The sequence below is a fragment of the Dehalococcoidia bacterium genome (assembly GCA_025060295.1).
Lineage (GTDB): Bacteria > Chloroflexota > Dehalococcoidia > Lucifugimonadales > HRBIN23 > HRBIN23.
Genome location: JANXCH010000023.1, coordinates 1 through 113,428 on the forward strand (window position 1 = coordinate 1; position 113,428 = coordinate 113,428).

A 113,428-nucleotide genomic window follows, 5' to 3' on the forward strand; every position below is an offset into this window, starting at 1 on the left:
TCGTGGGAGTGATGAAACTATCTCCTCTCCGCCTTTCCTCGAGCTTAGTCATTTTTAGGCTCTTTAACCCCCACTTGCGGTAGGGCAGACTCAACAGGTTTGTGAGATTTTAAATAAGCCGAAGCACCGAGCAGTTTGCTGATGAGGTTGCGGAGATTGGCCGTAGCGTTATTGAGCATAGTCACAGCCCTCTGGACTTTGTTATCCAGCTCATCCTGCAGTTGTTTCAGATGTCTTTCTATTTCGCTACAGTAGTTCTGTATTTGTTCTACATCAATGGAGTGCGCTGTTTGCTGATGCAAATGATAAAGGGTGAGAATGTAAAAAATGGCAGCACTGTAGGGCAAGAGTAAAACACGCTGCTGGTACGCTTCCCAGTGAGCACGACGGCAAACCGCATACACGGCATCGGGCACCGCTGCAATAGCCAAATTCACGGTAACGGAGGTGTCAATGTATTTGCTTACTTCCCGAGCACGATCCACTACGATCTCCTCAATTTGCATGAGAAGTTTTTCCCGGCTGGCCTTGTCGGTTTCCCGTTCGAGCCGTTCTAAATACTCGGCAGAAGTCCATTTAGAATCTATGGGAACGCGTTTACCATTGGCCAAAATTAAGGCGAACTCCACAGGTCTCCCATTCACACGGAAATTAGTTTCCACTACATCCGGAGGGAGCTGCTTGAAAACTTCTGCAAGGAGGTTCTCGCCGGCTTGGCCCCGGGCGCGCCCGCCCACCAGAACGGCTTCTATACGCCGCACGCTTTCGCTGAAATCCTGTTCCCAACGGATACGGGCTTCTAACTGCGTTTTGAGGGTAAGCAAGTGCTGGTGCGCTTCTTGGATATCTTTTTTCAAGACATCTTTGACCCCTGCTGTTGTTTCCACCATCTTGGTTTCCAGGGCCTGCAGACCTTTTGCGAGATCGAAGACAGTATTGCGTAAGCCCTCGTGGGCAGAGGCTAAAGCGTCTATCTTGGCCTTCAGGGCTTCAATATCCCGAGCCGCAGTGAGGATAGGGGCATCGGGGGAAGGTTCGGAGGTTGATTTCCTTCCCCGCATGAGCCACAAGAGAAGGACAATCACACCCACCAGGAGGATTACAGCCATCATCCCCGCTCCTTTTGGTGGAGAATGAGGCCTCGTCTACTGTCTACACCCCTGCGGGGTGCTTCTGCTCCCCGAACACCCGCCGCAACACATCGCACATCTCCCCGATGGTGCAGTAGGCCTCCACGCATTCCAGAATGGCCGGCACCGTGTTTTCGTCCGAGCGGGCCACCTCCTCCAGGCGGGCCAGGGTGCGTTGCACCCGGAGGTTGTCCCGCCGCCGACGCACCTCGTGCAGGCGCTCTATCTGCCGGCGCACCGCCTCCGGGGAGATGCGCAAAATGTCTTTGGGGGGTGGCTCCTCTATGGTAAAGCGGTTCACCCCCACGATGACTGCCCGCCCCTGTTCCACCGCCTCCTGGAAGCGATACGCCGATTCGTGAATCTCCCTCTGCTGGTAGCCCCGTTCCAGGGCAGCCAAAGCCCCGCCCAGTTCCTCTATCTTGTCCAGGTAGCGTTGGGCCTCTTGCTCCAGGCGGGTCGTCAGCCACTCCACATAATAGGATCCCCCCAGGGGGTCCACCACATCGGCTACGCCACTCTCGTAGGCCAGGATTTGCTGGGTGCGCAGGCTCAGACGCACCGCCTCCTCGGTGGGGAGGGCCAGGGCCTCATCGTAGGAGTTGACATGCAGGCTCTGGGTGCCCCCTAGCACGGCTGCCAAAGCCTGGATGGTGCAGCGGATGACATTGTTCAAAGGCTGTTGGGCCGTCAGGGTAACGCCTGCCGTTTGGGTATGGAAGCGCAGAAGCCAGGAGCGGGGGTCTTGGGCCTGGAAGCGCTCCCGCATAATACGTGCCCACATACGGCGCGCCGCCCGGAACTTGGCCACCTCCTCGAAAAGGTTGTTGTGGGCGGCGAAGAAAAAGGACAGGCGCGGGGCGAAGTCGTCAATCCGTAGGCCAGCGCCCAAGGCCGCTTGGACGTATTCTATGGCGTTGGCGAAGGTGAAGGCCAACTCCTGCACCGCCGTGGCCCCCGCCTCCCGCATGTGGTAGCCACTGATGCTGATGGTGTTCCATTTGGGCATGTGCTGGGCACAGTATTTGAACACATCCACCACCAACCGCATGGAGGGACGGGGAGGATAGATATAGGTGCCCCGGGCGATGTACTCCTTCAGGATGTCGTTCTGAATGGTGCCGCTGAGGGCCTCCTGGGGCACCCCCTGCTGTTTGGCCACGGCAATGTAAAACGCCAGCAGGATGGATGCTGTGGCGTTAATGGTCATGGAGGTGGTTACCTTGTCCAGGGGGATCCCCTCCAGCAGGATCTCCATGTCCCGCAGGGAGGAGATGGGGACCCCCACCTTGCCCACCTCCCCCAAAGCCATGGGGTGGTCGGAGTCGTAGCCCATCTGGGTGGGCAGGTCAAAGGCGATGGACAGCCCCGTCTGCCCCTGCTGAAGGAGGTAGTGGTAACGACGATTGGACTCCTCGGCCGTGGCGTAGCCGGCGTACTGGCGCATGGTCCAGTGCCTGCCCCGATACATGGTGGGGTGGATGCCCCGGGTATAGGGGTATTGGCCGGGCGGGCCCAGGTCGCGGGCCTCGTCAAATCCGATTTCCTGCAGATCAGCGGAGGTGTAGACCGTCTTGAGGGGGATGCCCGAGGGGTTCTCTACAGTCTCCGGAGGTTTGGAGTTGGGCGAAGCGGGGCGGTTGACGGGTGCCGACATGGAGGCCTCCTCTGGGTGTCGCCACCAGTGTAGGGGAGCGGGAAGGCGGTGTCAAAAGGGAGGCTCCTTCCGCCCTACGGCAAGGGAGGTGGGGCTCTTCTGTTCACACAGTCAGCCGTCCCCACAGAAAATGCTGGAGCACCCAGCACCCCCATCGCGCACAAAGAGGTTGCCCTCTGGGGGGAGCTGGGGCATCTCCAGCTGGACGGGAGCGCCTTTAGCCCTTGGCCTCACCCGCCTTCTTGAATCCCAGGGGCCTCAGCACCAGGTCCGAAGGGCAGCGGTCGGTGAAGGCTTCTTGCAGTTTCACGACCCCCATTACAGCCACCAACGCCAGCCCTACGGGTGTGCTGACCCATAAGGCGATGGCAGCGGATGCCAAGAGCACAATCCCTTGCGCTACAGCGCGCGCCTGATGCAGTGTCATGGCACCCCCCTGTGCGGTGCAGGTTGGCTCCACCGTCACTGAGCTCCCATGCGCAGACTACTGACCCAGCGGAGTTTCTGTCAAGGCTAAACCTTTCTGCTGGTGGGGCGAAAGGACGCAAACAGCAAGGATTCCACCCTTTCCAGACGGGTGTCTGTTCGCTCAGCGGCCCCCGTTATCCTACAATAGAGGTGAGAGTCATCGCTGAAAGCCCCACGCAGGCTACCCCCTCGACATAGAGAGGATCACGATAGGAGGCAAGGATAGGGGATGGCGCTTCTGGTGCAGAAATACGGAGGCAGTTCCCTGGCCGATGCCGAGAAGATACGCCACGTGGCCCGGCGCATCGGGGCCACCCGCGAGAAGGGCCACCAGGTCGTAGCGGTTTGCTCGGCCATGGGCGATACCACCGACGACCTCATCAAACTGGCCTATACGGTGAGCCCCCGTCCCGACCCCCGGGAGCTGGATTTGCTCCTGTCCACGGGGGAAATTGTCTCCTGCACCCTGGTGGCCATGGCTTTGACGGGCATGGGCTACCCCGCCGTAAGCCTGACAGGTTTCCAGGCGGGCATCCGCACCGAACGCCTGTATGGCAAGGCGCGCATCGCCCACATTGATCCCCAGCGCATTCAGCGAGAACTGCAGCAGGGCAAAATCGTCATCGTGGCGGGCTTCCAGGGCTTTACCGAGGATATGGACATTACCACGCTGGGGCGCGGGGGGTCTGATACCACGGCTGTGGCTTTGGCTGTGGCGCTGGGGGCGGAGCGATGTGAAATCTACACTGATGTGGAGGGCATCTATACCGCCGACCCCCGCATCGTTCCTGAAGCCCGCAAACTGAAGGAGATTGACTATGAGGAGATGCTGGAACTGGCGGTGTCGGGGGCGAAGATGCAGCCCCGTTCCATCGAGTTGGCTGCCCTCTACCGGGTGCCGGTGCTGGTGGCCGGCACCTTCTCGGAGGCGCCCGGCACCTTAATTCACGGAGAGGTAAGCATGGAACTGCGTGAGCGCGTGCGTGGTGTGGCTTATGATACCAATGTGGCCAAAATCACCGTGCTGGGGGTGCCCGATCGTCCAGGCATCGCCGCTGCCCTTTTTGAGCCTTTGGCTAAGGTGGGCATTAGCGTGGATGTCATCGTGCAAAACGCCTCCGTGGAGGGGCTGACCGACCTGAGTTTCACCGTCGCTCGCTCGGATCTGCCCAAGGCTTTGGAGGTGGTGCGCCCCGTCGCCCAGGCGATAGGCGCGCGGGGTGTGCACAGCGATGCCCATATGGCCAAAGTGAGCGTCGTGGGCACCGGGATGCAAAACGCCCCGGGCTATGCCTCCCGCATGTTCCGCGCCCTGGCCGATGCCAACATCAATATTGAAATGATCACGACCTCAGAAATTCGTATCACCTGCATTGTGCGGGAGGAGAGGGTGAAAGAGGCGGTGCGCGCCCTGCACAAGGCCTTCCGCCTGGACGAGGGGGGGAACACCTAGCTTGCCTGTCTATCCTGTTTGCTGGTGGACGCAGGCACCCGTGCGATGCGCACCCAGTCGGCAGTGGCCAGGGGCGAGGAGTCCCTGTGGTATGCCCTCCCGGCGGAGGACATCGCGGCCCGTTTCGGCACCCATCTCACTGATGGCCTGACCCGCACCGAGGCCGAGGAGCGCCTGCGCCAGTATGGGCCGAATACTTTAACCGTGGGACGGGGGGTAAGTGTCTGGGCGGTCCTGCTCCACCAATTCACCAGCCCCCTCATCTACCTGCTCCTGGCGGCCCTGGCCATTACCCTGCTCATTCAACATTGGACGGATGCGGCTGTCATCGGGGCGGTGCTGGTCATCAACACCACGGTGGGCTTTATCCAGGAGTATCGCGCCGAACGGGCCATGCAGGCCCTTTTGGCCCTGGTGGCCCCCATGGCCACGGTGGTGCGAGACGGCGTAGAGCACGAGGTGCCCAGCAGTGCTGTGGTGCCAGGCGACCTGGTCGTGGTGAGGGGGGGCGACATCGTCCCCGCCGACCTACGCCTGGTGCGCGCCACCCGCCTGGAAATAGACGAGTCCTTGCTCACGGGGGAGTCCACACCCGTCTCCAAGGGGACGGAGCCGTTGCCCGCCAGCCGTCCTATCCCTCTGGCCGAGCGACGCAATATGGCTTTTATGGGCACGGTGGTCACCGCGGGGCGCGGGGTGGGGGTGGTGGTGGCCACTGGCTCGGCCACCCAAGTGGGCCACATCGCCCAGAGCATTCAGCGCATCGGCCGCCAGGAGGTCCCCCTGCAACGTCGACTAGCGTCGTTGGGGCGGTTCATCACCTTTACCGTGATCGGTGCGGGCCTGGTGGTGCTGGTGTGGAGCCTCTTGGTCGGTTCATCGTTCCAAGAGGCCCTCCTGACCACTGTGGCCATGACCGTGGCCGTGGTGCCCGAGGGGTTGCCCGTGGCCGTGACCATCGCTTTGGCGGTGGGGGTGCGGCGGATGGCGCGCCGGCGCGCCATCGTGCGCCGATTGGCAGCGGTGGAGACCCTGGGCAGTTGCACCGTGGTGGTCTCCGACAAGACGGGCACCCTCACGGAGAACTCTATGACGGTGCAACGCATCTGGGCAGGGGGGGAGACCTTTGCCCTCACAGGCAGTGGGCGCAGTCTGCGCGGGGAGGTGCAGAAGGACGGCCAAAAGGTTTCCATCACCGAGGGTAGCCCCCTGTATTGGACGCTGGTGGCGGGCGTGATGACCAACGAGGCGTCTGTAACCCCTGCGGGGGATACCTATGAGGGGCGCGGGGATCCCACCGAGGTGGCCCTGCTGGTGGCCGGCGCGAAGGTCGGCCTGTGGCGGCGGGCATTGCTGGAGCGCTACCCCCTGGTAACGGAGATACCTTTTGATCCGCCCCGACAGTTTTCGGCGAGTATTCACCACGACGGCTCCACCGAACGGGTGTTCGTCAAAGGTGCCCCCGAACGCGTCCTGGCTATGTGCGATGCCTTGCTTACCCCCGATGGCCCGCGGTCGCTGGATGCGGCTGGCGTAGCGCAGGTGGCACGCCAGATGGCCAGCGAGGGCTTGCGGGTGTTGGGAATGGCAATGGGCATAGGGGAAAAGGCGGTGCACTCCACCCGCGCGGGGACGCCGCAGGGGCTTGTGTTCCTCGGTTTGCAGGGGATGTGGGATCCGCCCCGCCCCGAGGCGATAGAGGCTCTTCGCGCCGCCCGCCGTGCAGGCATTCGGGTGCTCATGGTAACGGGCGACCACGCCGGCACGGCGGCTGCCATTGCTCAACGCATGGGGTTGACGTCCTCGTCCCCTCGCGTAGTGACCGGGGCAGACCTGGAGGGGATGGCGGATTCCACGCTGGAGCAGGTGATGCGGGAGGTGGTGGTGTTCGCGCGGGTTACCCCCCAGCAGAAGTTGCGCATCGTAGAGGCCTTGCGCCGTCAGGGGGAGGTGGTGGCGGTAACAGGGGACGGAGTGAACGATGCCCCCGCGTTGAAGTCGGCGCATATCGGGGTCGCTATGGGGCGCAGCGGCACCGCGGTGGCGAAAGAGGCCAGCGATATCGTCTTGGTGGACGATAACTTCGCCACCATTTACGCCGCTATTGAAGAGGGGCGCACCTCCTTCGCCAACATCCGCAAGGTAACCTTTTTCCTCGTCTCCACGGGCGTAGGGGCGTTGATATCCATTTTTGCGGCTTTGGCGTTGGGCATGCCTATCCCCTACCTGCCGGCGCAACTCCTGTGGCTCAACCTGGTAACCAACGGCGTACAGGATGTGGCGTTGGCCTTTGAGCCTGGGGAAAGGTGGTTCGTGCACCAACCGCCGCGTCCGCCCAACGAGCCAATTCTCAACCGTCGCATACTGGAGCGTACGGTCTTGGTGGGGCTGGTGTTGGCAGCGGGCACACTGGGACTGTTCGCCTGGGAACTGGGGCGGGGGGCCGACCTGGATTACGCCCGCGTGACGGCCCTGACCACGATGGTGCTGTTCCAGAACTTCAATGTGGGCAACAGCCGGTCGGAGCGTTTGTCGGCCTTCGCCTTGAACCCGTTGCGTAACCCGTTCCTGTTCGTGGGCACCGTGGGGGCGGTGGCGTTGCACATCGGGGCGATGCATTTCGGCCCCACCCAGTTCGTGCTCGGTCTTCAGCCCCTGAGCCTGGAGTCGTGGTTGCGCATCCTTCCGGTCGCGGTGAGCGTGGTTCTGGTGGTGGAGGTTCATAAACTTTTGCGGCGGTAAGGGGAGGGTGAGGTGTTCTGGGAAGTGTGGTCTGTGCTAGGCTAGGAAAGGTATGGCGTCGTCGGATGTTGCGCCGTTGGGCCCAGGGCAACGGGCCCGGGTGCTGGGCCAGTTGGGGTTGGTGGTGGTGTTGTGGGCCAGCACCTTCCCGGTGAGCAAAGTGGCCCTGGCCGAGACCACCCCTCTCTTGCTGGCCGGGTTGCGCTATGCGGTCAGCGGGCTTTTCCTGGGGCTGTGGTGGCATCTGCGAGCTACCCCCCGTCGGGTGGGGAACAAGGTGCCGTGGGGGAGTGTGGTGGCGTTTACCCTGACGGGCGTGGTGGCCTTTAATGCTTTCTTTTACTTGGGGCTACGCCAGTCCACGGCGGTCAACGGCTCCCTTATTCAGCCCGTTGTTGCGGCGATAATGACGGCTCTGCTGGGGTGGATCATTCTGGGCGAGCGGATGGCTTCGTGGCGCTATGCCGCTTTCCCTTTGGCGACGGCGGGTGTGGTGTTAGTCATTGTGGGCGCCCCGGCCCGTATGCTAGATCTCTCCACCCTGGTGGGCAACCTTCTGTTTGTCTTGGCGGGTTCCTCTTTCGCCCTCTCCAACATCGTGGGGAGGCACCTGTTCCAGCGTGTGGCAACTCTGCCGGCGGTTGTGCTGGCCACTACCCTAGGGGCGGTGGTGCTCCTGCTCCTGGCGGGGGTGGAGGGGGGATGGGGCCGGCTAGACGAGGTGTCGTGGCGGGTGTGGGCGATTGTGCTCTACATGGGGGTGGGGGCGACAGGTCTGGGGTATCTGTGGTGGTATAGGGGGGTGGAAAGCATCGGGGCCACCCGCACGGGGGTGTTCATCTTTTTGGTGCCGGTGGTGGGGGCGCTGTTGTCTGTCCTCTTTCTGGGGGAAACGCTCCATCCTGTGCAGGTCGTGGGCGGGGTGCTCGCCCTGGTGGGGGTCGCCTTGGTTTTGCTGTAGGGGGTGGGGATGATTGAGAGTATCGCTGGGGTCATTCTGTGGACGGATAACATGGAGGACATGGTGCGTTTCTACCGGGATGCTCTGGGTTTGAAGGAGCACAGCCGCCACAAAGATTTCGTGGCCTTTGCGGTGTCCCCGGGGGTGCGGTTGAGCGTAGGTCGGCACAGCCAGGTGCAGGGGAAGGCCCGCGACCCCTTTCGGGTGATGGTGAACTTGCAGGTGGCGGACATCCACGCCGTCTATGAGGAACTGCGCCGGCGGGGGGTGGTCTTCCTGCGTCCGCCGGAGCGGGAGCATTGGGGTGGGTGGGTGGCCACTTTGCAAGACCCTGACGGCAACATTCTGCAACTTCTCCAACTGCGGGGATGATTTGGATGGAGCAGAAGGCCCTGCTGGCACTGGGGGTCTTGGCTCTGACGTATGTGGGCATCATGTTCACCCGCCTGCCCCATACCAATCTGGATCGCCCGGCAGCTGCCCTTGTGGGTGGGGTGCTCATGGTGCTGCTGGGGGTGTTAACCTTTGACGAGGCGGCCCAGGCCATTGATGTGCATACCATTGCTCTGCTGTTGGGGATGATGCTCCTAGTGGGGGTGTTGCAGAGGGCGGGGTTTTTCACTTTACTGGCGGGCTACACCCTTTCTTTGGGGAGCACCCCGTTGCGCCTTCTGGCGGTGGTCATTTTGGCGACGGGGGTGGGCAGCGCCTTTCTGGTGAACGATGTGGTGGTGCTGTTGTTCACGCCTGTGGTTGTCCAAGCCTGTCGGGCGTTGGGGGTCAACCCCGTGCCCTACCTTATCGCCGAGGCCATGGCGTCCAATATCGGCTCGACGGCGACCATTGTGGGCAATCCCCAGAATATGCTGATCGGGGTAGCGTCGGGCATCCCCTTCGGGCGGTTTTTTGTTCTCTTGGCGCCTGTGGCCGTGCTGTCGGGGGTGGTGCTATTTGTTGTGGTGTGGGCCTTTTACCGAAAGAGTTTGCGGTTGGGGGTGGGGAGCGATGGTGTGGCGGGGCGTGCCCTTGCGGTGGCGGCGGGGCACGCCTTTCCCGCAGAGGCGCATCGCCTTTTGTGGCGGTCGGTGCCGATCCTGTTGGCCACCATTGCCGGCTTCTTTTTGAGCACGACTTTGGGCATCGGGGTGCACACGGTGGCTTTGGTGGGAGGAACGGCGGCTGTGGTGGTCAGCGGGGTGCGCCCCTCCCAGGTCATCCAAAGCGTGGACTGGACTCTGTTGGTGTTTTTTGCGGGGCTGTTTGTGGTCATCGGCGGTGCGCAAAAGGCGGGCCTGTTGGAGGTGTTCTTGGAACGCCTGGCGTTGGAGCCTAACCTCACCGGCATCGTCTCGGTGCACCTCGTGAGCACGGTGGTGTCGCAAATTGTGAGCAATGTGCCCCTGACGATGCTGGCTATCCCTCTGTTGAAGCCTGTGGGGGGGGAAGTATTGTGGCTCTCGCTGGCGGCGGGGTCCACTTTGGGCGGCAATGCCACGCTCATCGGAGCGGTGGCCAACATCATCGTGGCGGAGGTGGCGGCACGGGACGGGGCCATTATGGGCTGGTGGGAGTTCACGAAGGTGGGGTTAGTGGTTACTGTTCTGACGGTCGGGCTGTCTATGGGCATCCTGGCTTTGGAATGGTATCTGGGTCTTGTGGGATGACGCAGCGGGGGATGGGCGATGGAGATTGTGCCCGGCGTGCACCTATTGCCCGGCAAGGTGGGGTGTAATGTGTATGTTCTGGTGGGGGAGGGTGGTCTGGTGCTGGTGGATAGTGGGTTGCCCTGGGGGGCGTCTCGCATCCTGAAAGGTTTGGATGGGTTGGGGTATTCCCCCCAGGCCGTGCGCGCCATCCTGTTGACCCACGGCCATCCCGACCACTATGGGGGGGCCTACACCCTGCAGCAGGAAACTGGGGCGCGGGTCTATATGCACCGGGCGGATACTATCCCCACCCGCAGGGGGGATGTGGTGCCACGTTTTTATCCCATCCCTGGTGCGCCCCGACCAGTGGTGGACGGCTTTGTGGAGGAGGGGCAGGTGCTCCCTGTGTTGGGGGGGTTGCGGGTGCTTCACACCCCCGGCCACACGCCGGGGAGCGTCTGCTTCCTGCTGGAAAGATATGCCCTGCTGTTCACAGGAGATACGCTGCTCACGGTAGGCAGGCGTTTGGCCCGCCCCCTTCCCATGCACGAGCCTGCGGTCTATATGCAGTCGCTGGAACGGTTGGCGCTCCTGGCGTTTGAGAGAGTGTGTCCTGGGCATGGGCGTCCTTTGCTGGAGCAGGCGGATGAGAGGCTACGGGGTTTGGTGGCAGCGGTGCGGAACAGGGGCAGACCGGGGTGGAGACGCTGGGTGAAGTGGGTGGGGATGCTGGCGGGGTTGGGCGAGGAGAAGCACCACCGGTAAAGCGGGTGGGTGTAACAAAAGGGCAAAACCCCTGAAATCCCTGCGAAACACCCCCGAGGGATGCTATTTGTGAAAAACATCCCAAGATGGGGGAGGGAGTTATGCACACCTTGCCCTGGTTGACCCACCTTGCCGAGCCGGCCTGGCAGGCAGCGGAGGTGAACCCGGGGGATACGGCTTGGCTGTTAGTGTCGGCGGCCCTGGTGCTGTTGATGACGCCGGGGTTGGCCTTCTTCTACGGGGGGTTGGTGGGACGCTCCAATGTGCTGTCCACGATTATGCACAGTTTTATCACCATCTGTTTGGTGAGTGTGATGTGGGTGCTGTGGGGGTATTCCCTGGCCTTTGGCCCGGACCGGGCTGGGCTGATTGGGGGCTTGGAGTGGGTGGGGTTGCGGGGCGTGGGGGGCGACCCCAACCCCGACTATGGGGCGACGGTGCCTCATCAAGCCTTTATGGTGTTCCAGTTGATGTTTGCCATCATCACGCCGGCCCTGATTACAGGGGCCTTTGCCGAGCGTCTCAAGTTCAAGGCGTTGCTGCTGTTCGTCCTGCTGTGGTCCACCCTGGTATATGTGCCCCTGGCCCACTGGGTCTGGGGCGTGGGGGGGTGGATGCGGAACCTGGGGGCATTGGACTTTGCCGGGGGCACGGTGGTGCACATCGCCTCAGGGGTGTCGGCGCTGGTGGCGGCCCTGGTGGTGGGAACGCGGTTGGGCTACGGCAAGGAGCCCAAGGAGCCCCATAATGTGCCCTTCGTGGTGTTGGGGGCGGCGCTTCTGTGGTTCGGCTGGTTCGGGTTCAATGCGGGCAGCGCCATCTCTGCGGGGGCACTGGCCACAAACGCCTTCGTGGTTACCAACACGGCGGCGGCGATGGGGGCGCTGTCCTGGATGACGATGAGTTGGTGGTTGGGGGGATCGCCCAGTGTGGTGGGGGCGGCGTCCGGGGCGGTGGCGGGGCTGGTGGCCATCACACCCGCCTCGGGCTTTGTGGGGCCTATGCCGGCCATAATTATTGGGCTGGTGGCGGGTGTCCTGTGCTATCTGGCGGCGCGGTGGCGGGCGGGTTGGAAGCGGGTGGATGATGCCCTGGATGTGTGGGCGGTGCACGGTGTGGGGGGCACATGGGGGGCCATCGCCACGGGGCTGTTCGCCAGCACCGCCATCAACCCGGCGGGTGCCGATGGTCTGTTCTTCGGCGGGGCGGGGCTGTTGTGGAAACAGGTGGTGGCGGTGCTGGCCACCTGGGCCTTCGCCGGGGGCATGACTTTCGTTATCCTGAAAGTGCTGGACCGGCTGGTGGGCTTGCGGGTGTCGCCTCAGGAGGAGGAGATGGGTTTGGACATCACCCAGCACGGCGAAGTGGCCTATAAACTGTAAGAGGGGAGCAGAGATGAAGAAAGTGGAAGCCATTATCCGCCCTGAGCGCTTGGACCGGGTGAAGGATGCGCTGGCGGCCGCGGGGTTCGTGGGGTTGAATGTGGTGAATGTGACGGGGCGGGGGACCCAGCGGGGGGTGGTGTATCAGGGGCGGGCCGGGGAGCGTTACGTGGTGGATATGCTCCCCAAGGTGAAGCTGGAACTGGTGGTGCCGGACTCCGCAGTGGAGCAGGTGGTCAACTTGATTATTCAGAACGCCCGCACGGGCAACATTGGGGATGGGAAGATCTTTATCATCCCCGTGGACGACGCTATCCGCGTGCGCACCGGGGAGCGGGGCGACCAGGCCCTGTAGCAGACCCCTTCGGCGAGCGCTCCCCCCGCCTGTGCAGGCGGGGGGAGGTGCTTTAGGAAGGGCGCTGGGGGGCGCAAGGGTTGTTACAGCCCTGTAGCACCCTGGTAACATTTGTGAAATATGGTGCGAGCATGCTGAGGGTGGTATCACACCTATCTCAAGGAGGCGCAGATGTCTGTGGAGACGGTTGTCGGCCTGGTGAGTTTTCTGGGCATGGTGGGGCTGTGGGTGGCCCTGCCCATTCGCCTGCGGCGTGCCCAGGGATAGGGCCCGTAACACGGCTGTAACTTTTCGGTAACACCCCTGAAACCTACAGGCGTTAGCCTGTGAAAAAGAGAACAAATAAGGAGAGGCTATGACGACCACAGTTGGTGCCGGCTCTCCCACGGGGCGGCGGCCCACAACCCCTGCCGAGGTGGTGCGCTTTGCGCGGGAGCGCGGGATCCAGATGGTGGATCTGAAGTTCTGCGACCTCCCCGGCACTATGCAACACCTCACTATCCCCGTGGAGGAACTGACGGAGAAACTGTTCACCGAGGGGACGGGGTTCGACGGCTCCAGCATTCGGGGCTTCCAAGCCATCCACGAGAGCGACATGCTCCTGGTGCCGGATCCCACCACCGCTGCTATAGACCCCTTTTTCACCATTCCCACTCTCTCCCTCATCTGCAATGTGGTGGACCCCCACGGGGGCGGATGGAACCGCCCCACCCCTTACTCCCGCGACCCCAGGTATGTGGCCCAGAAGGCCGAAGCCTACCTGAAGCGCAGCGGCCTGGCCGACACCAGTTACTGGGGGCCGGAACTGGAGTTCTTCATCTTTGACAGCGTCCGCTTCGACCAGAACGCCCACTCGGGCTTCTACGAGGTGCAGTCGGACGAGGGCATCTGGAACAGCGGGAAGGAGCGGGACCTGCGTGGCAACCTCAACCTGGCCTATCGCCCCCGCCACAAGGAGGGCTACTTCCCCGCTCCCCCCACCGATACTTTCCAAGACCTGCGTTCGGAGATCTCCTTGAAACTGGCGGGATTCGGCATCCAGGTGGAGAAGCACCACCACGAGGTGGCCACCGCCGGGCAGGGGGAGGTGGACTTCCGCTACGACACTCTGGTGCGCACTGCCGACAATGTGCTGGTCTACAAGTACATCGTCAAGAATGTGGCACGCGCCCACGGGAAGGTGGCTACCTTTATGCCTAAGCCGTTGTTCGGAGACAACGGCTCGGGTATGCACACCCACCAGTCCCTCTGGCGCAACGGGGTCAACCTGTTCGCTGGGGAGGGGTATGCGGGCCTCTCCCAACTGGCCCTGTGGTATATTGGGGGCTTGCTGAAGCACGCCCCGGCGCTGCTAGCCATCTGCGCCCCCACCACCAACTCCTATCGCCGTTTGGTGCCCGGGTTCGAGGCCCCTGTCAACTTGGTCTATTCCATGCGCAACCGCAGCGCTTGCGCCCGTATCCCCGTGTACTACGATAAGCCCGAGGCCAAGCGGGTGGAGTTCCGCTGTCCCGACCCCTCCTGCAACCCCTACCTGGCCTTCGCGGCGATGCTCATGGCGGGGCTGGACGGCATCCGCAATCGCATAGACCCGGGAGAGCCTGTGGATAAGGACATTTACGCCCTCCCGCCCGAGGAGGCGGCCAAGATTCGTCAGGTGCCCGGCAGCCTGGACGAGGCCATCAAGGCGCTGGAGGAGGACCACGAGTTCCTCCTGCAAGGTGGGGTGTTCACCGAGGACCTGCTGGAGACCTGGATTCGCTACAAGCGGGAGAGGGAGATAGACCCGGTGCGCCTGCGCCCCCACCCGTACGAGTTCTTCCTGTATCTGGACGCCTAGAGGCGTATGCGGGGTGCACGGTGCACGCCAGCCCGTGCCCCCCCTTCTTTTCTGACAGTCCCCTCTGCTCTTTTTCGGAGCAGGGACGCACAGGCGATGGGGGCCTGCCCCTTGACAGGGGCAGGCCAAAAGGATATAGTAAACTGATATTGTTCTGGTTTTCACAACCCCTGCGGGGCTCGGGGAAGGAGGGGGGATGGTATCCCCCAGGAACGACACCGCTATCCAATATGTGCTGCACCAGGCCAGGGAGCAGGACATCAAGTTCATCCGCCTCTGGTTTCCTGATATCCTGGGCCATCTGAAAGGCATGGCCATCACGGTAGAGGAGCTGGAGGACGCCCTCACACGGGGCGTGGGCTTTGACGGCTCGTCCATTGAAGGGTTCGCTCGGGTGGACGAGTCGGACATGATCGCCTTGCCCGACCCCACCACTTTTCGCATCCTCCCGTGGCGCCCCCGGGAAAAAGGGGTGGCACGTCTTTTCTGCGATATCCTTACTCCCGACGGACGCCCCTTTGAGGGCGATCCCCGCTATGTGCTGAAGCGGAACCTGGAGCGGGCCGCCCGCCTGGGGTACACCTTCTATGTGGGGCCGGAACTGGAGTTCTTCTACTTGACATCCAGCGAGCGCCCCGAACCCCTGGACCAGGGGGGCTACTTTGAGCAAACCCCTGCCGATGAGGCCACCGACCTGCGCCGGGACACGGTGCTCACCCTGGCCGAGATGGGCATCCCCGTCAAGCACTCCCACCACGAGGGGGCGCCCGGCCAGCACGAGATAGACTTCCAATATACCGATGCCCTGAGCATGGCCGACAACCTGATGACCGCTCGCTTGGTCATCAAGGAGGTGGCCCTTCGGCACGGCGTCTACGCCACTTTTATGCCCAAGCCCTTCTACGGCGTCAACGGCTCGGGCATGCACACCAATGTCTCCCTGTTCCGAGGCGACCGCAACGCCTTCTACGACCCTCAAGACCCCCTGAAAATCTCCGGGCTGGCGAAGGCCTTCGTCGCCGGCCTTCTGCGCCACGCCCGGGAGATCACGCTGGTTACCAATCAGTGGGTGAACTCTTATAAGCGCCTGGTGCCCGGCCATGAGGCACCCGTCTACATCACCTGGGCACCCATCAACCGCTCGGACCTCATTCGCATCCCCGCCTTCAAGGGGCGGGAGGATGCCGTGCGCATTGAATACCGCGCCCCCGACCCCGCCTGTAACCCCTACTTGGCCTTCGCAGTCATCCTGGCAGCTGGCCTGGAGGGGGTGGAGAAGGAGTATCCTTTGCCCCCTCCCGTGGAGGAGAATGTGTTCGCCCTCTCCGATGCCGAGCGCCAGGCCCGGGGCATCCTCCCCTTGCCCACCAGTTTGTGGGAGGCCATTCAGTTTGCCCAGAACAGCGACCTCTTGCGCCGCGCCCTGGGCGAGCATGTGTTCACCAGCCTCCTGCGCAACAAGATGATTGAGTGGGAGCGCTTCCGCGCCCAGGTTACCGACTACGAAGTCAAGCGCTACCTCCCCTTGCTCTGAAGCGGTGCCGGAGCCAGTAGGATGTCCCCTCTCTTGCCAACGATGAAGTCCACAAGTAGACTTGGAAATCTCACGGGATCGCTGTGGGGCCCGTCTAGGAGGCGGCTATGGTAACTTCAGTGTGTGCACCCCTGTATCGCCCCGAGCACGAGCGGGACGGCTGTGGTGTGGGCTTTGTGGCTCATGTGGAGGGGCGAAAGTCCCACGCCATCGTCCAGATGGCCTTGCAGGCCGTCGTGAACCTCACTCACCGGGGTGCTGTGTCAGCCGATGGCAAGTCGGGGGACGGGGCGGGCATCCTGACCCAAATACCCCTACCCCTATTCAATCGTCTGCTGCGCCCTCTGGGTGTGCAGGCGGAGCAGGACGGCGATCTCGGGGTGGGGATGCTGTTCCTCCCCCCCCAAAACTCCCAGGCGGCGCGCAACCTGGTGGAGGCGTGCCTGAAGGGCGTGGGGTTGCAGGTCGCTTTGTGGCGTCCCGTGCCCACCGACCCCTCCGCCCTGGGGGAAAAGGCCCTGGCTACCAAACCTGACATCTGGCAGGCCCTCGTCCTGCGCCCGCGCGGGATGGACTTCACAGCCTTCGCCCGTGCCCTGTATCTGGCCCGGAAGGAGGCCGAACGCCTGGCCCAGCAGCAGGGGCTGAAGGGCTTTTACATCCCCTCCTTCTCCAACCGCACGGTTGTCTACAAGGGGCTGATGGTGGCGCCCCAGCTGAGCAAGTTCTACTTGGATCTGCAGGACCCCGACTTCCAATCCGCCCTGGCGGTGTTCCACCAGCGCTACAGCACCAACACCTTCCCCACGTGGTTTTTGGCCCAGCCCTTCCGCTTCCTGGCCCACAACGGAGAAATCAACACCCTGATGGGCAACCGCAACTGGGTGCGGGCCAAGGAGCCCGAACTCTCCTGCAAGGTGTGGGGGGAGGAGGTGCGCCGCCTGGTGCCAATCATTCAGGAGGGCGGCTCCGACTCGGCCCAATTGGACAACGTGCTCGAGGCTTTGGTGCTCTCCGGGCGGGGTGTGCTCCATAGCATGGCCATGCTGGTGCCCGAGGCGTGGGAGAATATGCCCCACCTGGATCCCGCCTGGCGCGCCTTTTACGAGTATCACGCCTGCTTGATGGAGCCCTGGGACGGGCCGGCCGCCCTAGCTTTTACGGATGGGGTGGTGGTGGGCGCTGCGCTGGACCGCAACGGGCTGCGCCCCGCCCGCTACCAGGTTACCTACGACGGTCTGGTGGTCATGGCCTCCGAGGTGGGGGTGCTGGATATCCCCGAGGAGTCCATCGTGGAGAAGGGGCGTCTGGGGCCGGGGCAGATGTTGGCCGTGGACACCGCCACCCAGCGCCTCTTGAAGAACCAGGAGATCAAGGACGCTTTGTCCCAGGCCCAGCCCTACGGGGAGTGGGTACGGCGGCATCTGGTCTCTTTGCCCCAAACCGTCAAAGACCTGGGCTTGAGCCCCGTTACTCCCTCACGCCCCGACCTGCGCCTGGAGCGGGCCTTTGGCTACACCAGCGAAGAGGTGAACCTGGTGCTGGAGCCGATGGCCGCCAACGCCCAAGAGCCTACAGGCTCCATGGGGGACGATACCCCCTTGGCGGTGCTGGCCACGAAGCCCCGCCTGCTGTACTCCTACTTCAAGCAGAAGTTTGCCCAGGTTACCAACCCGCCCATTGACCCCTTGCGGGAGCAGATCGTGATGGCCCTGCATACATACCTGGGCCCCCGCAGGAGTTTCCTGGAGGAGGACCCCGAGGCCGCCCACCTTTTGTTCCACCCGAGCCCCATCCTCCTAGACCATGAACTGGAGGCCATTCGCCGCCACCCCGACCCGGCGTTCCGCGCTGTTACCATCCCGTGTCTTTTCCCCGTGCAGGCGGGGGTGGACGGCTTGGAGCCGGCCCTACGCGAGGTGTGCCGGCGTGCTGTGGAGGCGGTGGACAGCGGGGCGGGCATCCTTATTCTGTCCGATAAGGGTGTCAACGAGGCCTACGCTCCCATCCCCATGCTGATGGCCGTGGGGGCGGTGCACCACGAACTGATTCGGCGCGGGCGGCGGATGCGCTGCTCCATCGTGGCGGAGACGGGGGAGGCGCGGGAGATGCACCACATCGCCTGCCTGCTGGGCTACGGGGCACAGGCGGTCAACCCCTATCTGGCCTTTGCGGCCCTGCGCCACATCGTGGAGGACGCCCATACCCCTATCCCTGATCTCACTCTGGAGAAGGCCCTGGCCAACTACAAGAAGACCCTGGAGAAGCAGGTCCTCAAGATCATGTCCAAGATGGGCATTAGCGCCGTGGCCTCCTACTGCGGTGCCCAGATTTTTGAGGCTATCGGCATTGGCGACGAGGTGCTGGAGTTCTGCTTCGCGGGCACCGAGTCCCGCGTGGGGGGCGTGGGCTTTCGGGAGATCGCCGCCGAGGTGTTGGAGCGCCACCAGCGGGCTTTCCGTGAGGAGGCCAAACTCCTGGACGATTACGGCTATTACCGCTTCCGCAAGGGGGGCGAGCCCCACGGCTACAACCCCTTCATGGTGCGGGCGTTGCATAAGTTCACCATGGAGGGCGTCCCCAACGCTTATCAGGAGTTCGTGAGGGAGGTGCGCTCCCTTCCCCCATTGGCCCTGCGGGATCTGCTCACCTTCCGCCCCTTGGGGAGCCCCGTGCCTCTGGAGGAGGTGGAGCCCGCTAGCGAAATTGTCAAGCGCTTTACCACCGCATCCATGTCGTTGGGGGCCTTGTCGCCCGAGGCTCACGAGGTGTTGGCCATCGCCACCAACCGTATCGGAGCGCGGGCCAACACGGGTGAGGGGGGCGAGGAGCAGAGGCGTTTCCGCGAACGGCGCAACGGCGATAACCCCAACTGTGCTATCAAGCAGGTGGCCTCGGGACGGTTTGGTGTTACCCCCGAATACCTGGCCATGGCCGACGAGCTGGAGATCAAGATGGCGCAAGGCTCCAAGCCGGGCGAGGGGGGCCAACTGCCCGGCCACAAAGTGGTGGCCCACATCGCCGCCATCCGCTACACCCAGGTGGGGGTGCCCCTCATCTCGCCTCCGCCCCACCACGACATCTACTCCATTGAGGACCTGGCGCAACTGATCTACGACCTGAAGGTGGCCAACCCACGGGCGAAGGTGGCGGTCAAACTGGTGGCCGAAGCGGGGGTGGGCACCATCGCTGCGGGCGTCGCCAAGGCTTATGCCGACATTGTGCATATCTCGGGCCACGAAGGTGGAACAGGCGCATCCCCCCTGTCGTCCATCAAGAACGCCGGCTCCCCGTGGGAACTGGGGGTGGCCGAGACCCAGCAGGTGCTGGTGTTGAACGACCTGCGGGGGCGGGTGCGCCTGCGCACCGACGGCATGATGCGCACGGCCAAGGATGTCATCACTGCGGCGATGCTGGGAGCCGAGGAGTACGCCTTCGGCACGGCGGCGCTCATCGCCATCGGGTGCCAGATGGCACGCCAGTGCCACCTGAACACCTGCCCCGTAGGGATAGCCTCCCAAGACCCCAAACTGCGCGCCAAGTTCAAGGGCCAGCCTGAGCACCTCATTCGCTACTTCTTCGCCGTGGCTGAGGAGGTGCGCCAGGTGTTGGCTCACCTGGGAGCGCGCAAGTTGGAGGACATCATCGGGCGGGCAGATTTGCTTCACCCCGTTCAGCTAGAAGGCCACCCCAAGGCCCATACCTTGAACCTGGCGCCTCTCACCGCCTTGCCCGACCCCACTTTGACACGCCCGCGCTATTGCGTTCAGGAGCGTAACGACCGCCCCGAGCCGATTTTCGACGACAGCCTCCTGCCTGCTCTGACGGCGGCGTTAGAAGGGCGGGAGTCGGTGCGCCTGGAACTGCCCATCCGCAACATCCACCGCACGGTGGGGGGGCGCATCGCCGGGGAGATCGCCTACCGCTACGGCAACAAAGGGTTGCCCGACGGGGTGCGCATTGAGCTGGTGTTCCGTGGCTCGGCGGGGCAGTCCTTCGGGGCGTGGTGCATCAACGGCCTGCGGTTGGTGCTCTATGGGCAGGCCAACGATTATGTGGGCAAGGGGATGCACGGGGGCGAAATCATTCTGCGCCCCCCCGAGGGGGCTCCCTACCTGCCCCACGAGAATGTCATCTGTGGCAACACAGTGCTCTACGGGGCCACGGGGGGCTACCTGTTCGCCGCCGGGCGTGCCGGGGAGCGCTTTGCTGTGCGCAACTCGGGAGCGTGGGCTGTGGTGGAGGGCACGGGCGACCACTGTTGCGAGTATATGACGGGTGGGGTGGTGGTGGTCCTGGGGCCGACGGGGCGCAACTTCGGAGCGGGAATGTCGGGCGGTATCGCCTTCGTGCTGGACGAGGCGGGGACGCTGGAGCACAACCTCAACCCCGAGATGGTGCAGATGGAAACCGTTGCCGACCCCCAAGATGTGGATCTGCTTCTGTTCCTGGTGCAACGGCACGTGGCCGAGACGGGGAGCCTGAAGGGGAAGCAGGTGCTGGCTGAGTGGAACGCCTTCCTGCCCCGCTTCCGCAAGGTGAGCGCCAAGCCCACCGTTGCTCCACCCCCGCCACGCGAGCTTTTGCGCCAGCGGCGGGATGCCCTGCTGGCTGCCGCTCGAACGGCGGGGCGCTAGGGGGCGTCTGGCAGGGGCGCTTTACCCCGGCAGGGAGGACGGGCCGGACATAGAGGGGAAGCGGCGCCCCAGGTCGCCCAGGGGAGCAGGTCTAGCCCCCGACCGGGCTTCTGAGCATCTCCACCAAGCCGTCCTTGATGGGCAGAGGCTCTTGGGTGATGTCGTAAACCAGGGGGGCGTGAGCCTGGCTCCCCTCAAAGATGATGCTGTTGGGTAGGGAGGCGCCGAGGTGCTGAACACCTTCCCCCACAGGCGTTCCCTTTCAAGAGGGTTCTCGCCTATGAGCAGGGGAGCTGTCTGCCTGGGAGTGGGGGAGAGGAGTGAGAAGGTGGTGGAGATGGGGGGATTCGAACCCCCGACCTCCTGCATGCCATGCAGGCGCTCTCCCAACTGAGCCACATCCCCACAGGGGGGCGGGGAGCCATCTCCTTTTCCTACTATACTCCCCTGCGGGCGTTCTGACAAGCCCCCGGGGATGTCTGACGTGGGGTATGCCCCGACGGGCTGGCTATTGCCCTTCCCGCCGTAGGGGGGTATAATCCCCTCAGGAGGGCATAGAACAAGGAGGAGTGTATGCAGAAAGGGACGTGGGCGGTCAAAGTCGGCCTGGCCCAGATGCTTAAGGGCGGGGTCATTATGGATGTGGTAACCCCCGAGCAAGCCAAGATTGCGGAAGAGGCGGGGGCTGTGGCGGTCATGGCCCTGGAGCGTGTGCCGGCCGATATTCGCGCCGCTGGGGGCGTGGCGCGCATGGCCGACCCGGAGCGCATTTTGCAGATCATGGAAGCGGTGACTATTCCTGTGATGGCCAAATGTCGCATTGGGCATTTTGTGGAGGCCCAGGTGCTGGAGGCCCTGGGAGTGGACTACATTGATGAGTCGGAGGTTCTCACCCCCGCCGACGAGCAGAACCATATTTGGAAGCACGATTTCAAGGTGCCCTTTGTGTGCGGGGCGCGGGACTTGGGCGAGGCCTTGCGCCGTATCGCCGAGGGGGCGGCTATGATCCGCACCAAGGGCGAGGCGGGCACGGGCAATGTGGTGGAGGCGGTGCGTCATATGCGTGCTATCCAGGCCCAGATCCGCAAGGTGCAGAATATGCCGGATGAGGAACTGGTGGCCGAGGCCAAGCAGATGGGCGCTCCGCTGGAACTGCTGATGGAGGTGAAGCGTTTGGGCCGTCTGCCCGTGGTCAACTTTGCCGCCGGAGGCATTGCCACCCCCGCCGATGCTGCTCTGATGATGTGGCTGGGGTGCGATGGGGTGTTTGTGGGCTCGGGTATCTTCAAGTCCAGCGACCCCGCCCGACGGGCTAAAGCCATCGTGCAGGCCGTTACCCACTACAAGAACCCCGAGATCATCGCCCAGGCATCCCGGGGCCTCGGGGAGCCAATGCCGGGCATAGATGTGCGCACCCTCAAACCGGAGCAGCTGCTGGCGGTGCGTGGCTGGTAAAGTATGCTCCCGAAAGTTCCCACGCCTATCCCCTGGCAACTGGCTCTACAGGGGAAACGCCAGGCGTCGCGCCGGGTGCGGGTGGGTGTGCTGGCGTTACAGGGGGATTTCCTGGAGCACCGCCAGGTGCTGGAGGCTTTGGGGGCTGAGGTGGTGGAGGTGCGCCTGCCCCAGGACCTGCACGGTGTGGAGGGCCTTATCATCCCCGGGGGCGAGAGCACCACGATAGCGCGCCTTTTGGATGCCTTGGATATGCGCGCCCCCCTCGTCCAGCGCATTCGCGAGGGGATGCCCACCTGGGGCACCTGCGCGGGGATGATCCTGCTAGCCAAGCGCTTACGGGAGGATCGCCCCATCCCGCTTGGGGTCATGGATATCGTGGTGGCCCGTAACGCCTTCGGCCGCCAAGTGGACAGTTTTGAGGCCGATCTGGCCATTGAGGGGCTGGAGGGGGGGCCGTTCCGCGCCGTGTTCATCCGTGCGCCGGTGCTCCTGTGGGCGGGGCCAGAGGTGCGCATCTTGGCCCGCCTCCCCGACGGCACCCCCGTTGCGGCTCGCCAAGGTTCCCTGTTAGCCACGGCCTTCCATCCCGAATTGACCGCAGACCTGCGTCTGCACCAATGGTTCCTGGACATGGTTTCTGCCCAGGGCAAAGGGTGACGGGTGATCCCACTATGACCTGCTGGGCAATAGGTTTGCCGAGGCTGTGCTTATGACCGCACCTGTGAAGCGCCCCGATTTCCAGAAGGTTATCGTGGATGATCTGGACGCCTTATTGGCCACCTTGCCCCCGCGGGTTCAGGAGGCGCTGCGCCGTCAGCCCGACCTCCACGATCTGATAGAGGTCATCCTTGATTTGGGGCGCCCCGCCCAGGCCCGTTTCCCCAACCGGGATGTAGACCTGGACAGCCAGGAGGTAACCGAGGCCGATATCCAGCACGTGGTGAGCCGTATCGGCCAGTTTGGGGATGATAACCGCGCCGGGATAGAGCGCACGTTGCACCGTATCTCCTGTATCCGCAACCGCACGGGGAAGATCGTGGGCCTGACCTGTCGTGTGGGGCGGGCGGTGTTCGGCACCGTGCGGGTGATCGAGGACTTGGTCCGCACGGGCAAGAGTGTTCTGCTGCTGGGGCGGCCGGGGGTAGGCAAGACCACCATGCTGCGGGAGGTGGCCCGCGTGCTCGCCGAAGACCTGCGGAAGCGGGTCATCGTGGTGGACACCTCCAACGAAATCGCAGGCGACGGGGATATTCCCCATCCTGCCATTGGACGAGCCCGCCGCATGCAGGTCAAGACCCCCTCCTTACAACACGCCGTGATGATTGAAGCGGTGGAGAACCATATGCCCGAGGTGATCATTATTGACGAGATGGGGACCGAGTTGGAGGCGGCCGCCGCCCGCACCATCGCCGAGCGGGGCGTACAACTCATCGCCACCGCCCACGGTAACACCTTGGACAACCTCATCCTCAACCCCACCTTGAGCGATTTGGTGGGGGGTGTGCAGACGGTTACCCTCTCTGACGAGGAGGCCCGCCGGCGGGGTACCCAGAAGACCATTTTGGAACGTAAGGCTCCCCCCACTTTCGACATCGTGGTAGAGATCCACTCCCGGGATCGGGTGGCTGTGCACCCCGATGTGGCCGCCACGGTGGACGCCCTCCTCATGGGCTACAGCGTGACGCCCGAGGTGCGCTGGGTGGACGCGCAGGGGGTGGTGCACCGAGGACGAGGGGAACCTATGGTTTTGGGCTCCAGCCCCGCCGGGCGAGAGTTTTTCCCTTTCCCCCGTGGGCAACGGGAGCGCCGCCGCGAGGGGGAGGCTGTAGCAAGCGCTCCGAGGCTCGCCGCCTCTTCCGGTGAGGTTGTGCCGGGTTATCCTCCCCCCGCACCCACGGTGGCTCGCGTCTACCTCTACGGCTTGGGGCGCGACCGCCTCCTCCAGGTAGCCCACAGCATGGGCCTCCCCCTAGAGGTTACCGACCGGGTGCAGGATGCCGATGTGGTGCTGACCACCAAGGCCCACTACCGCCGTAAGGGAGACGCTTTGCGCCGTGCGGAGGAGCTGAATAAGCCTGTGTATGTCCTCCGCAAGAACACTCCCGCCCAAATCGCCCAGTTCGCCCGCACCATTTTGGGGCCCCGCCTGCCCGAGGGGAATGACCGGGTGGCGGAAGGCCTGCGGGAGGCTGAGGAGGCTATCGAGCGGGTGCTGGCGGGGGAGCCGTCCGTGGAACTGGAAGCCCAACCCGCTTTTGTGCGCCGTCTCCAACATCAACTGGCCGAGCGCTATAACCTCGCCTCGGCCAGCACAGGGCGGGAGCCCCACCGCAGGGTTATCATCTATCGGCCGTAGGGGTGTGATGTCGGTGCCTCATCCACCCGCCTGTGAGGGGCATAGCGTTCCCCCTTCCCCCTACTGTGGCGCGTCGCAAAGGGCGAAACACTATGCCCGTGAGCAGAAGGTGCTGGGGCGCTACTTTACCCCCGAGGCCGTCGCCGAGATGATGGTGCGCTGGGCACGTGCTGTAGCCCCTCACACGCAGACGGCCTTGGACCCGGCGTGTGGGGATGGGGTCTTCTTACGCGTCCTTGTTCAGGCGGGCTTCCGTGAGGTGGTGGGCATAGATATCAAGGATGACCCGGCGGTGCGTGGTGTGCGGGGAGTGGTGTTCCGCCAGGGCGACGCCCTTCCGCACATCGTTGACTACGAAAACAGGGTGGACTTGTGTGTGGGCAACCCCCCCTTCAGCGCCAAGTACGGGCGCATCAGGGATAAGCACATCCTCGCTCTATATGCCCTGGGGCGTGGGCGTCCCAGCCAAGCCGTGGAGGTGCTGTTTAGCGAGTTCTTCGTGCGCGCCACCAAACCGGGGGGCATCATCGCTATCATTCTGCCCCAGGGGATCTTCGCCTCCCTGCCTGCCCTGCCCGTTCGACGATGGATTCTCCAACACTGTACGCCCCTCGCCATCATCCGTTTGTCCCGCGCCTTCTTCCGTGCCAACACAAGCATCCTCATCGCGCGTAAGGGGGGGTGGGAGGGTTCTCCCCTTGTCCTCCTGGCCCGGGCCGAGGATGCTTGCGACCTTGCCCAAGCGCTGGCGGTGTATCAGGGCGCAAAACCTTCCCCCCGAGCGTTCTGGCTCCCTTTGGGCGCTTTGAGGGAGACCTGGGCGGTGGAGGCTTTGGCACCCTTTCAGGGGCCACGAATTCCCATCCGCCCCGATGTGCCCCTTGTAGCCCTCAAGGACCTGGTGCGAGAGTGTCGGACGGGGGCGACGGAATACGGGGCGCGCCGGCGCTTTCAGAACGCAGGCATTCCCTATATAAGCGCCAAGGTGGTAACCCACCTTGGGCTGGAGTTCCAGCGGGATGGGCGATGCGTGGAGCCAGGGAGCGCTATGGATAAGCCCCGGGCGCGAGTGCAAGTGGGGGATGTGCTGTTCGTGCGGGTGGGGGTGGGCTGTGCGGGGCGGGCGGCCGTTGTCCTCAGGGAAGAGGAGCGGGGTGTGGCCGATGACTACATCTACATCCTGCGCCTGTCCGAGCGCCTTTTGCCCGAGTTCTTCGCCCTTTATACCGCTACCCCGTTCTTTCAGCAGGATACAGCAGTTTTGAAACGGGGGGTGGGCACCGTCACAATCCCTATCAGGGCGTTGTTATCGGTGGCGGTGCCCGTCCCCAGGAGGGAGGTTCAGGAGCGCTTCGCCCACCGGTATCGCCACCTGCGGGCACGGCTGCAGGCTCTGCCCGGGGAGCGGGCGCAGGTGGCGCGGGAGATGGCAAGGGTGGTAGCACAGTTGACCCAGTGGTTGCAGGGACAGGGGGAAGAGGATGGTACACTGGGCGAGTCGAGGGCGCAGGTTGGCGATCTTCGTGGAGACCTGGCCATACCCGTGGCGTGGAAGGGGTTCCCCGTGGCATCGCCGACGCATCGGGCAGACATCCGCGGCATCCTGGCGGATCTCATTCCTGTATCCCCAGGTTCCCCATCTTGACCGACGCACCAGCAAGACCAGCACAGAAAGGAGGCACCCATGCCCGTCGTCGCCATTGACCACATTGAAATCATTGTCCGCGATGTGGATGAGTATGTGGCGTTTCTGCAGAAACTAGGCTTCCGCCTTTTGCGGCGCACCTCCCACCACGGGGGATCGGCCGAACTGCAACTTCCCGGTCCCAATCAGCCCGTTATAGAGGTTCACAAAGTGGGAGGGGAGGAGAACATCGGCATCAACCATATCGCCTTTCGCGTGGCCAACGCCCAGGAGGCTTACAGAGAACTGTCGGCCAAGGGCATCACCTTTGAGGAGCCCCCCCGGTTCATTGAGGCGACGGGGCGCACCATCGTCAACTTCCGCGACCCCGACGGCTGGCGTCTGCAACTGGTGGACGCCGAGCGCAAACTGACCTAAAGGATGTCTGCCCTGGCCAGGGAGATACCCCTTGCCGAAAAAAGGCAAAAGCCTCACCCTAAGAGGGGGAGGAGTCGGTCGGAATGTCTGTGCGCGTGCGCTATGCCCCCAGCCCCACGGGTGAGCCCCATGTGGGCAATATCCGCACCGCTTTGTTCAACTGGCTGTTCGCCCGCCACCACGGGGGGGCGTTCATTGTGCGTATTGAGGACACCGACCAGGAGCGTCTGGTGCCGGGGGCTGTGGAGGCGATCTTAGAGGGGCTCCAATGGCTGGGCCTGGATTGGGACGAAGGCCCCACCCCCGATGGGAAAGGCAGTTTCGGCCCTTATGCCCCCTATTTTCAGTCTCAACGCCTGCCCCTATACCACCAGGCGGCGCGGACGTTGATGGAGCGGGGGTGGGCGTATGAGTGCTTCTGCACCCCCCAGGAACTGGAGGCCATGCGCCAGGAGCAACAGCGCCTGCGCCAGCCCCCAGGCTACTGGGGCAAGTGTCGTGCGCTTACACCGGACCAGCGGGAAGCCCTGCGCGCCCAGGGACGGAAAAGTGTTATCCGCTTCCGCGTGCCGCGCGACCCCGGGGAGGAGATCAGCGTGCACGACCTGGTGCGGGGGGAGGTGCGCTGGCAGACCGCCCTTTTGGACGACTTTGTGTGCCTCAAGAGCGACGGCTTCCCCACCTATCACCTGGCGGTGGTAGTGGACGACCACGCCATGCGCATGAGCCATGTCCTGCGGGCGGAGGAGTGGCTCCCCAGCACCCCTCGGCACCTGCTTCTATATCGCGCCCTGGGGTGGGAGCCCCCCCTGTTCGCCCACCTGCCTATGATCCTGGGGCCCGACCGTTCCAAACTGTCCAAGCGCCACGGGGCCACCTCTATCCGTGAGTATCGGCGCATGGGCTACCTGCCCGAGGCCATGCTGAACTTCTTGGCCCTGCTGGGGTGGTCGCTGGACGAGACGACGGAAATTCTCACTCGGGAAGACCTGATTCGCCACTTCTCCTTGGAGCGGGTGGTGAAGGCGGGGGCCATCTTCAACCTGGAGAAACTGACCTGGATGAACGGTGTGTATATCCGGCGCCTGTCGCCGCAGGACTTGGCCCAACGCCTGCGGCCGTTCCTGGAGCGCCCCCACGCCGAGGGGGGGCTACCTGATAGCGTCCCCCGCCCTCTGGACGAGGCTTACCTCCAGCGTGTTGTGCCGCTGGTGCAGGAGCGTCTGCGCACCTTGGTTGATGGCCCCGCTCTGATGGACTTCTTCTTCCTGGACGAGGTGGACTACGACCCGGCGTTGCTGGTGCCGAAGGGGATGGACACTGCAACAACTTTGCGCACGCTGGAGGCGGTGCAGGAGGCCCTGCAGCGGGTAAGCGTTTGGGATGCTCCGCACCTGGAGGGGGTGTTACGCCCCCTGTGTGAGGCTCTGGGCCTGGCGACGGGGCAGGTGTTTGGGATGGTGCGGGTGGCCACAACGGGACGCACGGCGGCTCCTCCCCTCTTCCAGACCATGGAGGTGCTGGGGAAGGAGCGCACCCTCCGCCGGCTGGAACGGGCCCAGAGGAAACTCAAGGAGTTGTTAGGTGTGCCCCAGGGGAGCCCTTCCTAAAGGTCGGGGGCCCGCAGTTCCACCTTGGCCCGCTCCTCCTGGAGAAGCACCACAGCGTCCGAGTTGCGCTGGCCCCAGCCGCGATTATGTGCCTCTAGGTACTTCTGCTCCACCAGGGCCAAAAGGTCCACGGGGACGTCCAGTTCCCTCGCCAGTTCTAGGCCTAGGCGCACATCCTTGAGGGCCAAGTCTACGGCAAAGCCCGGCCTGAAGTCCCCCTTGAACAGTTGATTGCGCAGGCCTCGGCGCAGGCGGGCGTTGTCGCCCGAACTGCGGGTTACTGCCTCGTAGAGAATGCGGGTAGGTACCCCCGCCTTCACGCCAATGGTGAAGGCCTCCCCGATGAGCACATTGAGGGAAAGGGAGATGAGGTTGTTCACGATCTTGCAGACGCTCCCCGCTCCGCTGGGGCCGCAGTAAAAAACCTTGGTCCCGATGGCATCCAGCAGGGGCTTCACGCGGGTGAACACCCCCTCGTCCCCGCCCACCAGCACCGCCAAGTCACGGGTTTCGGCCCCCGTTACCCCTCCGCTGACGGGGGCGTCCAGCATGGCAAACCCCTGGGCGCGGAAGGCGGCCGCAATCCGCCGCACGCACGCGGGGGAGTTGGTGGAGAGGTCCACATACACTGCCCCTGGATGCATTCCCTCCAAGATGCCGCCCGGCCCCAGGGCCACTTGCTCCACCTCCTTGGGGCCAGGGAGGGAGGTGAAAATGACCTGGCTGGCCTGGGCTACCGCTTTAGGGCCGTGAGCCCAGCGCGCCCCAAGGGCGATGAGGGGTTGCCCCGCCTCCTCCCGGATGTCATAGACCACCATCTCGTGGCCCGCCTTCAGGATATTGGTGGCCATGGGGCGTCCCATATTCCCCAAGCCGATGAATCCCACGCGCATAGAAGACCTCCTTCCTGCAGAGGTGTAGCTTGCGCCCTGCCCACGCACGCAGGATAAGCCTTTCCTACAAAAACGGCAACCCATGTCCCGTAAGGCGTCAAGCCCAGGTGCGCCGGTCTGAACGGAAACTGCAGGCTGGGCCGAGCAGTGCGATTGCATCCAATGGAAAAAACACGCTATCATCCCAGGAGAAGGAGGAGGGCATGGCCCAGCAGCAGTTCGTCCGCACCGAGGTGCGCAACGGGGTATTCCTCGTTACTTTGAGCGATCCCAAAACCCGTAATGCGTTGGGGCCGGAGATGACCCAGCAACTCTCCGAGGCCCTGGATCGCTTTGAAACTGACCCCACCCTGCGCGTGCTCGTGCTGACGGGTGAGGACCCCGCCTTTTGCTCCGGGGCCAATGTGCGGGGGATGCAGCAGACCATTGACCAGCGCCAGCAGGAGGCCCCGACCCCAACCTATCCTACGCCCTGGGAGCTGCTGGAGCGCCGCTACTCCCCCAAAGCTCGCCGTCGGGAAGCAGTGGGGGAGGGCGCAAGATATATGCCTTTACGCATCTGGGACTTGCCCAAGCCCTCTATTGCTGCCGTCAACGGGTTTGCGTATGGGGTCGGTGCGGGCCTGGCCTGGTCGTGCGACATCCGCATCGCCTCGGAGCGGGCCGAGTTTGCCGAGGCCTTTATCCGTGTGGGCCTGGTGCCGGCCGACGGCTCCTGCTGGCAACTGCCCCGCCTGATAGGCTTGAGCAACACCCTGCTGATGCAATACACGGGCGACGCCGTCAAGGCCGAGGAGGCCCTGCGCTGGGGGCTGGTGAGCAAGGTGGTGCCCCACGAGCGCTTATTGGAGGAGACGATGGCTTTGGCCGAACGGTTGGCCCGCGGTCCGACCTTTTCCATGGGCCTCATCAAATACCTGGTGCACCAGGGCCTGACCAGCGACTTTCGCACCCACTTGGAGTGGGCGGGAGTGGCCCAGGACTTGGCTCGGGAGACGGAGGACCATAAGGAGGGGGTGCGGGCCTTCTTGGAGAAACGGCGCCCCGTCTTCAAGGGGCGGTAGGGGTATAGGGGGGATCCGTTCTCCTCGGAAAGGGGGGCACGACGGACAGGGAAGCTCAGCGTTACCGTCTCATGCGGCGTCGGCACCGCCACCGTTTTTTCTGGCGCCGCTGGGGGCGCGCGGGGTGGGTGCGCCTGGGGATAGGGGTGAGCGTGGTGCTAGGGGCGGTGCTCATTGCGTGGTTGCTCAGCCGATGCCCTCCTCCAGGGGAGGGGGAAACAGCATCTATTGGAAAGGTTCTGGAAGGTGCGCCCTCACCCTGGGCGAGGGGTGAAGGAGCGGAGCAAGTGCTCTACCTCCTCGCGGGTGGGCATGGCGGTCTGGGCACCGGGCTTGGTAACGGCCACTGCCCCCGCAGCGTTAGCGAAACGGACGGCCTCCGGCAAGGGCATCCCCTCGGCTAGGGCGACCGTTAGCGCCCCGCAGAAGGCGTCCCCTGCACCGACGGTGTCCACTGCTTTCACCGGGAAGGCGGGCACCAGGGCTTCGGCATCAGCAGTCTTGTAGAAGGCACCCCGTTCGCCTAAAGTGATGATGACCCCTTGGCATCCCCTTCCCAGCAGCGTTGCCGCAGCGCGGCGCACGCTGTCCACATCGTTCACGGGGTGGCCGACGAGGGCGGATGCCTCCGTTTCGTTGGGGACGATGTAATGGGCGAGGCGATACAGGGCCTCGGGGAAAGGTTTGACGGGTGCGGGATTGAACACCACCAGCACCCCCTGCTCCCGCCCCGTGCGAGCCACCTCCAGCAGGAGGAGGGGTGACACCTCCAGAGGGAAGAGGAGGGCATTGGCCTGACGCAGGAGGCGCTGGGCCTTCATAGTCTCCTCCATCCCACAGCGCCCGTTGGCCCCCACCACCTGCACGATGCGGTTTTGGCCGGTGGCGTCTACCTCAATAAAGGCCACCCCCGAGGGAGCCAGGTCGTCCTGCCCCACCCCCTCAATGTGCACGCCGTTGGCGTTCAGGCTGGCCAGAAGATCCTGTCCAAAGGTGTCGTTGCCCACACGCCCTACTAAACTACAGCGTGCTCCCAAGCGGGCGCAGGCCACCGCCTGGTTTGCCCCTTTGCCACCCGGGGTGATGAAGAAGCGCTCCCCCACCACTGTCTCCCCCGGCGCCGGGAAGCGGGGTGTTACCACCACCAGGTCCATATTGATGCCGCCGATCACCAGCACACGGGGAGTGGACATCGGCTCTCCTCCTGCGCTTCCCTCATGGTAACCCGCGCGTGCATGCTGACAAGGGATACGGCAATCAGGGGCGACACGGGACAGAAGGCAAGGCTTGCACAGGTGGCGTAGGCATCGGCCATGATAAGGAGCGTGGTGCCAAGGCCATAGTCAGATTCAGGATGTGCCCGGCAAAGGCAAAGGGATTTTAGCGCAAGCCCTGGCCCGGGTGTTAGGGTGCGCTTTGACGCGCATAGGGTTCACCCCCGACCTCACGCCTGCGACCTGTGAAGGATGGGCATCTCCCATCACCGCCTGGGGGAGGTGGTGGTTCAGCCGGGACCCATCGTCGCTTAAACCGATCCCCGCGGGAACAGTGCTTTCCCTCACGTGGCCATACAGCTGTTGACCGCGGCGTGTGGGCGTCCGCTGGGGAAGCTACACCTCGACCCTTAAGGAGCCCAGGCAGTGGGAACCGCCGTGGACAAGGGGTTAAAGGGTGCACCTCCCAGGAGGGAACGGCACATCCTCATGCCCTTAGGAGCAGGTGGTGGGGCCGGGAGCCGTCTCCACGATGCTGATGACCACCTGGCTGACGGTGTGGCGAGGAGGACCGAAGGGGAAGACGACGGTGTCCTGGCGTCCCTGCCCGTGCGATGCCCCCACTTTACAGGACGCCGAGGCGAGAAGGGCACCCGCTTCATCCTTCAGGTGTATGCGCAAGGCGTATGCCGACTGGGCGGGAGGGCTCCAAGCGATCACCAGCCCTTTGACTCGGTTGCCCGGCCCCAATACCCATCCCACCACATCGGCGTGCAAAGGGATGTCAGCACGCGGGGGGGCTGCGGTGTGCCGAGGCGAGCCGGGGGGCCATTGAACGCTCCCCGGGTTTTGGATGGCATAGATGGTAACGGTGGAGGCCACCATTGCAAGGAGAATGGCTCCTACCAGGAACTTGCCGAGGGGAAGCGTAGGAATGGTTGGCGACGATTGCATATCCGCCTCCTTTTTCCCTTTCACCCTAACCAGGGGATTGGTGTCCCCTACAGGGGGGATGCCATCAGTTGCCGCCGCCTCTCCCCTAGACGGTTTGAGGGGCGCTATTTGGGGGCAACTCCACCAGGGGATTTACGCTATCATGGGTGCAGACACCTATCGTGACGGGAGGGCAACCGTTGACCACAGAGCCAACCCCTCAGGCGCAGCAGCGTGCGAAGAAGAAGCGCACAAGCGCCCAGCGGGCCGCAGAGAAGGCGGAGCGGCGCCGTTTGCGTCATCGTCCTATCCGCAGTCGGTTCCGCACCTTCATTCGCAAGGCACGCCAAGCCCTGGCCAGCGGTAACTTAGCCCAAGCCGAGACAGCGGTGCGGGAGGCCCAACGGGTGGCCGATTGGGCTGCCCAAAAGGGCGTCATTCATCGCAACACGGCGGCACGCTACAAATCGCGCTTACAGACCGCTTTGAACGCCTTGAAAAGTCGCAGTGCCGCCTAACCGGTAGGGACACGGGTGAAGCGCAGCCTTGCCCTTGCCCTTTTCCACCCGTCCCATCCCGGCCAGGTGGTGGCCGTCCAGCGCCCGCCGTGGGAAAGGGAGTTACCGGGTATTTGGGGGCTCCCCGCGGTAACCCTGCATCCGGGGGAAAGTGTGGAAGGGGCCATAGCACGGTGTGCTCGCACCAAGTTGGGGGTTGAGGTGCGCCCCCGAATGGTGCTGGGAGAGGGGTGGCAGGAGGGGGCCGCGGGTCCCCAAACCCTAACCCTATGGGCTGTGGATACCCAGGAGGACACTTTTACCCTTCCCCCAGCTCACCCCGGGAGCGCTGTCACCCTCTATATCTCTTGGCAGTGGGCCAGGCCTGTCCTGCTGGAGGAGGGGGCGCGCCGTGGTTCGTTATGCTGTCGCCTATTCTTGGCGTGGAGCGCTGCGGCACCTGCACCTTGGTAGGATGTGCCTTTGTAGACCGTGTTATCCCACTTTGCGGGAGCGAAACAGGCTTGGGCTACCCGCTGAGGGAGCATTCGGACGCAGGCATCTGGGCAAGGCCATTTGCCGTCGTTATAATCGGCGTACCTACTGAGCGAGAAGGGGGGGAGTAATGAGCGACCTGCCACTGCAGGGTATGCGGGTGCTGGACTTCACGCAAGTGATGGCGGGGCCCTTTTGCACCCTGCTGTTAGGCGACCTGGGGGCCGATGTGGTGAAGGTGGAGCGTCCCCCCGAGGGGGAGGAGAATCGGCGGGGCGCCGTGCGGTGGAGGGGGGAGTCCCTGCCTTTCCTGCTGATCAACCGCAACAAGCGGGGTATCTGTGTGGATTTGAAGCATCCCGAGGGGCGTAAGGTCGCCCTGCGCCTGGCCCAGAGGGCGGATGTGGTGGTGGAGAACTACCGCCCCGGCACAATGAAAGACTTGGGCCTGGACTATGAGGCCGTCCGCAGGGTGAAGCCCGACATCATCTACTGCTCCATATCGGGTTTTGGACAAACGGGCCCGTACGCCTATCGCGGGGGGTACGACCTTATCGCCCAGGGGATGAGCGGGCTAATGTCGGTAACGGGCACCCCCGAGGGTCCACCTGTCAAGGTGGGGGTGCCCGTCTGCGACCTGGTGGCGGGGATGTATGCTGCCCAGAGTATCCTGGCGGCCTACATCTATCGCCAGAAGACGGGCCAGGGGCAGTATCTGGATGTCTCGCTTTTGGAGTCGGGCATCGCTCTGACCTTCTGGGAGACGGCGGAGTACATGGCTACAGGGCGGCCGCCGCGGCCGATGGGGTCGGCCCACCGCCTGTCGGCACCGTATCAGGCCTTTCGGGGGAGCGACGGGAAGTACTTCACCATCGGGGCGGGCAACCAGGCCAACTGGCGTCGCCTCTGCCAGGCCATTGGACGCCCCGACCTGCTGGAGGACCCCCGATTCGCCGACGGCGCAGGGCGCATACGTCACCTGCAGGCTCTGCAGCAGGAACTGGAGCGCACCTTCGCCACCCGCCCCGTTTCCCACTGGCTGGCAGTGCTGGACGCCGCTGAAGTCCCATGTGGTCCTATTTACACCCTTGAAGAGGTATACAAAGACCCCCATGTGCAGGCCCGCCAGATGCTGGTGGAGGTGGAGCATCCCACTGCGGGGCCTGTGCCCCACATTGGGGTGCCGGTCAAGTTCTCTTTGACGCCGGGACGTATCCGCCGCCCCGCCCCCACTTTGGGCCAGCATACCCAGGAGGTGCTGGAGGAGGCGGGTTTCTCGCCCCAGGAGATCGAGGCCCTACGGCAGTGTAAGGCCGTTATGTAGGGGCGTCCCGCTGGGTCAAGAAGGCGGTGAGGGCCTGCTCCCAGGCGGGGGGATTGTCGCCGGGAACTAGATGTCCTGCCTGGGGAATGGTAACCAGTTGACAGTGGGGTAAGGCTTTGGCCATCTCCTGGGCGGTGTGGGGTGCCAGCACATCGCTCTCCGCGCCCCGCACTAACAGGACGGGGCAGCGCAGGGCGCGCCACGCCTCCCATAGGGTGTCGCTGGGTGCCATGCGGCGGATGCGCTGGGTGGGGTCGCGCAGAGCGGGGTCATATTTCCAGGTCCAGCGCCCGTCGGGGAGTTGCTTCAGGTTGTGGCGTAGGCTCCCCCGGATCAACCACTCGGGGCGCAGGGGGTTATAGCGCTTGGTGCGCTCCACGAAGGCGTCAAAACTGTCCAACACATCCGCGGACGCCATAAACCGCCCGATACGGTCGGTGCCGGCGCGGTTGACCTCGGGGCCCGTGTCGGCCACTACGAGGGTACGCACCCGCTGGGGGTAGCGGGCCGCATAGACGAAGGCGTTGCGCCCCCCCATAGAGAGGCCTACCAGGGTAATATCCCGCAGATCCAGGGCGTTGACGAAGGCGTCCAGGTCGGCCACAAAGGCGTCCAGGGAGTAATCACCGTCGGGTGCCCAAGAGGTATCGCCGTGCCCCCGCTGGTCCAGGGCGAGAATGCGGTAGCGGGTGCACAAGGCCAAGGCGGTGAAGTCCCACATATGGGCGTTTTGGGCCACGCCGTGCAGGCACAGCATCACAGGGAGGCCCTCTCCGCCCCAGTCTAGGTAATGGAAGCGCAGGCCTCGCAGGTCTATCCAGCGGTCGGTGGGCTGCCGGTGGGGGTCGGCAATGGTTACCCCGGCGCGGCGGGCTGCCTCCAGCAAGGGGAGGCCAAAGGTGGCGTCGCTCACAGGATCATCCCTCCCTTTTTGTTTTCTGGCACACGGGGCACGGGCAGACCTCCCGCAAAACGCGGAAGGGGTAGATGCCGGTGGCGTGTCCATCACTGAATAGGAACTGCAGGGCATACCGCCCGACTTCCAGATAGTCCAGGGTCTCCACCCAGGGGGGCACGGATGCCTCATCCAATTGGCGCTTGGCGGGCCATTCGCCCACACATCCGGCGCACCGACAGTGCAGGCGCAGGTAGCGATGGGGATAAAGGCTGGTGTGGCCATCGTCCCATTCCAGCGCCACCCCTTCAGGGGTGATGACGACCTTCCGGGGAGTGGGCGACGGTATCGAGCTCACGGGGGTGTCTCCTGTATGAGGGAGGTCAGCACAAAGCGCAGATACCCTTCATTGACATAACCCACAATGCGCCGGGCGATGCGTCCTTCGCGGTCTAAAAAATAGGTTGTGGGCAAAGTCGTTACTCTATAGGCTACAGCGATACGGCCATCGGCGTCCAGTCCCAAGGGGTAGGTAACGCCGACCTGCTGGGCAAAGGCCAAAGCCTCGGCGGGACGATCGCCCGTCGCCACTCCCAGGATGGCAACGCCCTGTCCTTGCCACGTTTGCCACGCCCGCTCAAACTGGGGCATCTCCGAACGGCAGGGAGGGCACCACGAGGCCCAGAAGTTGAGCACCACGATGTGCCCCCGTAAGGTGGAGAGGGTGGTCTGCTGCCCGCTGAAGAGGGTCAGGGGGAAATCGGGCGCAGGGATGCGCTGGTCGGGCGAGGCGATGCCGGTGGAGCCGGGGATGACTCGGGGAAGGGATTCCAAGGGCATGGGCGGAGGAGCGAAGGGGGAAGGTTGGGGAGGAGGGGCGAAGGGTGTGGACTGGGAGGTAGGGGTCGGAACTGGAGTAGGTGTGGGGTACGGCGTGGGCGGGGGAGGGGGAGAGGCCACCCCTCGGCATGCCATGACCAGCGCCAGTAGGACCACGACGGCCAGCGACCACCGCACCATAGGCCCAATCAGTTCGGCGTTCTCATGATACCCCCTGGGGGTGGCTTTGCCCAGCGGGAGTGCTCGCCTGGGAGGAGGGCAAGGGGATGTGCAAGGGAAACAATTCCCACGCTACAAGGGGGCAGGAAAAGATACAAGGATGATTCAGTAAAAACCTGGTAGCGGTTCAGTTAAGTTTTGGTAAAGGTGGGGCGGTTAGGCCCAGCGGCGGAGGTGGGTGGCTTGGATGCGGGCCAGGTGCTCCAGGCCGCGGCGCGTGTCGCTTGCGGCTCGCTCGGGGACCGAGGTGGCCACGCGACGCTGAAAGAGGCGATAGGTGAACTCGTGGGCTTCAGCGCGGGAGAAGGGTTGCCCCGGCGGCCAGCCCCGCTCCTGACAGAAGCGCGCCCGCAAAACCGAGTACGGTTCCCCATACAGGCGAGCGAAAGCCTCCTCTCGCACCCTTGCCCCAGGCCGACGGCCACTGACCACTATCTCCTTGCGCACCTGGGCCTCCTCGGCCGCTTGCAGGGCCTGCTCGACCTGCACTCCATACCAGAAGTTCAGGTAGGCACGGAACTTCTCTACGCCCAGAGCCCGTCGCAGTTCCCCCTCCGAGACGGGGCGGGGGAAAAAGCCCCGCATCACCGACTCCTTCTCCTCTTGGGGCACGTGGCCGTTCATGGCGGAGCACAGCCGACAGGCCAAGAGGGGCCAGTCCAGGGCCTCCCCTGCAATAAGGTACCGCCACCGCTGGCGTCCCACCATCTCTTCGGTCAGGGGCCACAACCCCATCGCCTCAAGGAGCGCCGCAATCCATTCCTGACCTGCCCTTAGGGAGCGCCCGAAATGCAGGATGGCCTCCCGCCCCGGGTGGTCCAGTGGGAGGTCGCTTGGTTCAGGCACTGGGGTTAAGAAGCCCGACGGCGTTGGGTCAGCCATTGCTCCAGATCCCGTAGGGGGCGGGTGTTTAGGATAGCCGACGCCTCGCACCAGCCCCGCCGCGCCTGACCCACCCCGAAGCGCATAGCCCGTAGGCCTTCAGTGCTATGGGCATCGGTGCTAATCACCAGGGGGATGCCTACCTCGCGCGCCCGGAAGATGTGCGTATCCTTGAGATCCAGGCGCTGGGGGCTGGCATTGATTTCCAGGGCCACCCCCGTTTGCAAGGCCGCACGGAAAACCGCTTCCAAGTCAATATCTATCGGCTCCCGCTCGCCCAGGAGGCGACTGGTGGGGTGGCCAAGGATGGTAACATAGGGGTTGCGCAAGGCTCGAATAACCCTTTGGGTCATCTTCTCCCGGGGCTGTTGGAGGCTGGTGTGCACCGATGCCACGACCAGGTCCAACTGTGCCAGAGCCTCGTCGGGCAGGTCTAGGCTTCCATCAGCCCGGATATCCACTTCTGCACCGTGGAACACGCGGATGCCATAGCGCACCTCTAGGGCCTGCAAGAGGCGCTTCTGCTCGGCGAGGCGTTCGGGGGTGAGGCCCCGTGCCACCCCTAAACCCTGGGAGTGGTCGGTGATGGCGATGTACTCATAGCCCAGGGCCTTAGCCGTCGCCACCATCGCCTCGGCGCTCGCCTGACCGTCACTCCAATCGGTGTGCATCTGGAGATCCCCCTTGATGTCTTCCAGGCGTACCAGGTGAGGGAGGGTGCCCTGCTCCGCCCGCTCTATCTCCATCAGCCCCTCCCGCAGTTCCGGGGGAATCCACGGGAGCCCCAAACGGGCGTAAAAACCCTCCTCGGTGGGGAACTTCTCCAGATGGCCACTCTTGAGGTCGGTGATGCCGTACTCACTCAGGGAGAGGCCCTTGCGGTTAGCGTAGTCCCGCAGGAGGATGTTGTGCTGTTTGGAGCCGGTGAAATATTGAAGCATGGAGCCGAAGGCGTCGGCATCCACCACCCGTAGGTCTACTTGAAGGCCCTGATGCACCAGGACACTGCCCTTCTTCGGGCCGTGAGCCAGAACCTGGGCCACTAGGGGCAGGCGCACGAAGGTGTCTATGACCTCTTGGCTCTGGGGGGCCACTACCATAATGTCAATGTCGCCCACCGTGTCCCGCCAGCGGCGTATGCTCCCCACAGGGAGAGCCTCCGTGATAGAGGGGAGGCGCTCCTTGAGGGCGTAGACAACCGCCTCGGCCACCGGGAGGGCTTGGCCCAGGGGGATGCGTGTCTCCTTCCTGCGGGTGGCCTGGAGGGCTTTGAGGATGTTCTCAGCGCTTTTCGGCCCCAGGCGGGGCAAGGAGGCGACGCGCCCATCCAGGATGGCTTGTTCCAGGTCCTCCAAGGTCTGCACCCCCAGTTCCTGCACCAGGCGCAGAGCGGTCTTGGGGCCGATGCCGGGAATTTCCATCAGGGTAAGAACCCCTGGGGGGAACTGGGCCTTGAGTTGCTCGTAGGCTTGCACCTTCCCCGTCTGCACCAACTCCACGATTTTACTGGCGATGGCTTCGCCCACGCCGGGGATAGCGCGCAGGTCCTCTTCGCGCCCCTCTTTCACCAACAGCTCCAAAGGTTCGGGGTGCTGTTCAATGGCGCGCGCCGCCCTCTGGTAGGCGCGGATTTTGAACACATTCTCCCCCTTCAGTTCCAGGAGGCCAGCCATGTTCTCAAAGAGGCGGGCGATGGCGTCGTTGGTCCAGGGCATAGCCTTCCTCTCCGCAAGCGGCGCCCATACTCACCGGCTGGTGCCCGTGTGGTGGCGATCCGGGAGACGCCCGCTCATGCCGCCGCACCGTGGCATTTCTTGTATTTCTTCCCGGAGCCGCAGGGGCAGGGGTCATTGCGCCCCACCTTGCCCCCCACCGTTACCGGCTCTTGGGGGCGGTTACTGTGCAGACGGGCCATGGGGCTGGGGGGCACTGCTCTGGCGGGGCTGGGTCTGGCGGGGGCGGGGGCACGCCCGGGGGTGGGCTGGCGCTCTATGGTGATGGTGTAGTGGTAGATGGAGCGGGCCACATCGTGGCGGATACGGGCCAGGAGGTTCTGGAACATCTGGTGCCCCTCGGTCTTGAAGGCCACCAGGGGGTCCCGCTGGCCATAGGCATACAGGCCGATACCCTGGCGGAGGTTTTCCATGGCCGTGAGGTGCACCACCCAATGGCTGTCTATGGTGCGCAGGAGCACCAAACGCTCCAGGAGGCGCATAGGCTCGGAGCCGATGGCCTGCTCGCGTGCCTCGTAGAGACGACGGGCATAGTCCAGGATGCGCCCCTCTATCTCCTCGCGGCTCAGGGGGGCCAAAGCCTCCTTCTGCAGTTCGGGGGGTAGGGGGAAGAAGGTGCGCACATCCCGCACCAGGGCGTCCAGGTCCCACTGGTCAGGGTCCTTACCGGGTAAGTGGAGCGCACAGACCTCCCGTAGCTCCTGCTCTACCATCCCCAGCACGTTGGCCTTGAGATCGGCCCCGCTGAGAATCTTGCGCCGTTCGCTATAAATGACATCCCGATGCTTATTGACCACATCGTCGTATTCCACAAGGTATTTACGGATTTCAAAGTTATAGGCCTCCACTTTCACCTGGGCGTTCTCAATGGCCTTGCTGACCATCCTGCTCTCAATGGGCTGATCTTCGGGGAGACCTGCCCAGTTCATAAGGCTTTTAATGCGCTCGCCCCCAAAGCGGCGCAGGAGGTCGTCCTCCAGGGAGACGTAGAAGCGGGAGGAGCCGGGGTCGCCCTGGCGTCCGGCGCGCCCCCGCAATTGGTTGTCAATGCGGCGGGCCTCGTGTTTTTCGGTGCCGATGACGTGCAAGCCCCCCAGGGCCACCACCTTGTCGTGCTCCTCCTGCCAGCGGGCCATGACCTCGGCCTTGGTCTTCTCCACAATAGCGGGTGGGGCGTTGTCCAGGGTGTAGCCGTGCTTGCGCAGCGCTTCGGCCAGGAGGCCCTCGGGGTTGCCGCCCAGGATGATGTCGGTGCCCCGTCCCGCCATATTGGTGGCCACCGTTACCGCCCCGGTGCGCCCCGCCTGGGCGATGATCTGTGCCTCCCGCTCGTGATGCTTGGCGTTGAGCACCTGGTGGGGAATGCCCCGCGCACGGAGCATGGCGCTCAGTTTCTCGGAGTTCTCTATAGAGGTGGTGCCTACCAGGATGGGACGCCCCAACTTGTGGAGGGTTTCAATCTCCCGCACTACCGCCTCCCACTTGGCCTTCTCGGTCTTGAACACCAGGTCGGGGAGGTCCTGGCGAATCATAGGCTTATGAGTGGGGATGACGACCACATCCAGTTTGTAAATCTTGTAGAGTTCCTCGGCCTCGGTGGCAGCGGTGCCCGTCATGCCCGCCAGCTTCTCGTATAGGCGGAAGTAGTTCTGGAGGGTGATAGTGGCGTAGGTGATGGTTTCCTGCTGGACCTTGAGGCCTTCTTTGGCCTCCACGGCCTGGTGCAAGCCGTCGGCCCAGCGCCGCCCCTCCATGAGGCGGCCGGTGAACTCGTCCACAATGACAACCTGGCCATCCTTCACGACATAGTCCCTGTCACGTTTGTAAAACACCAGGGCGCGCAAGGCGTTCTCGATGTAGTGGGTGAGGGCATAGTTGCCTGGCTCGTAGAGGTTGCCCACATTCAGCCACCGCTCCATCTTGGCGATGCCGGCCTCGGTGAGGGTAACGGTGCGGTGCTTTTCGTCGGTGGTGTAGTCCTCTCCGGGCACAAGGCGGGGGACAAGGCGGGCCATCTGGTAGTAGAGTTGGGTGGATTCCTGGGCCGGCCCGCTGATAATGAGGGGGGTGCGGGCCTCATCGATGAGGATGTAGTCCACCTCGTCCACGATGGCGTAGTGCAGGCCCCGCTGGACCACTTGGGAGAGGTCAATGGCCATGTTGTCCCGCAGGTAGTCAAAGCCGAACTCGTGGTTGGTGCCGTAGGTGATGTCGGCCTGGTAGGCCTCACGGCGGGAGACGGGGCGCAGGTGGCGCAGGGAGAGGTTGTCGGTGGTGTAGGTGGGGTCGTATAGATAGGCCGCCTCGTGCTGGAGGCATCCAACGGTGAAGCCTAGGGCGCGGTAGACGGGGCCCATCCACTGGGCGTCGCGGCGGGCCAGGTAGTCGTTGACGGTAACGACATGCACGCCTTTGCCGGTGAGGGCGTTCAGGGCGACGGGCAGGGTGGCTACCAAAGTTTTGCCCTCGCCGGTCTTCATTTCGGCGATTTTGCCCTGATGGAGAACGATGCCGCCCAGAAGTTGCACATCATAGTGGCGCAGGCCGATGGTGCGGCGGGCAGCTTCCCGCACGGCGGCGAACACTTCGGGGAGGAGGTCATCCAGGCTTTCGCCCTGGGCGTGGCGCTGGCGGAACAGGTCCCCCTGGGCGCGCAGGTCGGCGTCGGACAGGCCCTGGAAGCGGGGCTCCAAGGCATTGATGCGCTCCACCAGGGGCCAGAGGGCTTTGACGGCCCGCTGGTGGGGGTCGCCGAACAGACGCGTAAAGGCTTTGAGCATGGGTGTTACTCTTTTCGGGGTTGACCCCTGCCCCGTCTGGGATTCGAACCCAGGACACCCGGATTAAAAGTCCGGTGCTCTGCCGGGCTGAGCTAACGGGGCGCGCCCCTTTTTATTCTACCATAGGGGTCGTCCCCGTCCCGCCCAGGGTCAGGAGGGGTGAAAGCGGGTGCTGACTCCGCGGGGCACCAGCACACTGATCAGCCCTATGCGGGAGAGGGGCCAGTAGGTGATCCACGCCTTGCCGATGATATAGCGCCGGTGCAAAGGTCCCCAGGAACGGGAGTCGTTGCTTAAGGGGCGGTTGTCGCCCAGGACGAAGTATTCGTCCGCCCGCAGATAGAGCGGGTTCATTGTAAAGGTGCCGGGGTTCTTGATGTACGGCTCGTGTAGGGGGCGGTCGTTGACAAAGACAATGCCAGAGCGGATTTCCACCTTATCCCCTGGGCCGGCCACCACTCGCTTGACGAAGTCCCGTTGGGGGTCACGGGGGTAGTGGAATACCACCACATCGCCCGGGCGGGGCCCACGGAAGGGCTCCCACACGGCCTGGGGGGACAGGGGAACAAACGGGAGCCAGCCGAACAGGCGCCCGATGGGTATGCGCAGGTAGCGGGCCTTATTTACCACCAGATACTCCCCGTGCTTCAGGGTCGGCTCCATGCTCGAGCCCTCCACACGGAAGTTTTGGAGGGTGCTCTGCAGGAGCAGGAACACGATGCCTGCCAGCACGAGGGTTTGGAGGGTCTCCCGCAGGAAGCGGCGCATGCGCAAGGCTCCTGTGGGCCTGGTCGGGGCGGCCGGGATTGAACCGGCGACCTCCAGGTCCCAAACCTGGCGCGCTGGCCGCTGCGCTACGCCCCGCAACAAAGTGGCGCCCCTGGCGCGACTTGAACGCGCGACACCCGGCTCCGGAGGCCGGTGCTCTATCCATGCTGAGCTACAGGGGCGTGCGTTTGCAGTATAGCACAGACCCCAAAAGCCCACAAGGATGTCCTTTCCGAAAGGGGAGAGATGGGGCTGGCCGTGCCCACGGCGCATCGTGGAACCCCCCCTTGCCCTAACCCCTTGAGGCGAAAGACATGCGCCGTCGTGCTGGCCTCCTTGAACAAGCGCCACGAACGCACAATTCCCGAATATATCAGGGATCTCCCCTCCGAATAGCATCTTCAGACAGGGATCAGGCCACGGTATTTGGTGAAGAGGTGTTTTCCATAAGATAAGTTGTGCAAAGATATGTATGTGCAATGAGTTGCAAAATTGCACTGCCCTCTATATCATGCGATGAACGGCCTACCGAGTGAGGAGGTTTGGCTATGCGCCGAACGGCTATTATCGTGCTGGTGACCCTTCTATGGGTGCTGGTGGGGTGTGCACCCCAACGGGCTGCGCCCACGCCCACCCCGCAACCGCCGCGCCCCGCAGCCCCCGTCGCCCAGCCTCCCCAGACTCCTCCGGCGGCTACCCCCACCCCGGCGCGTCCTGCCCCCTCTGGGGAGATCGTCATCGCCCTCACCGATGAGCCGCAAAACCTCAACCCCATCTTTATGGACTTTTACGCTGGCAACTGGAAGTCCTTCAACGGGTTGGTGAAGTATGACCAGAACCTCCAACTGGTGCCGGACCTTGCGGCCCAGATGCCCGAGATAAGCGCCGATGGGCGCACCGTTACCGTGCGCTTGAAGCCGGGCGTGCGCTTCCACGACGGCCATCCCCTCACGGCTGAGGATGTGGTGTTCACCTGGCGCGCTCTGGCAGATCCCAAGGTGGCCAGCACCCTGCGGGATCGCTTCGACTTGGCCAATGTGCTGGAGGATGTGCAGGCGGTGGACAGTGTGACGGTGCGGTTCCACCTCAAGCGTCCCGATGCCGCTTTCCTCCACAAACTGTATGTGGGCATTGTTCCCAAGCACCTGTTGGAGGGGCAGGACCTGAACACGGCCGCCTTCAACCGCCAACCCGTGGGCACGGGCCCCTATGTGTTCAAGGAGTGGCGGGCTGGTGAGCGCATCGTGATGGAGGCCAATCCCGACTACCACGGTGGCCCTGTGGGCATCGCCCGCCTGATCTTTGTGTTCATTAACGACGAGAATGCGCGGGCGGCCCAATTGCTGGCGGGCACTGTGGATGTGGCGGGCCTGCCCCCACGCTTGGCAGCGACCTTCCAGAATAACCCCCGCTTCCGGGTCTACCGCATCCCCAGTGCTGACGCCCGTGTCGCCGTGCTCCCCTATGATGAGCCCAACCTCAAAGACCCCCGTGTGCGCCGTGCCCTCTCCATGGCGGTGAACCGACAGGCCATTGTGGACGGGGTGCTGTTGGGTGCAGGGGAACCCGCCTATGGGCCTTTCATCGCCGGTGCGCCCCCTCCTGTTATCCCTTACGACCCTGAAGGGGCCAAGCGCCTCCTGCAGGAGGCGGGATGGACGCCGGGGCCCGACGGCTTTATGCAGAAGGATGGGCGCCGTCTGACCTTTACCTTGATGCATCCCGCTCACGATAGCGTGCGCCGCGACATTGCTCTGGCTATCCGCTCCGACCTGCAGCGCATCGGGGTGGATGTGCAGGTGGAGGGGTTGGGATGGACCGCCATTCGGGAGCGGTTTGGGAAGGCAGGCAATGTGTTCGGGTGGGGCCAGCCCTATGACCCTGATCTGGAGATCTACCGTCTGTTCCATTCCATCTACGCCTACGATGACGCCCCCTTTACCAACCCTGCCCGCATCATCAACCCCGAGATAGATCGGGCTCTGGATGAGGGGCGCCGGGAGTATGACCAGCGCCGGCGTTTGGAGGCCTATTCCCGCTTGCAACGCCTCATCCAGGAGGACGGCCACTGGCTGTTCACGGTCTATTTGACCCCCATCGTGGTTACCACCAGCAAGATCACCAATGTGCAAATCCAGCGGGAGGGGCATGCCCACGGGTTCTCGCGTGGGATGAGTTGGAACCTGGAGAGTTGGCGGATTGAGCGATGATAGCCCTTATTCTGCGGCGCCTGCTGGTGCTCCCGCTGGTTCTGGCGGGGGTGGCAGTAACCACTTTCCTCATCGCCGCCGTGTCTCCTTTTGACCCCATTGCGGCGTATGTGGGCAATGAAACGCCCATTAGCCGCCAGACGCGGGAGGAGATCGCCCGCGCCTGGGGCTTGGACAAGCCCTTAGCGGCACAGATGCTGGGCTGGCTGGGGCGTGTCGTGCAGGGGGATTTGGGCTACTCCCGCCTTCAGGGGGGGAAACCCGTTGCGCAGATCATTCGGGAGCGGATAGGGCCTTCGGCGCTGCTCGTGGGGAGTGCTTTGGGCCTGGTGCTGGTGGGGGGTTTGGTGGTCGGCACCCTGGCCGCCGCCTACCGCGACAGTTGGTTTGACTGGCTGGTGCGCGCGGTGTGCCATTTTAGCATCGCCTCCCCCTCCTTTTGGATTGCTTTGCTCTTCCTCCTCGTCTTCTCGGTTCAGCTTGGGTGGTTGCCGGGAGCGGGGATAGCGGATCCCCGCGCTGCGGAGGGGGGGCGGATCGACCTGCGCCGACTGGTGCTCCCCATGCTGTCCCTGGCCTTCACCCAGCAGGCGTGGTTTACCATGTTCGTCCGCAACACGGTGCTGGATCTCCTGCGGGAGGACTACATCCGCTTCGCCCAAGCGCACGGCAAATCCTGGCTCGCCATTGTGTTCCGGCACGCTTTGCCTAATGCCCTCATCCCCTTTGTTACCCTGATTGGGGTGCACCTGAGCGAAATTCTGGGGGGAACGGTGCTGGTGGAGAGCATCTTTGCGTGGCCAGGATTGGGGACGCTCACCCGTGATGCGGCTCTGGGGGTGGACATTCCGCTCCTGATGGCTATCACCTTGGGGGCGTCTTTCTTGGTGGTGATGGGGAACTTGTTGGCGGACGTGGCCTATCGGGTGTTGGATCCCAGGGTGCGGGAGGGACGGCTGTGAGCACCTGGGTGGGCGCGCTGCGGACAGCTACCCGTTGGTCGCTGACGCGCACGGTGGTGCGGCGCCTGCCGTGGAGCGCCACCGTGGCTATGGGGGTGTTGGTGGTGTTGGGGCTGGCCACAGCCCTGGCCGATGTGGTGCGCCCCCTGGATAGTTACACCGTGGATTTCCAGAAGTCCCTCCGCCCACCTACCTGGGCTCACCCCTTAGGCACCGATGACTTAGGGCGCGATGTGTTGGCCAGGGTGTTGCATGGGTTGCGGGTGTCGTTCCTCGTGGGCGTGCTGGCATCGTTGGTGGCGTTGGGCATTGGGGGTGTGGTGGGTATCACGGCGGGCACCCTGGGGGGACGGGTGGATGCGGTGTTGATGCGCTTTTTGGATATGTTCGCCTCCCAGAATCACCTGCTATTCGGCATCATTTTGGCGGTGTTGTTTCGTCCCGCTTTTGGGCCCATGGGGGCGGTGCTCCTGTCGGTGGGGTTGACCCACTGGACGACTTTGGCCCGTATCGTGCGAGGGGAGCTGCTGTCGCTACGGGAGCGCCTGTTTATCCGCGCAGCCGTGCAGAATGGAGCAGGGAGGCTTCACCTGGCGCGCCGGCACTACATTCCCCATCTGCTCCCTGCTCTGGTGCTGGGGTTTGTGCTCCTGGTTCCCCATGCTGTGTTTCACGAGTCGGCCCTCTCCTTTTTGGGGGTGGGCCTTTCGCCGCACCAAGCGTCTCTGGGTAACATTCTGGCCGACAGCCGGCGCACTCTGTTAGTGGGGGCCTGGTGGACCACCGTCTTCCCCGGGTTGGCCCTGTTTCTGGTGTCCATGGCCATAGGGGTGGTGGGGGAGTATTGGCGCGACCGGCACAACCCCCGCTGGCGCTCCGAGTTGGAGTTGTAAGGGATGGCTGTGCTGGAGGTGGAGGGCCTGACGGTGCGCTTCCGCACGCCGCGGGGGTTGGTGCACGCCCTCACCGATGCCCACTTCCGCGTAGAGAGGGGCGAGGTGTTGGTTATTCTGGGGGAAAGCGGCAGTGGGAAGACGGTGCTGGCTCACGCTTTAATGCGCCTTTTGCCCCGCAATAGCGTGGTTACGGGGAAGGTGGTGCTGGAGGGGATCTCCCTTTTTGACCTACCCGAATCTCGGATGCGCGCTGTGCGGGCACGGCGCATGGCTTTGATTCCGCAAAGCGCCGGCGCGGCTCTGAACCCGGTGCGCCGTGTGGGGCCTCTGCTGATGGAGTTAGCGCGGGGCAAGGGCTTGGACGCCCAGACGGCCCGCGCCCGCCTTGCTGCGGCGTTGCAGGAGCTGGACTTGCCCCTCGAACAGATCTGGGATCGCTATCCCCACCATTTGTCAGGCGGGATGCAACAGCGGGTGGTGAACGCTTTGGCGTGGGTGGGGAAACCGGCGGTGGTCATCGCCGACGAGCCGACCTTCGGGTTGGACGCGGATCTGGTGGAGGTTACTGCCAGCTCCCTGCGGCGCATGGCGGAGCAGGGGGCGGCGGTGTTGGTCATTACCCACGATCTGCGTTTGGCTCAAAGGCTGGGCACCCGGGTGGCGCTGATTTACGCCAGTTATATCGTGGAGCTGCGAGACACGCCCGCCTTTTTTGCCGGGCCGGCCCATCCTTATGGACGGGGCCTCTTGCAGGCTCTGCCGGAACGTGGAGGCATCCCCATCCCCGGTTTCCCCCCGGAACTGACGCACCTTCCGCAAGGATGCCCCTTTGCCCCCCGCTGTTCCCATCGCACGGAGCGGTGTAGCCGAGAGGTGCCACCCCTTCTGCCCCTCCCAATGGATAGGGGTGCTGTGCGGTGTGTCCTGTATGCTAGTGGCTGAAGGCGTTGCCAAATGGTATGGCTCGGGGCGTGCCCGGGTGGTGGCCCTGGAGGAGGCGTCGTTGACCCTGGCGCCGGGGGAGAGGGTAGGGGTCGTGGGGCGCAGTGGGTCGGGTAAGTCCACCTTGGCGCAAATCCTGAGCCTGGTGCTCCGTCCGGACCGGGGGCGGGTGTCCGTGGATGGGGAGGTGGTGAGCCGATGGGGTGTGGATGCCCCCAAGCACCTGCGCCGGCAGGTGCAGTTGATGTGGCAGTCGCCCCGCTTGTCTACTGACCCCCGCATGCGTCTGTGGGAGATCATCCTGGAGCCGTTGGCGATACACGGTCTGCTCCCCCGTCGGCCGGCCGAGCGGCACGCGATACTGGAGGAGTGGCGGGAACGGGTGGGTTTGACCCCGGAACTGCTGGAGCGCTATCCCCATGAAGTGTCCGAGGGGCAGTTGCAGAGGGCGTGCTTGGCCCGGGCGTTGATTGTGCACCCCCGTTACCTGATCTGCGACGAAATCAGTTCTATGCTGGATGTGTCCACGCAGGCGGCGCTGTTGGCTACCATCGCCCAGGAGCAGGCGCAACGGCCGATGGGGGTGCTGCTTATCAGCCACGATACGGTGCTGGTGCACTATTGGTGCACGCGCGCCGTCCGTTTGGAGAAGGGGAAAACTATGCCCCTTTCCTAGTCTAGGGGGCGGAGCGCTTGGGGGTTGTGCCGCGGGGCCGCTCCCTTTACGGGCGGGGGCGCTCCGTGCTATGCTGGCGTGGGATGGATAAGGTCAGTCGCCAAGACCGCCGAGCCGCCCGCAAGCGGGAGGAGGAGATTCAGAATATCCTTTTCGCCCTCCTGCGTGCTCACCATGACCCCTCCCGCCCCGAGGTCCGGGAGAAGGGACTGGATGAACGGGACCTGGCGTTTGAGGCCGATTTGATTATCCCCGCCGAGATGGAGATGGCGGTCTACGCCACGCAGAAGCGGGGGCATATCCTCTCCCTGTTGCGCACGATGAGGAGTCGAGGGTTGGTGGAGTATGCTCCGGCACCTCCCACAGGTGTGTATCGGGTGCGTCTAACCCCTTACGGGCAGGAGGTGGCCACCCATCTCTTCCGTCCCTGGTGGGCGCGTCTACGCGATGCCCTGCGTCGGCGTCGCCCCTTCGCACCGCCATCCTCCTAGGGGAAGGTCTCCATGCACTCACGGGCTGCGTTAGCCTCTGCCTTACGCCGTATTGTGGGGCAGCGGTATGTCCTGGACACCCCCGAGGCCCTTCTGGTGTATGAGTACGACGGCTCGGTGGACCGCTCCGTGCCGGGTTTGGTGGTGCTCCCCGGTTCGGCGGAGGAGACAGCCCAGGTAGTGCGGACGGTGCGGGAGGCAGGCTGGGCATTGGTGCCTCGGGGGGCCGGCACAGGGCTATCGGGGGGAGCGGTGCCTCTGCAAGGGGCGGTGGTGCTCTCCCTGGCACGCCTGAACCGCATTCTGGAGATTGACCCCGACAACATGCTCGCCGTGGTGGAGCCGGGGGTGGCCAATTTGGACATTAGTAAGGCCGTGCAGGCCTACGGCCTCTACTATGCCCCCGACCCTTCTAGCCAGAAGGCGTGCACCATCGGCGGGAATGTGGCAGAGAACGCCGGCGGCCCCCACTGTTTGGCGTACGGGGTTACCACCAACCATGTGCTGGGGATGGAGGCCGTGTTGGCCGACGGCTCCCTGGTGTGGGTGGGGGGCAAACATCGCCACAGCGTTGGCTACGACCTGCGGGGTGTGGTGATCGGCTCCGAGGGGATGTTGGTAGTGGTCACGAAGGTGGTAGTGCGCCTTTTGCCCCTGCCGGAGGCGGTGAAGACCCTGCTGGCGGTGTTTACGGAGATTGACCAGGCCAGCGCCGCTGTCTCGGCCATCATCGCCAGTGGGATGGTGCCGGCGGCTTTGGAGATGTTGGACCGTTTGACCATTGAGGCGGTGGAGCCGGCTGTCCACGCAGGGTATCCCAAGCAGGCGGGGGCAGTGCTCCTGGTGGAGGTGGAGGGCTTGCGGGAGGCGGTCGCAGAGCAGGGTGCCCAGGTGGAGGCCATCTGCCGCGAGATGGGGGCTGTGGAGGTGCGTTCGGCCGACCGCCCCGAGGAAAGGGAGCGCCTGTGGGCCGGGCGCAAAGGTGCTTTGGGGGCGCTGGGGCGTTTGGCGCCCAACTATCTGCTGCTGGACGGGGTGGTGCCGCGCACGCGCATCGTGGAGGCCCTCCAGCGTATCCGGGCCATTGCGGAGTTTTACCGCCTTCCCATCGCCAATGTGTTCCACGCGGGCGACGGTAACCTGCATCCGTGCATCCTGTTTGACGAGCGGGACCCCGACCAACTGCGCCGGGCCAAGGAAGCGGGCGGGGCTATCCTCAAGATGTGTGTGGAAATGGGGGGTGCCCTGTCGGGGGAGCACGGCGTGGGCATCGAGAAGCAGGAGTATATGCCCCTGTACTTCACTCAGGAGGATATGGCGGCCATGGCCAAACTGCTCCACGCCTTTGGGAGTGCGGGGTTCCTGAACCCTGGGAAGGTGTTTCCCCAGGGGAAGCCGCCTGGCGACTTCCGCCCCAGGACACGCCTGCCCGCCGACGCTGTCGTGTAGCCTATGCGCCCCCGCTGGCCCAGCCGGCAGGGTATGGCCCTTATCCTCGGGCCCTTATTATTCGGTGCTGTTCTGCTCTTAGCCCCTACGGGTTTGGAGTGGAAGGCTAGGGTAGTGGCGGCTCTGACGGTGTGGATGGCGGTGTGGTGGCTGATGGAGGCGGCTCCTCTGGCCGTTACCGCCCTTCTCCCCCTGGTGGTATTGCCGGTGCTGGGGGCGGTATCCTTCGGGGGGCTAGCGGCTCAGTATGCCGACTCGGCCATCTTCCTTTTGTTGGGGGGCTTCCTGGTTGCCTCGGCCATTGAGCGGTGGGGGTTGCACCGGCGGTTCGCTGCAGTGGTTCTCGCCCGCACGGGGGGGCGTCCCTGGTTGGTGCTGGGTGGGGTGATGTTCGTTACCGCCTCTTTGTCGGGGTGGATCAGCAACACCGCGACGGCCATGCTGGTCTTGCCGGTGGCGACCAGTATCCTGTCGGCGTATGGGGAACCGAAGGGGGGGCGCTTCGGGACGGCTCTGCTCCTGGGGGTGGCCTATTCGGCCACCATTGGGGGGATTGGTACCCTGGTGGGCACCGCCCCCAACCTCATTTTCGCCGGAGCCTATCGCTCTCTGGTGGGGCGGGAGGTGTCGTTTTTGGAGTGGATGTCCTACGGTTTGCCCCTGGCGCTGTTGATGTGGCTGGGGGCGTGGCTATACTTAGCCTTCGTCTATGCCCGCGTCGGCACGAAAGGTACGCAAGTTTCGCAGACGATGCCCAGTGCTCTTGCACCGGGGGCGTGGACGCGGGAGCAGGTGCTGGTGTTGGGGGTGTTTCTCACTGTAGCCCTACTGTGGATGACCCGTCCCGCTTGGGGCGGGCGCTGGCCGGCCGTTACCGATGCCTGGATTGCTATGGCGGGGGGCATAACGCTTTTTTTGCTCCCGGCGCGGCCGGGGGGCCGTTTGCTCACAGGGGAGGCGATCAAGGCTTTGCCGTGGGATGTGGTGCTGTTATTGGGGGGTGGGCTGGCGTTGGCCCATGCCTTTAGCGCCACAGGGCTGGATACCTGGCTTGCTCAGCGGCTGACGGTGTTGGGCGGGCTTCCGCCCGTGCTGATCTTGGGGATTGTGGTGGCGGCTATAGTGTTTGCCACGGAGTTGGCGTCTAACACAGCCATCGCCAGTATCACCTTGCCGGTGGTGGGGAGCATGGCCGTGGCGTTGGGGGTGGAGCCGTTCCCTCTGATGATCGCCGTAACCTTTGCAGCCTCGTTGGCCTTCATGTTGCCGGTCGGCACACCTCCCAACGCCATCGTGTTCGGCACAGGCTATTTCACGTTGCCCCAAATGGCACGGGTGGGGTGGTGGATGAACCTGATGGGCATCGCTATAATAACGGTATACATGGCCCTCCGCTGGGAGGCCCGTTGAGCGCTCCCACGTCCCTCGCCCGGCGTTTGAACCCCTCCCTTCTCCACTCAGGGGAGCGTCTCAGGGGGTTCGCCGTGGACGGCCTTGTGCCTCGGTTGGCGGTGCGCCCTCGCACGGTGGAGGAGGTGGCCCAGGTGCTGGCACTGGCACATCAGGAGGGGGCGGCAGTGGTGCCCTGGGGAGGGGGCACCCGTATGGACTTGGGGGGGATACCCCGTGCGTATGAGGTGGCTTTGGACTTGACGGGCTTGCACCAGCCTCTGGAGCATTCCCCTGCCAACTTGACGGTGCGGGTGGGAGCAGGCGTTACTTTGGAGCACCTGCAGAAAGTGCTGGGGCGGGAAGGGCAGTTTTTGCCCCTAGACCCCCCCTTGCCTCACAGGGCAACCATCGGAGGAACCATGGCCTCGGCGACCTATGGCCCCCTGTGCGCGGGATATGGTCTGCCGCGGGATTTGGTCATTGGGATGGGGGTGGTGCACGCCGACGGCACCCGCACGAAGAGCGGGGGGCAGGTGGTCAAAAATGTTACGGGCTTTGAGATGCACCGCCTCTACACGGGCTCGTTGGGCACGTTGGCCGTGATAACCGAGGCTACTTTCAAGGTGGCTCCTCTGCCCAAGGAGGAGCGCACGGTGGTGGCGGCCTTCCCGTCGGCCGAGGGGGCTGTGGGGGCAGGGCTGGAGACGGTGCGCATAGGGCTGGCCCCGATGGCGATGGAGGTGCTCACCGATTCGGCGTGGGCGATGGTGCCTGCCCCTGCAACGCCCTTGGCTCCCCAGGGCGAAAAGGTGTTCTGGCTCCTGGTGCGGTTTGGGGGTCCGCCGTCGGCGGTGGCGCGCCAGGAGCGGGAGGCCTTAGCCGTGTGTGAGCGCTTTGGGGTTGCGGGGGGGGCAGTGGAGGTGCTGAAGGGGGAGCAGGGGCGGGCCTTGTGGCGCGGGGTGGCTAGCTGGGGATGGGGGGAGCCCTATCCTCCCTTGGGCGTGCGCATCTCCTGCCTGCCCCGCCAAGTAGTGGAGGTGCTCCAGCTGCTGGAAAGTGGGGAACAGGATAGGGGAACGCGCCCCGCCGTTGCCATCCATGCCAGTATAGGAGTGGTGCGGGTGTTTTGGCCCGTCAGCCCCGCGGGGGAAAACGCGCAGGATGTGGCGTCGGCACTGGGGCGACTGCGGGAGCGGGTGCACGGGTTGGGGGGGCGCATGGTGGTGGAGCGCGCGCCCGTGGAGGTGAAGCGCTTACTAGACCCGTGGGATGTAGCCCCTGAGACGCTGGGCCTGCACCGTGCCCTGAAGGCCCAGTTCGACCCCAAGGGGGTGCTCAATGCGGGGCGTTTTGTGGGGGGCATCTGATGGGCCAAGCCGGTTCCGTGCGGGAGCGCTCTGTGGTGCAGGGGTTTGTGGGCCCCGACGCCCCAGCCGAAAAGGACTTGTATACCTGTGTGCACTGTGGGCTGTGCCTCACGGCGTGTCCCACCTATCTGGAAACGGGTCTGGAGACCGAATCGCCGCGCGGGCGCATCGCCCTGATGCGGGCGGTGTATGAGGGGCGGTTGGCGTTGACGCGGGAGGTGGTGCGCCATTGGGATCTCTGCCTTGCCTGCCGAGCGTGTGAGGCGGTGTGCCCTTCGGGCGTGCCCTACGGACGGCTCATTGAACACACCCGTGCCCAGGTCTTGAGGCATTTGCCCCCGCCGCTGTGGGTGCGTTGGGGGGAGGGCTTAGTGTTTCGGCACCTCCTACCCTATCCCGGGCGATTGCGCCTGGGGATGCGGCTGTTGCGGTGGTACCAACGTCTGGGGGTGCAGGGGGTGGTGCGCAGAACGGGACTTCTGCGGCCCTTTCCCCTGCTTCACAGAATGGACAGCCTGTTGCCTCCCCTGCCCAGCCATTTCTTTTCGGCGCGGGGGCAGGTGTATGCCCCGCGGGGCACGCCGCGCGGGCGTGTGGCGCTTCTTTCGGGGTGTGTGATGCCTCTGGTGCACGCCGCCACCATGCGGGCGTGCGTGCGGGTGCTGACCCACAATGGCTGGGAGGTGGTGGTGCCCCGGTCCCAGGTGTGCTGTGGGGCGCTCCATGTGCACAGCGGGCGGTTGGAAGAGGGGCGCAATTTGGCTCGGCACAATATCCAAGCCTTCCTGGAAACCCAGCCCGATGCTATCATTGTGGCGTCGGCGGGGTGTGGCTCCACTATGAAGGAGTACGGCCACCTGCTGAAGGACGACTCCCGCTTTGCCACGCAGGCGCGCGAGTTTAGCACAAAGGTCAAGGATATCCACGAGTTTCTGGTGTCCTCGTCCTTCACACCTCCTCAAGCCCCCTGGGAGATAACGGTTACCTATCAGGAGCCCTGCCACCTGGCCCACGCCCAACGCATCTCCCAGGCCCCGCGCCGTCTCTTACGCTCCATCCCCGGTCTGCGCTTGGTAGAGATGCATACCCCCGCCAAGTGCTGTGGGGCGGCGGGGAGTTATCAAATCTTCCAAAGGGAGATGTCGGAGCGTCTGGCCGAGGATAAACTGCGGGACGCTCTCTCCACCGGCGCCCAGGTTTTGGCCACGGCCAACCCAGGCTGTGCCCTGCAACTGGAGGCGAGTGTGCAACGCCGGCGCTTGCCCCTGCGCGTGGCGTATGTGATAGACCTGCTGGACGAGGCCTACCAGCGGGAGGCAGAGGGGGCATCCTAATCGGGACTCCCCTACGGCCCCCTTCTGCGCTATGCTGGTAGGCGAGGAGGCCCATGTCGGACAAGCAGATCCGCCTCACGAGCCTGGCCCACTGCGCCGGCTGAGCGGCCAAGTTTAGCCCAGAGGCTCTGGGCAAACTGTTGGCCAGCCTGCCGGTGATGCGTCATCCTGACCTGCTGGTGGGCGTGGAGACCGGGGACGATGCCGCCGTCTACCGGTTGAGGGAGGGTCTTGCCCTTGTTCTGACAACTGACTTCTTCCCCCCCATCGTGGATGACCCCTATTGGTATGGGGCCATCGCCGTGGCCAACTCCCTGAGCGATGTGTATGCCATGGGAGGACGTCCCCTCCTTGCCCTGAACATCCTGGCTTGGCCCATGGGTCAACTGGAGGCGGAACTGCAGGAGACCCTGCGGGGGGGCTATGCCAAGGCCCAGGAGGCGGGGTGCCTCATTGTGGGGGGCCACACGGTGGACGATAAGGAACCCAAATATGGCCTGGCTGTCGTGGGGGTGATTGACCCCCAACGGGTAGTGCGCAATGTGGGGGCCCGCCCTGGGGATGTTCTGGTTCTGACCAAGCCCCTGGGCACAGGCATCATTACCACGGCGGCTAAGCAAGGCCTGGCAGAGGCTGCCGTGCTGGAAAAGGCTACTCAGGTTATGGCCCATCTCAACCGTGCGGCGAGCGAGGCGATGCAAGAGGTGGGCGTAGATGCCTGCACCGATGTTACGGGTTACGGTTTGCTCGGGCATCTGCTAGGGATGGTGCGGGGCAGTGGGGTGGGAGCACGGGTGTGGGGGGAGCAGGTGCCCGTGTTGGAGGGAACATGGGATCTTTTGGAGGCGGGTATCGCCCCCGGAGGCACCCACCGCAACTTCTCCTGGGTGGGGAAACTGGTGCGCTGGGGCGAGGGCATCCCCCGCACGGCCCAACTCCTCCTGTGTGATGCCCAGACCTCGGGCGGGCTGTTGATGGCCGTGCCCCGCCAGCGCCTGGATGCTTTGCAGAGGGCCCTGCACCAGCGGGGCGAGCAGGGCTGGGTGGTGGGGGAGGTTACTGCTGACGAGGGAATTCGGGTGGAGCGGTAAGGATGGACAAGGAGCGGTTTGTGTTGCCGCGGGAGATGTGGGAGCAGATGGTCGCCCACGCCCGTCGGGAGGACCCCAACGAGGCGTGTGGGGCCTTGGCGGGGAAAGGCTCCCACGCCCAGCGCCTCTACCCGCTCACCAATACCGAGCGCAGTCCCTACCGCTACATGACCGACCCCAAGGAACTCTACCAGGCGATGAAGGACGCCGAGCGGTCAGGGCTGGAGATCATCGCCTTCTATCACTCCCACACGCACACGCCGGCGTATCCCTCACCTACGGATGTGCGCCTGGCCACCTGGCCGGAGGCGTACTACCTTATCATTTCCCTGCAGGACAAGGCTTCCCCTGTGGTGCGCGCCTTCCGCATCCAGGATGGACGGGTGCGGGAGGTGCCGTTGGACATTGTCCCCCCCTCCCAGGGCTAACCCCGGTGCCCCTCCTGCGTTTCTATTGGTGAAACACCGCTTCAAGGAGGTATACCGATGCGCAAAGCCCTGTGGATACCCCTCGTGTTAGCCGCTTTTGTGGTTGTGGGTGTGGGGACAGTCTTCGCCTGGCCTCGGGGGACGGCCCGCGCCCAATCCTCTGATGCATCGCCCCGTCAAGCGAAGGCATACCTGGGCGTGCAGGTGGCAACCATTACGGAAGCCCTCTCCCAGCGTTTGGGTTTACCCATCGGGGGTGTGGTGGTGGTCCGCGTCCTGCCGGGGAGCCCCGCCGAGGCGGCGGGCCTGCAGAGGGGTGATGTGCTGACCCAGGCCACCCTGGGCACCACAACCGTCGCCCTCCAGCGCCCCGCCGACTTGACCACCCTCCTGCGGAACGCCCAGCCCGGTCAGCAGGTTACCTTGACGCTCCAGAGGGGTGGCCAGAGCCGCACGGTGACTATCAGCTTGGGGCAGTGGCCTCAACCCCCCATCGACCGTGGGCATGACCTGGGGAAGCCAGGCTTGCCTTTCCCCAAGCGCGGCCGCATGGATAGCGTCCTGCGGGGGCAGGTAACCCTGCAACAGGGCACCACAACCGTAACCTACGCCTTCTTCGGGGGCACGGTGAGCGCTACCAGCACCAACGCCATTGTGGTTACGCCCTTGGACGGCAGTGCGCCGGTAACGGTGAATGTGACGGATCAGGTGCGTGTGGTAGGGTGCCCGCGGGGTGAGGGGGCGAACTTGGCTGTGGGGAGTCGGGTGGTGGTGGTCTCCCAGGACGGGGTGGTGCGGTGGGTGAAGGTGCTGGGGCCGTGCGGAGCGGGAGAGCACCTCTGGGGGAAGAGGCACGAGGGGGGAGGCCCTATCCGTATCCAGCCCGTCCCACAACGGCACTCCCCCGTGCGAGGGGCGTCCCCCCAAGGTGTCAATCTCTAGGGAGGTGTGCCACCTCTCTTGCGGAAAGGGGAGGGGGGCATCCCCCTCCCCTTGTTGTGTAGGAAACGGCTCTTGGGTATGGCGCTACATCATGGTGTACCCGCCGCTCACCGAGAGGGTTTGGCCCGTAATGAAACTGGCGGCGTCGGATGCCAGGAAGACGACGGCGTTGGCCACCTCTTGGGCCGTCCCCAGCCGGCGCAAGACGTAGTTGCGCTTGGCCCGCTCCATAACCTCGTCGGTAAAGATGGCCCGTTGCTGTTTCCACATGCTGGCCTCCCCCACCTCTTCGTCGGAGCGGGGGACGGTGAGGCCGGGGCACACGGCGTTAAGGCGGATGTTGTAGCGCCCCACCTCGCGGGCGAGGGCCTTCATCAAAGCGATGACCCCCGCCTTGCACGCCCCATACACCGCCTCCCGATACTCCCCCATGCGCCCGGCATCGGAACTGATGCTCACAACGGCCCCCCGCTGACGCTGGACCATGTGGGGCAGGACAGCCCGACAGCAGTTGATAACCCCCCACAGGTTGACCTTCACCTCTTTTTCCCACTCCTCCCGAGGCTTCTCCAGAAAGAGGCGGTCTACTGTCCACCCCACATTGTTCACCAGCACATCAATCGCCCCATACGCCTGGAGCACACGGTTGACCATGTTTTCCACCGAGGCGTAATCGGTAACATCGGTTTTGACCACCAGGGCGGTCGCCCCGGTGCCCAAGCGGGCCACCTCTTGGGCGACCTTGTGGGCCTGGGGTTCGTCTATCTCAGCGATGGCGATGCGCGCCCCCTCCTGGGCGAAGGCGAGCACGATGGCCCGGCCGATGTTGGATCCGCCCCCTGTAACGATGACGCTTTTGCCGCGCAGACCCAGGTCCATTGGCACCTCCTAAGTGGGATGTCCCATGTAGTGTAGCGCACCAACAGACGGCGATATGCTAGGATGCGCTTCAGGAGGGTGGCGTGGAGATACGTGCAGTGGCGTGGCGAGACGACGCCCTGTGGCTTTTGGACCAATCGGCGTTGCCGGTGCAAGTGTCCTGGGTGGTGTGTCGGAGCCCCCAGGAGGTGGAGGAGGCCATCCGCTCTTTGAAGGTGCGGGGTGCACCTGCCATCGGCATTGCGGGGGCCTACGGCGTGGCACTGGCGGCGCGCCATCTCCCCGACACTCTTCCCCTTGAGGAGTATCTGGAGAGGTTGCACGTCCAGGGGGAGAGGCTGGCCCGTGCTCGCCCGACGGCTGTGAACCTGCGCTGGGCGGTGGAGCGCACGCTGCGCGTCGCCCGCGCGCACAGACGCGTGCAGGAGGTACGGGAGGCGGTGTTGGCCGAGGCCCACCGTATTCTGCAGGAGGATGTGGAGGCCAATCGGCGCATCGGGGCGCTAGGGGCAGATTTGCTGCCCCACGGGTGTTGGGTGTTGACCCACTGCAACACGGGGGCATTGGCCACTGGGGGTTGGGGCACGGCACTGGGGGTCATCCGCACGGCCTGGGCGCAGGGGAAACTGCGGGGGGTGTATGCCACTGAAACACGACCTCTCCTGCAAGGGGCGCGCCTGACCACCTGGGAACTGCACCAGGAGGGCATTCCCGTCACGCTGGTGGTGGATGGGGCCGTAGGGGCGCTCCTACGCCAGGGGAAGGTGGATGCCGTGGTGGTGGGGGCCGACCGCATCGCCGCTAACGGCGATGTGGCCAATAAAATCGGCACCTATCCCCTGGCTGTGTTGGCTCACCGACACGGCATCCCCTTCTATGTGTGTGCTCCCACCAGTACCCTAGATTGGGCAACGCCCTCGGGAGAAGCCATAGTTATAGAAGAACGCTCCCCTTTGGAGGTGGTGCGTGTGGGCTGGGGGTGGGGCAGGGAGGGGCAGGGTCTTCCCATCGCCCCCGCGGGGGTGCCAGCCTGGAACCCCGCCTTTGACATCACCCCGGCTGACCTTGTTACTGCCATCATTACTGAGGTAGGGGTTGCCCGCTTTCCCTACGCCCATACCCTGCCACGCCGGTGCGGGAGCGGGGAAAGCGCTGACGCCCGGTAGAAGGCACATCTCGGGGGGCAAGGGTCAGGGGAAGAGCCCCCGTAGACGCATGGCGTCGGCGACCCGGCGGATGGCCACCATATAGGCTGCCAGACGCATATCGCTCTTCTCCCGTTCTGCGAGGGAGGCCACCTCCCCGAAGGCACGCACCAAGATACGTTCCAGGTTGCGGTTGACCTCTTCTAGGTCCCAGAAGTAGAACTGAAGGTCCTGCACCCACTCAAAGTAGGAGACGACGACCCCGCCAGCATTCGCCAGGATGTCGGGCACTACCAGGACGCCTCTCTCCCGCAGGATGGCATCTGCCTCGGGAGTGGTGGGGCCGTTGGCTCCCTCTACCACAAGGCGCGCCTTCACCCGGTCGGCGTTGCGCCCGGTGATTTGGTTCTCCATGGCGGCGGGGACGAGGATATCGCAAGGCAAGGCCAGCAGGTCGTCGTTGGTAATGGCCTCGGCGTGGGGGAAGCCTTGCAGTTGCCCGTGCGTCTGCTTCCAGGCCTGCACACTGGGTAAATCCAGGCCGTGGGGGTTATAGAGGCCACCGACCGAATCGCTGATAGCCACCAGGCGAGCTCCCATCTGGGTGAAGCACTGGGCAGCGTGCAGTCCCACATTGCCTGCTCCCTGGATGGCTACCGTGGCCCCTTGCAAGGAGAGGCCCTTGAAGCGCATGGCCTCCCGGGCGATGATGGCGACACCGCGCCCTGTTGCCTCGCGACGCCCCAGGGTTCCTCCCACAGCCACGGGCTTGCCCGTGACTACGCCTGGCACCGAGTAGCCTTTATGCATGGAGATAGTGTCCATAATCCAGGCCATGACCTGGTCGTTGGTGCCCACATCGGGGGCGGGGATGTCGCTTTCGGGGCCGATGAGCAGGGCGATTTCCGAGGCGTAGCGGCGGGTGAGGCGTTCCAGTTCGCCCAAAGAGAGGCGCTTGGGGTCAACGGCTACTCCCCCTTTTGCTCCCCCATAGGGGATGTTGACGACGGCGCATTTCCAGGTCATCCACATGGCTAGGGCGCGCACCTCGTCCAAGTCCACAGCGGGGTGATAGCGGATACCCCCCTTAGCTGGCCCCCGTGCGAGGTTGTGCTGAATGCGGTAGCCGACGAACATGCGCACGGAGCCGTCGTCCATGCGGACAGGGAAATGGACGGTCAGTTCCCTTTTGGTCTGGCGCAAGTGCTGGCGCAGGTCGTCCTCGAGGCCCAGGCGCGCGGCAGCGGCGTCAAACTGGGCCAGGGCCACATCGTAGGCTGACAAGGGGCGTTGAGCGGGCGCGGTAAGCATGAGTTCGCTCCTTTGTTGCTCACTATATGGGCCTCTCCTCTATAATAAGGTTCGCCCAGTCCTAGAGGGATATGGTGAGCAAGGGTGTCTGTCTGCCGTATGCCCTGTGGCCTCGGTTTATTGTGTCTACACGGTTGGCGAGGAGGGTGCTGTGCCCCAGGCGTTAGAGGGCATCCGTGTCCTTGATTTGACCCACTACATTGCGGGGCCTTTCGCCACCCGCCTGCTGGCAGATTTGGGGGCGGATGTGGTGAAAGTGGAACGTCCTCGGGGGGGCGACCCTGCGCGGCGTCTGGGCCCCTTCTTCCAAGATATCCCGCAAGGGGAGCACTCCCTCCTGTTCTTTTTCTTGAACCTCAACAAACGCTCCATCACTCTGGACGTGAAAACGGCGACGGGGCGCTCCCTCTTGCGCCCCCTGGTGGAGTGGGCGGATCTGGTGGTGGAGAACTTTGCACCCGGCACCCTAGCGTCGTGGGCCCTCTCCTACGAGACTCTGGCCTCCTGGAACCCCCGGGTGGTGCTGGTCTCCCTTTCCAACTTCGGGCAGTGGGGGCCGTACCGGGATTACCAGGTGGACGACCTCATCGCCTACGGGATGGGTGGGCCCATGCTGATGACGGGGATAGCGGATCGGGAGCCCTCAACCATCGGGTTGTATATCCCCTTGTACCAGGCGGGTGCTGTGGCAGCGCTGGCTGGCCTGATGGGGGTTACCCAAGCCGAACTGACCGGGCGGGGCGATTGGCTGGATGTCTCGATCTTCGAAACCCAGGTGGGAAGCCAGGATCGGCGCACGGTGGCGCTGGTGGGATATCAGTATACGGGGGAGACCTTTACCCGCCGTGTCCCTGCTGCCACCATCGCCAGTGGGATCAAGCCGTGTCAGGACGGCTATGTGGGCTTTGCCGGCTTTGGTCCGCGGTTTGTATCCGTTGTGGCGATGTTGGGGCGTCCCGAATTACTGCAGGATCCCCGCTGGGGCACGGTGGAGGGGCGCGCCAGACCCGAAGCGGCGGAGGCTTTTGACAGGGAGGTGTTTTTGCCCTGGCTGATGCAGAGGACCATGCGGGAGATTTGGGAGGTGGCGCAGGCACACGGGGTGATCGCAGGGCCGGTGTTCACGGTCAAAGAGGTGCTGGAGGACCCGGTGTTCCGTGCGCGGGGGGTGTGGGCAGAGATAGAGCACCCGGTGCTGGGAAAGGTCTGCCTGCCGGGGCGGCCCTTCCTGATGGATGCCACCCCTTGGGCGCTCCGTCGTCCCGCACCCTTATTGGGACAGCATAACCGAGAGGTCTTCGTGGATATGCTGGGTCTTTCTTCATCCGACCTGGTGCGCCTGCGCCAGATGGGGGTGGTGTAACCTTGGAGTTCCCACGCCATAGTATACAGGTGCGTATTGCCGTGTTTCCCTGTGAGCCCCTAGCCCGTCTGGCCGCCTCGCGTCTGGTGGAGGCGGGAATCCCCTGCCTGGTGCGTTCGGAGGGTGTAGGGCCGGGGGCGTGGGGCAGCGCTGCCAATCTGCCCTACAGCATTTTGGTCCCTGAGGGGGAGCAGTGGCGGGCGCGGGAGGTGCTGGGCCTGCCCCCTGCGGAGGTGCTGGAGCGGTGTTCACCTCCTTCGGGGACACGCCCCCCTCTGGGGGTGCGGATAGCGCTGGTGGTCCTCGCCCTGATGCTTCTCCTTGTTCTCGGGGCAGGGGTAGGGATGCGTCTCCTGCAAGGGGGGTAAGATGACGGCTTCGCTTCCTCTGAATGGCGTGCGTGTTGTAGACCTCACGGTGGTCTGGGTAGGGCCTTATTGCACCATGTTCCTGGCCGACTGGGGGGCGGAGGTGATTCGGGTGGAGACGCACCAGGTATTTCAGCCCAGCACGCGGGGGTATGTGCCCTACCCGAGCAAGGAACTGATGCGCACCCAGCGCACCTGGAGCCTGGCCTTGCCCAACTGGGAGCCGGGGCGTCGTCCCTGGAACCGCACGCCTCTGTTCAACTCCCATGGGCGCAACAAACTCTCCTTTACCGTGGACTTGCGCCGCCCAGAGGGGCGGGAGGTGCTCTATCGTCTGGTGGCTATTTCGGACGTGCTCATTGAGAACAACGCCCCCGACACGATGGAGAAACTGGGGGTTACCTACGAGAATCTGCGCCGTTACAATCCGACGCTGATCATGGTGCGCATGCCTGCCTACGGGCTTTCGGGGCGATATGCCACGTACCGGGCCTTCGGTTCCCAACTGGAGTCCGTGGTCGGGCACACCTCACTGCGGGGCTATCCCGACACTGATCCCTCTTTGCGAGGGGATGTGTTTACGGCCGATGCGGTGGGGGGGATTATCGCCGCCGTTGCCACCCTGGCGGCCCTGCGCCACCGCCGGCGCACCGGTCAGGGTCAGCAGATTGAGTTCCCCCAGGCCGAAGCCTTTCTCCCTTTGCTGACCCCTGCCTTCCTGGACTATATTCTCAACGGGCGTGTGCAGGGGTCGCCGGGCAATCGCCACCCCTCCTTCGTGCGGGGGTGCTACCCGTGCCTGGGCAAAGACCGTTGGCTGGTCATCTCCCTCTATACCGATGCCCAGTTCCAGGCCTTGTGCCGTGTGATGGGACGCCCGGACATGGCTAACGACCCCCGGTGGGTGGATTCCCTGTCCCGCCGGAAGAACCAGGACGCTTTGGACCAGGAGATCACTCGTTGGACACAAACCCAGGAGGCCTATCAGGCCTTTCGGCGTTTGCAGGAGGCGGGGGTGCCTGCGGGGGTGGTGAGCCACGAGGGGGATATCTTCTCCGACCCCCACCTGGGGGTGCGCCGATACTTTGAACCCCTTACCCAGGAGGACACGGGCACCCATTACTACCCCGGCCTCTTATGGAAGGCGATGCACACCCCCAATCGTCTGCGCTTGCCCCCTGTGCGCCTGGGGGAACACAACCGCTGGGTCTATCGGGACCTGCTGGGCTACGACGAAGAGGAGTATAAGGCCCTGGAGGCGGCGGGCCATATTGGGGAGGACTATCCCCCGAACCTGCGTTAGACGGCTCCGAGGGCCTGGAACACCTGCAGGAACTGGGCCACATTGCCGGGCTGGAACCAGGGAATCGCCTCAACAATGCGCCCCTCTGCATCTATGACGAACACGGCGCGCTGGGCGCGACGGCCGTCTGCGCTTACCACCCCGTAGGCGCGGGCCACTTGCAGGTCGGGGTCGCTGGCCAGGGGGAAAGGACACCCCCCCAGGGCCTGCCCGAAGCGCTCCTGGATGGGGAGCGGGTCGGCGCTGATGGCGATGACCTCGGCCCCCGTGCCCTGGACGGTGGCGTACTCGTCCTTGAAGGAGGACACTTGCAGGCTACAGGCGGGGGTCAGCGCCTCGGCGAAGAAGAGGAGCACCACCTTGCGCCCCCGGTAGTCTTGGAGGCGGATGGGCCCGAGGGTGCTCGGGAGGGTGAAGTCGGGGGCAGGGTCACCGACCTGGGGCATGGGTCTCTCCTTGCGGGTTGTGCAAGCGGAGGGCGATGGTGGCCAGGCGCTGGCCGAGGCGACGGGCCTGGGCCAGGTCCTCCTCGGTGGCGTAACCGGCGGCGGTGGCACCGTAGTAGGAGCCCGAGCGCTCCATCTCTTTCGTCCAAGGCAGGCCCACCACCAACATCCCGCACGCCAGCATCCAGTGGAGTAAGGCCAGCAGGGTGAACTCCAGGCCGCTGTGGCGTCCCCGTCCCGCCACGAAGGCGGCGCCAGGTTTGCCCGCCAGGGAACCCTCCTCCCACAGATCGCCCTGCTCGTCCAGCCAGGCCTTTAGGCGTGCGGGGATACCGCTCCAGTTGGGACACCCCAGGGCGAGGGCATCGCAAGTCAGGAGGTCGCTCCGTTGAGCCTGAGCGACAGGGCGCAGGAGAGGCATCGCGCCGGGGACGGTGTGGACGCCTTGGGCAACGGCTTGAGCCAGGCGCACCACCTGGGTGCTGTGGCCGTCGTAAAGTATCAGGACAGTGATAGGCATAGGCGCTAAGGGTCGGAGCAGTCCCGGTAGGCCCCGCAGCGGGGGCAGACCAGTTTACAGTGCAGGGCGAGGGTGGGTGCCCCACAACGGTCGCAGGGGGGCGGCGCTAGACGCACTGGTGGTGCCTGGATGACCATCATACCCCCAGTATACTGCGCCCAGGTTAGTAAGTATACCCTGGTTCGGGTGTAGAGGTCGGCGTCGGGGTGGGGCGGGCACCCAGGGGTTGGCCGGCTGGCGACAGGACGAACCACACGTCCCCAACCCCCTGTCCCCGCGCCTCGCCGGGGGCGGTGTCAGCGGCGTAGTAGTAGAGGGGCCAGCCATGGTAGGTAACCTGAAGGGTGCCTTCCGGACGACGGGTGGTGCCCAAAAGGGCCGGGTTCAGGCCCTCACCTGCAACAGGGGGAGCCGTCGTGAGCAGAGGGGGCCACGCTCGGGCACAGGCGTCTACACAGGTGGAGGTGTTGGGCCGATCGTTGGTGAACAGGTACAGAGTGCGTCCTTGGGCGTCGGTGAGAATGCGCCCCAGTTGGGGGTGCAGGGAGGTTCGCACAACTGTCCCCGCAGGGGTGGGTGAAGGAGGTGGAGGTGGGGGCGGGGTCGGTGTGGCAGTGGGGGTGGGAGTGGGTGTCGGGAGCGGAGCAGGCGTGGGGCTAGGAGTAGGTGTAGGGGTAGGTGTTGGAGGTGGTGGGGCTGGTGGAGGCGTGGGCGGGGGGAGTGTGGGTTGGGCAGCAGGGGCCGGAGGAGATGTCGGGGTGGGGGACAGACCCCGACAAGCCACAAGGAGAAGGAGCACTACCAGGAGAAGCCCCAGGAAACGCAGGAACACCTTTTCCCCTTTTGCTTTAATTTTACTGGAGCGAATGCACCGGGGAGAGGGGCGATTGGGCTACCGGTGCGGGAGGCTAGCGACGCAAGAGTTCAGCAGCCAGCACCAGAGGGCCGCTGGGGGAAACGCTCCCTTGCACCGGCTCAATGGTCACCCGCAGACCGTCAAAGGTGGTCAGAGGTTCCCGCGGACGCACTAGCAACTGGGCCCACCCCGATTCGTCCACGGTAAAGGTACCTCCATCTATGCGCATATCCCCTCGGGTGAGCCACACCTGGTAGACCTGAGCGGGCGGTAGGGGATCCAGACCGATGACCACCAGGATGGCTACCCCCCACTCGGGAGGAGCCATGAGCATCCCGTAAGCGGTGGGGGCGGAGGAGGTGCCCCGCACCCACACCACCCGCATGTCCGGGGCTGCACTCCAGTAGGCCAACTGGCGTAGGTCGTGTAAGGAGCGGGAGAGAGACTCGGTGCGGTAGTCCTCTTTTGCCTGCATGGCCATCAGCACGGAAGCCAGGTGCCCTAGGCGGTCATCCTGACGAGCCTCTGTGGTGTGGAGGGCCTGAAGGAGCCTTTCTACCTGGGCCTGCTGACGGGCCAGGGCGCGCTCCAGGTGCATGTGGCGGACGAGGCTCCATGCCCACGCTCCGACCAAGACCGCCACGGCGACAGCGATGGCCCCCACAAGAACCCATCCCATGTGTCCGTCCAAAGACAGCACCTGTCTTTCCGCGCGTGGGACGGGCGTCCCCAGGACACGCTCCAACACCCTGCCCTTGAGGTCAGCGGGAAGGGGGTGATGCCCGGCCGTTGTGGAGAGCCAGGCGGCCCCCTCCAAAAAGGGTTGGGCCTGGTAGGCGCACCGGGCGCAACGCTGCAGGTGGGAGTCCACAGCACGCCACATGTTCGGCTCCAGAGCCGATACTGCATAGGCGGGGAGAAGGTCTTGTACCTGATGACAGTTCATGCTTCCATTCCCATTCCGGGGCCCAGAAGGGAGCGAAGTTTCAGAAGCCCCAACCGGATGCGGGTTTTGACCGTGCCCAAAGGAATACCCAGGCGTTGAGCGACCTCTTTCTGGGTGTAGCCATGAAAGTAAGTGAGCAGGAGAACCTCACGCTGGGAGGGGTCGAGGAGTTCCAAAGCCTTCAACAGGCGAGCCCCACGCTCACGGGCGATGGCTTCGTCCACGGGATCGTCCGGGGGCTGGTGGGGGATGGAGCGTGCGGGAAGGGGGGTGTCAGAGTCTATGGTTCCCTCCCGTCGGCGCTTCCGCAGGAGGTCTATTGCCCGATGGTGGGCGATGCTCAGCAGCCACAGACGGGGGCTTCCTCGGGCCTCGCTGTAGGTATGGGCCTTCTGCCACACGGCGAGGAACACCTCTTGCACCACCTCCTCGGCCGCCCCCGTGTCTTGCAGCACGCCGTAAGCCACATTGAACACGGCCCGGGCGTAGCGGTCGTAAAGGGTCTCCAACCCCTCCTCACGACCCGCGGCGACCAGAGCGAGGAGGTCCAGGTCGCCCAACTCCCGGTATGCCACGCCACCATCCTGGGGCGGCGCACCATGCCAAGATATATTACGAAAAGCGTTGCCCTGCGGATCTGCGGCCGTCCCCTGCGGGTATTCTACTTCCTCTCAAGGGCGGGGGCAAGCGGGGGTATGGGGCTCCCCAGGCCTTGCACACGGGGGCGCAAGGCGCTACCATAGTATACAGCGCTGGGGGATCGTCTAGCGGTAGGACGGCAGACTCTGGATCTGCTAGCCCTGGTTCGAATCCAGGTCCCCCAGCCATTTTTATTTGATGGCGATGGCGTTGGCCGGCGAGCCGACGCCCCCTGGCAGGTGCAAGGGCACCGCCACCACCAGAAAGGCGTAGACCCCATCCCGGGCGCAGTCCTCCGCCAGGGCATCCAGGTCCCAGAACTCCCCCAGGGGCATCCCCAGCAGGGGGATGAGGCGTCGGTGCAGAAAGCCCACCTCCCGGCGCACAGGCAGGCTTTCTACGGCCACATTATCCGCCGCCACCAGCGCAATACGGTGGTCCCACAGCCAGGCAGCCATCTCCAGGCTGGCATCCAGGCCGGGCGTGGCCAGGGTGTTGTCCAACATATTCCCTATGGTGGCGCGTTCCCCTTCGGCCAGGGAGAGATACCAGCCCAGCCATCCCGTCCGCACCAGCAGGATGTCGCCCTCCTCCAGGGCGACGGATTGGGCACGGGCGGTGGCCTCCAGGTGCTGGGGGAAGATGGGGAAGGTCTGGCGGGGGTCCAGGGGACGGCCCTGCTGGGCCATCCAGCGGGCCACATCCAGGAGCACCCCCCGTCCCACGATGCCGTGGCGTGCCCAATGTTCTATCCCCAACGCCCCGCGGGCGATGTCCTCATCCTGGCGGCCGCCGTAGAAGCCGAACTCCCGGTAACGGATGTGACGCAGGCCATCTATCTGGGTGGAGAACTGGGGGTAGAAGTTGTCCAAGACCTCGTCGCGGGCGTTGCGGTCGGGGGAGAAAAGCGTGTGGCGGTAGCGCTGCCGCCCCGGCACAAGGGGGGGATGGGGCTGGTTGAGGGGAAGGGATAAGTTGAACACCTGTCCCCGGCGGACCAGGCCGACGGCGCGCCGCACCCGCTCGGGCGTAAGGAAGTTGATGGTGCCCAGTTGGTCATCGGGGCCGAACACGCCCCAGCAGTGGCGGTCGCCTGTGGCGGGGATGACGGGCAGCTCAGCATAGCGGGGAAGGGGCATACACACCTCCAGCGGCGGCCCAGGGGATAGGATAACGGACTCTGAAAGGCGGGGGAAGCGGTTCTCTACACAGGGGGTTAGGGAGGCATCCTGCTGAGGGCGATACGCCCCAGGGGGTTGATGACATCCCAGGCAGTGCCTCCATCAGCAGGCAGGGAACGGGCACCAGCCGGCGCGACACAGGGTCTATCCGTAGCCCCCGTTCCTCCAAGGTAATGGCTCCCAGCAGAGCATCCACGCCCTTATCCCCAAAGACCACGGGGGTTACCCCTTCCCGCCTCTCCACGCGCCCCCGAGACCACCCGATGTCCCTTTTCACCTGGCGTCCATCGGCCAGAAGGAAGAGGCCTTGTGTGTGGCGACGGACGCCTAGGTGCTCCAGGGCGGGGCAGGGCACCAGGGTGTGGCTAGCGGGTGTCCGCTAGGGGCAAATGGGGCAAGATGCGTGCACCCGACGGGTCACCCACCTCTAGGGTTACCCGGAAAGGCCCCATTCCACCTATCCTCCAGGTCAGCCCAATTTTTGTCGGGCACCATTGGCCCAAAAGGGTGTCACTTCTGTGCCTGGATGGGGGGCCGGGCGGTTACCCGCGTGATGATCAAGTTGTCCTTTGGAGGCGCAGGCTCCCGTAGCGCCATCGGCCCCTGTGCAGTCTACCCCCTGGGCAGGCCCAGTCCCCGCAGGGCGATGATGTTGCGCTGAACCTCGTTAGTGCCCCCGGCGATGCTAACCGAGAAGCCGGCCAACCACGCCCTCTGCACCCGCCCTGCCAAGGGTGCCCACTTGCTCTGGGTGGTCAACTGCCCGTATAGGCCCAGCACCTCCATCGCCGTTTGGAGCATGCGTTGGTTCCATTCCGCCCCGAACACCTTGATGATGGACGCCTCTTTATTGGGAACGATCCCCCTGCTCTGCACCCAGGCGGTATAGTAGGCGAGCCACCGCCCGACCTGATACTCCACCTCTATCTCAGCCAGGCGGTTGCGGATACGGGGGTCGCTGGTGAGGGGCTTACCGTTGACCTTCTGCTCGCGAGCGAAGGCCAACACCTGCTCCCACAGGGGGCGATACTGGGCGATGCGCTCTATCCCCGAACGTTCAAAGTCCAGGTTGCTGGCCACCACATACCAGCCCCGGTCCTTCTCCCCCACCATGGCCGTTTTGGGCACCCGCACATTGTCAAAAAACACCTGGTTGAAGGAGTGGACGCCGGCCATGTTGATGATGGGGCGCACCGTCACACCAGGCGTCTTCATGTCCACGATGAAGACGCTGATGCCCCGATGCTTGGGGGCGTCGGGATTGGTGCGGGTGGCCAGCCAAATGTAATCCTGCAGGTGGGCGTAGGAGGTCCAGATTTTAGAGCCGTTGATGATGTAATCGTCGCCATCTTGCACGGCGCGGGTCTGCACAGAGGCCAGGTCAGATCCCGAGCTGGGCTCGCTGTAGCCGATGCAGAAGCCACACTCCCCCCGCACGATGCGGGGCAGGAAGAACCGCTTCTGCTCCTCGGTGCCGAACATCATGATGCTCGGCCCCATCTGGCGGTCGGCGAAGTGGTGGTAAGCGATGGGTGCGGCTGCCAAAAGCATCTCCTCAAGGTAGATGGTGCGCTCAATGTAGCCCAAAGCCTGGCCCCCGTACTCTTTGGGCCAGGCCAGGCCGATCCACCCCTTCTGCCCCAGTTTGCGGGAGAACTCTCGGGAGAAGCCCTCCCCGCCTGCGGCCACATACTGCTGGCGCATCTCGGGGGTCAGTTCCTGGGCAAGCCAGGAGCGAATTTCTTGCCGAAAAGCCTCCTGCTGGGGGGTGAAGCGGAAGTCCATGGGCACCTCCTTACTCGCGGGGCTCAGCTAAGGTCAGCAGACGGCGCGGGGTGTGGACGAGGATAGTCTCTATCTGCTCCTCCGTAAAGCCCCGCCGGCGCATAGTGGGGACGATGTGCTCCAAGATGTAGCCATATCCGTGCCCGCCGTAGCGGGCCAGGCGGTGTTTGGTGCAGATGTCGTGGGCGATGACGATCCGCTCGCCCAACCCTTGGCTCACGCACCAGCGGATGGTCTCTAAGCGTTGGGCGTCGCTGGGCATGTCCACCGCTGGGTTGAGGGGGTAGTGCCAGGTCTCCTGGCCGAAGAGGTCCCATTCCAACACGCACCCCGTCTGGGCAATGCGCAACAAAGTGGAGCGATGAAACACGGTACGGTCGAGGTGTCCCATGACTACCCGCGTCAGGTCGGCCCCCGCCTCCTGCAAAACCTGCAGGATTTCCCACGGGGCCTCTTCGGCACGGCCGGGGTGAATCAGGAGGGATGCCCCGGTGCGCCGTTGGGCGCGGGCGGCGGCACGCAACACCATCCGCTCCCGCGGGTGCAAAGGCCAGGAACACCCTATCTCCCCAATAATTCCCGCCTTCACCCCCGTGTCGCCCACACCCGCGGTGATATCACGCACCATCTCCTCGGCCAGGGACGCCTCGGTGCGGGCGTCCATGTCCGACGGGTGGGCGGCGGCCACATAGTAGCCGGTGCCCATAACGATATGCAAACCGGTGGCCCGGGCGACGCGGGCGAGAGCGAGGGGATCCCGCCCCAGGCCAACGATCGTCGCGTCCACGATACAGGAGCCCCCCGCCCGCTGGAAGCGCCGGGCTTCGGCGATGGCCGTCTCCTCGTCCCAGAGGCGGAGGTTGTCCAGGTTGCTGTTCCAGTGCAGGCGCACCCAGCCCAGGTTTTCCAGGGACACCGGGGCATAGGCCAGGGCCAACTGGGACGCTTCAGCAGGGGGCTGGAACACCACGCCGAAGTCAATGAATAGGTGCTCGTGGGTGAGGGTGGGGCCGATAGCCTCGGGCGCCACAGGGCCAAGAACGGTTTGCACCTTGCCGGTGGAGGGGGGTGGCATGGGGGTCTCCTGGCTCGTGTGCTGGGAATCAGGAGGGTGTGCCGACGGGCTGTCCCTGCTCGGCCAGCAGTTTGTGCACCTCCTCCATCAGGGCCGAGAGCATCTGGTCAGCTCCCACCACCCGCACCTTCTGCCCCTTACGGAAGATGACGGCCCGCCCCGCCCCTGCAGCGATGCCCACATCGGCATCCTTAGCCTCCCCCGGCCCGTTCACCTCGCACCCCATGACGGCGACGCGGATGGTGGCGTTGAGGCCCTTGATCAGGGCATCTACCTCGTTGGCCAGGCGCACCACATCCACATCGGCTCGTCCGCAGGAGGGGCAGGCGATGAGGGTTACCCCCTTCTGGCGCAGGTTCAGGGACTTGAGGATCTCAAACCCTGTGAACACCTCCTCCCGTGGGTCGCCGGACAGGGAGACGCGGATGGTGTCGCCGATGCCTTCGTAGAGCAGGTACCCAATGCCCACTGCGCTCCGGATGGAGCCCGCCTTGACCGTCCCCGCTTCGGTGATGCCCAGGTGAAGCGGGTAGGGCACCAACTTGGCGATGCGCCGGTAGGCCTCAATGGTGGTGGGCACATCAAAAGCCTTCAGGGAGATTTTGATGTTGTCAAAGTCCATATCTTCCAGGATTTGAATCTCCCACAGGGCGGTGGCGACCATGTGGTCGACCACACTGTATTCCCCGGGCTTGGCCTCGCCGGCTTTGGGGAGACGGTTGACCATATCGTAGACCCGGGAGAAGCCCCCGCTCTTGCCTATGGCCCCCACCGGGGGCAGGCTCCCGAAGTTCACCCCCACGCGGATGGGGATGCCCCGCTCCTTGGCCGCTTTGACCACCTGACGCACCTTATCGGCGTCCCGCAGGTTGCCAGGGTTGAGGCGCAGGCCGTCTACCCCGCTGGCGATGGCCTCCAAGGCCAGGTGGTGATGGAAGTGGATGTCGGCGATGATGGGGATTTTCACCTGGCGTTTGATGTCGGCCAGGGCACGGGCCGCCTCCAAGTCGGGCACGGCGCACCGCACGATCTCGCACCCCACGTCCTCCAGTTCCTTGATTTGGCGCACGGTGGCGGCCACATCGCGCGTGTCAGTCTTGGTCATGGACTGGACGGAGATGGGGGCATCCCCCCCGATCTTGACGGGGCCGACCCACAGAGGCTTGGTGACACGGCGTGGCTTCATGCTGCCCCCCACCTAAAAGTTCTGTTCTCTGTCAACGGGAGATTTGCCTGCGGTGCCCTGCTGCGGCAATGGTGATAAGACGCTTCCGGGCGTCCACCATGTACCGCACACGGTCATCTCCAATACGACGGCGATATTCCTCACGTCCTGATAGGCGCTGGACGCTCCAGGATGGGGATTGTCTGCGAACGCCCATATGCGTCTTACCCATCCCTGGAAAACTTTGTGAGTATGGGGATGCGTTTCTCGGCGCTGGGAAGAATCACCATTTTGTCGGCCAACTGGACTGCACGGGTTTTCCGCCAGGTATTCCTCAAAGGGATACCCCGTCTCCTGTGCCCGCCCTCTGATTATAGCCACGTTTAGGGGGCCTTCTGCCACCTCCGGGGCGTCCAGCACTGTCTGCAACAACTCCCCCTTCCCCCGTCGGGGGAATGAGGAGACGGCCGGGGAGAACACTTTATTGGGGGCAGGTGTCGTCTTCACGGGCCTTTCCTCGGCAGGTGCCAGGTTGCCCCTATCGTCAAAAAGGGTACAGAAACCGTCAGATGCACCTCTTGTGGCGGGAAAGGGGGTAGGGGGAATAGGGGAGGAAGGTTGAAAAAGCACATGGCTTGTCTCACCTTCTATTTTACCGTATCAGGTTCTCGCCCCGCAGCAAGCGGACGATGTCGAAGTAACTGACGATAACGATGAACAGCAGGAGCACAATGAAGCCGATGAAGTGCACCAACCCCTCCCTCTGGGGAGAGATGCGCTTTCCCCGACGCACGAACTCTATGGCCAGGAAGAGCAGCCGGCCCCCGTCCAGCATGGGGATGGGAAGCACATTGAGAATGGCCAGGTTGAGGCTCAGCAGAGCCGTCCACTGCAGCAGGGCCATCCACCCCAACTGGGCTACCTCCCCGGTGGCTTGGGCGATGCCGATAGGGCCGGCGAACTGGAAGGAGGACCCGCCGATGATGGCACGGATGACTTCGTTGCGGAACAGGATGAGCACCTCCCACAGGCGCACTGCCCCCAGAGGCACGGCCCTCCAGAAAGGTTCGGAGCGTTGGACTACTTGGGGTTCCCACACCCGCACCAGGATACCCGTGGGGCCTTGTCCTTCGGGGAAACGCCAGCGGGGGGTTACCACAGTGGTGAAGCGCTCCACCTTCGCCACGGGGGGGCGTCCGCCTCCGAACTCCCCACCCCCGCCGATGGGTTGGGTGAGCAAATAGGTGGGGCGCTCTACTTCCCATACCGTCGGACGCCCCAGGTTGAGGCGCACCAACCGTGACAGGTCGCCATTGTTGCGGATAGGGTGGCCATCAATGGAGAGGATGATGTCCCCAGGCTTCAGGCCAGCTTTGGCGGCTGGGGAGTCAGGAGCCACGGAGACCACAGCCACCTTCCCCTGCACTTCGGGGGTGGGCACCATGAAGAGGGCTGAGAAGATGACCAGGGGCAAAAGGGCGTTCATGGCCGAGCCGGCGATGAGGATGGTGAAGCGGGTGAGGATGCCTTTGCTGGCCAGACTGCGAGGCGAGGTGGGAGCCTCCTCCCCCTCCAGGCGCACGAACCCTCCCAGGGGCAAGAGGTTCAGGGAGTAGAGGGTCTCCCCCCAGCGGATGCCGACCAGGCGCGGGGGGTAGCCGATGCCGAACTCCAACACCCGCACCCCAAACAGACGCGCTGTCACGAAGTGCCCCAGTTCGTGCACCAGGATGAGCACGGCCAGCACACCGATGAAGATCAGGATGGTTACTGCGACACCCATGGCATCTGTGCTCCCACCACCCGATGCACCTCGCGCCGTGCCCATGCGTCGGCCTGCAATAGGTCGTCCACCGTGGGATTGGACACGGGGGAGTGGGCCTCCAAGGCGTGGCCCACCAGACGGGGAATATCGGTGAAGGCGATGCGCCGTTGCAGGAACAGGTCCACGGCCGCCTCATCGGCCCCGTTGAGCACCGCGGGGTAGGAGCCTCCCCGCTTGGCTGCCTCCAGGGCAAGGGAGAAACAGGGGTAGCGCGCCGTGTCCAAAGGCTCAAAGACCAGGGTCAGGGCCGTGCGGAAGTCCAAGCGAGGTATGGCCGCATTGGGCATGCGCCGAGGGTAAAAGAGGGCGTACTGAATGGGCAGGCGCATGTCGGGCACGCCCAGTTGGGCCTTGATGGAGCCGTCGGGGAACTCCACCATGCTGTGGACGATGCTCTGGGGATGCACCACCACCTCTATCCGCTCCCACGGCATTCCGAACAGCCAGTGGGCCTCAATGACCTCAAAGGCCTTGTTCATGAGGGTGGCCGAGTCTATGGTAATCTTTTTGCCCATCTTCCAGGTAGGGTGGCGCAAAGCCTCTTCAGGGGTAACCGAGGGCAACTCGTGCAGGGGGCGGGTCCGCAAGGCCCCCCCCGAGGCGGTCAGGATGAGGCGGGTGGGGGTCTGCTCCTCCCCTACCAGGCATTGCCAGATGGCGCTGGGCTCGCTATCGATGGGGAGAATGGGCGTTTGATACCGGGATGCCTCGGCCATCACGAACCCGCCGGCGGCCACAATGGTCTCCTTATTGGCCAAAGCCACTGGGATGCCCCGACGGATGCTGGACAGGGTGGGCTTTAGGCCCGACAGGCCCACTGTGGCCACCACCACCAGGTGCACATCGGGGAGGTCGACCAGGGCGTCCAGGGCATCTACACACGCCGTGCCTGGGGGGAGGATGTCTTTGGGGAGGCTCTCACCACACCACACCGCTTGGGGACGGGTCTCCCACGCTTGGCGTACAAGAAGGTCGCGGTTGGAGTTGGCGGCCAGCCCCCGCACCTGGAACTCGTGGGGAAAGGTGCGGAGGATTTCCAGGGTCTGTTGGCCGATGGAACCGGTGGAGCCCAGAATAACGATGCCCTTCACCCCAAGTCTACCCTCGCATACCGAGCCATCCCACCCCATAATACACGACGGGGAGCACAAAGACAACGGAATCCAACCTATCCAGCACGCCCCCATGCCCTGGCAGTATGTGTCCGCTGTCTTTCACCCCCGCCGAGCGCTTCAGCAGGGACTGGGCCAGGTCACCCACCTGGGCCAGGATGCCGACTGCCAGCCCGCAGGCGATGGCCAAGCCCCAGGAGAGGGGCAGGCCCAGAAAAGCGTCCAGCAGGAGGGTTGCCCCCACTCCGCCAGCCAGACCGCCCATGGCGCCCTCCCAGGTCTTGCCCGGGCTAATGGCGGGTGCCAGCCGATGCCGCCCCAGGAGGGTGCCCACCCCATAGGCCGCAGTGTCCACGGCGAAAGTGGCCAGAAGGGCCAGGAGGAGCCACTCCCGCCCCTGAGGGAGGGCGCGCAGGGGCAGGGCGAACGCCACCAGCCCCCCCGCATACAGGGCACTGGTCACCGTTCCCGCTCCGTCGGCCAGGGCGTTAGCCTGTCCCCTCCGCAGGAGCAGGGCGGCGAAGGTGGCCAGCACCATACCGCTCACCGCCCCAGGATGAAAGGGATTCCCCAGAGAGGCGCACGCCACCAATCCCGCTGCGCTTGCTATCCCCAAAGGTTCTACAGGGCGCAGTCCAGCCGAGCGGCAGAGGCGCAGGGCCTCCCCCGTGCCGATAAGGGCGACAAGGCCCACGAGTATGTCCAACCACGGTTGTCCCAGCCAGATGGCCCCCACCACTATAGGCAAGCCTACGGCTGCGGTCGCCAGGCGGCGAACAAGGTCCTTGTGATGGGGCGAGGGCATGCGGTTGTTTCTCCCCAAGGTTGTGCCGATGATACCGCATCGGCAAGGCCGCACCTTTACACCTCTGGTTGACCCTATGGGGAAGGCGAAGAAGCGCAATACACGGGTGAGGGCGTGGCTCCGCCCGTGGCCTACGCTAAGGGCGCGATGCTCCGTTAGGGGAGGGGGGGAGGCCCCCGTAACGGCGCTGACGATGGGCGTAGGCCTCCAGGGCGCGGGCCACCTCCTCCTCGTTGAAATCGGGCCACAAAGTGGGAGTGAAGTAAAACTCGCTATAAGCCGCTTGCCAGAGGAGGAAGTTGGAAAGGCGCTGTTCTGCGGCGGTGCGAATAATCAGGTCCGGGTCTGGCAGGTCAGCGGTATACAGGTAGCGGGCGAACAGCACCTCGTCCACCTGCTCCGGGGGAATCCCGTCCTGCACGATGCGGCGCACGGCGCTGACGATTTCGTCCCGCCCCCCGTAGTCCAAGGCGACCGAAAGGGTGAAGCCATCGTTGTGGGCGGTGAGGGCCAGCACCTCCCGAATGGCCTGTTGCAGGGAGGGGGGGAGGCGATCCAGCCGCCCCAGGTGGCGGATACGCACCTTCTCTTTATGCAGGGCTTTGCCCTCCCGTTGGATGGTGGCTTCCAACAGGTCGAGGAGGCCTTGCACCTCCTCTTTGGGGCGCGACCAGTTCTCGGTGGAGAAGGCGTAGAGGGTGAGGTAACGCACGCCCCTGTCGGCGAAGGCCTGAACCACGCGTCGCACATTCTCTGTGCCGGCACGGTGGCCCTCCAAGCGGGGGAGGTTGCGCTGGGTTGCCCATCGCCCGTTGCCGTCCATAATGATGGCCACATGGCGGGGAATAGGCTGGGAGCCGTTAGTGCGGATATTCGGGGATGGTCGAGCCTGGGTTTGCATCCTCTCCTGCTTTAGCCGGCCAGGATCTCCTTTTCCTTCTCCTGGCCCAGGGTATCCATCTGGCCGATGTAGGTGTCGGTTAACTTTTGCAGGCGCTCCTGGGTGCGGCGGCTATCGTCCTCACCCAGTTCCTTGTTACGCTCCATACTACGGATTTTTTCTAAGGCATCCCGGCGGATGTTGCGGATGGCGATGCGCCCCTCCTCTACCTTTTTGTGGACAAGGCGCACCAGTTCCCGCCGCCGTTCCTCGGTAAGGGGGGGGATAGGCAGACGCAGGACCTGACCGTCGTTGGTGGGCGTAATACCCAGGTCGGAGTTGAGGATGGCCCGTTCAATGAGGCGCAGGGTGTTTTTGTCCCAGGGTTGGACAATCAACAGGCGGGCATCGGGGGCGGTTACCGTGGCTAGTTGAGTGATGGGTGTGGGAGTGCCATAGTAGTCCACTGTGATGCGGTCCAACAAAGCGGGGTGGGCCCGTCCCGTGCGCATGTTCTGGAGTTCCCTGCGCAACACCTCGACGGCCTTCTTCATGCGGTTTTCGGCGTCGGCCAGGATGCTGTGGGTGGTCATGGTGTGCTCCCAGGCAGGGACTGCCGGGGAAGGAGGCTCTCTTCGGCGATAAGGCTCCCCACCCGTTCTCCATTGAGGATACGCAACAAAGCATCGGGATGGAAGATGTCAAAGACCACAATGGGGAGGCGGTTGTCCATGCACAGGGAGAGGGCGGTGCTGTCTATTACCTCCAGGCGTCGGTTGAGCACTTCCAGGTAGGTCAAGGTCTCCAGTTTACGGGCCTGGGGGAACAGGCGGGGGTCGGCCTCGTAGACTCCGTCCACCCCATACTTGGCCATCAAAAGCACTTGAGCCCCGATCTCACAAGCCCGCAGGGCGGCAGCGGTGTCGGTGGTCATGTAGGGGTTGCCGGTGCCGCAGGCGAACAGCACCACGCGTCCCTTCTCCAAATGGCGTATGGCCCGCCGGCGGATGAAGGGCTCGGCAACGGCTTGAATAGTGATAGCACTCTGGGTGCGGACCACGCTCCCCAGGCGTTCCAGGGCATCTTGCAGGGCCAAGGCGTTGATGAGGGTTGCCAGCATGCCGGCGTAGTCGGCGGTGGCGCGGTCCATGCCTTGAGTGGCGGCTTCAGTGCCCCGCCAGATGTTGCCCCCGCCCACCACGATAGCCATCTGCACTCCGAGGGTGTTGGCGCGGTGCACCTGCTCAGCCACATACTCCACGGCTTTCCAGTCAATGCCGAAGCCCTTCTGGCCTTTGAGGGACTCGCCGCTCAGTTTGAGGAGGGCGCGGGTGTAGCGGAGGGGCATGGCTCCTACTCGCCGAGGGCGAAGCGGGCGAAGCGCCGTACCCGCACGTTCTCCCCGGTTTTGGCGATAACCTCGTTGATGCGGTCTTGCACGGTGCGTGTGGGGTCTTTGATGTAGGGCTGGTGCAGAAGACACACCTCCGAGGGCGGAGCCGTCTCTCCGGGGGGCATGTCCTCTTTGGAGAGGTATTTGGGGGACATGGCAGCCACTTGCATCGCCAGGTCGTGGGCCAGGGCCTGGAACACTTCGGTGCGAGCGACGAAGTCGGTCTCGCAGTTCACCTCCACCAACGCCCCGATGCGCCCGCCGCTGTGGATGTAGGCGTCCACGAGGCCCTGGCGGGTCTCCCGATGGGCTAGTTTGGCGGCGGAGACGGCCCCTTTGGCGCGGAGGATAGCCTGGGCCTTTTCCATATCGCCGCGGGCCTCCTCCAAGGCTTTCTTACAGTCCATTACACCAGCGCCCGTTAGGGCGCGCAGGGCTTTCACGGCATCCACGGTGATCTCTACCACGGTGCACCTCTAGGAGGTAGGTGTCGGGGGGGCCTGGCTCTCAGCCATGCCCTGGGCTGGGGCCGAGTCGTCGGCCTGCAAGTGCGCCGCCTCCTTGTCGGCGGCTGCTTCAGCTTGGTAGCGGGCTTTGCCCTTGAGCACCGCATCGGCGATGCGGCTGGTGATCAGACGGATGGAGCGGATGGCGTCGTCGTTGCCCGGTATGGGGTAGTCCACCAGGTCCGGGTCTGCATCGGTGTCAATAAGGGCCACGATGGGGATACGGGCTTTTCGGGCCTCTTGCACGGCGATGTTCTCGTGGCCGATGTCCACGACATACACGGCGTCTGGAAGGCGGGTCATGCCCTTGATGCCGCTGAAATATTTCTGCAAACGGCGCAGTTCATCCTCCAGACGGCTGGCCTCTTTTTTGGGGAGGTGCTCAAAGTAGCCGGCGGTCTTACGCTCTTCTAACTGGCGCAAGTAGTCCAGACGGGTAGAGATGGTGGCCCAGTTGGTGATGGTTCCCCCCAGCCACCGCTGGTTGACATAAAAGGCCCCGCACCGTTGGGCTTCGTTGGCGATGGCTTCTTGGGCCTGTTTTTTAGTGCCCACGAACAGGATCGTGCCGCCCCGGGCGGCTAGGTCCTCCACAAAGGCGCAGGCCTTTTCCAGTTGCTGTAAGGTCTGCTGCAGGTCAATGATGTGAATGCCGTTGCGCTGGGTATAGATGAACCGCCGCATGCGGGGATGCCAGCGACGGGTCTGGTGGCCGAAGTGCACCCCAGCCTCCAGGAGTGCCTTCATACTCATCGGCTCCTCGGCGGGACTGGGATGGTCTATCACCGTCTGTTCCATGCGCCTGCTCTCTCCCTCCTGCGCTGTGCGATGGGGCTACCCTTTCCTCCGGCGGGGGGGATGGCCCCTCTTGGGTTGACGACAGATCCTCGTAGGGAAGTATAACACGCCCTCTTGTGCTGGGGCAATCCCCATCAGGGATTGCTCTGGTGGCTTACCATAAAGATGGCGTATCATAGCCTTGTGTTCTGGAGAGGGCGAGGAACACGGTGGAGGCCGCAGCCGTTTTGCAGGCCATACAGAAGCAGGGCTGGTATCGGGGGCAGGTGGTGCATATCCAGATGCTCCCCCCGCGGGCTCCCCGTTGGGGGGTGGTGCCGCGCCCGATACATCCTGTGCTCCAGGGCGCTTTGGCGCGGCTGGGGGTGGAGCGCCTCTACACCCACCAGGTGGCGGCCCTTACCGCCGCCTGGGAGGGAAAACATGTGATAGTGGCCACGCCCACCGCCAGTGGGAAGAGCCTCTGCTACCACATCCCTGTGCTGGACTCCTTGCTGACCGACCGTTCTGCCCGTGCCCTCTACCTGTACCCCACCAAGGCCTTGGCCCAGGACCAACTGCGCACCCTTAAGGCCCTGGTGCCCACGGATGCGGGTATCGTCTACGGCATCTACGATGGGGATACCAGTGAGGCGGAACGGCTGGCCTTGCGCCGTTCGGCTCGCGTGCTCCTGAGCAATCCCGATATGCTCCACATCGGCATCCTGCCCAACCACCGGCGGTGGGCGCGCTTTTTGACAGGCTTGCGCTGGGTGGTGCTGGACGAGGCCCATGTGTATCGGGGGGTGTTCGGCTCCCATGTGGCCAACCTGATACGGCGTTTACGGCGGGTGTGTGCTCTGTATGGCAGTGCCCCCCAGTTCCTTCTGGCCTCGGCCACTTTGGGCAACCCCCAGGAGTTGGCGGAAACCCTCACCGGCCTGCCCTTCACCGCCATCCTGGAGGACGGTGCCCCCTTTGGGGGGAAGTGCTTTGTGCTGTGGAACCCGCCGGTGGTAGACGAGGCCCTTCAGAAGCGGGCCAGCCTCGTGGGGGAGGTGGCCCGGCTGTTTGCTTTTCTGGTGCAGGGGGGGTGGCGCACCCTGGCCTTTGTGCGGAGCCGTCAGGAGGCGGAGCGGGTCTATCGCTGGTGCCGGGACATACTGGCTGGAGACGCTCCATCCCTCCTCCCGCGCATCGCCCCCTATCGCGGCGCCTATTTGTCGGAGGATCGCCGGCGCATTGAGCGTGCCCTGTTCAGCGGGGAGCTGCTGGGTGTGGCCTCTACCAATGCTCTGGAACTGGGCATAGATATCGGCGACCTGGATGCCACCCTTCTGGGGGGCTACCCGGGAAGCATCACCTCCACTTGGCAACAGGCTGGGCGCAGCGGACGGCGGGGGAAGATGTCTTTGACCATCTTCGTGGCGCGGGATAATCCGTTGGACCAGTTCCTTATGCGGGAGCCGTCGTTCCTTTTCGGGCGTCCCCACGAGCACGCCCGCATCGCCCCCCACAACCCCTACATCCTCTCTGCCCACCTGCTGTGTGCCGCCTACGAGGCCCCCCTCACCGATGCCGACGCCGCCCTGTTCGGCCCTGCCTTCTTTAGCGAGCGGGTGGAGGCGTTGGCCGAGGCGGGCCTGCTCAAGCCCCAGGGGGGGCGCTGGCACTTGTCGCCCCACAAGAACTATCCCGCTGAAGAGGTGGACCTGCGCACCACGGGGGAACGCTCCTACTGGGTGGTGGAGGAAGGGAGCGGGCGTCTTTTGGAGAAGGGGATTGAGGAGGGCACCGCCTTCCGTCAACTGCACCCGGGAGCGGTGTATTTCCACCAGGGGCAGGGGTATCGGGTGAAACGCCTGGATGTGGAGGGGCGTGTCGCCTGGGTGGAGCCGACGGAGGTCTCCTACTATACCGAGGCCAGGGAAAATACTGAAACCCGTATCCTGCGGGTCTGGGAAGAGAAGCGCGCCCCGGCGGGCTCCCGGGTGTTCCTCGGGGAGGTGGAGGTTACCAGCCAAGTGGTAGGCTTCACCCGCCGCGCCTGGAACCGCGAGGAGCCCTTAGATGAGGAGTTCCTGGACCTTCCCCCCTTGCGCTTCCGGACGGTTGGTTTCTGGTTTGAGGTGCCCGAGGCCTTCTGGCGACGCATCCTTGCTGAGAAGCAGGATCTGGCGGGCGGTTTGCACGCCTGTGAACACGCCGCCATTGGCGTATTGCCGCTGTTCGCCTCCTGCGACCGCAACGACATCGGGGGAGTCTCCACACCTCGGCATCCGGATACGGGCGGGCCGGCCATCTTCATCCACGACGCCTACCCCGGGGGCATTGGCATAGCGGAGCACGGCTTCGCCGTGATAGAGGACCTGTGGAGCGCCACCCTGCGCACGGTAGAGGGGTGCCCGTGCGCGGAGGGGTGTCCGGGGTGTATCCACTCCCCCAAGTGTGGGAACAACAACCACCCCCTTGACAAAACGGTGGCGGTGCGTATTCTAAAATCTCTCCTCAATCTCCCCACCCACGGGGGAGCGTAGTGGGACACTGGGGGGCTCGCCTTCTCCGAGTAAAGGGGTAGAAACTGTCATCTGTCCCTGTCCGCGCCTGGGGTCTACCACCCCTGCCAGGGGCCGGGATGGGCCACAGGGCCAGGACGCCTGAGGAGGCTTTCTGGCCCAGTGTGTTCATCCGAGGGGGTGGGGGCCCAGGCTACAGCCCCTGTGGTGGCCTCTGCCCTTGGGGGGAAGGAAGCTCGGTATGTTGGGGGTCTTTCGGGTGTCCCGTCGGGTGGTGCGGGCCACTGGGGGCGTGGCGGCCAGCCTCTTTGGGGATTCCATGCTCTACGCCGTTCTACCTGCCCAGATGCCGGCTTTTGGTGTTTCCCCGGCAGTGGTAGGGCTGGTGTTGAGTGTGAACCGTTTCGTGCGCCTCTGGTCCAACGGTCTGGCGGCACGGGTGTACCTGCGGTTTGGATTGCAGGTGCCCTTCGCCATGGCCATTGCAGTGGGGGCGTTGACGACACTCCTTTACGGGGTCATCGCCGGCGCGAGCGCCTTCCTAGCGCTGCGTGCCCTCTGGGGGGTGTGCTACTCCTTCCTGCGTTTGGGGGGGTACTTGGTGGTGCTGGAGGAGAGCACACCTCGCAACCGGGGGCAGGTGATGGGCTTTTTCAACGGGGGGCAGCGGGCGGGGAGCATCGTGGGGGCCTTACTGGGGGGCATCCTTTTTGACCTGCTGGCGCGGGAGCGGAGTTTCCTGGTCATGGGGGTGCTCACAGCCCTAGGCCTGTTGCTGGTGGGCGGACTGAAAAAGCCGTCATTGCCCCTGGGGGATGACCCACTTCCCTCCCCTAGCAAGCCTGTCCCTGTGCGTCCCATCTCCTTGCGGGGCATCGGGGGGTGGTTCACTGGGATGCTGGCCCTGGACTTGCGGGCGCGCTCTAGGGATACCCACCGCCGCTGGCTGACCCTGTGCATCGCCCTGTTCTGCCTTACCTTTACTATGCAGGGGCTTCTGACGGCCACATTGGGCTACTACCTGCGCCAACGGTTGGGGGCAAATTTCACTGTTCCCGTGCTGGGGGTGGGGATTGCCTCGGTGTCGGCGGGGTTTTTGGCGGTGCGGTGGGTGGTGGACTTGCTGGGGCCGGGGTTAGGGGCGTTGGCTGACCGCTGGGGCCGTCGGCGTACCATAACGGTGTGTTTGCCCCTGCTGGCCGCGGGGATGCTGGCTTTGGCGTGGGTGCATCCAGTGGGGGTTGCCCTCGCCTTTCTGCCTCTAGTGTTCCTGACAGCTACCGCCTGCCAGGTGTGCTTGGACGCTTTGGCGGGGAACTTCGCTCCCCGAGACCTACGCCCCATGCTGTTAGGGCGTTACACCACCTGGGCCGACCTGGGGGCGGCGGCGGGGCCCCTGCTGGGATATTTGGGACTGGTGCGGGCGTCTCTCCCCCTCCTCTATAGTGCGGCGGCGGTGCTCCTGCTTGTGGGGGTGGGACTGTTCGCCAGTAGCGCTTTCCGCCCGGAGCCTGCGGCGGTGGTACGCCAACCCCGCTCTCCTGCTGCCCCTTCGCCCTAGTCCCTTCGGGTTATCCCCTGGAGCAGGTCGCTTCGCCTTAGCACCCGCAGAAGGTTGCGGGTCGTGGTCAACGCCACCTCTTCCAAGGGAACACCTTTGATCTCGGCCAGTTTGCGAGCGATGAGAAGCACATCTTGGGGCTCTGTCCATTGCTCACGGCGCTTTTTGAAGGGCTGGGGGTAGGAGTCGGTCTCGACCACGAAAGCCGTCAAGGGGAGGGCGCGCACCACCTCCGCCAGATGGGGCAGACGCAGAAGGGGCTTAGCCAGGGAGATGTGGAAGTTGATGTCCAGACACGCCTGGGCGATGGACAGGTCGGCCTGGAAGTAGTGCATGGCACCCCCCACCTCCCACGCCTGCTCCTCCCGTAGGAGGCGGAGCACCTCCCAATGGGCATCCGGGTAACCAGGCAGTTCCCGCGAGTGGAAGATAATGGGCAGACGCAGGCGACGGGCCAGGCGAATCTGCTGGCGGAAGGCCTCGTATTGCCACGCCCGGTCGGGGGCGTCGGGGCTGAAGTCCAGCCCGATCTCGCTGATGGCCACAACTTTGGGACAGGAGCGGGCCAAAGTCTCCAACTGGGCCAAGTCGGCCTCAGTGAGGGGGGTGGTCAACTCCATCGGATGCACCCCCACACCGGCCCAGACCTCAGGGTAGGCTTCGGCCAGGGCGATACACCGTTGGGACGAGGCCAGGGTAACACCTGCCGCGATAATAAGCCCCACATCCGCCCGGCGTGCCCTCTCCAGGATGAGGGGGATTTCCTCGTCGGGGAACTGGTCCAGGTGGGTGTGGGCGTCGCACAGGAGGGGTGTGCTCATGCGTTGCGGTAAGTTATCCTTCGGGGGAAAGTCTCCAGGACCTCCACCGCCCCCCGAACCATGTCCTCCACAATCTGGGCGGCGGGCTTGCGCTCCTTGAGCATGCCCCCAATTTGGCCGGCGGCGTTAAACAGAAGGTCGTAGCGCCCCGCCCGCTCGGCCGCCTCCAGCAGGTCGGCCATTAGCAAGCCTTGCAGGGGCATGGGCAAAGGCTCCAGCCCTGACCGTTCCCAGGCTTCGGTGAGGGGGTTCTTCAGTAAGCGCGCTGTCTTTCCGGAATAGGCACGGCTGATGATGAAATCCTCGGAGCTGGACTGGAGGATGGCGTCTTGCATGGGGGGATAGAGGTCGCTTTCCAGGGCCACGAGGAAGGCTGTGCCCACCCATACCCCTTGCGCCCCCAGGGCCAGCGCCGCTGCCACCCCGCGCCCGTCGGCGATGCCCCCGGCCGCCAGGACAGGGGTGGGGGCCACCGCATCCACCACCTGGGGCACCAGGGGGAAGGTGGCGATGCGCCCCGTGTGCCCGCCGGCCTCATACCCCTGGGCGACGATGATGTCCACCCCCGCCTTGACCTGACGCAGGGCGTTGCGCACTGAGCCGGCCAGTCCAATGACCTTTATACCCGCCTCTCGTGCCAGGGGCACCACCCATGCCGGGTCGCCCAGGCCTGCGGCGAAGACGGGCACCTTCTCCTCCAGCACCACCTGCACCTGTTGGCGCACCCGCTCCACGCGCAAGGGTTCCTCTTCCCTATGCTCCAAGGGGGGGAGGTTGAACTCTTGCCACAGGGATTGCACGAAGGCGTAGTGGCGGGGATATTCCCGCTCTATCCAGGCCAGGGCTTGACGGCGGGTGGTCAGGCGGGTCGGCCCCGTTTCGGCCAGGCTCACAGGCAGGAGCAGGTCTACCCCGAAGGGCTTGTCGGTGAGGGCGCGCACCTGGCGGATGCGCTGACGAATCTCCTCGGGGGCGAGGCTGCTGGCCCCCATGACGCCCAGTCCCCCGGCGTTGGAGACCGCCGCCACCAGGCGGGGGGGAGTAACCCGCCCCCGCAGGGTGCCCATCCCCGCCATGAGAATGGGATAGCGGATACCCAAGAGGTCACAGATAGGGGTGTGGAGCACGGGGGTGCTCATACGCCCTCCCTTTGTGTGTAACGCGCCAGCCCCAGTATAGCGCTTACAACATCTTTTGGGCAGCGCGGCGCAGCTCAGCGCGGAAGTCGGGGTGAGCGATGGCGATGAGGGCGTCGGCCCGTTCCCGCAGGTTCTTTCCTAAAAGGGTGGCCACGCCATACTCTGTAACCACCGTATCGGCGAAGTAGCGGGGGATGGTTACCGCATCGCCCCCCTCCAGGCGGGGCACAATGCGGGAGACTGTCCCGTTGAGGGCGGTGGAGGGGAGAAGGGTGATAGCCCGCCCGCCCCGGGAATAGAGGGCGCCGATGTGGGTCTCCGGCTGGCCACCGATGCCGTTGATCATGCGCCCCCCGAAGACGCTCTCGCTGTTGATTTGCCCCGTGAGGTCAACGGACAGGGCGTTGTTAATAGCTGTCTGCCGATAGTTTTGGGCGATCACCCAGGGGTTGAGGAGGTATTCCGGCTCATACAGTTCAAAAAGGGGGTTCTCACGGATAATGTCCAGATCCTGGTCGTCGGAACCGCTCCACGCCACGGCGACGGCCCGCTCTTTGTGGATGGTCTTGCGCTTGCCGGTGATGACCCCTTCCGCCACCAAGCGGGCGATGCCCGGGGCCACCATCTCGGTGTGCAGGCCCAGGTCCACTTTGTCGTTGAACACCCCTAAGCGGGGCAGATAGGATGACGGGGTGCCGACACCGATCTGAATAGTGGCTCCGTCGGGGACGAGGCGTTTGACATGTTCGGCAATGGCCTTGGCCTCGGGGGGAGGCTCATCTAATCCCAAGTGTACCCGCATCACCGCCAGGTCTAGGGAGGCGAAGTAGGGCATCCAGGGGGCCAGGCGTGTGGGGCTCACCTGGGCAATGATGGCCTCCAGGGCCTGTCGGCGCTCCGGGGGGAGGGTGCTCACCGCCTGGAGCAACTGCTCCCGAGTCACCTGCGGGGGAGACACCTCCACCACTGCATCTAGACGGTCTACGGGAATCCAGCAATCGCCATAGACGGGTATCAGGTTGGGGTTCACCTCGGCGATGACGGTGCGCGCGCGGCGCACCAGCCCTTTTTTGAACCAGGCGTGGGCACCCAAGCACACCAAACCGTGCCGGTTGGGAGGCGTAACGGAGAGGAGGACCACATCAACGGGTTTGGCGTCGGGAGCGCGCTCGTCCAGTGCTTTGAAGCCCAGGGAGAAGGCGTTAGGGAAATAGGGCACTTGGCGGTTATCGGTGAAGGGGCGGGCTGTGTTGCCGATGAAGTTTTCTATCTCCACCTCCCAGGCCCCTTCCTGGCCGGCACGGGCGAGCCAGCCGGGGTCAAACTCGGGAGCGGAGAGGGTGAGGCGAATACCCGTGAGTTCGCCGGCCCGCCGCGCCAATGCGTAACACAGGAGACGGGGTTGGCTCCCCAGGGGGACAACCACACGCTCGCCGGGGCGCACCAGGCGCACCGCATCCTCAGGGGAGGTCAAGCGCCGACGGTAAATCTCCTGCCAGGACATGCCACCTGCCTGGGGCGGGTGGAGGGCACACAAAAGCCCTGGGTGACCTTTCGGTATACCCTGGTAGCCTACGCTGCCCTATGCGCCGTTCGGGTTCCAGCCGGAGCCTTTCCCCTACTGAGCGTTCGGTATGCTTTGGTCCGCCAGGTTTACCCTACTCAACCACCCAGGACACCTCTACTATAGGGGATGGGGAGGGATTTGTCAAGGGATTTTGTGCGGCTTTTTTCGTCAAATTCCTCCCTGTTTATGCCAGATGCAGAAAGCGCGCCGCGCGCAGCACCAGGGAGGGGAGGGGTTCCGCTTTGTGCAAAGCCCAGGCCACTAGGCCCGTTACCCCGACGGCCACGACCGCCCCTCCGATCACATCCAGGGGGTAGTGCACCCCGGCATACACCCGTGCCAAGCCCCACAGGGAGGCCAACACCAGGGCCAGCCCCCCCAGCGGACGATTGGTCCACAAAATGCCCAGGGCCAGGCCAAATCCCACTGCCGCCGCATTGGACGGGAAGGAGGAGTCGGTGGGTGGGTAAAACAGCAAACGCACCTCGTGCACATGGAAGGGGCGCAAGCGATAGAAATACTGGTTGAGGATGAGCACCACCAGGCTACTGCCGCAGGCCCCCAAAAGGCTTCGGAACACTGCTTTCTGATGGCGCTCGCGGCTGGCCACATCGCGCGGGGCGAACCACATCCCCAGCAGAAGCAGGGCCAGGGAGACCGGCACCAGGTAATCGCTGGCTAGGTACTGAGCCAGGCGGTCCACCCAGGGCCAGCGCCCTACCCACCCGTTGAGCCAGAGGACCAGTTGCGCATCCAGGGCCAGGAGCCTTTCCACCATGTGCCCAGAGACCTCCACAAGGCTTGCAGATAGGTGGCCTCCCGCAGGGCATCCAATCCCTCGGAGAGGGTGTTGCGGGGATGCAGGAAGCGGGCGTTGACAAGCGAACCGAAGAGGAGGGTGAAAGCCACGGCGCTGGCGGCGGCTAAAGTGAACAGCAAGGCCTGGGCGTTCCCGTCTAGCCCCCCGTGGGTATCAGGGATGTGACGGGGGCCGGGGGCAAAGAACCAGGCAAAGCCCAGGGCCACCAACCCCACACCCACCAGCGCCGACGACCACCGGCTCCGCAAGAACAGAATGCCCCACAGTCCCGCATAGGCTGCCGCCACTTGCACCACCCCCAGGCTGGACAGGAACACGAAGATGAAGTAATCTCCAGCGAGAGCGGGCATTGGGTTCACCTCTACGCCTTACTGCACGATCTCTATCCCCTTCCCCTGAGCTGGCAGCGGGTGGTGGGTGCGCACGGCGTGGGTAACCCCCACCAGGATGGGTATGCCGATGCTGAACACGACCGTTCCGACCGATGCCCCCGACCACCAGGCCAGCAGGGGCAGGGGGATGTAGACGAAAGCGAAGGAGACGGAGAGGCTACGGGTCAGGAAGAAGGGGATCAGGGCCAGGGCCACTAGGGGGAAGGTGGCTCGCGGGAGCACCGCCAGCAGGACCCCTAGGGCGGTGGCTGCACCCCGCCCCCCTTGCAGGCGCAGGAAGGCGGACCAGTTATGGCCGACCACGGCCACCCCCCCCGCCAGCATCTGCCCGATGGCGCTCCCCGTCAGAGCGTGGGCGAGCACAACGGCGGCTGCCCCTTTGCCCACATCCACCAGGGCCACCACCGCCCCGGGCAGGGGGCCCACCTCCCGCCACACATTGGCCGCCCCCGGGTTCCCGTCGCCTACCCGACGGATGTCTACCCCTTTGGCCAGACGCCCCGCCAGGTATGCAGTGGGGATGGAGCCTAACAAATAGGCTATACCCAGGGCTTCAAGCCACAGCCAAACGGACATCTTGCCCTCTAGCGCTTGGCCGTCTGCCCGGCGGGAACCGCGGGCACACACCAGTGCATATACTTGGGCACCCGCCCCCGAATAACCTTGAAGTAAAGATCCTGCAGAGAGCGGGTGATAGGGCCGGGGGCTTGGGCACCGATGGGGCGGTGGTCAATTTCCCCGACGGGGGTCAGGTGGGCTGCCGTTCCCGTCAGGAACACCTCGTCGGCCAAATAGAGTTCCGCCCGTCCGATGGGGCGCTCCACCACCTCCACGCCCAGTTCCTCCCGCGCCAGCTCAATCACGGTGTCGCGGGTGATGCCCCCCAAGATGTTGTTATACAGGGGGGGAGTGATCAGGCGACCGTTCTTCACCAGGAATATGTTCTCCCCCGACCCTTCGGCCACGTGCCCATCCTGGTTGAGCATAATCGCCTCATCGTAGCCACCCAATACAGCGTCCGTCTTAGCGAGAATGGAGTTGACATATAGCCCGGAGATCTTTACGCGGGGGGGGATCATGGTCTCGTCGATGCGTCGCCAAGAGGCGGTGATACAGCGCAGCACTCCCGCCTCTAGGTATTTGCCGAAGGGCACAGCCATCAGTGCGAAGTCGTCTTCCAGCTCGTGGAGTTTCAGGTTGGCCACCTTTTGGGCCGACTTGAAGGCCAAGGGCCGAATATACAAGTCCTCCCGCAGCCCCATGCGCTCCACCAGTTCCACCGTGAGGCGCACCAGGTCGTCGGCACTCCAGGGCAGGTGCATGCGCAGCACCTTGCACCCCTCCAGGAGGCGCAGGTAGTGCTCGCGGGGGCGGAAGATGTATACAACGCCGGCGTCGGGATTCCAGTTCCCCCGAATGCCTTCAAAGACGGCGGTGCCGTAATGCAGGGCGTGGGTCATAATGCCCACCTTGGCCTCGTGCACGGGGATGAACTTCCCCTGGAAGTAGCACAGCGGCACCGGCTCCATACCTCTGCCCTCCTGTGATCTGGGGGTGCTGTGCCATTATAGGCCTCCCCGAGGCTCTAGGGCAAGACCCGCCCGGGGGTTCAAGGCCCCCTTCCCCTTGTGGCGCCCAGCCTCTACCATGGGGGGCAACGGGGAATGGGAACAGTACTTTCCGCATGGGCAGCGGCCCAGCGGGCGGCTGAAGTGGCCGCCGAGAAGCAGGCCAGTGATGTGCTGGTGCTGGATTTGCGCCCCTTGCACACCTTCACGGACTTCTTCGTTCTGCTTACGGCTACCTCCCCGCCCCATGTGGAGGTTCTGGCCGAGGAGATCGAGAAGGCCCTGGGACAGGGCGGGCGTTCTCTGCTCCATCGGGAAGGGGAGGCCCGGTCGGGGTGGGTCGTCCTGGACTATGGCGACCTGGTGGTGCACTTGTTCTTGGACGCGCAGCGGGCCTTCTATCGTCTTGAGGAGCGGTGGAGGGGTGCGGTGCCCCGCCTCATTCTTCGGTAATCCACGCGTCCATGCTCCGGGGCCAGTCCAGAATCTCGTGAGGATGGAAGAACAGGGCACACTCCCTCTGGGCCGTCTCCACCGAGTCCGAACCGTGAATTAAGTTGCGTCCCGTGTCCAGGGCCAAGTCGCCCCGAATGGTTCCGGGGGCGGCTTGCTGGGGGTTGGTCTTCCCCATCAGGTCGCGCACAACTTGCACGGCCCCCTTCCCCTGCCACACCATGGCCACCACGGGGGCCGAGGTGATAAAGCGCACCAGCCCCGGGAAGAAGGGCTTGCCCACGTGCTCGGCGTAGTGGCGGCGGGCCATCGCCTCATCCATCTGCACCATTTTGATGCCCACCAGTTTCAATCCCCGCCGTTCCAGGCGAGATATAATCTCCCCAACCAGGCCGCGTTGTAGGGCATCGGGCTTCAGAAGCACCAGCGTGCGCTCTAGGGATGGGCTCACGGTGCACCTCCTGAAGGGGGTGGGCGTGTGGGCCCGATACTCGGGGGGCGCAAGTAGTGGGGTTGCAGCGTCGCCAGGTTGTCGGTGGCCCCTTGAGTTAGGCGCCTCTGCCCCAGGCGCGCCAGGGCTAAGGGGCGTCGAGTAGGCGGGGGGGTGGCCAGGAGGACTGCACGTCCCTGGAGGGCAGGGCGCATCTGCTCCCGATAGACCCACGCCCCCTCGCCACACACCACGCCCCCCACGGGGACCGCTTCCGCCATCTCCTCCACACGGCTTACCCGTTCCCCCTCGGATACCCCGTTGGGGGAGATGACGCCCCACGCCACAACACCCCGACCCAGGTCCAGCACAGGGCACAGGGGCACGCCCCAGGAGCCAACGGAGGCGGCCTCTACCTCCAGGGTGCTGATACCCACTATGGGACACCCTAGTCCCACTGCCAGGCCTTTACCAAACCCCAGCCCCACCCGCAGGGCGCTGAAACTGCCTGGCCCCAGGGCCACAACAATCCCTGACAGGTCTTTCAAAGTAACCCCCGCGCGCTCCAGGAGAACCTGGACGGCGGGAGCCAGTTCGGCCGAATGATTCTGGGGGGAGTGCCATACGATTTCCCAGCCCCGGTCCGGGGGCGCCAGCAAGGCCACTCCCGCCCAGCGGGTAGAGGTGTCTATGGCGAGGATGACCATGTTCGGGCACATGCCAGCAGATCCGGGTAGGCACGGGCGAGCCAGGCCTCGCCCCGCGTCCCCTCTCCGCTCAGGTGCAGAAGGCGAAGCGTCTCTCCCTCCCAGGTGAAGCGGACCAGCAGGTAGTCCTGGGGGAAAGCAGGCAAGGCCCGCTCTGCCCATTCTACCACCGTAACCCCGTCCTGGCCCACGAAGTCCTCCAGGCCCAGGTCCACTGCCTCCGGAACGCTCCCGATGCGGTAGAGGTCAACATGGTAGACGGGGAGGCGTCCTTGGTAGCGGTGCACCAGCACGAAGGTGGGGGAGCGGGCAGGTTCAGGCACCCCTAACCCCTGGCACAGGCCTTGCACGAGGGTGGTCTTGCCGGAACCGAGTTCCCCCATCAGCAAGAGCAGGTCGCCCGCCAGGGCATGCTTCCCCAGGATGGCACCAACTTCTCGGGTCGCCTCGGGACAGGGGGACGGTAGGGTTAGGGTTCTCATGGCCGGCGCAAGTGGTTCCACCCCCCGCTAGCCCATGGTACCTCCTCTCCCGAAGCCCGCACCACTCGTACCTTGCCGGGGGGGCCTTCCACGATTGTCCCGATGATCCCTGCCCCTGGGGGAAGACGGGGCAAAAGGCGTTCCACCAGGGCAGGGGGGCCTGTGAAGAGGAGTTCGTAGTCCTCCCCACCGCTGAGGGCCAGGCTCTCCGCCTCCTGGGGGAAGGCCTGACGCAGGGCGGGATGGATGGGAACACGGGGGAGAAAGATGAGGGCGGACACCCCGCTGGCCGTGCACAGTTTGCCCAAGTCGCCCAGAAGCCCATCGCTGATATCCATGGCGCAGCGGATTCCCTCCTGAGCCAGCAGGCGTCCCTCCGCCACCCGCGGCTTGGGGAGGTAGTGGGCTTCGTGCAGAGCGGCACGCACCTCCGCCGGGAGGGCGGAGGGCTGCTCCAGCAGGCGCAAACCCCCGGCCGACCCTCCCAACGGGCCCGTTACGGCTATGGCATCGCCAGGGCGGGCTGCAGAGCGCAGGAGCAGGGGCAGGTCAGTGACGCCCGTCATGGCCACGGTGAGGAACAGCACAGGCGAGCGCACGATATCTCCCCCAACAATCTGGGCACCGTAGTGGGACGAAGCCGCCAGCATCCCCCGATACAAGTCATCCACCCAGGTCACGGGCACATCCAGGGGCAGGCCCAGGGTGACCAGGGCATACTGGGGGACGGCCCCCATTGCGGCCACATCACTCAGGTTGACGGCCATCCCCTTCCACCCCACATCCCATGGGGATGCCTGGGCAAAGCGGAAGTGGACACCGTCCACCAGGGTATCCGTGGTGAACACCTGGACGACCGAGTCTGCACGCCAGGCCGCCGCATCATCGCCAATGCCGACGAGAAGCGGGGAGGATAGATGGTCCGGAAGAGGAAGGGGGTGTGCCTCCCTCTGCACCAGACGGGCCAGCCGTTCAATCAAAGGGAACTCGCCCAGGTCGCTGACGCGCATACAGTATCTGTCTTCCCCTGCCCTGCTCTAGGGGCGGGGGTTGAGGACACCCCCCTGGCGCAGCGGGGGGCACCACCACGGTGAGCTTTGGGCTTTCGCACGCACTTCTTGTCTCCAGGGGAGGTCGGCCACTGCGCACAGAACGCCCCTGAGCACAGCGTTGACAAAACGAGGTATGAACCTTCTCTGTCTATTATAGCCCTGACTGTCTTTGGGTGGGCAATCTCCGACGGCGAGGCTGGGCGGGGCGCTTCCCCCAGTGGCGGCACGGGGCCTTGAGCGTAGGGAGGGGGCTTGCTATAATCGCCCAGAAGTGTCGAGTGCCGACGACGAGGAGGGGCTATGCCCATCGTGCGTATAGAGATGTGGCCAGGGCGCACCAAGGCCCAGAAGGCGGAACTGGCGCGGGTGATCACCGAGGCCATGGTAACCATCGCCCATACCAAGCCCGAGGCGGTCATAGTCGTGTTCGAGGAGGTGGCTAAAGAGAACTGGGCACAAGGGGGGCAGTTGGCGTCGGAGTCGTCCCCCTAATTCTTGACGCTTTGAGCCCTAACTCTTCCCCTACGGGTGCAACTTGACAAGTGTGAAGGAGCATGGTACTGTAATGGCGATGGCCCGCTAGCTCAAGTGGGAGAGCAGCTGACTCTTAATCAGCGGGTTCCAGGTTCGAGTCCTGGGCGGGTCACCACCGCTTGTCCTTGGGGATGTGTCGGAACTGGTAGACGAGCATGACTTAGGATCATGTGCCGTCATGGCGTGGGAGTTCGAGTCTCCCCATCCCCACCAGTATGCGGGCGCTGGCCCGGCAACAAGCACCGGAGCAGTTTGTCCCCTGGGAGGACACTAGAGGCAAGGAGGGCAAGTGGGAACCCTTCTGGAAGTTAAGAACCTGCGCACCTACTTTTTCACCCAGGATGGGATCGTCAAGGCCGTGGACGGCGTCTCCTACGACTTGCAAGAGGGTGAGACGGTAGGCTTGGTGGGGGAGTCGGGCTCAGGCAAGAGCGTCAGCGCCCTTTCCATTCTCCGCTTGGTCGCCTCACCCCCGGGGCGTATCGTGGGTGGGGAGGTGTGGTTTGAAGGGCAGGACCTGCTCAAACTGGACGAGGAGGAGATGCGCCATATCCGGGGTAACCGCATCGCCATGGTGTTCCAGGAGCCTATGACCTCCCTGAACCCCGTCCTGACCATCGGTCGCCAGATCACGGAGGCCCTGGAACTGCACAAGAAGATGGACAAGAAGGCCGCCCGGGCGCGGGCCATTGAACTGCTGAAAATGGTGGGCATTCCCGACGCTGAGCGCCGTATCGATGATTACCCCCACCAGTTCAGCGGGGGGATGCGCCAGCGGGTGATGATCGCCATGGCCCTCTCCTGCGACCCCAAACTCCTGATTGCCGATGAGCCCACGACCGCTCTGGATGTTACCATTCAGGCCCAAATCCTGGAACTGATTAAGCGCCTCTGTCGGCAGTTTGGGACAGCAGTCATCCTGATCACCCACAACTTGGGGGTGGTGGCCAGGTACGCAGACCGAGTGAATATTATGTATGCGGGGCGGATTGTGGAGCGGGGCACGGCGCGGGACATCTACAAGAACCCCAAGCATCCCTATACCGTGGGGTTGTTGAAATCGGTTCCCCGCTTGGACGAGCCCCGCAAAGAGCGGCTCAACCCCATTGAAGGGATGCCACCCGACTTGATCAACCTCCCTCCTGGGTGCCCCTTCCAGCCGCGGTGCCCCTACGCCATTGATCGTTGCACCAAGGAATACCCGCCTTATGTAACTGTGGGGGATGGACACATTTCGGCCTGCTGGGTGGCCGACAAAGTTTCCCTTGGGGGGCGTGCATGACACAGCAGAGCGCTCCGGCTGGCAACGGCAACATCCTGGTGGATGTGCAACACCTGAAGATGTATTTCCCCGTCACGCGGGGCATTATCTTCCAGCGGAAAATCGCCGATATCAAAGCCGTGGACGATGTGAGTTTCTTCATTCGCCGGGGCGAGACCTTGGGCTTGGTGGGGGAGAGCGGATGCGGTAAGACCACCACAGGGCGGTGTATTTTGCAACTGTACCGCCCCACCTCGGGCTCCGTGTTCTTCGAGGGCATAGACCTGTGTAAACTGAAGCCCTCCCAACTGCGCCCTATGCGCCGGAAGATGCAAATTATCTTCCAGGACCCCTATTCCTCGCTCAACCCCCGTATGACCGCCGGCAACATCATCGGCGAGCCTCTGATCATCCATAAGCTGGTCAAGAACCGGCGGGAGTATCGGGAGCGGGTGGCGGAGTTGCTGCAAGTGGTGGGCCTCAATCCCTATATGGCGGATCGCTATCCCCACGAGTTCAGCGGGGGCCAGCGCCAGCGCATCGGTGTGGCCCGCGCTTTGGCCGTGCAGCCCGACTTCATCGTTTGCGACGAACCTGTCTCCGCTTTGGATGTGTCTATCCAGGCGCAGGTCATCAACCTCCTGGAGGACCTCCAGCAGCAGTTCCACCTCACCTACCTGTTCATCGCCCACGACCTGTCGGTGGTGCGCCACATCAGCGACCGAGTGGCAGTCATGTACCTCGGCCATATTGTGGAGATCGCCGACCGCACCGAGCTGTACGAGAACCCCCTGCACCCGTACACAAAGGCTCTCCTTTCGGCAGTGCCCATTCCCGACCCCATCATTGAAGCCCAGCGGGAGCGCATCATCCTGACGGGCGATGTGCCGAGCCCGTTGCGCCCTCCCCCCGGGTGCGTGTTCCACACCCGCTGTCCCATGGCGGTGGAGGAGTGCAAGCGCATCGTCCCCCAGTTGCAGGAGGTTTCCAAAGACCACTGGGTCGCTTGTATCCGCGTGCCCGGGTACCGCTTGTAGGATGTATGTTGTGGGAAGGCTCAAGGGGCGCTCCCAGCGGAGCGCCCCTTGGGTTTTTGGGCGCCCGTTTGCTACGATGGAAAGCAAATGGACACCCGCCACATCCGCAACTTTTGTATCATCGCCCATATTGACCACGGCAAGTCCACCTTGGCCGACCGCCTCCTGGAACTGACGGGCACGGTGGACCCCCGTCAGATGACCGCCCAATACCTGGATCAAATGGAGTTGGAGCGGGAGCGGGGCATCACCATCAAGGGGAAGGCGGTGCGCATGCTGTATCGCCACCCCAGCGGGCAGGAATACCAGTTGAACCTCATTGACACCCCTGGGCATGTGGACTTCAGTTACGAGGTGAGCCGAGCCCTGGCGGCGTGTGAGGGTGCCATCCTGGTGGTAGACGCCTCCCAAGGGATACAGGCCCAGACCATAGCCAACGCGTATCTGGCCATCGCCAACGACCTGGTGCTCATTCCCGTGGTCAACAAGATCGATCTGCCCACCGCCGAGCCTCAACGGGTGGCCCAGGAAATGGTGCAGACCTTCGGCTTCCGCCCAGAGGAGGTGCTGTTCATCTCTGCCAAAGAGGGCACGGGCGTCCCGCGCCTGTTAGAAGCCGTGGTGGAGCGCATTCCCCCTCCCCGTGGGGATGCGACCGCGCCCCTGCGTGCCCTCATTTTTGACAGCCGTTACGACCCTTATAAGGGCGTGGTGGCAGCGGTGCGCATTGTGGACGGCTCGGTGCGGGTGGGGGAGCGCCTGCTCCTCATGTCCACGGGTGGACTGGGGGAGGCGGTGGAGGTGGGCGTCTTTCGCCCTCACCCCGTGCCCACGGGCCGACTCCTCACGGGCGAAGTGGGCTACATCGCCACGGGCCTCAAGCAGGTGCGGGAGTGTCGGGTGGGGGATACCATCACCCTCGCCGCGGCTCCTGCTGCTGCCCCCCTCCCCGGCTATCGGCACCTGAAGCCTATGGTGTTCGCCAGCCTGTATCCCGCCGAGGGGGAATCCTACGAAGCCCTGCGCAGCGCTTTGGAGAAATTGCAACTCAACGACGCGGCGCTGCAGTTTGAACCCGAGACCTCCCCCGCTTTAGGCCCCGGCTTCCGCTGTGGGTTCCTGGGCCTGCTTCATATGGAAATCGTGCAGGAGCGCCTGGAGCGGGAGTATGGGGTAGATTTGGTCATCACTGCTCCCAGCGTCGCCTACCAGGTGCTCCTCACCAATGGCCAAGAGGTCATGGTGGAGAACCCCGCCGATTTGCCCCCAGCAGGACAGGTGCGCGAGATACGGGAGCCGTGGGTGGAGATTACGGTGATTACCCCGTCCCGTTTTGTGGGGGCGGTGATGGACCTGGTGCGGGAGCGCAGGGGGGTGTTCCGCAAGATGGACTACATCTCGCCCGCCACCAGTCAGACGCCTGCCGAAACCCCCGCCTACGACGCCCGGGTGCTCCTGGAATACGACCTGCCTCTGGCGGAATTGCTGACGGATTTCTACGACCGCTTGAAGTCCTCTACTCAGGGGTATGCCTCCCTGGATTACACCTTTCTGGGGTATCGGGCGGGGCCGTTGGTCCGCTTGGACATCTTGCTCAACAACAAGCCCGTGGAGGCGCTCTCCTTCATTGTGCACCGGGATAAAGCCTATGAGCAGGGGCGTGCCCTGGTGGAGCGCTTGCGCCATCTCATCCCCCGCCAGTTGTTTGAGGTAGCGGTACAGGCGGCTATCGGGAGCCGGGTCATCGCCCGGGAGACCATTCGCCCCCTGCGCAAGAATGTGCTGGCCAAATGCTACGGGGGAGATGTAACCCGCAAGCGCAAACTGCTGGAGAAACAGGCCGAGGGGAAGAAGCGCCTTAAGCGCATTGGACAAGTGGAGGTGCCCCAGGAGGCGTTCCTGGCCCTGCTGAAGCGGGGGAAGGAGGGGTAGGTTACTCCTCTACCACGATGCCCAGGCGCTCCCGCACAGAGGCCAGTTGGCGGGCGTGGTCGTGCCAGTGGGCGATGAAAAACCTGCGCACCACCCCCAGGGCGTCGATCATTTCGATGCCCTGGGGACGGTGGATGGGCACGGGGCGGGTTACCTGCTCGGGTGACGCCTCCCGCAAGAGGCGCACCGCCTCTCTATAGGTATCTTCCAAAGCCTGCCGCAGGGCGCGGATGTCCATGCGCCGTCGTTCAGGGGAGCGGGAGAGGCGGCCGGGATTGGGGATAAGGGGTTCCCCCCGCAGTGCCCTCCGCAGATGGTAGAGGATTCCGCTGCTCTCGGTGCCCAGGAGGTGGTCCACAATATCCCGGGCGCTCCATTCTTGCGGGTTTTCCCGCCAGTCCAGGGCGTAGTCCAGGCCCTCCAGGTTGCGCAGGACAGCTTGGAGGGCCTGCTCCATGTCCGCCTGAAGGTCGGGAGGCAAGCTAGGCATAGGGAGGGTTTAGACACCCCGCCGCAGGCGGGGGTCCAGCACGTCCCGCAGGGAGTCGCCCAGCAGGTTGAAGGCGAACACGGCCAGGCTAATAGCCAAGCCGGGGAAGATGACCATCCACGGGGCGCGTTCCACAAAGCGAGTGGCCGCACCCGACATCATCAACCCCCAGGAGGGGGTGGGTTCGGCGGTGCCGATGCCCAGGAAACTGAGGGACGCCTCCACCAGGATGGCCTGCCCCAAGTGGGCGGTGAGGATGATAAGGTAGGGGGCCATGGTGTTGGGGAGCATATGGCGCAGGATGATGCGCGCAGAAGTCGCCCCCAGGGCACGGGCAGCCTCAATGTACTGGAATTCCTTGATGGCCAGGGCGGTGGAACGCACTACCCGCGCCGCTAACGGCACGATAGGGATGGCGATGGCGATGATAAGGTTGGGGGTGGAGCGCCCCAGCATGGCCACCACAGCGATGGCCAAAATCAAAAGGGGGAAGGCGGAGAGGATGTCGATGAAGCGTTGCACGACCAGGTCAAAGGTTTTGCCGAAGTAGGCGCTCACCACGCCCAGCAGGGCACCGATGGTAGAGCCAATGAAGGCTGCCGAGAAGCCCACCAACAGGGCCACACGGGAGCCGTGGATGAGGCGGCTCAACAGGTCGCGCCCCATCTGATCGGTGCCCAGGAGGAACTGCCCACCAGGGGGAGCGAGTTGGTGGGCATAGTTGGTCTGATAGGGGTCATAGGGGGCGATGAGGTCGGCGAACAGGGCGGTCACACCCATGAGAAGGATGACAACGGCTCCGGCCGCCCCCAGGGGCTTGGTGCGGAAGAAGCGCCCCACACCCTTCCAGAAACCTATGCGGGCGCGCCACTCCAACGGGCGGGTCATTTCAGCGGTGCTGCGCATGCCTGCGTGCTCCTAATGATAGCGGATGCGCGGGTCCAGAAAGGCATAGAACACATCCACGATCAGGTTGACCACCACGAAGCCCAGGGCGATAAGCAGAACCAGGGCTTGAATGATGTTATAGTCGCGATGGAACACCGCCTCCACCACCAACCGCCCCACGCCGTTGAGGTTGAACACCGTCTCGGTTACCACGAGGCCCCCGATGAGGAAGGCGAACTCATAGCCCAGGATGGTGATGACAGGGAGAAGGGCGTTGCGCAAACCGTGGCGGATGATGATGACCCGCTCCCGCAGGCCCTTGGCCCAGGCGGTGCGGATGTAATCCTCCCGCAGCACCTCCAAAAGGCTGGAGCGCATCATGCGTGCGGCGATGGCCGAATAGCGATAGCCCACGGCTAAAGCGGGCCAGATGGTCTGCTTGAGGTTTTCGGCGGGGTTCTCAAAGAAGGGGGTGTAAATCATCGGCGGAGACCAATGGAACCAGAGCACCATCGCCAGGAGCATCAGAATGCCCAGCCAAAAGGAGGGGATGGCCAAGCCGGCAATGGTGAACACCCGCACGCCATAGTCCACCCAACTGTCCTGGCGCATGGCAGCCAACGACCCCAGGGGGATGGCCAAGGCTGCCGCCACCAAAGTGGCCATAACTGCGATCTGGAGGCTCAAGGGCAATCGGACGCCGATTTCATAGAGCACGGGGCGCGTCGTCCACAGGGAGGTGCCGAAATCAAACCGTAAAACGCCCCACAGCCAGGTGGCGAACTGCACCAGCAAGGGCTTGTCCAGACCCAATTCGCGGCGGACTTTTTCCACCTGGGAGGGGTCAGCATAGCCCCCTTCGCCGGCGACGATGAGGAGAGCCACATCGCCGGGCATAATGCGCATGATGACGAAGGTCAAGATGGCCACCCCCAGAAGGGTGGGCACCATCAGTGCGATGCGGCGCGACAAATACTCTAGCATACGCCTCCTGGATTAGGAGTGGGGGGATGCATGCATCCCCCCACTCTTGCTGTTACCCCATCGCGGGGGGCCAGTGGGAGGTTAGTCGGCGGCCAGCCACACATCCTGCAAGCGCTGGTTGGAGTAGTGGTTGGGCGGGGCGATGTAGTTGCGCACCGTCTTCCAGTGCACCACCCGCCGCGTGCCCCAGTAGCCCTTGATGTAGAGGGCGTGCTCCCAGAACTTCTGCTCCAAGGCCTTCACCAACTTCACCCGCTCGGTGTAGTCCAGGGTGCGGGACTGCCGGTCAAACAGCTCCACGACATCGGGGAAGGCTTCGGCCGTCCAGAAGGAGTAGTTGTCAGGGCTACCTGGCATGCGGGCACCGTAGAAGCGGTCGGGGTCGTCGTAGGCATCGCAGTTGAAGATGATAATAAGGTCAAAGTTCCCGGTGCGGGCATCGGTGCGGTGGGGGGTCGTCTCCAGGATGCGGTGGCGTGCCACCAGCCCCACCTGGCGCCACTGGTCAATAAGGAAGTTAGCGTAGTCGTGATAAGGGTTGGGGATGTCGCGGTTCTTGAGTTCGAAGGTGAAGCCCTCGGGGACGCCCGCCTCCCGTAGGAGTTGCCGTGCCCGCTCCTTGCGGGCGGCCGCATCGGGCTCCCAGGAGGGGAACTTCTCCAGCTCCTCCCAGGTGGGCGACCATTCGGAGCCGAAGCGGATCATAGTGCCCGGTGGACGCAGACCCGTGATGGGGTAGAGCACCTGGGCACCCAAACGGTGGTCTATGGCATAGTTGAGGGCGAGGCGGACGCGCTTATCGCTGAAGGGGGCACGCTGGGTCTGGGCGGCGGTGTCCCACAGGCAGGACCAGTCGGTCTCCTGCACCACCACCCGATCCCCCAGGCTCCGCACAATGTCATCCTTCACGGTGGGGGGCATGTCGCGGAACTCGATGTGGGCCCGCCCCGTGCGGATGGCGGCCGCCCGCGCTGCCAGGTCCACAATCACCAAGTAGCGGATGCTATCCAGATAGGGCCGTCCGGGGATGAAGTAGTTGGGGTTTTTCTTCACCTCCACCAACTGGCCGGGGATGAAGCGCTCAAAGATGAAGGGGCCCGTGCCGATGGGCTTCAAGCGCGTGTCGGCCGGGGGTTGCTCTTTGGGTGGGATGGTGTTCCACGGCGAGGCGATGTTCAAAAGGAAGGAGCCAGAGGGATAGTTGAGACGAAAGACGATGGTATAAGGATCCGGAGTGGCAATCTCCTTGATGACAGGCTTGTACACCGTGAGGCGCGGGCTCAGGAAGCCCGAGGGAGGGTTGATGACCTTGTCAAAGGTGTCCTTGATGTCCTCGGAGGTCAGTTCCTTCCCGTTGTGGAACTTCACGCCTCGGCGCAGATAGAAGGTAAAGGTGGTGCCATCGGGGGAGGATTCCCAGCGCTCTGCCAGGTCAGGGATAATGCGCGGGTATTGGAAGGGGTCCAACTGTAGGAGGGTGTTGAACACAGGTGCGGCCGGCTGAATGGTAGCGAAGGTGGTCTCCTGACGGGGGTCGAGGTGGGGCGGGTTAGCCGGTAAGGCAACCAGTAAGGTGCCCCCGTAGCGAGCGGCCTCCCCAGGCGTGGGCGTGGGGCGTGGGGTGGGCAAGGGGGTGGGGGTCGGGAGAACCATGGGGAGGGTGGGGGTAGGTGTGGCGACGGGGGCCGGGGTCGGGGTAGCGGGGCGCGGGGTGGGGGTCGGAGGCGGCGGAGGCGTGGGAGTGGGTGTGGGCGCCGCACGGGCACAGCCCACCGCCGTCAGCAGGAAGACAAGACCTACAATCAGGAGGAGGCGATGCACCCGATGCATAAGCCCTCCTTGTAATCACTGATGGTTTCTAGGGTAAGGGATAACAGGGGCGGTGTCAACCATCACCCCTCTTTTATGCTACGATGGGCAACCCTTCTTGGATCCTGGGTGTGGCATAGCGTTTGTTCACTCCTGTCCGTGCGATCTCGCCCCTGCTGTGCTCGCCTACAGGGGGTGCCTGGTGAAAGGGGCTAGCGCGGAGGAAGGTGGGTTGTCGACCCCTCCCGCAGCACCGCTAGGTGCAGCTCCCGTAGTTGCCGTTCGGAAACCTCGGCAGGTGCGCCGAGCAGCAGATCTTGGGCGCTTTGGGTCTTGGGGAAAGCGATGACCTCCCGCAGGGATGGCTCGTTGGCCAAAATCATCACGATGCGGTCGATGCCCGGGGCGATGCCCCCGTGCGGGGGAGCACCATATTCAAAGGCCTCCAGCAGGTGGCCGAAGCGCTTCTGCGCCTCCTCGGGGGTGTAGCCCAGAATGCGGAAGATGCGCTCCTGCACCTGCCTGTCGTGGATGCGGATGCTCCCCGAGGCTATCTCGTAGCCGTTACATACAATGTCGTAGGCTTTGGAGCGCACACGGCCGGGGTCGGTCTCCAAGAACGGAAGGTCTTCCTCTCGCGGAGCGGTGAAGGGGTGGTGGGCCGATTCCCACCGGCTCTCCTCCGCGTTCCACTCAAAGAGGGGGAACTGGGTAATGAAGGCGAAAACGATGGTATCGGGGTCTGCCAAACCCAGGCGCGTGGCCATCTCCTGGCGGAGGGCGGAGAGCACAGCGTGGGTGGTAGCCACCTCGCCAGCCACCACGAGGAGCAGGTCTCCGGGCTGGGCACCGGCTTGACGCGCCATAGTTTTGATCTGATCTAAGGTGAAGTAGCGGGCCACAGCCGAACGCACCTGCTCTTCCGACAACGCGTCCAGGCTTGTCCCCCGCTGCCCCAAAGCAAAGGTGACCAGTCCTTGGGCTCCCTTGCTTTTGGCCAGGTCTGTCAGCTCCTCCAACTGACGGCGGGAGTAGTCGGCACAGCCGGGTGCGGCGAACCCCTTCACTACCCCACCCCGCTGAATAACTTTGCGAAACACCTCGAACTGGCTTTGGGCGGCGATGGGAGTAAGGTCGGCCAGTTTCAGACCATAGCGCAAGTCGGGCTTATCGGAACCGTAGGTGGCCATGGCCTCAGCATAGGTGAGGCGTGGGAAGGGCTTGCGTAGGCGTTTATGGGGCGTGACCTGCTCTACCAGATCGGTGAACAGCTCCTCCATAAGGTTGAGGATGTCATCTTCGTCCACGAAACTCATTTCTAGGTCCAGTTGGGTGAACTCGGGCTGGCGATCCGCCCGTAGGTCTTCGTCGCGGAAACAGCGGGCGATTTGGAAGTAGCGCTCTATGCCCGCCACCATCAGGAGTTGCTTCAGTTGCTGAGGCGATTGGGGCAGGGCATAGAAGTGGCCGGGATAGAGGCGACTAGGCACCAGGTAGTCCCGTGCCCCTTCGGGGGTGCTTTTGGTGAGGATGGGGGTTTCAATTTCCCAAAAGCCCCGGGCGGTCAGCCAGTCGCGGATGAACTTGACCACCCGATGGCGCAGTTCCAGGTTGCGCTGAAGGCGCTGACGGCGCAGGTAAAGGTATCGATAACGAAGGCGCAGGGTCTCATCTACCTCGGTGTCCTCATTAATGTAGAAGGGTGGAGGCCGGGAAGGGTTGAGCACGCGGCAAGCCGTGGCCCGCACCTCCACCTGCCCAGTGGGGATGGCGGGGTTTTCGGTGCCGAAGGGACGGCGCTCCACTGTGCCCACCACTTGCACCACCCACTCGTTGCGGACGCTATCGGCGGTGCGGTAGGCGTCAGGGGCGTCGGCAGGGTTGAACACCACTTGGACGATGCCGCTGCGGTCGCGCAGGTCAAGGAAGATAATGCCCCCGTGGTCGCGCCGACGGTGCACCCACCCTGCTAGGGTCACTCGCTGTCCCACGTGGTCTAGGGTGAGGCTACCACACTGGGTATCCTTGAGCATAGTGGCTCCTGGGGAGGGCTTTTCCCTTCCAGGATAACACGGTGCACAGGCTGGGGGGTATTTTAGGGGTGGTGATTAAGAATTCTGTCCGCGCAAGGTCAGGAACTGCTCCACAGCTTGCGTCAGGTGAGCGGGGTCGTCTATCGGCGGGAGACAGGCCCCCTGCAGGCATACATAGGCTTGGGGTTTGGTGCCCAGGACAAAGCCTCTGCTGGCCAGGGCGTGGGGATCGCTGGTATCCAGCAAGAGAGGCTCTACGCACGGATAAGGGAGGGCGAAGGCGGCATCCAGCAGGGCGTGGGTCTCGGATGCCTGGGAGGGGCCGACGATGTTCACCTCTAGAGGAGGGAAGAGGTGGCGCAGGACGGCCCGTGCGTAGGCGGCGGCGTGTTCGCCATAGTCCTGGGCGACCTGCACGAAGGCGGTGAGGGTGTCGTGGGCACGGGAGGCGTGGGTGCTCTGTCCCGTTATAGTGGAGAGGAGGCGTAAAGCCTCGGCGGCGACGGTATTGTCGGTGAGGGACTTCTCCTTGAGTTGGAGGTAGCCGAGGGGGGCAACGCCCGGCCCCACATCCCACAAGCCCCCGCTGTGGGAATCCCAGAAGCGCTCCAGCATCGTGTGAGCGAGGGTTTGGGCGCGCTCCAGCATAGCGGGAGTGCCCGTGCGACGATAGGCTTCAGCCAGGGCGAGGGTCAGCCAGGCGTAGTCGGTGAGGGTGCCGTCCACGAAGGGTTTCCCCTCCGCCCAGCAATGGAACAGGGCTTTGTCCGCCTCTGACCAGAGGTTGTTCCAGAGGAAGTCCAGGGCGCGCACAGCTTGCTGGCGCAGGGAAGTCTGCCCCAAAAGGTCGCTGGCCTCCACGTAGGCGATGACCATCTGGCCGTTCCAGTTGGTATAAACGGTGCGGTCCACAAAAGGCGGAAGGGTGCGAGCCCGGCCGGTGGCGTCCAGGGCGTAGTAGGCTTCATCGGCATCCTGACTGCCCCAAAACACGCCCAGGTCGGGGCTGTGCAACCGCTTGTTCACATACCCGATGATGCCCTCAGCGATCTCCCGATACAGGGGTTGCCTTGTTACCTTCCAGGCGCGCAGGTAGAGGCGCAACAGGCTGGCCTGGTCTTCGGCCATCTTTTCGTAATGGGGCTCCGACCAGTCCCGGCGGGTGCTGTAACGGAAGAAGCCCCCCTCCACCTTGTCCCACAGGGCGCCTTGCGACATGCTGTCCAAGGTCTTGACCACCATCCGCAGGAAGAGGGGGTCGCGCGTCTGGGCGTACTGGTCGAGGAGGAGGTGCTGGGCGTCGGTCATAGGGAACTTGGGTTGGGAGCCGAACCCTCCAAAAAAGGGGTCATACAGGCCGGTAACGGCCCGCACAACACTATCCACCACCTGGAACGAGAGGGGTGTGCCCGCCTGGACACGGCGGATCCGTTCCATGCGGCGGGTGCGCATCTCCTGGGCAGTGCGGTAAACGCTGGCCTTTTGCTGACGGTAGAGAGTGGCGACCCGCACCAGAACCTCCTTGAACTGGTGAGGGGGGATGTAGGTGCCCCCGGCGATGATGTCCCCCTCAGGGGTAAGGAAGGCGGTGGTGGGCCACCCGCCCATGTTGTAGCGCTGGTTGACCTCCGGGTGCTGGTCGTTGTCCACGCGAATGGGGATGTAATGGCTGTTGATGAGGCGGATGGCCTCGGCGTCCGAGTAGGAGGTCTCGTCCATCACATGGCACCAGTGGCACCAGACGGCAGAGATGGCTAGGAGAACAGGCTTGTCTTCCCTTTGGGCCTCCTGGAAGGCTGTCTCCCCCCACGGACGCCATTGAATTTCATGGGCACGATTGGGGCGGGGCGAGAACCGGAAGGTCTGCATAAGGCTCTCCTCTACCGTCCACGCCTTCAGCCTAACATAGGAGGCGAAGGGAGGCAAGGCGGCCTGGGACGCCCGTAAGGACATCTTGGGCGGTGGGGGAAGAAAACTACTTCATTTGCGCCCCCGCAAAGGATATCTCTAAAGTGAATATGGGCACTCTCGTGCCCTTCTTTGGAGCACAAGACCTGGGGATGCTGGCCTTCGTCCTGTTCTCCAGCTTCACCATCTGGATAAAGTGGGGCTATGCTATGATGAATCCCAGAGCACCCCGCCGTTTGGAAAGGTCAGACGGCGATGCAGACTCATCTTCATCGTGAGCCGATGCTGTCTGTGGAGGAGGCCCAGGAGCGTATCCTGGCGCACTTTGCCCCCCTGTCCGCTGTAGAGGTGCCTTTGGATGAGGGGTTGGGGCTGGTGTTGGCAGAGGATGTGCGCTCCCCTCTGGATGTGCCCCCCTGGGACAACGCGGCCATGGACGGATATGCCGTGCGCTGGGAGGATATCCGCGGGGCAAGTCCTTCCACCCCCCGCTTGTTGCGCGTGGTGGGGATGGTGGCGGCGGGGCAGATGCCCTCCTCGGCTGTCTTGCCCGGCACAGCCGTTCGCATTATGACGGGTGCCCCCATACCCCCCGGCGCTGATACGGTGGTGCCCTTTGAGGAGACCGATGAGGAGCACCGTCGGCGTGTAGGGCGTGGCCTGGAACACATCTCCATCCTCGGGGAGGTGCCACAAGGTGCTCACATTCGCCCCCGAGCGGGAGACATTCGCCGTGACGAGATAGTTCTCCCCCGGGGGACGGTGTTGGGGCCAGCCCAGATAGGTGTCCTGGCGTCGCTGGGGAGGGCGACGGTGCGGGTGGTCCGACGGCCGGTGGTGGCTGTGCTCTCCACGGGGGATGAACTGCTGGCACCCGGTGAGCCTCTGCAGCCGGGGAAAATTTACGATATCAATTCTCACAGCGTGGGGGCGGCCGTGCGCCAGGCGGGAGGCATCCCCCTGCTCCTGGGCATCGCCCAGGACGACCTGGAGGATGTGCGCCGAAAGGTGCAGGAGGGGCTCCAAGCGGACTTCCTGCTCACCTCGGCGGGGGTGTCTAAAGGCGATTACGATATCGTCAAGGATGTGCTGGCCCAGCAGGGGCGGGTGGAGTTCTGGACAGTGCGGATGCGCCCGGGGAAGCCCATGGCCTTCGGGTGGTTCCTTACTCCTGACGGGCGACGAGTGCCCCACCTGGGCCTGCCGGGGAACCCGGTGAGCGCGTTGGTGGTGTTTGAACTGTTTTGTCGGCCGGCCATCTTCCGCATGCTAGGGCGGAAGGATTACCACCGCCCCGTAGTGCAGGCCACTTTGGACGGGCGTATTGTCAACAGCGATGGGCGGCGTGTCTACGCTCGGGTGGTGGTGGAGCGAAGGGGGGAGGGATGGGTAGCGCGCCCCGCTGGGCCCCAGGCTTCCCATATCCTCACGGCTTTGGCACGGGCCAACGGCTTGGCCATCTGCCCCGAGGATGTCCCCGTTCTGGAGACGGGGGCGCGGGTGCAGGTCATACTCCTCGACGGACCTGTGGAGGTGGCTCGGTGAACCCGCAGGAGAAGCCCCCTGCCCGTTCCTCAGAACCCCTTTTTCAGATTGACTTCCAATGGTTTGAGAAGCAACGCATCGTCCCCTCAGCATTTCTCCTGCCCCGCCTGTGCGCCGACTGCCGGCGGGAGATGGAGGGCCGTCTTGACAAGGGCCTGGGCGTCCCCTGGCAAGAGTATATGGAGCGTATCGCCCAGCACTGCTCCCGAGAGCCGGGGTTTATTACCGAGGGCACACCCTTGCTGGAGGGGGTTTTCCGTCTCCTTTTGGGAGCCCGCAACGAACCGGTAGGGCTCACGGCGTTGAAAGACGCCCTCGAAGAGTGGTGGCAGACGGGACACTCGGTGCGGGTGGTGAGTGCGGAGGTCCTTATGCGCGTGCTCCAGCGTAGCGGGGCCTACGGCATCCGTCAGGTGTCGCCCCCGTAGCGCACGGTGAACCCTGTCCAGAGGCCGGTGGGGTCTTTCCATTCCTCCTCCACCCGCTCCACCTGGGCCAGGGGCGGGCCGCGGTGCAGGGCCTCCCGCAGAAGCGCCAGCGCCTCCGCAGGGCCTTCCGCCCACACTTCTACCGCCTGGCCGTTGGGCAGGTTGCGCACCCATCCCTTCAGGCCGAGAGTGCGGGCGCGCGCCTCTACAAAGGCACGAAAGCCAACCCCTTGCACACGCCCGTATACGGTAGCGTGGAGAGCCTGTTGGTCTTTCCCGTGGGTTCCACTCACAGCCAACGGCTACAGGACGCCAGGGGTATATTCCATCTGGCAGTCCACCACATCGGCATCCCCCCGCACAGCGTCCTCAATGAAGCGGACGACCTGCTCCATACTCCGCTGAGCCTGGGCACCGTCGGGGGCGACGAGGGCTAGTCCCAAAACTGCCGTTTGCCAGAGGTCGTAACCGTCCACCTCGGCCACGGACACATTGAAACGGCTGCGTAAGCGGGCGATAAGGGCCTGCACCACGTGGCGCTTGCCCTTGAGGGAGTGGTTCTCGGCCAGGTGGAGGGTGACGCGACACACGACCAGTTGCATAGGCGTTCACCCCCTCTTATCGTAGCATGCGCACCCCTTGCCTGGCTGAGCGTGTTGCCCAGAACGGCTACGGACGTAAGCCCCTGCCTCCACGCCACACATAACGAAGCGTTTAGGAGAGGAGTACCCTGGCCATCTGCTGAATAAGCACCAGGAGGAGGATAGCTACCAGGGGGCTCAGGTCAATGAACCCCAGGCGAGGCACGACGCGCCGAATAGGCGCCAAAATCGGCTCGGTGATTTGGTAGATGACGGCGACGATGGGGTTGTTCCCGCCGATGGGGAACCACGACAGGATAGCCCGTACCAGGATGGCCACGTATAGGGCGGTGGTCAGATAGAAGATGAAGTCGGCCAGGATGGTTTTCACGGTTTACGCCCCCAGGGCCTTAGCCTTCTCATAGGCTGACCGCACCGCCTTGATAAGGGATGCCCGCACGCCTCCCTCCTCCAAGGCCAAAAGCCCCTCCACGGTTGTCCCCCCTGGGGAGGCCACCATCCCCTTCAAGTCGGCCGGGTGGCGGCCGGTCTGCTTGACCATATGGGCGCTCCCCAACACCGTCTGCACCGCCATCTGGCGGGCCATGTCGCGGGGCAAGCCGATGTGCACCCCAGCGTCTATTAGCGCCTCAATGCACAGGAACACGAAGGCTGGGCCGCTGGCGCTGAGGGCGGTGGCCATATCCAGGTATTTCTCGTCGCTGACATACACCTCCTCCCCGAAGGAGCGCAGCAGGTTCCGCACTTGCTCCCGTCGCTCCGCTGGGACCTCGGAGGTGGCTGTCCACACGCTCATCCCCATGCCCACCTGGGCAGGGGTGTTGGGCATGACCCGCACCACCTGCTTGTGCCCCAACCCCTGAATGATAGTCTCCAGACGCGCCCCCGCAACGATAGAGACCGCCACCTGCCCGGGGCGCAAGACGCCTTTCAAATCTTGGAACACGGCTTTCAGGTCTTGGGGCTTGATAGCGAGCACCACCAGGTCGCTCCCCGCTGCCGCCTGAGGGTTGCTGGCCACCGCCGGGATACCGAACTTCTGGGTGAGAAAGGTGCGGCGCCCCTCTAATGGCTCCCCCACGGCCAGGTCTGTGGGGCGGGCCAGCCCTCGCTCCAGGATGCCCGTGATCATGGCTTCGGCCATGGTCCCGCCCCCAATGAAGGCGATGCGCATAACGCCTCCTTCCGCAATCCCTCTGAGGGCATTATGCCAGAGTCGGGAGGAGGATGCCCAGAAGCACCACGCCCACACCCCATCCTAACATCACTTGCCACCGCGCTGGCCGCACCAGGGCCATTAGAAGTAAGGCCGGCAGGGCGAGGGCTACTCCTACGCCGATGACCATCATCGGGAGGGTAAGCCGTGCATCCCCATAGGCTCCCCAGAGGGCCCCAGCCCCCATCCCTATCAATCCGCCCACGCCGATGATTTGGAGAACGAAGGGGGTTACCAGCACGGGCAGGGGCAAGTGCCCCAGGGCTATGCGTAGGAAGGGCGGGGGCTGACGCAGGACAAGGCGCAGACCCCATAGCCCCAAGACAGCCCACACTGCTCCTGTCAGGAAGCCCAATCCCAAACCTAAAAACAGGGCAGGCACTATTCGTTCACCTCCGCCCCGACGCTATGGACAGCCCAAGCCCTAAGGCCCTGCTCTCGCAAGATGGCCACCGCCTTCTCCGCCTCCGCTGGCGTTGAGACCAGGGCATAGAGGCTCGGCCCTGCACCTGAAAGATGAGCGCGCCGCCCCGTTGCCTCTTCCAAAGCCTTCCAGTAGGTTGCCAGGCCTGGAAAGGCAGAAAAGGCGACGGCTTCAAAAGTGTTATACAGCAGGGCATCACAAAGGGGTGTGCCCGCGTGCAGAGCCTGCACTAGGGCACGCGTGCGGGAGCCGTTGCTCCAATGCTGGGGACGCAGAAGACCATACAATCGTGCTGTCTTCTTCTCGTCCCCGAGGGGGGGAGCCAGGAGCACAAACCAGGCCTGGGGCAAAGGGGGTAGGGGAGTAATGTGTTCCCCCCGTCCCTCGGCCAGCGCCGTGCCGGCGTAAAGGAAAAAGGGCACATCAGAGCCGAGGCAAGCTGCTAACTGCACAAGCCGTTCCCGTGAGATGGAGAGGTTCCAGAGGCGCACCAAGCCTTGCAGGGCTGTCGCCGCGTCGCTACTCCCGCCTCCCAAGCCCCCTGCGACAGGAATATGTTTGTGCACCCGAATTACCACGCCTCGGCGCACACCGGTGTGCTGGCGCAAAAGGTGGGCCGTCTTATAGACCACATTCGCAGGGCCTGCCAATGAGGGGATGGAGCACTCCACGATGATGGCCTCGGGATGGGGGGAAAACTCCACCTCGTCCCACAGGGCGATAGTTTGGAGGACGGAGGCGATGGCGTGGTAGCCGTCGGGCCGTCGGCCCAGCACCTCCAGGGTCAGGTTGATTTTGGCGTAGGCCCTTAGGCGGAGGGTGTCCATCCCTCCTCCTGCAGGGCGTGGTAAAGGCTCTCCCACTGGGGGATGGACAGGGCTTCGGGGCGCGCCGCGAGGGGGATGGACGCCGTACTGAAGGCCCGCTCCACCCTTTCACCGGGGAGGTTCAGGGAACGGCGCAGGTGGCCTCCCAGTTGCTTGCGGTGGGCCTGAAACCCCAAGCGGACGAGTGCGAAAAACCCCGCCAAATGGGCCGACGGAACCCGCGGTTGGGGGTACACCTCCAGGCGCACCACGGCCGAGGCGACCCGAGGAGGCGGATAAAAACAGCGGGCGGGTACCACGCGCACCAGGCGGGGATGAGCATACACTTGAATCCCTACGCTCAGTAGGGTCATACGCCCTGGGGGTGCGCACATCTGCAGTGCCACTTCCTTTTGCAGCATGACCACCATTAAAGTGGGGCGATGCCCATCTTCTAGGAAGCGTCGGATGATGGGGACGGCGGCGTAGTAGGGGAGGTTGGCCACGACCTTGTAGGGCAAAGCCGGCGGCAGCCAGGGGGAAAGGTCTACGGTGCGGGCATCCCCCTCCACGATAGTCGTAGAGGGATAGGGCGCAAAGAGGCGGGTGAGGGCACGAGCCAGGGTCGAATCCAGTTCCACCGCGATGAGGCGGGCCACACGGGTAGCCAACAACTCGGTCATAAGTCCCAACCCCGGCCCAATCTCCACCACCACATCCTGGGGTGTTAGGGCGGCGGCGCGTAGGATGCTCTCCAGCACGCCCCGGTCCACCAGGAAGTGCTGGGCGAGGCGCTTGGTGGGGCGTATGCCCAGGGCGCGCAGGCGCTCCTGGACCTGTCGGCGCAGGCTGGGGGGCGAGGGGGCCGTTACGCCAATTTCAGGGCTCTCCTGGCGTTCTCCAAGAGTACTTTCGGGCGCACCTCATCCTTGATGGGGAGGGCCTCAAACTCCCGCAGCCACCGCTCGGGTGTGATGAGGGGGTAGTCGGAGCCGAACAGGACTTTATCTTGGAGGCGGGTGCTGATCTCCCGCACCAGGCTATCGGGGAAGTAGCGGGGTGCCCACCCGGACAGGTCGATGTAGACATTGGCCTTGTGGATGGCCACGGCGATCTGCTCCTCCTGCCAGGGCCAGCCGGGGTGGGCCATAATGATGGTCAAATCGGGGAAGTCGGCGGCCACATCGTCAATGTGCAGGGGGTTGCTGTACTTGAGTTTGATGCCCCCGCCGCCCGGGAGGCCGGCCCCGGCACCGGCGTGGCCCGAGTGGAAGAGGACGGGGATGCCCAGGCCGCGGGCGGCGTCATAGAGGGGGTAGAAACGGGGGTCGTTGGGGAAGAAGGCTTGATGGTTGGGGTGAAGTTTGAGGCCCCGCAGGCCCAACTGCTTGACGCCCCGCTCCAGTTCCTCAATGGCCTTTTTGCCCTTCCAGGGGTCAATGCCTACAAAGCCGATGAACTGCTGGGGATACTTTTTGACGATAGAGGCCACATAGTCAATGCTATCGGGGGGTTCGCCGCTGGTCGTCTCGGTGTCCACTGTGAGGAGGACGCCGATGATGTCCCACGCCTTATACTGGGCGGCCATAGTGTCGGCATCGGGGGGTGGGGGGCCGGCGCGAAAGTACCGGCGCATGGCCTCGGAGAGGCGGGTGGGGGGCAGGCCGGGCTGACGGGGAACGTGCACATGCACATCAATGGCTTTGACCACGGTGCACCTCGTAGAGAAGGCATTGGCCGTGCACCCCCTCTTGAACGTGGCGTGCGGGCATAGGCTTCGGGACGGCTCCGGCCAGGCGCTCCTGCGGCGCGCAGAAGGGACTGCTGACCGTTGCTCCCTTCCGGGCCTGGCGGGGTTCACAGGTTCTGCCGCGCAGGACCCAGCCCTCCACGCCGTCGGGGGAAGCCCAGGGGCCCTCACGCCCGCCCGCAAGGGGGAGTTCGACCCCGCTGTGGCGGATTGCGGGTGCAGGGCACCGCCAACTCCCCGTCTAGCACGGCCATAGATACTCTACCAGGGGCCCAGCGCCCCTGTCAACGATGGGGGTTTACTTTCCCCCTGCCCTCCCGATACCATGCGGGCGACACCCGTGCGGAGGAAAGGGATGCGTCTGCCTATAGGGCTGCACACCGGCCAGCAGGATGCCACCTACCAGGAACTGCGCCGCGTCTGGCGTTGGGCCGACCGAGAGGGGTTCTCCTGGATTTCGGTATGGGATCACATGTATGAGACCCCGCCCGTGGATGGCACCCACCCCTGCTTCGAGACCGTCTCCATCTGGACCGCTTTGGCTATGGAGACCCGCCATGTGCGCGTCGGCTGTCTGGTAATGAATGTGGGCTACCGCAACCCAGGGCTGATCGCGAAAACGGCGTGCACCCTCGACCATATCAGCGGGGGGCGGTTGACCCTGGGGCTAGGGGCGGGCTGGCACGAAATGGAGTACATCGCCTATGGCTACACCTTCCCACCCCCCAAGGTGCGCCTGGACATGCTGGAAGAGGGCGTCCAAATCGTGCGCTCCCTCCTGACGCAGGAGACCACGACCTTCGAGGGGAGATATTTCCGCGTGGTCAACGCCTATTGCAATCCCAAGCCCGTCCAACCCCGTGTGCCGGTGTGGGTGGGGGGGCAAGGGGAGAAGCGCACCCTACGCATCGCCGCCCGCTATGCTGACGGCTGGAACTGTCCGTATGTTTCCCCCCAGGACTTCGCCCGTAAGTGCGCTATCCTGGACGAATACTGCCGCGTGGAGGGGCGCGACCCCAGGAGCGTCTTCCGCAGTGTGAACATCGGCTTCTACATGGGCTACGACGAGGCCGACGCCCAACGCAAGCGGGACTTTCTGCGCAAGCAGTGGGGCGCTCAAGCGGCCCAGCGGGAGGGAGGCATGCTCACCGGCTCGCCCCAAGAGGCCATAGAACGTATTCACCAATATATCGCCGCAGGTGCCCAGCAGGTGAACATCG

General features: G+C 64.2%; 105 protein-coding genes, 7 tRNA genes, 1 other RNA gene and 1 pseudogene (1 of these 114 cut by a window edge). 51 read left to right on the top strand and 63 right to left on the bottom strand.

From position 1 onward, the window contains the following. Nucleotides 1-44: 44 nt before the first annotated feature. The 3 genes from rmuC to NZ951_07700 all read right to left on the bottom strand — a co-directional run bounded on the left by rmuC (nt 45) and on the right by NZ951_07700 (nt 3,214). Nucleotides 45-1,112 carry a DNA recombination protein RmuC gene (gene rmuC / locus NZ951_07690; protein MCS7207794.1) on the bottom strand — a complete coding sequence of 356 codons (1,068 nt, stop codon included), beginning with the start codon at nt 1,110-1,112 and terminating at the stop codon, nt 45-47. 40 nt (nt 1,113-1,152) lie between these two features. Next, the gene (locus NZ951_07695; GenBank protein MCS7207795.1) at nt 1,153-2,787 is read right to left on the bottom strand and encodes a methylmalonyl-CoA mutase family protein; all 1,635 of its coding nucleotides are present in this window, start codon (nt 2,785-2,787) and stop codon (nt 1,153-1,155) included. Nucleotides 2,788-3,004: 217 nt separating this feature from the next. Then, nucleotides 3,005-3,214 (bottom strand): DUF2892 domain-containing protein, encoded by a 210-nt coding sequence (locus NZ951_07700; GenBank protein MCS7207796.1) that lies wholly within the window; start codon nt 3,212-3,214, stop codon nt 3,005-3,007. Nucleotides 3,215-3,484: 270 nt separating this feature from the next. Here NZ951_07700 and NZ951_07705 point away from each other — a divergent pair, with 270 nt between their 5' ends. From NZ951_07705 to gltB, 11 genes are all read left to right on the top strand, one after another. Next, nucleotides 3,485-4,708: an aspartate kinase gene (locus NZ951_07705; GenBank protein MCS7207797.1), complete on the top strand. Its 1,224-nt coding sequence runs from the start codon at nt 3,485-3,487 to the stop codon at nt 4,706-4,708. Between the two features lie 45 nt (nt 4,709-4,753). Beyond that, nucleotides 4,754-7,450, top strand: coding sequence for an HAD-IC family P-type ATPase (locus NZ951_07710; protein MCS7207798.1), 2,697 nt, complete (start codon nt 4,754-4,756; stop codon nt 7,448-7,450). A 52-nt stretch (nt 7,451-7,502) separates the two neighbouring features. Beyond that, nucleotides 7,503-8,411, top strand: a complete 909-nt coding sequence (locus NZ951_07715; protein MCS7207799.1) for a DMT family transporter — start codon at nt 7,503-7,505, stop codon at nt 8,409-8,411. A gap of 9 nt (nt 8,412-8,420) precedes the next feature. After that, nucleotides 8,421-8,783, top strand: coding sequence for a VOC family protein (locus tag NZ951_07720; protein ID MCS7207800.1), 363 nt, complete (start codon nt 8,421-8,423; stop codon nt 8,781-8,783). Between the two features lie 5 nt (nt 8,784-8,788). Further along, the gene (locus NZ951_07725) at nt 8,789-10,075 is read left to right on the top strand and encodes an SLC13 family permease (protein MCS7207801.1); all 1,287 of its coding nucleotides are present in this window, start codon (nt 8,789-8,791) and stop codon (nt 10,073-10,075) included. 18 nt (nt 10,076-10,093) lie between these two features. Beyond that, nucleotides 10,094-10,822, top strand: coding sequence for an MBL fold metallo-hydrolase (locus tag NZ951_07730; GenBank protein ID MCS7207802.1), 729 nt, complete (start codon nt 10,094-10,096; stop codon nt 10,820-10,822). Between the two features lie 101 nt (nt 10,823-10,923). Further along, entirely contained in the window at nt 10,924-12,204 is a 1,281-nt protein-coding gene (locus NZ951_07735) for an ammonium transporter (GenBank protein ID MCS7207803.1), read from the top strand. A gap of 13 nt (nt 12,205-12,217) precedes the next feature. Next, on the top strand, nt 12,218-12,559 hold the full coding sequence (locus tag NZ951_07740) for a P-II family nitrogen regulator (GenBank protein MCS7207804.1): 342 nt from the start codon (nt 12,218-12,220) through the stop codon (nt 12,557-12,559). 355 nt (nt 12,560-12,914) lie between these two features. Continuing rightward, nucleotides 12,915-14,399: a type I glutamate--ammonia ligase gene (gene glnA / locus NZ951_07745; GenBank protein MCS7207805.1), complete on the top strand. Its 1,485-nt coding sequence runs from the start codon at nt 12,915-12,917 to the stop codon at nt 14,397-14,399. Between the two features lie 196 nt (nt 14,400-14,595). Continuing rightward, nucleotides 14,596-15,933, top strand: a complete 1,338-nt coding sequence (locus tag NZ951_07750; protein MCS7207806.1) for a glutamine synthetase family protein — start codon at nt 14,596-14,598, stop codon at nt 15,931-15,933. Between the two features lie 107 nt (nt 15,934-16,040). Next, a complete protein-coding gene (gltB, locus tag NZ951_07755) occupies nt 16,041-20,570 on the top strand; it encodes a glutamate synthase large subunit (protein ID MCS7207807.1) in 4,530 nt (1,509 codons plus the stop codon). Between the two features lie 91 nt (nt 20,571-20,661). Here the strand turns inward: gltB and NZ951_07760 are convergent, their stop codons facing one another. Both NZ951_07760 and NZ951_07765 read right to left on the bottom strand, forming a co-directional pair. Then, a complete protein-coding gene (locus NZ951_07760; GenBank protein ID MCS7207808.1) occupies nt 20,662-20,820 on the bottom strand; it encodes a hypothetical protein in 159 nt (52 codons plus the stop codon). Nucleotides 20,821-20,899: 79 nt separating this feature from the next. Continuing rightward, nucleotides 20,900-20,975 (bottom strand) — tRNA-Ala (locus tag NZ951_07765). Between the two features lie 168 nt (nt 20,976-21,143). On the opposite strand from NZ951_07765, the gene pdxS reads away from it, so the two are divergent. The 6 genes from pdxS (at nt 21,144) to gltX (ending at nt 28,056) form a co-directional block, all read left to right on the top strand. Beyond that, on the top strand, nt 21,144-22,025 hold the full coding sequence (gene pdxS / locus NZ951_07770) for a pyridoxal 5'-phosphate synthase lyase subunit PdxS (protein ID MCS7207809.1): 882 nt from the start codon (nt 21,144-21,146) through the stop codon (nt 22,023-22,025). 3 nt (nt 22,026-22,028) lie between these two features. Beyond that, nucleotides 22,029-22,685, top strand: a complete 657-nt coding sequence (gene pdxT, locus NZ951_07775; GenBank protein ID MCS7207810.1) for a pyridoxal 5'-phosphate synthase glutaminase subunit PdxT — start codon at nt 22,029-22,031, stop codon at nt 22,683-22,685. Nucleotides 22,686-22,737: 52 nt separating this feature from the next. Then, nucleotides 22,738-24,384 carry an AAA family ATPase gene (locus NZ951_07780; protein ID MCS7207811.1) on the top strand — a complete coding sequence of 549 codons (1,647 nt, stop codon included), beginning with the start codon at nt 22,738-22,740 and terminating at the stop codon, nt 24,382-24,384. A 7-nt stretch (nt 24,385-24,391) separates the two neighbouring features. Continuing rightward, a complete protein-coding gene (locus NZ951_07785; protein ID MCS7207812.1) occupies nt 24,392-26,029 on the top strand; it encodes an N-6 DNA methylase in 1,638 nt (545 codons plus the stop codon). Nucleotides 26,030-26,068: 39 nt separating this feature from the next. Further along, nucleotides 26,069-26,446, top strand: coding sequence for a VOC family protein (locus NZ951_07790; GenBank protein ID MCS7207813.1), 378 nt, complete (start codon nt 26,069-26,071; stop codon nt 26,444-26,446). Nucleotides 26,447-26,529: 83 nt separating this feature from the next. Further along, nucleotides 26,530-28,056, top strand: a complete 1,527-nt coding sequence (gene gltX / locus NZ951_07795) for a glutamate--tRNA ligase (protein ID MCS7207814.1) — start codon at nt 26,530-26,532, stop codon at nt 28,054-28,056. Here gltX and NZ951_07800 read toward each other — a convergent pair. Beyond that, complete coding sequence (locus tag NZ951_07800; protein MCS7207815.1) at nt 28,053-28,949, bottom strand: NAD(P)-dependent oxidoreductase; 897 nt, start codon at nt 28,947-28,949, stop codon at nt 28,053-28,055. The two genes, gltX and NZ951_07800, sit on opposite strands and share 4 nt — an antisense overlap. A gap of 203 nt (nt 28,950-29,152) precedes the next feature. On the opposite strand from NZ951_07800, the gene NZ951_07805 reads away from it, so the two are divergent. After that, entirely contained in the window at nt 29,153-30,013 is an 861-nt protein-coding gene (locus NZ951_07805) for an enoyl-CoA hydratase-related protein (protein MCS7207816.1), read from the top strand. Nucleotides 30,014-30,267: 254 nt separating this feature from the next. On the opposite strand, the gene rbsK is transcribed toward NZ951_07805, so the two are convergent. Next, on the bottom strand, nt 30,268-31,206 hold the full coding sequence (rbsK, locus tag NZ951_07810; protein ID MCS7207817.1) for a ribokinase: 939 nt from the start codon (nt 31,204-31,206) through the stop codon (nt 30,268-30,270). Nucleotides 31,207-31,360: 154 nt separating this feature from the next. Between rbsK and NZ951_07815 the strand changes: the two genes are divergently transcribed. Then, nucleotides 31,361-31,594, top strand: coding sequence for an AAA family ATPase (locus NZ951_07815; protein ID MCS7207818.1), 234 nt, complete (start codon nt 31,361-31,363; stop codon nt 31,592-31,594). 128 nt (nt 31,595-31,722) lie between these two features. Here the strand turns inward: NZ951_07815 and NZ951_07820 are convergent, their stop codons facing one another. After that, nucleotides 31,723-32,181, bottom strand: coding sequence for a hypothetical protein (locus NZ951_07820; protein ID MCS7207819.1), 459 nt, complete (start codon nt 32,179-32,181; stop codon nt 31,723-31,725). A gap of 179 nt (nt 32,182-32,360) precedes the next feature. On the opposite strand from NZ951_07820, the gene rpsT reads away from it, so the two are divergent. Continuing rightward, a complete protein-coding gene (rpsT, locus tag NZ951_07825; protein ID MCS7207820.1) occupies nt 32,361-32,678 on the top strand; it encodes a 30S ribosomal protein S20 in 318 nt (105 codons plus the stop codon). Nucleotides 32,679-33,282: 604 nt separating this feature from the next. Next, a complete protein-coding gene (locus tag NZ951_07830) occupies nt 33,283-34,476 on the top strand; it encodes a CoA transferase (protein ID MCS7207821.1) in 1,194 nt (397 codons plus the stop codon). On the opposite strand, the gene NZ951_07835 is transcribed toward NZ951_07830, so the two are convergent. The 10 genes from NZ951_07835 to NZ951_07880 form a co-directional block, all read right to left on the bottom strand. After that, complete coding sequence (locus NZ951_07835; GenBank protein MCS7207822.1) at nt 34,469-35,389, bottom strand: alpha/beta hydrolase; 921 nt, start codon at nt 35,387-35,389, stop codon at nt 34,469-34,471. The genes NZ951_07830 and NZ951_07835 overlap by 8 nt on opposite strands. Before the next feature lie 4 nt (nt 35,390-35,393). Next, complete coding sequence (locus NZ951_07840) at nt 35,394-35,729, bottom strand: DUF971 domain-containing protein (GenBank protein MCS7207823.1); 336 nt, start codon at nt 35,727-35,729, stop codon at nt 35,394-35,396. Next, nucleotides 35,726-36,391 (bottom strand): TlpA family protein disulfide reductase, encoded by a 666-nt coding sequence (locus NZ951_07845; GenBank protein MCS7207824.1) that lies wholly within the window; start codon nt 36,389-36,391, stop codon nt 35,726-35,728. The genes NZ951_07840 and NZ951_07845 overlap by 4 nt, the downstream gene beginning before the upstream one ends. Nucleotides 36,392-36,586: 195 nt before the next feature. Continuing rightward, nucleotides 36,587-37,312 (bottom strand): hypothetical protein, encoded by a 726-nt coding sequence (locus NZ951_07850; GenBank protein MCS7207825.1) that lies wholly within the window; start codon nt 37,310-37,312, stop codon nt 36,587-36,589. Beyond that, nucleotides 37,282-39,027: a DNA polymerase/3'-5' exonuclease PolX gene (gene polX, locus NZ951_07855; GenBank protein ID MCS7207826.1), complete on the bottom strand. Its 1,746-nt coding sequence runs from the start codon at nt 39,025-39,027 to the stop codon at nt 37,282-37,284. The genes NZ951_07850 and polX overlap by 31 nt, the downstream gene beginning before the upstream one ends. A 74-nt stretch (nt 39,028-39,101) precedes the next feature. Then, complete coding sequence (gene secA, locus NZ951_07860) at nt 39,102-41,825, bottom strand: preprotein translocase subunit SecA (GenBank protein ID MCS7207827.1); 2,724 nt, start codon at nt 41,823-41,825, stop codon at nt 39,102-39,104. 28 nt (nt 41,826-41,853) lie between these two features. Further along, a tRNA-Lys gene (locus NZ951_07865) sits at nt 41,854-41,927 on the bottom strand. A gap of 48 nt (nt 41,928-41,975) precedes the next feature. Further along, on the bottom strand, nt 41,976-42,593 hold the full coding sequence (lepB, locus tag NZ951_07870) for a signal peptidase I (GenBank protein MCS7207828.1): 618 nt from the start codon (nt 42,591-42,593) through the stop codon (nt 41,976-41,978). Between the two features lie 20 nt (nt 42,594-42,613). Then, a tRNA-Pro gene (locus NZ951_07875) sits at nt 42,614-42,689 on the bottom strand. A gap of 8 nt (nt 42,690-42,697) precedes the next feature. Further along, nucleotides 42,698-42,775, bottom strand: a tRNA-Arg gene (locus NZ951_07880). A 366-nt stretch (nt 42,776-43,141) separates the two neighbouring features. Between NZ951_07880 and NZ951_07885 the strand changes: the two genes are divergently transcribed. The 13 genes from NZ951_07885 (at nt 43,142) to NZ951_07945 (ending at nt 56,773) form a co-directional block, all read left to right on the top strand. Next, a complete protein-coding gene (locus tag NZ951_07885; GenBank protein ID MCS7207829.1) occupies nt 43,142-44,803 on the top strand; it encodes an ABC transporter substrate-binding protein in 1,662 nt (553 codons plus the stop codon). Continuing rightward, complete coding sequence (locus NZ951_07890) at nt 44,800-45,765, top strand: ABC transporter permease (GenBank protein MCS7207830.1); 966 nt, start codon at nt 44,800-44,802, stop codon at nt 45,763-45,765. Before NZ951_07885 ends, NZ951_07890 begins: the two co-directional genes overlap by 4 nt. Further along, nucleotides 45,762-46,658, top strand: coding sequence for an ABC transporter permease (locus NZ951_07895; protein ID MCS7207831.1), 897 nt, complete (start codon nt 45,762-45,764; stop codon nt 46,656-46,658). Before NZ951_07890 ends, NZ951_07895 begins: the two co-directional genes overlap by 4 nt. Before the next feature lie 3 nt (nt 46,659-46,661). Then, nucleotides 46,662-47,603, top strand: coding sequence for an ABC transporter ATP-binding protein (locus tag NZ951_07900; protein ID MCS7207832.1), 942 nt, complete (start codon nt 46,662-46,664; stop codon nt 47,601-47,603). Continuing rightward, complete coding sequence (locus tag NZ951_07905; GenBank protein MCS7207833.1) at nt 47,590-48,279, top strand: dipeptide/oligopeptide/nickel ABC transporter ATP-binding protein; 690 nt, start codon at nt 47,590-47,592, stop codon at nt 48,277-48,279. Before NZ951_07900 ends, NZ951_07905 begins: the two co-directional genes overlap by 14 nt. 65 nt (nt 48,280-48,344) lie before the next feature. Next, on the top strand, nt 48,345-48,770 hold the full coding sequence (locus NZ951_07910; protein ID MCS7207834.1) for a hypothetical protein: 426 nt from the start codon (nt 48,345-48,347) through the stop codon (nt 48,768-48,770). Between the two features lie 12 nt (nt 48,771-48,782). Further along, nucleotides 48,783-50,219 (top strand): FAD-binding protein, encoded by a 1,437-nt coding sequence (locus tag NZ951_07915; protein ID MCS7207835.1) that lies wholly within the window; start codon nt 48,783-48,785, stop codon nt 50,217-50,219. Between the two features lie 3 nt (nt 50,220-50,222). After that, nucleotides 50,223-51,629 (top strand): SLC13 family permease, encoded by a 1,407-nt coding sequence (locus tag NZ951_07920; protein MCS7207836.1) that lies wholly within the window; start codon nt 50,223-50,225, stop codon nt 51,627-51,629. Continuing rightward, nucleotides 51,626-52,978 carry an FAD-binding oxidoreductase gene (locus NZ951_07925; protein MCS7207837.1) on the top strand — a complete coding sequence of 451 codons (1,353 nt, stop codon included), beginning with the start codon at nt 51,626-51,628 and terminating at the stop codon, nt 52,976-52,978. Before NZ951_07920 ends, NZ951_07925 begins: the two co-directional genes overlap by 4 nt. After that, nucleotides 52,978-54,312, top strand: a complete 1,335-nt coding sequence (locus tag NZ951_07930; GenBank protein MCS7207838.1) for a (Fe-S)-binding protein — start codon at nt 52,978-52,980, stop codon at nt 54,310-54,312. Before NZ951_07925 ends, NZ951_07930 begins: the two co-directional genes overlap by 1 nt. A gap of 53 nt (nt 54,313-54,365) precedes the next feature. Further along, nucleotides 54,366-55,403: a selenide, water dikinase SelD gene (gene selD / locus NZ951_07935; protein ID MCS7207839.1), complete on the top strand. Its 1,038-nt coding sequence runs from the start codon at nt 54,366-54,368 to the stop codon at nt 55,401-55,403. Between the two features lie 2 nt (nt 55,404-55,405). Beyond that, nucleotides 55,406-55,831 carry a M67 family metallopeptidase gene (locus tag NZ951_07940; GenBank protein ID MCS7207840.1) on the top strand — a complete coding sequence of 142 codons (426 nt, stop codon included), beginning with the start codon at nt 55,406-55,408 and terminating at the stop codon, nt 55,829-55,831. 57 nt (nt 55,832-55,888) lie between these two features. Beyond that, a complete protein-coding gene (locus tag NZ951_07945; GenBank protein ID MCS7207841.1) occupies nt 55,889-56,773 on the top strand; it encodes a PDZ domain-containing protein in 885 nt (294 codons plus the stop codon). Nucleotides 56,774-56,857: 84 nt separating this feature from the next. Here NZ951_07945 and NZ951_07950 read toward each other — a convergent pair whose 3' ends face one another. Beyond that, nucleotides 56,858-57,652 carry an SDR family oxidoreductase gene (locus NZ951_07950; protein MCS7207842.1) on the bottom strand — a complete coding sequence of 265 codons (795 nt, stop codon included), beginning with the start codon at nt 57,650-57,652 and terminating at the stop codon, nt 56,858-56,860. Nucleotides 57,653-57,741: 89 nt separating this feature from the next. Between NZ951_07950 and mtnA the strand changes: the two genes are divergently transcribed. Then, complete coding sequence (gene mtnA, locus NZ951_07955; protein ID MCS7207843.1) at nt 57,742-58,818, top strand: S-methyl-5-thioribose-1-phosphate isomerase; 1,077 nt, start codon at nt 57,742-57,744, stop codon at nt 58,816-58,818. Nucleotides 58,819-58,842: 24 nt separating this feature from the next. On the opposite strand, the gene NZ951_07960 is transcribed toward mtnA, so the two are convergent. Beyond that, nucleotides 58,843-60,108 carry a Glu/Leu/Phe/Val dehydrogenase gene (locus NZ951_07960; protein ID MCS7207844.1) on the bottom strand — a complete coding sequence of 422 codons (1,266 nt, stop codon included), beginning with the start codon at nt 60,106-60,108 and terminating at the stop codon, nt 58,843-58,845. Between the two features lie 151 nt (nt 60,109-60,259). Here NZ951_07960 and NZ951_07965 point away from each other — a divergent pair, with 151 nt between their 5' ends. Genes NZ951_07965 through NZ951_07975 form a run of 3 tightly spaced genes read left to right on the top strand, consistent with a single transcriptional unit; the run spans nt 60,260 to nt 63,142 of the window. After that, nucleotides 60,260-61,471: a CoA transferase gene (locus NZ951_07965; protein MCS7207845.1), complete on the top strand. Its 1,212-nt coding sequence runs from the start codon at nt 60,260-60,262 to the stop codon at nt 61,469-61,471. A 2-nt stretch (nt 61,472-61,473) separates the two neighbouring features. Then, nucleotides 61,474-61,839, top strand: a complete 366-nt coding sequence (locus NZ951_07970) for a DUF2007 domain-containing protein (GenBank protein ID MCS7207846.1) — start codon at nt 61,474-61,476, stop codon at nt 61,837-61,839. A 1-nt stretch (nt 61,840) separates the two neighbouring features. Next, entirely contained in the window at nt 61,841-63,142 is a 1,302-nt protein-coding gene (locus tag NZ951_07975; protein ID MCS7207847.1) for a CoA transferase, read from the top strand. Here the strand turns inward: NZ951_07975 and NZ951_07980 are convergent. The 5 genes from NZ951_07980 to NZ951_08000 all read right to left on the bottom strand — a co-directional run bounded on the left by NZ951_07980 (nt 63,139) and on the right by NZ951_08000 (nt 66,485). Then, nucleotides 63,139-63,588: a peroxiredoxin gene (locus NZ951_07980; protein MCS7207848.1), complete on the bottom strand. Its 450-nt coding sequence runs from the start codon at nt 63,586-63,588 to the stop codon at nt 63,139-63,141. The two genes, NZ951_07975 and NZ951_07980, sit on opposite strands and share 4 nt — an antisense overlap. Continuing rightward, entirely contained in the window at nt 63,572-64,108 is a 537-nt protein-coding gene (locus NZ951_07985; GenBank protein ID MCS7207849.1) for an NAD(P)H-dependent oxidoreductase, read from the bottom strand. Before NZ951_07985 ends, NZ951_07980 begins: the two co-directional genes overlap by 17 nt. Before the next feature lie 163 nt (nt 64,109-64,271). After that, a complete protein-coding gene (locus tag NZ951_07990) occupies nt 64,272-64,664 on the bottom strand; it encodes a hypothetical protein (protein MCS7207850.1) in 393 nt (130 codons plus the stop codon). A 352-nt stretch (nt 64,665-65,016) separates the two neighbouring features. Next, the gene (locus NZ951_07995) at nt 65,017-65,910 is read right to left on the bottom strand and encodes an anti-sigma factor (GenBank protein MCS7207851.1); all 894 of its coding nucleotides are present in this window, start codon (nt 65,908-65,910) and stop codon (nt 65,017-65,019) included. After that, nucleotides 65,907-66,485, bottom strand: coding sequence for a sigma-70 family RNA polymerase sigma factor (locus NZ951_08000; protein ID MCS7207852.1), 579 nt, complete (start codon nt 66,483-66,485; stop codon nt 65,907-65,909). The genes NZ951_07995 and NZ951_08000 overlap by 4 nt, the downstream gene beginning before the upstream one ends. 178 nt (nt 66,486-66,663) lie before the next feature. On the opposite strand from NZ951_08000, the gene NZ951_08005 reads away from it, so the two are divergent. Next, a tRNA-Gln gene (locus NZ951_08005) sits at nt 66,664-66,737 on the top strand. Between the two features lie 3 nt (nt 66,738-66,740). On the opposite strand, the gene NZ951_08010 is transcribed toward NZ951_08005, so the two are convergent. The 12 genes from NZ951_08010 to rpsB form a co-directional block, all read right to left on the bottom strand. After that, nucleotides 66,741-67,688 (bottom strand): cyclase family protein, encoded by a 948-nt coding sequence (locus tag NZ951_08010; protein ID MCS7207853.1) that lies wholly within the window; start codon nt 67,686-67,688, stop codon nt 66,741-66,743. A gap of 654 nt (nt 67,689-68,342) precedes the next feature. Next, nucleotides 68,343-69,515, bottom strand: coding sequence for an acyl-CoA dehydrogenase family protein (locus tag NZ951_08015; protein ID MCS7207854.1), 1,173 nt, complete (start codon nt 69,513-69,515; stop codon nt 68,343-68,345). 10 nt (nt 69,516-69,525) lie between these two features. Next, nucleotides 69,526-70,590, bottom strand: a complete 1,065-nt coding sequence (locus NZ951_08020) for an aryldialkylphosphatase (GenBank protein ID MCS7207855.1) — start codon at nt 70,588-70,590, stop codon at nt 69,526-69,528. Nucleotides 70,591-70,618: 28 nt separating this feature from the next. Continuing rightward, nucleotides 70,619-71,776: a flavodoxin-dependent (E)-4-hydroxy-3-methylbut-2-enyl-diphosphate synthase gene (gene ispG / locus NZ951_08025; protein MCS7207856.1), complete on the bottom strand. Its 1,158-nt coding sequence runs from the start codon at nt 71,774-71,776 to the stop codon at nt 70,619-70,621. 631 nt (nt 71,777-72,407) lie between these two features. Further along, a complete protein-coding gene (locus NZ951_08030; GenBank protein MCS7207857.1) occupies nt 72,408-73,538 on the bottom strand; it encodes a site-2 protease family protein in 1,131 nt (376 codons plus the stop codon). Next, on the bottom strand, nt 73,523-74,671 hold the full coding sequence (gene dxr, locus NZ951_08035; protein MCS7207858.1) for a 1-deoxy-D-xylulose-5-phosphate reductoisomerase: 1,149 nt from the start codon (nt 74,669-74,671) through the stop codon (nt 73,523-73,525). Before dxr ends, NZ951_08030 begins: the two co-directional genes overlap by 16 nt. Nucleotides 74,672-74,678: 7 nt before the next feature. Further along, on the bottom strand, nt 74,679-75,497 hold the full coding sequence (locus NZ951_08040; protein ID MCS7207859.1) for a phosphatidate cytidylyltransferase: 819 nt from the start codon (nt 75,495-75,497) through the stop codon (nt 74,679-74,681). A gap of 136 nt (nt 75,498-75,633) precedes the next feature. Continuing rightward, nucleotides 75,634-76,398 carry an isoprenyl transferase gene (locus NZ951_08045; protein ID MCS7207860.1) on the bottom strand — a complete coding sequence of 255 codons (765 nt, stop codon included), beginning with the start codon at nt 76,396-76,398 and terminating at the stop codon, nt 75,634-75,636. 11 nt (nt 76,399-76,409) lie between these two features. Further along, entirely contained in the window at nt 76,410-76,970 is a 561-nt protein-coding gene (gene frr, locus NZ951_08050; GenBank protein MCS7207861.1) for a ribosome recycling factor, read from the bottom strand. Next, nucleotides 76,967-77,725 (bottom strand): UMP kinase, encoded by a 759-nt coding sequence (gene pyrH / locus NZ951_08055; GenBank protein ID MCS7207862.1) that lies wholly within the window; start codon nt 77,723-77,725, stop codon nt 76,967-76,969. The genes frr and pyrH overlap by 4 nt, the downstream gene beginning before the upstream one ends. 5 nt (nt 77,726-77,730) lie before the next feature. Continuing rightward, nucleotides 77,731-78,177, bottom strand: coding sequence for an elongation factor Ts (locus NZ951_08060; GenBank protein MCS7207863.1), 447 nt, complete (start codon nt 78,175-78,177; stop codon nt 77,731-77,733). A 69-nt stretch (nt 78,178-78,246) separates the two neighbouring features. Continuing rightward, the gene (gene rpsB / locus NZ951_08065; GenBank protein ID MCS7207864.1) at nt 78,247-79,029 is read right to left on the bottom strand and encodes a 30S ribosomal protein S2; all 783 of its coding nucleotides are present in this window, start codon (nt 79,027-79,029) and stop codon (nt 78,247-78,249) included. Between the two features lie 254 nt (nt 79,030-79,283). On the opposite strand from rpsB, the gene NZ951_08070 reads away from it, so the two are divergent. Further along, nucleotides 79,284-81,590 carry a DEAD/DEAH box helicase gene (locus tag NZ951_08070; GenBank protein ID MCS7207865.1) on the top strand — a complete coding sequence of 769 codons (2,307 nt, stop codon included), beginning with the start codon at nt 79,284-79,286 and terminating at the stop codon, nt 81,588-81,590. A gap of 220 nt (nt 81,591-81,810) precedes the next feature. Next, nucleotides 81,811-83,130, top strand: coding sequence for an MFS transporter (locus NZ951_08075; GenBank protein ID MCS7207866.1), 1,320 nt, complete (start codon nt 81,811-81,813; stop codon nt 83,128-83,130). On the opposite strand, the gene NZ951_08080 is transcribed toward NZ951_08075, so the two are convergent. From NZ951_08080 to NZ951_08110, 7 genes are all read right to left on the bottom strand, one after another. Further along, nucleotides 83,127-83,951, bottom strand: coding sequence for a TatD family hydrolase (locus NZ951_08080; GenBank protein ID MCS7207867.1), 825 nt, complete (start codon nt 83,949-83,951; stop codon nt 83,127-83,129). The genes NZ951_08075 and NZ951_08080 overlap by 4 nt on opposite strands. Further along, nucleotides 83,948-85,090 carry a nitronate monooxygenase gene (locus NZ951_08085; GenBank protein ID MCS7207868.1) on the bottom strand — a complete coding sequence of 381 codons (1,143 nt, stop codon included), beginning with the start codon at nt 85,088-85,090 and terminating at the stop codon, nt 83,948-83,950. Before NZ951_08085 ends, NZ951_08080 begins: the two co-directional genes overlap by 4 nt. 43 nt (nt 85,091-85,133) lie before the next feature. Next, nucleotides 85,134-86,594: a hypothetical protein gene (locus NZ951_08090; GenBank protein ID MCS7207869.1), complete on the bottom strand. Its 1,461-nt coding sequence runs from the start codon at nt 86,592-86,594 to the stop codon at nt 85,134-85,136. A 247-nt stretch (nt 86,595-86,841) separates the two neighbouring features. Then, complete coding sequence (locus NZ951_08095; protein ID MCS7207870.1) at nt 86,842-87,435, bottom strand: phosphatase PAP2 family protein; 594 nt, start codon at nt 87,433-87,435, stop codon at nt 86,842-86,844. Next, entirely contained in the window at nt 87,375-87,827 is a 453-nt protein-coding gene (locus NZ951_08100; protein ID MCS7207871.1) for a hypothetical protein, read from the bottom strand. Before NZ951_08100 ends, NZ951_08095 begins: the two co-directional genes overlap by 61 nt. Nucleotides 87,828-87,845: 18 nt before the next feature. Further along, nucleotides 87,846-88,445, bottom strand: coding sequence for a glycerol-3-phosphate acyltransferase (locus NZ951_08105; GenBank protein ID MCS7207872.1), 600 nt, complete (start codon nt 88,443-88,445; stop codon nt 87,846-87,848). 8 nt (nt 88,446-88,453) lie between these two features. Further along, nucleotides 88,454-89,398, bottom strand: a complete 945-nt coding sequence (locus NZ951_08110) for a branched-chain amino acid transaminase (GenBank protein ID MCS7207873.1) — start codon at nt 89,396-89,398, stop codon at nt 88,454-88,456. Nucleotides 89,399-89,533: 135 nt separating this feature from the next. On the opposite strand from NZ951_08110, the gene rsfS reads away from it, so the two are divergent. Continuing rightward, nucleotides 89,534-89,890, top strand: coding sequence for a ribosome silencing factor (gene rsfS, locus NZ951_08115; GenBank protein ID MCS7207874.1), 357 nt, complete (start codon nt 89,534-89,536; stop codon nt 89,888-89,890). On the opposite strand, the gene ndk is transcribed toward rsfS, so the two are convergent. The 4 genes from ndk to thiL are packed head-to-tail and all read right to left on the bottom strand — an operon-like array spanning nt 89,877 to nt 92,519. Then, a complete protein-coding gene (ndk, locus tag NZ951_08120; GenBank protein ID MCS7207875.1) occupies nt 89,877-90,341 on the bottom strand; it encodes a nucleoside-diphosphate kinase in 465 nt (154 codons plus the stop codon). The genes rsfS and ndk overlap by 14 nt on opposite strands. Then, nucleotides 90,338-91,027 carry a tRNA (adenosine(37)-N6)-threonylcarbamoyltransferase complex dimerization subunit type 1 TsaB gene (gene tsaB, locus NZ951_08125; GenBank protein ID MCS7207876.1) on the bottom strand — a complete coding sequence of 230 codons (690 nt, stop codon included), beginning with the start codon at nt 91,025-91,027 and terminating at the stop codon, nt 90,338-90,340. The genes ndk and tsaB overlap by 4 nt, the downstream gene beginning before the upstream one ends. Further along, nucleotides 91,009-91,509, bottom strand: coding sequence for a tRNA (adenosine(37)-N6)-threonylcarbamoyltransferase complex ATPase subunit type 1 TsaE (gene tsaE, locus NZ951_08130; GenBank protein ID MCS7207877.1), 501 nt, complete (start codon nt 91,507-91,509; stop codon nt 91,009-91,011). The genes tsaB and tsaE overlap by 19 nt, the downstream gene beginning before the upstream one ends. After that, a complete protein-coding gene (gene thiL, locus NZ951_08135) occupies nt 91,506-92,519 on the bottom strand; it encodes a thiamine-phosphate kinase (GenBank protein ID MCS7207878.1) in 1,014 nt (337 codons plus the stop codon). The genes tsaE and thiL overlap by 4 nt, the downstream gene beginning before the upstream one ends. Before the next feature lie 339 nt (nt 92,520-92,858). Here thiL and NZ951_08140 point away from each other — a divergent pair. From NZ951_08140 to lepA, 6 genes and pseudogenes are all read left to right on the top strand, one after another. Further along, a pseudogene (locus NZ951_08140) lies at nt 92,859-93,053 on the top strand (tautomerase family protein). An 81-nt stretch (nt 93,054-93,134) separates the two neighbouring features. Continuing rightward, nucleotides 93,135-93,210: transfer RNA gene (locus tag NZ951_08145), tRNA-Lys, on the top strand. A gap of 12 nt (nt 93,211-93,222) precedes the next feature. Further along, nucleotides 93,223-93,308, top strand: a tRNA-Leu gene (locus tag NZ951_08150). Between the two features lie 76 nt (nt 93,309-93,384). Further along, on the top strand, nt 93,385-94,377 hold the full coding sequence (locus tag NZ951_08155) for an ABC transporter ATP-binding protein (protein ID MCS7207879.1): 993 nt from the start codon (nt 93,385-93,387) through the stop codon (nt 94,375-94,377). After that, nucleotides 94,374-95,393: a dipeptide ABC transporter ATP-binding protein gene (locus tag NZ951_08160; GenBank protein MCS7207880.1), complete on the top strand. Its 1,020-nt coding sequence runs from the start codon at nt 94,374-94,376 to the stop codon at nt 95,391-95,393. Before NZ951_08155 ends, NZ951_08160 begins: the two co-directional genes overlap by 4 nt. Nucleotides 95,394-95,480: 87 nt before the next feature. Next, a complete protein-coding gene (gene lepA, locus NZ951_08165) occupies nt 95,481-97,325 on the top strand; it encodes a translation elongation factor 4 (GenBank protein MCS7207881.1) in 1,845 nt (614 codons plus the stop codon). A 1-nt stretch (nt 97,326) separates the two neighbouring features. Here the strand turns inward: lepA and NZ951_08170 are convergent, their stop codons facing one another. From NZ951_08170 to NZ951_08195, 6 genes are all read right to left on the bottom strand, one after another. Next, nucleotides 97,327-97,815 (bottom strand): DinB family protein, encoded by a 489-nt coding sequence (locus tag NZ951_08170; protein ID MCS7207882.1) that lies wholly within the window; start codon nt 97,813-97,815, stop codon nt 97,327-97,329. Between the two features lie 9 nt (nt 97,816-97,824). Then, nucleotides 97,825-98,721, bottom strand: a complete 897-nt coding sequence (locus NZ951_08175; GenBank protein ID MCS7207883.1) for an ABC transporter permease — start codon at nt 98,719-98,721, stop codon at nt 97,825-97,827. Nucleotides 98,722-98,733: 12 nt separating this feature from the next. Then, nucleotides 98,734-99,687 (bottom strand): ABC transporter permease, encoded by a 954-nt coding sequence (locus tag NZ951_08180; GenBank protein ID MCS7207884.1) that lies wholly within the window; start codon nt 99,685-99,687, stop codon nt 98,734-98,736. Nucleotides 99,688-99,768: 81 nt separating this feature from the next. Continuing rightward, nucleotides 99,769-101,517 (bottom strand): ABC transporter substrate-binding protein, encoded by a 1,749-nt coding sequence (locus tag NZ951_08185; protein MCS7207885.1) that lies wholly within the window; start codon nt 101,515-101,517, stop codon nt 99,769-99,771. 191 nt (nt 101,518-101,708) lie between these two features. Further along, nucleotides 101,709-103,529, bottom strand: a complete 1,821-nt coding sequence (gene aspS, locus NZ951_08190) for an aspartate--tRNA ligase (protein MCS7207886.1) — start codon at nt 103,527-103,529, stop codon at nt 101,709-101,711. A 75-nt stretch (nt 103,530-103,604) separates the two neighbouring features. Next, nucleotides 103,605-105,398, bottom strand: a complete 1,794-nt coding sequence (locus tag NZ951_08195; protein ID MCS7207887.1) for a DUF255 domain-containing protein — start codon at nt 105,396-105,398, stop codon at nt 103,605-103,607. Nucleotides 105,399-105,692: 294 nt separating this feature from the next. Between NZ951_08195 and NZ951_08200 the strand changes: the two genes are divergently transcribed. After that, entirely contained in the window at nt 105,693-106,982 is a 1,290-nt protein-coding gene (locus tag NZ951_08200) for a molybdopterin molybdotransferase MoeA (GenBank protein ID MCS7207888.1), read from the top strand. Then, the gene (locus NZ951_08205; GenBank protein MCS7207889.1) at nt 106,979-107,410 is read left to right on the top strand and encodes a hypothetical protein; all 432 of its coding nucleotides are present in this window, start codon (nt 106,979-106,981) and stop codon (nt 107,408-107,410) included. Before NZ951_08200 ends, NZ951_08205 begins: the two co-directional genes overlap by 4 nt. Here the strand turns inward: NZ951_08205 and NZ951_08210 are convergent. The 9 genes from NZ951_08210 to ffs form a co-directional block, all read right to left on the bottom strand. Then, nucleotides 107,392-107,703, bottom strand: a complete 312-nt coding sequence (locus tag NZ951_08210) for an acylphosphatase (GenBank protein MCS7207890.1) — start codon at nt 107,701-107,703, stop codon at nt 107,392-107,394. The genes NZ951_08205 and NZ951_08210 overlap by 19 nt on opposite strands. A gap of 9 nt (nt 107,704-107,712) precedes the next feature. Then, entirely contained in the window at nt 107,713-108,012 is a 300-nt protein-coding gene (locus NZ951_08215) for a DUF503 domain-containing protein (protein ID MCS7207891.1), read from the bottom strand. Nucleotides 108,013-108,124: 112 nt separating this feature from the next. After that, a complete protein-coding gene (locus NZ951_08220) occupies nt 108,125-108,382 on the bottom strand; it encodes a YggT family protein (GenBank protein MCS7207892.1) in 258 nt (85 codons plus the stop codon). A 3-nt stretch (nt 108,383-108,385) separates the two neighbouring features. Beyond that, complete coding sequence (gene proC, locus NZ951_08225; protein MCS7207893.1) at nt 108,386-109,186, bottom strand: pyrroline-5-carboxylate reductase; 801 nt, start codon at nt 109,184-109,186, stop codon at nt 108,386-108,388. A 31-nt stretch (nt 109,187-109,217) separates the two neighbouring features. Continuing rightward, on the bottom strand, nt 109,218-109,610 hold the full coding sequence (locus NZ951_08230) for a hypothetical protein (GenBank protein ID MCS7207894.1): 393 nt from the start codon (nt 109,608-109,610) through the stop codon (nt 109,218-109,220). Continuing rightward, nucleotides 109,610-110,479 (bottom strand): 4-(cytidine 5'-diphospho)-2-C-methyl-D-erythritol kinase, encoded by an 870-nt coding sequence (gene ispE, locus NZ951_08235; GenBank protein ID MCS7207895.1) that lies wholly within the window; start codon nt 110,477-110,479, stop codon nt 109,610-109,612. The genes NZ951_08230 and ispE overlap by 1 nt, the downstream gene beginning before the upstream one ends. After that, entirely contained in the window at nt 110,461-111,267 is an 807-nt protein-coding gene (gene rsmA, locus NZ951_08240) for a 16S rRNA (adenine(1518)-N(6)/adenine(1519)-N(6))-dimethyltransferase RsmA (protein ID MCS7207896.1), read from the bottom strand. The genes ispE and rsmA overlap by 19 nt, the downstream gene beginning before the upstream one ends. Nucleotides 111,268-111,326: 59 nt before the next feature. Continuing rightward, nucleotides 111,327-112,169, bottom strand: coding sequence for an amidohydrolase family protein (locus NZ951_08245; GenBank protein ID MCS7207897.1), 843 nt, complete (start codon nt 112,167-112,169; stop codon nt 111,327-111,329). A gap of 26 nt (nt 112,170-112,195) precedes the next feature. Next, nucleotides 112,196-112,458: signal recognition particle sRNA large type (ffs, locus tag NZ951_08250), an RNA gene on the bottom strand. Nucleotides 112,459-112,563: 105 nt separating this feature from the next. On the opposite strand from ffs, the gene NZ951_08255 reads away from it, so the two are divergent. Beyond that, a protein-coding gene (locus NZ951_08255) for a TIGR03560 family F420-dependent LLM class oxidoreductase (protein ID MCS7207898.1) crosses the window boundary here: on the top strand, nt 112,564-113,428 show its 5' portion. The gene runs 71 nt beyond the window's last position; 865 of the gene's 936 nt are visible here — the first part of the coding sequence; the start codon lies at nt 112,564-112,566; its stop codon lies off the right edge, out of view.

What these genes read in the sequence shown, in the direction of transcription:
- NZ951_07850 (MCS7207825.1), bottom strand. Translation starts at nt 37,312, where the DNA reads ATGGCTGACCCAACGCCGTCGGGCTTCTTAACCCCAGTGCCTGAACCA.
- gltX (MCS7207814.1), top strand. Translation starts at nt 26,530, where the DNA reads ATGTCTGTGCGCGTGCGCTATGCCCCCAGCCCCACGGGTGAGCCCCAT.
- secA (MCS7207827.1), bottom strand. Translation starts at nt 41,825, where the DNA reads ATGCTCAAAGCCTTTACGCGTCTGTTCGGCGACCCCCACCAGCGGGCC.
- lepB (MCS7207828.1), bottom strand. Translation starts at nt 42,593, where the DNA reads ATGCGCCGCTTCCTGCGGGAGACCCTCCAAACCCTCGTGCTGGCAGGC.
- NZ951_08215 (MCS7207891.1), bottom strand. Translation starts at nt 108,012, where the DNA reads ATGCAACTGGTCGTGTGTCGCGTCACCCTCCACCTGGCCGAGAACCAC.
- NZ951_08175 (MCS7207883.1), bottom strand. Translation starts at nt 98,721, where the DNA reads ATGCGCAGCACCGCTGAAATGACCCGCCCGTTGGAGTGGCGCGCCCGC.
- NZ951_08200 (MCS7207888.1), top strand. Translation starts at nt 105,693, where the DNA reads ATGCAGACTCATCTTCATCGTGAGCCGATGCTGTCTGTGGAGGAGGCC.
- aspS (MCS7207886.1), bottom strand. Translation starts at nt 103,529, where the DNA reads ATGCTCAAGGATACCCAGTGTGGTAGCCTCACCCTAGACCACGTGGGA.
- NZ951_07700 (MCS7207796.1), bottom strand. Translation starts at nt 3,214, where the DNA reads ATGACACTGCATCAGGCGCGCGCTGTAGCGCAAGGGATTGTGCTCTTG.
- NZ951_07960 (MCS7207844.1), bottom strand. Translation starts at nt 60,108, where the DNA reads ATGCTTACCGCGCCCGCTCAACGCCCCTTGTCAGCCTACGATGTGGCC.
- gltB (MCS7207807.1), top strand. Translation starts at nt 16,041, where the DNA reads ATGGTAACTTCAGTGTGTGCACCCCTGTATCGCCCCGAGCACGAGCGG.
- NZ951_08085 (MCS7207868.1), bottom strand. Translation starts at nt 85,090, where the DNA reads ATGAGCACCCCCGTGCTCCACACCCCTATCTGTGACCTCTTGGGTATC.
- NZ951_07705 (MCS7207797.1), top strand. Translation starts at nt 3,485, where the DNA reads ATGGCGCTTCTGGTGCAGAAATACGGAGGCAGTTCCCTGGCCGATGCC.
- NZ951_08105 (MCS7207872.1), bottom strand. Translation starts at nt 88,445, where the DNA reads ATGTCCGTTTGGCTGTGGCTTGAAGCCCTGGGTATAGCCTATTTGTTA.
- pdxT (MCS7207810.1), top strand. Translation starts at nt 22,029, where the DNA reads ATGCTCCCGAAAGTTCCCACGCCTATCCCCTGGCAACTGGCTCTACAG.
- NZ951_08100 (MCS7207871.1), bottom strand. Translation starts at nt 87,827, where the DNA reads ATGCCCGCTCTCGCTGGAGATTACTTCATCTTCGTGTTCCTGTCCAGC.
- polX (MCS7207826.1), bottom strand. Translation starts at nt 39,027, where the DNA reads ATGCCCTGGACCAACGACGCCATCGCCCGCCTCTTTGAGAACATGGCT.
- NZ951_07915 (MCS7207835.1), top strand. Translation starts at nt 48,783, where the DNA reads ATGCACTCACGGGCTGCGTTAGCCTCTGCCTTACGCCGTATTGTGGGG.
- ispE (MCS7207895.1), bottom strand. Translation starts at nt 110,479, where the DNA reads ATGGACACCCTCCGCCTAAGGGCCTACGCCAAAATCAACCTGACCCTG.
- rsfS (MCS7207874.1), top strand. Translation starts at nt 89,534, where the DNA reads ATGGGAACAGTACTTTCCGCATGGGCAGCGGCCCAGCGGGCGGCTGAA.
- ispG (MCS7207856.1), bottom strand. Translation starts at nt 71,776, where the DNA reads ATGAAGCCACGCCGTGTCACCAAGCCTCTGTGGGTCGGCCCCGTCAAG.
- lepA (MCS7207881.1), top strand. Translation starts at nt 95,481, where the DNA reads ATGGACACCCGCCACATCCGCAACTTTTGTATCATCGCCCATATTGAC.
- NZ951_07735 (MCS7207803.1), top strand. Translation starts at nt 10,924, where the DNA reads ATGCACACCTTGCCCTGGTTGACCCACCTTGCCGAGCCGGCCTGGCAG.
- NZ951_08185 (MCS7207885.1), bottom strand. Translation starts at nt 101,517, where the DNA reads ATGCATCGGGTGCATCGCCTCCTCCTGATTGTAGGTCTTGTCTTCCTG.
- NZ951_08195 (MCS7207887.1), bottom strand. Translation starts at nt 105,398, where the DNA reads ATGCAGACCTTCCGGTTCTCGCCCCGCCCCAATCGTGCCCATGAAATT.
- NZ951_07695 (MCS7207795.1), bottom strand. Translation starts at nt 2,787, where the DNA reads ATGTCGGCACCCGTCAACCGCCCCGCTTCGCCCAACTCCAAACCTCCG.
- pyrH (MCS7207862.1), bottom strand. Translation starts at nt 77,725, where the DNA reads ATGCCCCTCCGCTACACCCGCGCCCTCCTCAAACTGAGCGGCGAGTCC.
- NZ951_08040 (MCS7207859.1), bottom strand. Translation starts at nt 75,497, where the DNA reads ATGCCCTCGCCCCATCACAAGGACCTTGTTCGCCGCCTGGCGACCGCA.
- thiL (MCS7207878.1), bottom strand. Translation starts at nt 92,519, where the DNA reads ATGCGCGTCAGCGACCTGGGCGAGTTCCCTTTGATTGAACGGCTGGCC.
- NZ951_08160 (MCS7207880.1), top strand. Translation starts at nt 94,374, where the DNA reads ATGACACAGCAGAGCGCTCCGGCTGGCAACGGCAACATCCTGGTGGAT.
- NZ951_08015 (MCS7207854.1), bottom strand. Translation starts at nt 69,515, where the DNA reads ATGGACTTCCGCTTCACCCCCCAGCAGGAGGCTTTTCGGCAAGAAATT.
- NZ951_07805 (MCS7207816.1), top strand. Translation starts at nt 29,153, where the DNA reads ATGGCCCAGCAGCAGTTCGTCCGCACCGAGGTGCGCAACGGGGTATTC.
- NZ951_07800 (MCS7207815.1), bottom strand. Translation starts at nt 28,949, where the DNA reads ATGCGCGTGGGATTCATCGGCTTGGGGAATATGGGACGCCCCATGGCC.
- NZ951_07820 (MCS7207819.1), bottom strand. Translation starts at nt 32,181, where the DNA reads ATGCAATCGTCGCCAACCATTCCTACGCTTCCCCTCGGCAAGTTCCTG.
- NZ951_07750 (MCS7207806.1), top strand. Translation starts at nt 14,596, where the DNA reads ATGGTATCCCCCAGGAACGACACCGCTATCCAATATGTGCTGCACCAG.
- NZ951_07985 (MCS7207849.1), bottom strand. Translation starts at nt 64,108, where the DNA reads ATGCCTATCACTGTCCTGATACTTTACGACGGCCACAGCACCCAGGTG.
- proC (MCS7207893.1), bottom strand. Translation starts at nt 109,186, where the DNA reads ATGCGCATCGCCTTCATTGGGGGCGGGACCATGGCCGAAGCCATGATC.
- NZ951_08090 (MCS7207869.1), bottom strand. Translation starts at nt 86,594, where the DNA reads ATGTCCTGGCAGGAGATTTACCGTCGGCGCTTGACCTCCCCTGAGGAT.
- NZ951_07890 (MCS7207830.1), top strand. Translation starts at nt 44,800, where the DNA reads ATGATAGCCCTTATTCTGCGGCGCCTGCTGGTGCTCCCGCTGGTTCTG.
- tsaB (MCS7207876.1), bottom strand. Translation starts at nt 91,027, where the DNA reads ATGGTCATCCTCGCCATAGACACCTCTACCCGCTGGGCGGGAGTGGCC.
- NZ951_07730 (MCS7207802.1), top strand. Translation starts at nt 10,094, where the DNA reads ATGGAGATTGTGCCCGGCGTGCACCTATTGCCCGGCAAGGTGGGGTGT.
- NZ951_07710 (MCS7207798.1), top strand. Translation starts at nt 4,754, where the DNA reads ATGCGCACCCAGTCGGCAGTGGCCAGGGGCGAGGAGTCCCTGTGGTAT.
- NZ951_07940 (MCS7207840.1), top strand. Translation starts at nt 55,406, where the DNA reads ATGGACAAGGAGCGGTTTGTGTTGCCGCGGGAGATGTGGGAGCAGATG.
- NZ951_08075 (MCS7207866.1), top strand. Translation starts at nt 81,811, where the DNA reads ATGTTGGGGGTCTTTCGGGTGTCCCGTCGGGTGGTGCGGGCCACTGGG.
- rmuC (MCS7207794.1), bottom strand. Translation starts at nt 1,112, where the DNA reads ATGATGGCTGTAATCCTCCTGGTGGGTGTGATTGTCCTTCTCTTGTGG.
- NZ951_07980 (MCS7207848.1), bottom strand. Translation starts at nt 63,588, where the DNA reads ATGCCCCAGGTCGGTGACCCTGCCCCCGACTTCACCCTCCCGAGCACC.
- NZ951_07790 (MCS7207813.1), top strand. Translation starts at nt 26,069, where the DNA reads ATGCCCGTCGTCGCCATTGACCACATTGAAATCATTGTCCGCGATGTG.
- NZ951_07785 (MCS7207812.1), top strand. Translation starts at nt 24,392, where the DNA reads ATGTCGGTGCCTCATCCACCCGCCTGTGAGGGGCATAGCGTTCCCCCT.
- frr (MCS7207861.1), bottom strand. Translation starts at nt 76,970, where the DNA reads ATGACCACCCACAGCATCCTGGCCGACGCCGAAAACCGCATGAAGAAG.
- NZ951_07930 (MCS7207838.1), top strand. Translation starts at nt 52,978, where the DNA reads ATGGGCCAAGCCGGTTCCGTGCGGGAGCGCTCTGTGGTGCAGGGGTTT.
- NZ951_08180 (MCS7207884.1), bottom strand. Translation starts at nt 99,687, where the DNA reads ATGCTAGAGTATTTGTCGCGCCGCATCGCACTGATGGTGCCCACCCTT.
- NZ951_08095 (MCS7207870.1), bottom strand. Translation starts at nt 87,435, where the DNA reads ATGGTGGAAAGGCTCCTGGCCCTGGATGCGCAACTGGTCCTCTGGCTC.
- NZ951_08020 (MCS7207855.1), bottom strand. Translation starts at nt 70,590, where the DNA reads ATGCCACCCCCCTCCACCGGCAAGGTGCAAACCGTTCTTGGCCCTGTG.
- NZ951_08010 (MCS7207853.1), bottom strand. Translation starts at nt 67,688, where the DNA reads ATGCCCCTTCCCCGCTATGCTGAGCTGCCCGTCATCCCCGCCACAGGC.
- NZ951_08080 (MCS7207867.1), bottom strand. Translation starts at nt 83,951, where the DNA reads ATGAGCACACCCCTCCTGTGCGACGCCCACACCCACCTGGACCAGTTC.
- NZ951_07905 (MCS7207833.1), top strand. Translation starts at nt 47,590, where the DNA reads ATGCTAGTGGCTGAAGGCGTTGCCAAATGGTATGGCTCGGGGCGTGCC.
- NZ951_07715 (MCS7207799.1), top strand. Translation starts at nt 7,503, where the DNA reads ATGGCGTCGTCGGATGTTGCGCCGTTGGGCCCAGGGCAACGGGCCCGG.
- tsaE (MCS7207877.1), bottom strand. Translation starts at nt 91,509, where the DNA reads ATGAGAACCCTAACCCTACCGTCCCCCTGTCCCGAGGCGACCCGAGAA.
- NZ951_07945 (MCS7207841.1), top strand. Translation starts at nt 55,889, where the DNA reads ATGCGCAAAGCCCTGTGGATACCCCTCGTGTTAGCCGCTTTTGTGGTT.
- NZ951_07900 (MCS7207832.1), top strand. Translation starts at nt 46,662, where the DNA reads ATGGCTGTGCTGGAGGTGGAGGGCCTGACGGTGCGCTTCCGCACGCCG.
- NZ951_07975 (MCS7207847.1), top strand. Translation starts at nt 61,841, where the DNA reads ATGACGGCTTCGCTTCCTCTGAATGGCGTGCGTGTTGTAGACCTCACG.
- pdxS (MCS7207809.1), top strand. Translation starts at nt 21,144, where the DNA reads ATGCAGAAAGGGACGTGGGCGGTCAAAGTCGGCCTGGCCCAGATGCTT.
- NZ951_07920 (MCS7207836.1), top strand. Translation starts at nt 50,223, where the DNA reads ATGCGCCCCCGCTGGCCCAGCCGGCAGGGTATGGCCCTTATCCTCGGG.
- NZ951_08030 (MCS7207857.1), bottom strand. Translation starts at nt 73,538, where the DNA reads ATGGGTGTCGCAGTAACCATCCTGATCTTCATCGGTGTGCTGGCCGTG.
- NZ951_07885 (MCS7207829.1), top strand. Translation starts at nt 43,142, where the DNA reads ATGCGCCGAACGGCTATTATCGTGCTGGTGACCCTTCTATGGGTGCTG.
- NZ951_07845 (MCS7207824.1), bottom strand. Translation starts at nt 36,391, where the DNA reads ATGGTGCGGTGGTCGCTGGCCGTCGTGGTCCTACTGGCGCTGGTCATG.
- rbsK (MCS7207817.1), bottom strand. Translation starts at nt 31,206, where the DNA reads ATGTCCACTCCCCGTGTGCTGGTGATCGGCGGCATCAATATGGACCTG.
- rpsB (MCS7207864.1), bottom strand. Translation starts at nt 79,029, where the DNA reads ATGAGTATGAAGGCACTCCTGGAGGCTGGGGTGCACTTCGGCCACCAG.
- NZ951_07995 (MCS7207851.1), bottom strand. Translation starts at nt 65,910, where the DNA reads ATGAACTGTCATCAGGTACAAGACCTTCTCCCCGCCTATGCAGTATCG.
- NZ951_08045 (MCS7207860.1), bottom strand. Translation starts at nt 76,398, where the DNA reads ATGCAAACCCAGGCTCGACCATCCCCGAATATCCGCACTAACGGCTCC.
- NZ951_07950 (MCS7207842.1), bottom strand. Translation starts at nt 57,652, where the DNA reads ATGGACCTGGGTCTGCGCGGCAAAAGCGTCATCGTTACAGGGGGCGGA.
- NZ951_08110 (MCS7207873.1), bottom strand. Translation starts at nt 89,398, where the DNA reads ATGGAGCCGGTGCCGCTGTGCTACTTCCAGGGGAAGTTCATCCCCGTG.
- NZ951_07830 (MCS7207821.1), top strand. Translation starts at nt 33,283, where the DNA reads ATGAGCGACCTGCCACTGCAGGGTATGCGGGTGCTGGACTTCACGCAA.
- NZ951_07780 (MCS7207811.1), top strand. Translation starts at nt 22,738, where the DNA reads ATGACCGCACCTGTGAAGCGCCCCGATTTCCAGAAGGTTATCGTGGAT.
- glnA (MCS7207805.1), top strand. Translation starts at nt 12,915, where the DNA reads ATGACGACCACAGTTGGTGCCGGCTCTCCCACGGGGCGGCGGCCCACA.
- NZ951_07740 (MCS7207804.1), top strand. Translation starts at nt 12,218, where the DNA reads ATGAAGAAAGTGGAAGCCATTATCCGCCCTGAGCGCTTGGACCGGGTG.
- NZ951_08060 (MCS7207863.1), bottom strand. Translation starts at nt 78,177, where the DNA reads ATGGACTGTAAGAAAGCCTTGGAGGAGGCCCGCGGCGATATGGAAAAG.
- NZ951_07720 (MCS7207800.1), top strand. Translation starts at nt 8,421, where the DNA reads ATGATTGAGAGTATCGCTGGGGTCATTCTGTGGACGGATAACATGGAG.
- NZ951_08170 (MCS7207882.1), bottom strand. Translation starts at nt 97,815, where the DNA reads ATGCCTAGCTTGCCTCCCGACCTTCAGGCGGACATGGAGCAGGCCCTC.
- NZ951_07725 (MCS7207801.1), top strand. Translation starts at nt 8,789, where the DNA reads ATGGAGCAGAAGGCCCTGCTGGCACTGGGGGTCTTGGCTCTGACGTAT.